The sequence below is a fragment of the Streptomyces lancefieldiae genome (assembly GCF_031845825.1).
Lineage (GTDB): Bacteria > Actinomycetota > Actinomycetes > Streptomycetales > Streptomycetaceae > Streptomyces > Streptomyces lancefieldiae.
The window spans coordinates 57,672-173,014 of record NZ_JAVRFH010000012.1 but is presented as its reverse complement, the minus strand read 5'-3'; the positions used below and the strand labels follow the sequence as shown (position 1 = coordinate 173,014).

Sequence of the window (115,343 nt, the reverse complement as noted above, 5' to 3'; positions counted from 1 at the left end):
CGTCCGGCTCCCCGGCGAGTCACCGGACAACATCTGCCTGGCACCCAGCGGCGGGCTCATGGTCTGCGAGGACGGCAACGGCGCCCAGCACGTCTACGGCGTGACCCGGCGCGGCGAGGTGTACGCGATGGCCCGCGGCGCCCAGAACATCGGGACGCCGGACGAGCCGGAGTGGGGCGAGTTCGCCGGCGTCACCTTCTCCCCCGACGGCGACACGATGTACGTCAACTGCTACACGCCCGGCACGACCTTCGCGGTGACGGGCCCCTGGCGCAGGTAGGGCCTGTCCGACCATTCCCGTCGCCCGCCCGGAGGGCGGGCCGCGCGGCGTCCGGTGCGTGCGATCGCAGGGCGAGCGTGCGTGCCGGGCGCCACGAGGCAGGCGGGAAGTGTCGGACAGGCCCTGGCGGCCGGGGGCGCACCGCCCGGTCACTGAAGCCCCGGCAATGGGGTACTCGGGGCCGCATGACGGAGAAAGTGCAGGTCAGCGGCTCGTACTGGCTTCAGACGGCACCGGGCGGTGCGCCGCGCCCCGCCCTCGCGGAGGACCTCGGCGTCGACGTCGCCGTGATCGGCGCCGGCATCGCCGGGCTCAGCACGGCCTGGGAACTGGCGCGGGCCGGGCGCAGCGTGGCGGTGCTGGAGGCCGGCCGGGTGGCCGCCGGCGTCACCGGATACACGAGCGCCAAGCTGACCGCCCTGCACACGCTGATCTACGACACGCTGCGCCGCACCCGCGGACCCGAGGGTGCCCGCCTGTACGCCCGCTCGCAGACCGAGGCGATCGAGCACGCCGCCGGGATCGTCGCCGAGCTGGGCATCGACTGCGACTGGGAGACGCGCAGCGCCTACACGTACGTGCGCGACGCGGGCCGCGTGGACGAGCTGCGGGCCGAGGCGGCCGCCGCGAAGGAGGCGGGGCTGCCGGCGTCGTTCGTGACGGAGACGGGGCTGCCGTTCCCGGTCGCGGGCGCGGTGCGGGTCACCGGTCAGGCCCAGTTCCACCCGCGCAAGTACCTGCTGGCCCTCGCCGAGGACCTGGAGGCGCACGGCGGGCGGATCTTCGAGGACACCACCGTCCACGGCCTGGACGAGGGCGAGCCGTGCCGCGTGTCGACCGGCACGGGAGCGACGGTGACCGCCCGGGACGTCGTGGTCGCCACGCACTACCCGATCTTCGACCGGGCCCTGCTCTTCGCCCGCCTCTCCCCGCGCCGCGAGCTGGTCGTGGCGGGACCCGTCGAGGCCGGCCGCGATGTCGACGGCATGTACATCACGCCGGAGGAGAACACGCGCTCGGTCCGTACGGCGCCCCTGGACGACGCGGGGCGCCGGCTGCTCCTGGTCACCGGGGAGCACTTCACGCCGGGCACGGGCGACACCCGGAAGCGCTTCGACCGCCTGTCCGCCTGGGCCGGCGAGCACTTCCCGGGCGTCGGCCTCACCCACGCCTGGGCCACGCAGGACATCGACCCGACCGACACCGTGCCGATGGTGGGCCCCCTGCACCCGGGCGCGCACCACACCTACGTCGCCACCGGCTTCGGCGGTTGGGGACTGAGCGGCGGCGTCATGGCGGGCCGGCTGCTCACCGCGCAGATCACCGGTGAGGAGTGCGCGTGGAGCGGACTGTACGACCCGCGCCGGCTGCGTTCGGCGGTGCGCGAGGCGCCGGCGTTCCTCAGGACGCAGGCCGAGGTCGCCCGGCACTTCGTCGGCGACCGGCTGCGACCGGTGCCGCCGGTGGACGCCCTGCCACCCGGCGAGGGTGCCGTGGTCCGGGTGGGCGGCGACCGGGTGGCGGTCTACCGGGACGAGGCCGGCGCACTGCACGCCGTCTCACCGCGCTGCACCCACCTCGGCTGCCTGGTGGGCTTCAACGCGGCCGAACGCGCCTGGGAGTGTCCGTGCCACGGCTCCCGCTTCGACACGGACGGGAAGGTGGTCGAGGGGCCGGCGACCAAGCCGCTGGAACGGCGCGACATCTGACGCGGTCTGAGCCGGGCGGGTGACGTCACAGGCACGTCACACCAGATAGTCATACAAACAGATAATCATGCTCATACGTTCGTACGGTGACCCCTCTCGTACGACGCGCAACCGTCCTCTGTGTCCTGGGCGCCGCCCTCGCGGCCTGCGGAACCACCGAGGCCACGCGGGCCCCGCACCCGGCGCCTTCGGCCGCCTCCGCGGACCCCCCTCCCCCTCCCCCTCCCGCTCCGTCTCCGCCTCCGTCCCGGCCTCCCGTGCTCGCCCCCGGCCCGGCGGGCCTCACCCCCGTCTTCGAGCACGGCCCGCGGGCGGACGGCAGGACGGTCGCCCTCACCTTCGACGCCGACATGACCGCCGACCAGGGGCCGCGGGCGGCGGCGGGCGAACGGTTCGACAATCCACGGCTGATCGCGACCCTGCGGGAACTGGGGGTGCCGGCCACGGTGTTCATGACCGGCCGGTGGGCCGAGGAGTACCCCGACGAGGCGCGGTCCATCGGCCGGGACGCCCAGTTCGAGATCGCCAACCACTCCTACAGCCATTACGCCTACACCGAGGACTGCTACGGCCTGCCGACCGTGTCCAGGGAGCGGATGCGGCCGGACGTGGAGCGGGCGTACGCGGCGTTCGAGGAGGCCGGGGTGCCGGAGTCGATGCCGTACTTCCGTTTCCCCGGGGGCTGTTACGACCGTGTGGCCCTCAAGGAGCTGACTCCCGTCGGCGTCACCGCCGTGCAGTGGGACGTGGTGAGCGGGGACGCGTTCGCGACGGACGCCGACGCGGTGGCCCGGCAGGTGCTGGACGGTGTGCGGCCGGGGTCGGTGGTCGTCATGCACTGCACGCGCAGCGCGGCTCCGGTGACCGAACGGGCGGTGCGCACGATCGTGCCCGAGCTGCGCCGCCGGGGCTACCGCTTCGTGAAGGTCTCCGAGCTGATCGCCGCCGCGAACGGCCGCCGCTGACGGGCCTACGCTGGAGAGATGAGCAGCGACGACGACCACGGCCCGAACGACGGCAGTCCGGGCGACCCCGGTCCGAACGACTACTGTCTGATCGACGCCACCCGGCCGCCCAAGGCCGACGGCCCGCCGTACGCGGAGTGCGTGCTGTGCCGGGAGCCGACGGAGTACCCCGAGTCGTACAAGGGGATCACCTTCTGCCCGGTCTGCGAATGGCAGGAGGCCCAGCGCACGGCCTGCTCAGGCTGATCTGCGCGAGCTGAGCGCACAGGCCAGGGCGGTCGCGGCCACGGCGACCACGGCCGCCGCCGCCAGCGGGAGCAGGGGCAGCGGTACGACCCCGGACCGGGAGCCGGTGACCAGGCCGCCGACCGCCGCGCGCGCCGGGGACCCCGACGTCACCAGCGCCAGCAGGGCCGCCAGCAGCAGCGCCGGAACCGCGCGGCCGGGCGAGCGCAGCACCGGCCAGGCGGTGAGCGCGCCGACGGCGCTGCCGAGCAGGGCGCACACCAGCGCGGCGAGCAGTCCGGCGCCGCCCGCCGGGAGCGGCGGCACGGGCGTGCCGTGACCGGTGCTGACCGGGTCGCTGATCAGCGTCACGACGAGCGTCGCCACCGTGCCCAGGAGCGCCGCCGCGGCGAGGCCCACCAGCAGACAGGCCAGGTGGGCCCGCGCGGGGCCGCGCGCCGCCGACACACAGGCGCGGGCCGCAGGCGGCTCCCCGGTGACGCAGATCCGCACCAGCCAGGCCGCGACCGGCAGCAGCATGGCCGCCGCCCAGCCCAGCGAGTCGAGCACCGGCTGCCCGCCCTGCACGCCGATGCCGAGCGCGGCGGCGTACAGGATGACGGGCGGCAGCCAGCGCTGGGAGCGCAGCAGGAGTGCGGCCTGGTACCGGAGGAGTGCGGTCACCGGTGCTCCTCCGGGGCGTGCACGCTCACCACGTGCCAGGGCGGCCGGGCGGTCAGGAGGGTGCGCAGCAGGACGTCGGAGTGCGAGGCGGGCACGGTGAGCAGATGGGCGCCGGGGGCGGTCTCCTCGGCGGAGGCGACGATCCGGTGCACGTCGGCGGGCAGTCCGCCGCCGACCGGTCCCCGCACCCGGACGGCGACCCGCGGCCCGGCCGGGGCCCCGGTGTGGTCGGTACGGCGGTGCAGGGTCCCCTCGCGCACGGTGTAGGTGGCGTCGGGCGCGTCGCCCAGGCGGCGCGGGTCGTGGTCGACGAAGACGACGGCGCCGCCGGAGGCCGTCCGCTCGGCGACCGCCCGTTCCAGCTCGGCCCGGGCGTCGGCGTCGAGCCCGGTCCAGGCCTCGTCGAGGACGAGCAGTTCCGGTTCGGCGAGCAGTGCCTGTGCCACCGCCACCTTCTGGCTGCTGCCCTTGGACAGCCGGGCCAGCGGCGTGCCGGCGTACGCGGCGGCCCCCAGCCGCTCCAGCCACTGCCCGGCGGCGTGGGCCGCCGCCCGGCGGGACAGCCCGTGCACGGTGCCGAGGTGGGTGAGGTACCGGACGGCCGTGAAGGGCAGGGCGGGCGGGAAGCGTTCGGGGACGTACGCCGTGCGCGGACGGCCGGTGACCCGGCCCTCGGTGGGGGCGTCGATGCCCGCGAGCACGCGCAGCAGGGTGGACTTGCCGGTGCCGTTGGCGCCCTCGACGCGGACGAGGGTGCCGGGCGCCAGGCTCAGGTCGACGCCGCGCAGCACCCAGGGGCCGCGCGGTCCGTAGCGGCGCCCCACGTGATCCAGCCGTAGCTCACGTTGCATGGGGGCATCCTCTCGCGCCCGCGCGGCTTGGCAGACTGGTGGGCGTGAGCAACGATCCGACGACGCCCGTCCCCGACAGCCCCTTCCGCCCCGAGCCCGGCGACCGCGACCTCGCGCCGCAGTTCGTCCTGCCGCTGGTCGTACGCATCGAGCGGGCGGCGCCCCCGCCCCGTACCGACGCGCTGGAGACCGCGGCCCGGGCGGTGCTGGTGATGCTCGGCGACGAGCGGTCGACCGGCGACGGCGAGTGGGCACGGGTGATGCGGGACTGGCAGGACGCGCGCATCCGCAAGGTCGTGCGGCGGGCGCGCGGCGCGGAGTGGCGGCGGGCCGAGGCGCTGCCCGGCATCACGGTGACCGGCAAGACGGCCGAGGTGCGGGTCTTCCCGCCGGTCCCGCTGGACGGCTGGCCCAAGGACCTGGCCCGCCTCCAGGTCTCCGGCACCGACCTCGACGACCCGGAGCCGCCGGTCGACGCCGACCCGTCCGGTCCCGTCCTCTGGATGAATCCCGACCTCGGCATGTCGGCGGGCAAGGCGATGGCCCAGGCGGGGCACGGCGCGCAGCTCGCCTGGTGGGAGCTGGACGACGCGGAGCGGACCGCGTGGCGCGACGCGGGCTATCCGCTGGCGGTGCGCACCCCGGCCTCCGCCCGCTGGTCCGGCCTCACGACGAGCGGCCTGCCGGTGGTCCGCGACGCCGGGTTCACGGAGATCGCGCCGGGTTCGTGCACGGTGGTGGCGGACCACCCGGCGCTCCGGTAGGCGAGGAGGCCGGTCCGCCGCGCGGGGCACGGTCCGCCATCCGGTCGTAATGTGGTGATATGGCGCTTCTGATGGAGATCGACTATCCCGGTGTCACCGCCGAACAGTACGACGAGGTCCAGGACACCGCCGGCACTCGCTCCGGACGCCCCGTCCCCGGCCTGCTCGGCCACCTGGCCGTCGTCACTGACGACGGCGTGCGTGTGGTGGACGTGTGGGAGTCCAGGGAGGCCCTCGAGGCCTACCTGCCCGTGATCCTCCCCGCCACGAAGGCGGCCGGCTTCCCGGACGCCGCGCCGCGGCTGTCCGAGATCCACAACGTCTTCATCCCGCGCTGACGGCGGCCGGCGCCAGGAGCCGGGAATCTCAAATGTTGCTCTGAAGAAGCCCCCCGGTGGATTCGCGCCGGACCGCACGGGTCATATCCCCGGCAAGTCGACGGGGAGGGGCGGGCGGCCATGGAGCGGATGGAGCGACTGGGGACCGGTATCGGGTGGCGGCCGGAGATCGCGGACGTCGTGGAGGGGATGCCCGGCATCGACTGGGTCGAGGCCGTGTCCGAGAACCTCTGCCCCGGCCACCTGCCCGACTCGCTGCTGCGGCTGCGCGAGCGCGGCGTGACCGTCGTGCCGCACGGGGTCTCGCTCGGACTCGGCGGAGCCGAGCGGCCGGACGCGGGGCGGCTGGCGGCGCTGGCGGAGCGGGCGGAGGTGCTGGGGTCGCCGTTGGTGACCGAGCACATCGCGTTCGTCCGGGCGGGCGGGGCACTGACCGCCTCCCCGCGCCTGGAGGCCGGGCACCTGCTGCCGGTTCCGCGCACCCGGGACGCCCTCGACGTGCTGTGCGAGAACGTGCGCGTCGCACAGGACGCGCTGCCCGTACCGCTCGCCGTGGAGAACATCGCCGCGCTCTTCTCCTGGCCGGGCGAGGAGATGACGGAGGGCCAGTTCCTGTACGAGCTGGCCGACCGGACGGGGGTGCGGCTGCTGATCGACGTGGCGAATCTGCACACCAATCACGTCAACCGCGGTGAGGACCCGGCCGAAGCGCTCGGTGAACTGCCCCTGGAGGCCATCGCCTACGTGCATGTCGCGGGCGGCTTCGAGCGGGACGGGGTCTGGCACGACAGCCACGCCCACCCCGTCGCGCAGCCGGTGCTCGACATCCTGACCGACCTCGCCTCCCGCGTGGCGCCGCCGGGCGTGCTGCTGGAGCGGGACGAGAACTTCCCCTCGGCGCAGGAGCTGGAGGGGGAGGTGGCGGCGATCCGCGACGCCGTCGCGAAGGGGCGGGCGGGTGAGCGCCCCGCCGGCCGGGACGCGCCGGCATCGCCGCGCGTCGCGGCGGAGGAGCCCGGCGCCGGTGACGCCGTACGTCAGCGGCTCGCCCTCGCGCAGGCCGCGCTGCTGTCCGCGCTGGTCGCCGGGACGCCCGCGCCCGAGGGGTTCGACCGGGTGCGGCTGGGAGTGCAGGCGCGGGCGCTCGCCGGGAAGCGGGCGGACGTGGTCGCGAAGGTCGCGCCGGAGCTGCCGGTGATCCTCGGGGCCTGGTACCGGCCCGCCTTCCTCGACTACGCCCAGGGGCATCCGATGACCGGCGGCTACCGGCGGGACGCGCTGGACTTCGTCGGGCAGCTGTTGACGGACGGCATACCGCAGGACACCGGCGCGCGGCGGGAGTTGCGCGCCTGGTGGCTGGAGCGGTCGGGGCCGGTACCGCGATCGACGCGGCCCGGGATCCGGCTGGCCCGGGCGACCCGGCGGGTGCTGCTGCGCCGCTGAGCGATCGCGACCGGCACCCAACGGAACGTCACCCACCTGCGGCAGCACGTCCGACATGTGAAAAGGGCATGGCGCCGGCGAAAGCCTTTGGCATAGAAGTACGGAATGTTCTGGGTCCTCTTCCTCCTGCCGGCCTGGGTCGTCGCCGGCCTGGCGTGCACGCGGCTGTGCCTGGCCGCCCTGCGCGCGGCGGCCGTCGACACGAACGCCGTCGGCCACGGGCACGCTCTGACGTTGTACGAGGCGGCGTTCCTGTCCGGCGGGCCCCGGCGGGTCGCCGACCTCACGCTGGTCTCCATGGCACGCCAGCGCCGGCTGCTGCTCGCCCACACCGGCTGGGCGACCGTCGTCGACCCGTGCGGTCGGGACGACATGGAGCGGTCGGTCATAGGGGCGATAGGGCCCGCGGGACAGTCCCGGATAGCGCCGGTGCGGGCCACCGCGGCCACCGCCGAGGCGGTACGGGGCCTGGCCGACCGGCTGGTCGGCGCGGGTCTCGCCGTGCCGGACGACGCCCGCGGCATCGCGGCCGGGGTCCGGCGGGTGCGGCTCGCCGCGGTGGTCGTGTGCGCGCTGGGCGCCGCCGCTCTGGCGGTGCCCCTTCCCACGGACGAGCCGCGCCTGCTGATCGCCCTGTGGTTCGCGCTGCCGCTCGCCCTGACCCTGGGGTGCCTCGCCATCACGCGGATGGAGGTCCACCCGTACTCGCGCTGGGCCTCTCCGGCCGGGCAGCGCCTGATCAGTGCCCTGACCCGGCAGGCCGAGGACACGGCGGACGACCGTACGTACCTCACCTCGGTCGCCGTGCGGGGCGTCCACGCGGTCGGCGAACCCGATCTGCGGGCGGCCTTCGCCCACCGCGAGGAGTACGCCGAGGAGTACGGCGAGCGCCGGGTCTGACCCGCCGCCCCCCACGCGCCTACGCGCCGGGGGCGTACGGAAGCACTCGGCGCCGACACCCCGGGCGGTGCTTGCCTGGCCCGGTCACCGAACCAAACATCCCTGGTGTCACCCCGTGCACCGAAGGGACACCCGATGAAAGCCGCCGCCCTCTACTCGGCCGCCGGGACCTTGCTGCTGACCACCCTCACCACCGGCCCGGCGGCGGGGACCACGGGGGCGCCCGGCGCCGCCGAGGCGCACGGCACGGCGGTGGCCGCCGCGCGTGCCGCCGAGGCCGGCATCGCGTTCGGCGACTGCCCGAAGGCGGAGGACCTGCCCGGCAGCGTCCGCTGCGGCACGGTCACCGTCCCCCTCGACTACGCGCGCCCCGACGGCAAGCAGATCCGGCTCACCGTCAGCCGGGTGCGGGCCACGCACAAGGACCCGCACGACAGCGGGCGCGAGGTGCCCGGCCAGGGCGCCCTCCTCTACAACCCGGGCGGCCCGGGCGCGTCGGGGCTGCACTTCCCCCTGGTCGGCACGGTGCCCGGGTGGAAGCGGATCGCTGCGGCGTACGACCTCGTCGGGTACGCCCCGCGCGGCGTCGCGCCCTCCGCGCCACTGTCCTGCCAGGACCCGGAGCACTTCGTCGAGGGGCCCCGGCCGGCCCCCACCCGGCCCTCGGACGCGTACAAGAAGGAACGGGCCGCCGAGGCCGAGGCGTACGCGCGCGGCTGCGCCGAACGGGCGGGCGACGCGCTGCGCCACTACCACTCCCTCAACAACGCCCGTGACCTGGACGTGGTGCGTGCCGCGCTGGGCGAGGAGCGGCTGACGTTCGTGGGGGCGTCGTACGGCACCTACTTCGGGGCGCTGTACGCGGAGTTGTTCCCCTCGCGCGTACGGCGCATGGTGTTCGACTCGGTGGTGAACCCGGACCCCGAACGGGTCTGGTACCGCAACAACCTCGCGCAGTCGGAGGCCTTCGAGGACCGCTGGGCGGACTTCAAGGAGTGGATGGCCGAGCACGACGACGTGTACGGGCTCGGGGACACGCCGCGCGAGGTGCAGCACAGCTACGAGGAGGCGAGCGCGCGGCTCGCGGCGGAGCCGGCGGGCGGCAGCGTCGGGCCGGCCCAGTTGCAGGAGGCGTTCCTGCGGGCCGGGTACTACGACGACTACTGGCCGCGCCGCGCCGAGGCGCTGTCGGCCTATCTGAAGGGCGACCCGCGGCCCCTGGTCGACCAGGCGGGGCCACGCACCGGCGAGTCGGTCGGGGCGGAGAACTCCCAGGCCGTCTACACGGCCGTCGAGTGCAACGACGCGCCCTGGCCGACGGACTTCGGGGTCTGGGACCGGGACAACACGCTGCTGGCGCGCCGGGCGCCCTTCGAGACCTGGGACAACGTGTGGATGAACCTGCCGTGCGCCTTCTGGCGGACGCCGCGGCAACGGCCCCTCGACGTGCGCACCGCGCCGGGTGAGCTGGCGCCGACGCTGATCCTGGCCGCCGAGCGGGACGCGGCCACGCCGTACGCCGGCGCGCTGGAGCTGCACGGGCGGCTGCCGGGCTCGGTGCTCGTGACCGAGCGGGACAGCGGCACGCACGGTGTCGGCGGCGGTCCCAACGCCTGCGTCAACGGCCACCTGGAGGCGTATCTGCTGGACGGCCGCCTCCCGGCGCGGGACGCGTCGTGCGCCCCACGCCCGAAGCCGGAACCGGAGCCGGAACCGAGGCCCGCGGACGCGCCGCAGGCCTCGCCGCGGGCCTGATCAGGCGAGCCCGGCCACCAGCTCGCCGATGTCCTTGCGGCGCCCGGTGTAGAACGGGACCTCCTCGCGGACGTGCATGCGGGCCTCGGAGGCGCGCAGGTGACGCATGAGGTCGACGATGCGGTACAGCTCGTCGGCCTCGAAGGCGAGGATCCACTCGTAGTCGCCCAGCGAGAAGGAGGCGACCGTGTTGGCGCGCACGTCCGGGTAACCGCGGGCCATCTTGCCGTGGTCGGCGAGCATGCGGCGGCGGTCCTCGTCGGGCAGCAGGTACCAGTCGTAGGAGCGCACGAACGGGTACACGCTGATGTAGTTCCGCGGCGTCTCGTCGGCCAGGAAGGCCGGGATGTGCGAGCGGTTGAACTCCGCCGGACGGTGCAGCGCCATGTTCGACCACACCGGCTCCAGCGCGCGGCCCAGCCTGGTGCGGCGGAAGAGGTTGTACGCCTCCTGGAGCTGGTCGGCGGTCTCCGCGTGCCACCAGATCATGAGGTCGGCGTCGGCGCGCAGGCCGGACACGTCGTAGGTGCCGCGGATCGTCACGTCCTTGGCGGCGAGCTGGTCGAACAGCTCCTGGACCTCGTCGGCGTAGCCCGCACGGTCCTCGGGCAGGACGTCCTTGAGCTTGAAGACGGACCAGAGGGTGTAGCGGATGACCTCGTTGAGGTCCTTGGCCAGCTTGCCCTTGTTCGGGATGCGCTCGGCGGCAGGGGTGGAGGCGTCGTCACTCATGCCCCTATTCTCCCGCTCCGCCGTGCAGGCTCTGCACCGGGTGGGCGGTGAGCTCCTCCACACCGCGCAGGTCGCCGTGGAGCTGGTCCACGGCCGCGTACGCGCTCGCGATGCTCGCCGGGACGCCGACGCCGTCGTAGGCCGCGCCGCACACGGCGAGGCCCGGGAGCCGCGCGACGTGTGCGCGGACGCGGGCCACGCGCGCGTGGTGGCCGACGGGGTACTGGGGCAGGCCGTCCTGCCAGCGGGTGACGCGGGTGGCGACCGGCTCGGCGGCCAGGCCGGTGGCCTCCTTCAGGTCGTGCCGGGAGACGGCGACGAGGCCTTCGTCGTCGCGGCCGAGGACCTCCGTCTCGCCGTACCGTCCGACGGAGGCGCGCAGGACGACCAGGTCCGGGTCCTCGCCGTCGATCCAGCCCCACTTGCGGGAGGCGAAGGTGGACGCCTTGATGGTGTGCCCGTCGACCGGCGGCACGAGGAAGCCGCTGCCCTCGGGGAGCACGGCGGCGTCGGAGCGGCGGTAGGCGAGGGTGATCAGGGCCATGGAGGCGTACTCGACGGCGGCCAGCTCGGCCGCCGCGGCGGGTGCCTCGGCGCGCAGCAGCTCGGCGGCGGGACGGGCGGGGACGGCGACGACGACCGCGCCGGCGTGCAGCACCCGGCCGCCGGCGACGATCCGCCAGCCGTCCCGGGCCGTGCGGCGCAGCTCCGTGACGGGCGCCCGCGTGACGATCTCGCCGCCCCGGGCACGCACCGACTCCGCGACCGCGAGCGGGAGGGTGCCGATGCCGCCCTCGATGCCCATGAACACCGGGCCGCCGGCCGGGGAGGTGGCCGTCCGGCCCTGGATCGCGCGCACCGCCTCGGTGAGGGAGGAGTGGGTGCGGGCGGCCTCGAAGAGCTGGGGCACGGCCGAGCGCAGGGAGATGCGGTACGCGTCGCCCGCGTAGACGCCGCCCAGCAGCGGTTCGACGAGACGGTCGACGACCTCGCGGCCGAGGCGCGCGGCGACGTACTCCCCCACCGCCACGTCGTCGCCGACCTCGGTGCGGGGCAGCTCGGCGTCGCGCTCGATGCGGGCGAGCCCTTGCGCGGACAGGACGCCGGTCAGGGCGGCGGCGGTGCCGGGGACGCCCATGACGTGACCCTTGGGCATGGGCCGCAGGGCGCCGCGGGTCCACAGGGAGGCCGTCGCGGTGGACGGCGGCTGGAGGCGGTCGGCGAGGCCCACCTCGCGGGCCAGGCCGACGGCCTCGGGGCGGCGGGCCAGCATCGACTCGGCGCCGAGGTCGACGCGGACCCCGGCGATCTCGCCGGGCAGCAGCTTGCCGCCGACGCGGTCCGAGGCCTCCAGCACGGTCACGCGGGCCCCGCGCTCCAGCAGCCGGTGGGCGGCGGCCAGTCCGGCGATCCCGGCTCCGATGACGACGACATGTCCCGTGTCCGCGGGAAACTCAGCCGCGGGGGTCTCGCTTGCGCACATGCCCCCAGCGTCTCAGACCGCACCGACTCCGCCGCGGGGCCGGGTGGGTTCCGCGTTCGGTCCCGTGGGCCCCGCCCTCGTCCCGGGGGCCCCACCCTCGTCCCGTGGGCCGCGGGCGTCCTCCCGGGTCCCGCGAGTCCGGACCGTGACCTCTTCGGAACCGTTCCGCGTCAACGTTCGCGCCCCTTCCCGCGTCGAAGGAGCGTCCGTGGTCACGACACGACTCATCGGGGGTACCCACCATGCACGCACGACGATCGGCACCACGATCGACACGACGATCGGCACGCCGTGGCGCGCCGCCCGCCCGTGCGTTGGCCGGCCTGCTGCTGGCCGCGGCCCTCGCCCTCACCGGCTGCAGCGCGTCGGACGACGGCTCCGACTCGGGCGCCGGCGCCAAGGAGGCCGCCCAGGCGGACTCGCGGGCCGAGGGCCGGGCCGACGACCGGTCCGGTGCCGCGGGCGGCGAGGCCGACGGCGGCGAGGCGACCGCGCCGCCGAAGCTCGCCCCGACCCACATCATCCGCACCGTCTCCCTGTCCGTTCAGGTCAAGGACGCCTCGAAGGCCCTCGACGCGGCCCGCACCGCGACCGAGAACGCCGGCGGCTACGTCGGTGACGAGAACACCACCCGGGACGAGGAGGGCCACGAGCAGACCGAGGTCGTCCTGCGCGTGCCCGTGGAGCGGTACGAGAAGGTGCTCGACGAACTGGAGGGCGCCGGGAAGCTCCTGGAACGCAGTGCGAAGGCCGAGGACGTCACCGAGCAGGTCGCGGACGTGGAGAGCCGGGTCAGATCGCAGCGCGCCAGCGTGGCCCGGGTCCGCGAGCTGATGGACCGGGCGACGAAGCTGAGCGACGTGGTGACCCTGGAGGGCGAGCTGAGCACTCGCCAGGCCGAACTGGAGGCGCTGCTCGCCCGGCAGGCGGCCCTGAAGGACCGCACGAGCCTGGCCACCATCACCCTCTCCCTGTCCGAGACGCCGGTGGAGCGGGCGGAGAAGAAGGAGGACGACGACCCCGGGTTCACGGACGCGCTGGCCGGCGGCTGGGACGCCTTCGTGACGATGGTGCGCTGGGTGGCGGTGGCGCTCGGCGCGGTGCTGCCGTTCGCCGTGGTGGCGGCGCTGCTGGTGCTGCTGTGGCTGCGGGTCGTGCGGCCCCGGCTGCCGCGCCGCCCGGCACCCGCGCCCGCGATGCCCGCGGCGCCGCCGACGGCCGCCTCCGCCGCGCCGGCTCCGCTGCCGACGGCCCGGCCGGCGCCCGGGACCGCACGCCAGGAGGAGCCCGACGAGCGGGAGTGAGCGGGACTGGACGGGAGCGGGAAGTGGGAGTGGGAAGTGGGCGGGACGAGACACCCCGCCCCCGTAGCGTGTTCGCATGAGCATGAACACGAGCACGAACGTGAGCGCTGCGAACGGGACGAGGGCCGCGAAGGGCTCCAGGGAGCGGCTGGTCGTGATCGGCGGTGACGCCGCGGGGATGTCCGCGGCGTCACAGGCGCGCCGGCTGAGGGGTCCGGACGAGCTGGAGATCGTGGCGTTCGAACGCGGCCACTTCAGCTCGTTCTCGGCGTGCGGCATCCCCTACTGGGTCGGCGGTGACGTGACCGAGCGGGACCGGTTGATCGCCCGTACGCCCGAGGAGCACCGCGCGCGCGACATCGACCTGCGGATGCGCACCGAGGTCACGGAGATCGACGTCGCCGGTGGGCGGGTACGCGCGCGTGACGTCGATTCGGGGACGGAGTCCTGGACGTCGTACGACAAGCTCGTGATCGCCACCGGTGCCCGCCCGATCCGTCCGCTGCTGCCGGGCGTCGACGCGCCCGGTGTGCACGGGGTGCAGACGCTGGACGACGGGCAGGCGCTGCTCGACACGCTGGCACGCACGCGCGGCCGTCGCGCGGTGGTCGTCGGCGCCGGGTACATCGGCGTGGAGATGGCCGAGGCGCTCATCAACCGCGGCTACGAGGTGACCGTCGTCAACCGCGGCCGGGAGCCGATGTCCACGCTCGATCCGGACATGGGCCGCATGGTGCACGAGGCCATGGAGGGCATGGGCATCACCATGGTGAACGGCGCCGAGGTCACCAAGGTGCTCACCGGCGGCGACGGCCGGGTCCGGGCGGTGGCCACCGAGGACGCCGAGTACCCGGCGGACGTGGTGGTGCTGGGCATCGGCGTACGCCCGGAGACCGCGCTCGCCGCGGACGCCGGTCTGCCGCTCGGCGCGCACGGCGGGCTGCTGACCGACCGGGCCATGCGGGTGCGCGGGCACGAGAACGTCTGGGCGGGCGGCGACTGCGTGGAGGTGCTCGACCTGGTCTCGGGGCAGGAACGGCACATCCCGCTCGGCACGCACGCCAACAAGCACGGGCAGGTCATCGGCACCAACGCGGGCGGCGGCTACGCCACCTTCCCGGGTGTGGTCGGCACGGCGGTCAGCAAGGTGTGCGACCTGGAGATCGCACGGACCGGACTGCGCGAGAAGGACGCGCTGCGGGCGGGGCTGCGGTTCGTGACGGCCACCATCGAGTCCACCAGCCGCGCCGGTTACTACCCGAACGCCTCTCCCATGACGGTGAAGATGCTCGCCGAGCGGCGCACCGGACGGCTGCTGGGCGTCCAGATCGTCGGCCGCGAGGGCGCGGGCAAGCGCGTCGACATCGCCGCGGTGGCCCTCACGGCCGGCATGACGGTGGAACAGATGACGGCCCTGGACCTCGGTTACGCGCCGCCCTTCTCACCGGTGTGGGACCCGGTGCTGGTGGCCGCCCGCAAGGCGGCGCGGGCCGTGGAGCAGCGGCAGGCCTGAGGTCCCCGGGTCCCCGTGGACCCGGGGACCACGCGGTCCCGGTGATCCGGTCGACGGCCGGCGTGTTGATCGCCGCGCCTGTTCGGCCGGTGACCGCGCGGGCGGGGACGACACCGGGGCCGGGGTGGTCACAAAGGCCTGGGCCGGGCACCGGCGACCGGCCGGTCACCGCGGACGGCTGCTCGCCGGCCGGCTGCCCCGGCGCCACGCCGCGCGGGGAACGCAGCCGCTGGCTCACCGCCTCGGCCGGCGTCCCGGGCCGCTGCGTCCACGCGGCCGGCCGCCCGGCCTCCTGGTCTCCCGGTCTCATGGCCGAGCCGGGTGACGTCCTCCCGGGGCAGGCGCAGCGCGAGCGCGACCTCGGCTCCGCCCCGCCTCTCCCGGGCCGCGGGCGGTTGGGAGGACATACGCAAGCCCGTGCCGCGGCGTTCAGGGGGCGCTCCGATGCGCGGGCCGCTCGGCGGGCAGTGGCCGTGGGCCCTCGTCCTCGCGCACGTCCTGGCCTTCCCGTTCGCCCCGGCCGGACCGGGTCCGTGACGTGCGACAGCGGTCCCGCGCGGCTGTGCCGTCTCGAGGCGTTCCCCCGTGCGGACTTCGGCGTGCGGCGCGGTCCGACGCGCCCGATGCGCCAACGTGCCCGACGGAACCGAGTGTTCGGGACGTGGAGAGGCCCGATACGCTTCATGGCAGCTGACCCGACAAAGGAGCGGTGCATGTACGCGCAGGGGCATCGAGCACAACAACGCGCACAGGACGTCGCGCGGCCGAAGCCCGCGCGCGGACCGCGGCCGGGCACCCGTCCGCCGGGCTCCGAGGCGCTGCTCTCCCTCCAGCGCACCGCGGGCAACGCCGCGGTCGTCCGGGCCGTCACCCCCATGGTGCAGCGGGTCGCGGTGACCGACCCGCGCTCCAGGCAACCCGTGGAGACCAGCCGCCTCACCCCCGAGGAGCGCGTCCAGCTCGCGGCCCAACTGCTGCGGGCCAAGAAGACCAAGGAGCTGGACCGCCTGCGCGCCGCGCACCCCGACGAGCGGGACAGCCTGTCCGAGCGGGCGCTGCGCGCCATCATGCCCCGCTACCGGGACGTCCACGCGGAATCCGAGGGCGAGTCGGAGAGCGAGGACCCCAACGTCTTCTACCGCACGCTCCGCCCCGAGGAGCTGCCCCTGCGCAACGGCCTGCGCCCGCCGGTCGGCCACGACCCCTCCAAGTCCGCCGCCGATCACATCCGCGCCGGCAGCAGGGCGAAGGTCAAGTCGTCCTGGGTCTCCTTCACCCGCAGCCTCAAGACAGCCGCGGCCTGGGCCGCGGAGAACGAGTCACGCATCGCCAAGGTGAAGCTGCCCGCCGGTGCCAGGGTCGAGGACGGCAGGGTCTACGACACCACCGACCCCGAGCAGCTCGCGGCCGTCTTCGGCGGCAACGGCGGCAGCGCGGAGAACTTCGCCAAGGCGTCCCAGGAGGTCGTGGTGAAGGGCGGGCTCGGCGCGGAGGCCGTGCTCGAGGTCTTCAAGGCCAAGTACCTCTCCCCCGAGGAGTACGAGCAGCACAAGACGGCCCCCACCACGGACTCCGGCCTCTACGCCGTGGTGCGCACTCGCGCGAAGGTGACCGAGAACAAGCAGAAGTTGCGGCCGAAACCCATCGGCATCTACAACCACCAGGAGACGGCACTCGCCGCCCCCAAGCGGAAGGACCGGGACGACAGCCCGGAGAACGACGAGCGCAGGAACCGCGCGCGGATCACCTCCTGAAGGCCGCCCGGTACTCGCCGCTCCGAGGCGGTACAGGCCCCGCTCGGCCGGATCCGGCGGCCTCGCCGTCCGGGCCTCCGAGCGGGCGGTACGGGGAGTTTCCCGGGCGGTGGCGGTCATCGCCACCGCCGTCGTGAGGGTCGACGCCACCGTGACGCGCGCCGGGCCGGTAAGGCCCCGGCGGCGGCTCAGCGTGCGGTCTGCGTGTGGACGTACTCCACGAGGCGGCTCAGCGCGTCCGGGTCGGTGGCGGGCAGGACGCCGTGGCCGAGGTTGAAGACGTGGCCCTCCAGGCCCGCCGCCGCGTCCAGGATCTCGCGGGTCTTCGTCTCGACCGCCTGCGGGGTGGAGAAGAGGACGGCGGGGTCCAGGTTGCCCTGGAGCGCCTTGCCGGGGCCGACGCGGCGGGCGGCCTCGTCCAGCGGGACGCGCCAGTCGACGCCGACGACGTCCGCGCCGGCCTCGCCCATGAGGCCGAGCAGCTCGCCGGTGCCGACACCGAAGTGGATGCGCGGCACGCCGTACCCGGCGACGGCCTCGAAGACCTTGCGCGAGGCGGGCATCACCGAGCGGCGGTAGTCCGCGGGCGCGAGGGCGCCGACCCAGGAGTCGAAGAGCTGGACCGCGCTCGCGCCCGCCTCGATCTGCACCTTGAGGAAGGCGGCCGTGATGTCGGCGAGCCGGTCCAGGAGGTCGGCCCACAGCTGCGGGTCGCCGTACATGAGCGCCTTGGTGTGCTCGTGGTTGCGGGACGGGCCGCCCTCCACCAGGTAGCTCGCCAGGGTGAACGGCGCGCCCGCGAAGCCGATCAGCGGGGTGGCGCCGAGCTCGCGGGTGAGCAGGCCGAAGGCCTCCGTGACGTAGGTGACGTCCTCGGGGGTCAGGTCGCGCAGCCGGGCGAGGTCCGCGCGGGTGCGGATCGGGTTCTCGACGACCGGGCCGACGCCCGGCTTGATGTCGAGGTCGACGCCGATGGCCTTGAGCGGGACCACGATGTCGCTGAAGAAGATCGCCGCGTCGACGCCGTGCCGGCGCACCGGCTGGAGGGTGATCTCGGTGACCAGTTCCGGCCGCATGCAGGACTCGAGCATCGGGATGCCCTCGCGCACCTTGCGGTACTCCGGCAGCGAGCGCCCGGCCTGCCGCATGAACCACACGGGGGTGTGCGGCACCGGCTCACGCCTGCACGCCTTGAGGAACGCGGAGTCGTACGTGGCGGTCTGCTGCTTGCCCGCGGGGCTCTGGTTGGCACTCACGTCGGCAAGTCTCGCACGGCCCTCGGCGAGGGCCCGACCACGGGTCCGGCCGCGCGCGAGCGGCGTGCCGGCGCCCGCGCGGAACCGCGTGATCCGGACATCGCGTCCGCACTCGGGTGTCCCTCCCTGCGCCGGGGCGCCGTTCCGCCTAATCTTCCCCGCATGGCTGCGGCTCAGGGACGACTGTCGGACGGCACGGGCGGGATGGACGAACAGAAGGGTGCCGAGGAGGAGGACCGGCATGCGGAGGACACGGCACCGCCGGCCTTCACGGCCGCTGTCGAGGCGCTCAGGGCCGCGCGGCTGCGGCCGCAGATCGAGGTCGAGGCGACGCGCGCACCGCAGCGGCTCGCCCCGTACGCGTACGCGCTGGAGGCCGCGGTCGTCGACGGCGACGACGATCTGGCGGACGGGCGGCTGGTGCTGCTGCACGACCCGGCCGGGCACGAGGCCTGGCGGGGCACCTTCCGTCTGGTGACGCTTGTGCGGGCCGAGCTGGAATCGGAGATGGCCGCGGATCCGCTGCTGCCGGACGTGTGCTGGTCCTGGCTCACCGGCGCGCTCCAGGGGCGCGGGCTGACCTACGGCGAGCCCAGCGGCACCGTGACGCGCGCGAGCTCCCACTACTTCGGGGGGCTCTCGGCGCGCCCGTCCGCCTCGCAGATCGAGATCCGGGCGTCCTGGACGCCTCGCGAGGGTCTGGGTGGCGTCCCGGACACCGGCGCCCACCTCGCCTCCTGGTGCGATCTGCTGGCCCAGGTCGCGGGCCTGCCGCCGGCCGCGCCGGGCGACGCGTCGATCGTCACGCTGCCGCAGCGACGCGGCCCGCAGTCGCGCTAGGCCCGCCCCGCCACCCTCGGCATTCCCGCCACCCTCAGCATCCCCGCCACCCCCGGCATCCCCGCCCCGGGCGCTTCCGGCCCGAGAAACGTTCCGTCACTTTGTCGACACGGCCACATTCGGCCATGTATCGACAAAGTGCGAAACCGTTCGATCTTCGAATGATCGACCGCGTGTCCGAATTGCTCGGATTGTTACTCACCAGATCGTGATCATTCCCTAAAGGCGGACGGGTTCGGTGCCGAAGACGACTGTGACCTTGAAAGCACGGTTCGTCCCGGCTTCACCCCCAAGAGCCGGCCCCGTCCCGCACCCCAGGAGGCCTGGTGTCCGTTCTCCTCGAGCAGCCTGCAAGCCTGGTCGCCTACCGCCCGAACAAGCCGACCGCCATGGTGGTCGTGGCCGACCCGCGCGTCCGTTCCACCGTCACCCGCCATCTGTGGGCCCTCGGTGTGCGCGATGTCATCGAGGCCTCGTCCGTCGCGGAGGCTCGTCCCCGCATCGGCAACCCCCGCGACATCTGCGTCGCGGACGTCCATCTCCCCGACGGCTCCGGCCTGACCCTGTTGTCGGAGACCCGCGCCGCGGGCTGGCCCAACGGGCTCGCCCTGTCCGCCGCCGACGACATCGGGGCCGTACGCAACGCCCTCGCCGGCGGCGTCAAGGGCTACGTCGTCACCGGCACCCGTACCAACGTCGGGCTCCCCGTCCGGCCGGGCGCCGCCCCCATCGGCGCCGCCGCCGCCCGCCTGCACCGCCGCCCCCCGGGTGCCCCGAGCCACCCGGGCGGCTACCGCGAGCTCTCCGGCCGCGAGGTGGAGGTGCTGCGACTGGTCGCGGAGGGCCAGTCGAACAAGGCGATCGGCGTCTCGATGGGCCTGTCCGCCCTGACCGTCAAGAGCCACCTGGCGCGCATCGCCCGCAAGCTGGGCACCGGCGACCGCGCCGGAATGGTCGCCGTGGCCCTGCGCACCGGCATCATCCACTGACCGCCCCCGATCCCCCGCCTCCTTCCGACCGCTCCCCCACCCTCCCCGTGACGTCGATCTTTCACTGACCTGACTGGTTTACGACCCCCCGACGCCCACGAAACCGCAGCAGACCCATCACTGCGAACCACCGGAGGCGCCCCTCCGGACGACGCCGGATCTTCTGTGACTCAGGCGCCGACCCCCTTGCTCGAGCCACGCGAGGGCATTCCGCCGGTGATCGCCGACGCGGCCGCCCTCGCCGAGGTGACCGCCGCCTTCGCCGCCGGGCGCGGCCCCGTGGCCGTCGACGCCGAGCGCGCCTCCGGCTACCGCTACGGCCAGCGCGCGTACCTCGTGCAACTGCGCCGCGAGGGCGCGGGGACCGCGCTGATCGACCCGGTGGCCTGTCCGGACCTGTCCGGGCTGGGCGCGGCGATCGCCGACGTGGAGTGGGTACTGCACGCGGCGACCCAGGACCTGCCGTGCCTGCGCGACATAGGGATGGTGCCCACCCGCATCTTCGACACCGAGCTGGCCGGCCGGCTCGCCGGGTTCCCGCGTGTCGGCCTCGGCGCGATGGTGGAGAACGTCCTGGGCTTCGTCCTGGAGAAGGGCCACTCGGCCGTCGACTGGTCGACACGCCCGCTGCCCGAGCCCTGGCTGCGCTACGCCGCACTCGACGTCGAGCTCCTCGTCGACCTGCGCGACGCGCTGGAGAAGGAGCTGGACCGTCAGGGCAAGCTGGACTGGGCGCGGCAGGAGTTCGACGCGATCGCGTCGGCCCCGCCGGCCGAGCCCCGCAAGGACCCGTGGCGCCGCACGTCCGGCATGCACAAGGTGCGCCGGCGCCGTCAGCTCGCCGTCGTGCGGGAACTGTGGCAGGCCCGGGACCGCATCGCGCAGCGCCGGGACGTCTCACCGGGCAAGGTGCTCGGGGACGCGGCCATCGTCGAGGCGGCGCTCGCACTGCCGGCCAACGCGCACGCGCTGGCCGCGCTGAACGGGTTCGGGCGGGTCAACCGCCGGCAGCTGGAGCAGTGGCAGGTGGCGGTCGACCGGGCCAGGGGCCTGTCCGAGTCGCAGCTGCCGCAGCCCGGCCAGCCGGTCACCGGGCCCCCGCCGCCACGTGCGTGGGCCGACAAGGACCCGGCCGCGGCGGCCCGGCTGTCGGCGGCGCGGGCCGGGGTGACGGCGCTGGCCGAGCGGTTGAACATGCCGCAGGAGAACCTGATCACGCCGGACACGGTGCGCAGGGTCTGCTGGGAGCCGCCGGCGACGGTCGACGCCCGGTCCGTGAGCGCGGCCCTCGCCGGGCACGGGGCCCGGCCGTGGCAGGTGGAACAGGTGACACCGGTACTTGTCGCCGCGCTGGCCCCGGCGGAAGACGCACGCTGAGCACCTACGGGGCGCGACCCCGAGCCGCCCGGGATCCCGCCCTGGGCAGCTGCGGGACCCGCGGCGGTGGCAGAGGCAACAGGCGACACCCGCACTTGCCACCGCGCCGACCCCGGCGAAAAACACACGCCGAGCACCTACGGGACGCGACCCCGAGCCGCCCCGGGGTGCGCCTCTGAGCCGCCTGCCAGGCGCACCCCTGAGCGCCCTGCGGGATGCGCCCCTGAGCCGCTGCGAGGCGGGACCCTGCCGGCTGCGTGGTGCGGCCCTGCGCGGCTGCGGGGTACGGGCACTGAACCGCTGCTGGGCGCGACCCCGACGGCCGCAGGGTGCGGTCAGGGCGGCGGCCGCCGGTTCGTCGTGGCCGGGCGGGTGGTTCCCCGCCTCCCTCGGGCGCGGGCGTGGCCCCCGGCGGTGTGACGTTCACCGCTTGGGGCGGGGGGACTGGGCAGCTACGTTACCCATAAGTAGCATGGGCCTGAGCGCGCGCTCAGTGCATGCGTGCCGCAGCAGTGCCATCCCGCACCCTGGAGGAGAGCCATCGTGCCTCGTACCGTCAGGGACGTCGTCTTCGTAGACGGCGTCCGCACCCCGTTCGGCAAGGCGGGCCCGAAGGGCATCTACCACGAGACCCGCGCCGACGACCTCGTCGTGAAGGCGATCCGGGAGCTGCTGCGCCGCAACCCCGGTCTCGACCCCAAGAAGATCGACGAGGTCGCCGTCGCCGCGACCACGCAGATCGGTGACCAGGGCCTGACCATCGGCCGCACGGCCGGCATCCTCGCGGGCCTGCCCACCTCGGTCCCGGGCTACTCCATCGACCGCATGTGCGCGGGCGCCCTGACCGCCGTCACCACGGTGGCCGGCTCCGTCGCCTTCGGCGCGTACGACGTCGCCGTCGCGGGCGGTGTCGAGCACATGGGCCGTCACCCGATGGGCGAGGGCGTGGACCCGAACCCGCGGTTCGTCAGCGAGAAGCTGGTCGACGAGTCCGCCCTGTTCATGGGCATGACCGCCGAGAACCTGCACGACCGCTACCCGAGCATCACCAAGCGGCGCGCCGACGAGTACGCCGTGCGCTCGCAGGAGAAGGCCGCCAAGGCGTACGCCGACGGCAAGATCCAGGCGGACCTGGTGCCGATCTCGGTGCGCCGCACCAACGAAGAGGCCGGTGAGACCGGCTGGGGCCTGGTCACCGCCGACGAGCCGATGCGCCCGGGCACCACGCTGGAGAACCTGGCGGGCCTGAAGACGCCGTTCCGCGTGCACGGCCGGGTCACCGCGGGCAACGCGGCCGGCCTGAACGACGGCGCCACCGCCTCGATCATCGCCTCCGAGGACTTCGCCCGGGAGAACAACCTCCCGGTGAAGATGCGCCTCGTCTCCTACTCCTTCGCGGGCGTCGAGCCGGAGGTCATGGGCTACGGCCCGATCCCGGCCACGGAGAAGGCCCTCGCACAGGCGGGCCTGTCGATCTCCGACATCGGCCTGTTCGAGATCAACGAGGCCTTCGCCGTCCAGGTCCTCGCCTTCCTGGAGCACTACGGCATCGCCGACGACGACGCGCGCGTCAACCAGTACGGTGGCGCCATCGCCTTCGGCCACCCGCTCGCCTCCTCCGGCGTCCGCCTGATGACGCAGCTGGCCCGCCAGTTCGAGGAGCAGCCGCACGTCCGCTACGGCCTGACCACCATGTGCGTCGGCTTCGGCATGGGCGCGACGGTCATCTGGGAGAACCCGCACTTCGAGGGGGACAAGTGAGCACCACCGCAGAGCTGCTGAAGGGTGCGGCCGAGCTGTTCCCGGGCGAGGTCGTCACCCAGGCGCACGTACGCCACTTCGACCTTCCCCTGGGGGCGGGCCGTTTCGCCCTGATCACCCTGGACAACGGCCACGACCACACCAAGCCGACCACCCTCGGCCCGCAGTCTCTGGCGAACATCGACGCCGCCATCGACCAGGTCGAGCAGGAGGCCGCGGCCGGTTCCGTCGTCGGTGTCGGCGTCACCGGCAAGCCGTTCATCTTCGCCGTCGGCGCCGACCTCAAGGGCGTCGAGCTGCTGAAGCGGCACGAGGACGCGCTGGCCATCGGCAAGGGCGGCCACGACGTCTTCAAGCGGCTGTCGAAGCTGGCCGTGCCGACCTTCGCGTACTACAACGGCGCGGCCATGGGCGGCGGCGTGGAGATCGGCCTGCACTGCTCGTACCGCACCGTCTCCGCGGCCCTCCCGGCCTTCTCCCTCCCCGAGGTCTTCCTCGGCCTCGTCCCCGGCTGGGGCGGCTGCACGCTGCTGCCGAACCTGATCGGCGCCGACAAGGCCGTCTCGGTGATCATCGAGAACAGCCTCAACCAGAACAGGCAGCTCAAGGGTGCGCAGGTCCACGAACTGGGCATCGCGGACGCGATCTTCGAGGGCGCGGACTTCCTGGAGCAGTCGCTGATCTGGACCGCGTCCGTCCTCAAGGGCGAGATCCAGGTCGAGCGTCCGGTCATCGACCGCGGCGAGGCCTGGGACCAGGCCGTCGCCAAGGGCCGCTTCATCGCCGACGGCAAGGTGCACGGCGCCGCCCCGGCCGCCTACCGCGCCCTGGACATCATCGCCGCCGCCAAGAACGGCGACCTCCAGCAGGGCTACGACGCCGAGGACCAGGCCCTCGCCGACCTGATCATGGGCGGCGAACTGCGCTCCGGCATCTACGCGTTCAACCTGGTGCAGAAGCGCGGCAAGCGCCCCGCGGGCGCCCCGGACAAGTCGCTGGCCCGCCCGGTCACCAAGGTGGGCGTGGTCGGCGCCGGCCTGATGGCGTCGCAGCTCGCGCTGCTCTTCCTGCGCCGCCTGGAGGTCCCGGTCGTCCTCACGGACATCGACCAGGAGCGCGTCGACAAGGGTGTGGGCTACGTCCACGCCGAGATCGACAAGCTGCTCGGCAAGGGCCGTGTCAACCAGGACAAGGCGAACCGCCTGAAGGCCCTGGTGACCGGTGTCCTGGACAAAGCCGAGGGCTTCGCGGACGCGGACTTCGTCATCGAAGCGGTCTTCGAGGAGATGAGCGTCAAGCAGAAGGTGTTCGCGGAGGTCGAGGCGGTCGCCCCGGCGCACGCGATCCTCGCGACGAACACCTCCTCCCTCTCCGTGACGGAGATGGCGTCGAAGCTGAAGCACCCCGAGCGGGTCGTCGGCTTCCACTTCTTCAACCCCGTCGCGATCCTCCCGCTGCTGGAGATCGTCCGCGGCGAGCAGACGGACGACGCCGCGCTGGCCACGGCCTTCGGCGTCGCCAAGAAGCTGAAGAAGACCGCGGTCCTCGTGAAGGACGCCCCGGCGTTCGTCGTGAACCGCATCCTGACCCGCTTCATGGGCGAGATCCAGAACGTCATCGACGAGGGCACCCCGGTCGCCGTCGCGGAGAAGGCGGTCGAGCCGCTCGGCCTGCCGATGTCCCCGCTGGTCCTGCTGGAGCTGGTCGGCCCGGCGATCGGCCTGCACGTCTCCGAGACGCTCAACCGGGCCTTCCCGGAGCGCTTCACCGTCTCCCCGAACCTCAAGGCGGTCGTCGAGGCGGGCAAGCGCGGCTTCTACGTCTACGACAGCGGGAAGCCGGAGTTGGACCCCGAGGTCGCCGCGCTGCTCAAGCAGGGCGACACCGTCCTCACCGAGGAACAGGTCCGCGCCCGCGTCCTGGACGCGGTGGCCCAGGAGATCGGGCTCATGCTCGACGAGGGTGTCGTCGCCGAGGCCCAGGACATCGACCTCTGCCTGATCACCGGCGCCGGCTGGCCCTTCCACCTGGGCGGCATCACGCCGTACCTGGACCGCGAGGGCGTCGCCGAGCGGGTGAACGGGAAGCGGTTCCTGGAGGCCGGAGTGGCAAGCGTCCCGGCGTAGCCGCACATCCCTGACGAAGGGGGTGGGCCGCACGGTGACGATCCGTGCGGCCCACCCCCTTTTTTCGGCCACGCAGGTGGTGACGCACACGCTGCCGCCGCCGACTCCGCGACGGTGCGGGACCTCGGGCGCACCGGCCTCCAGCAGGAGTGGGTGATCGCCCTGCTGGGTGAGATCAGGAATCAGGACCTGCCGGGCGGTCCGGCCGGGACGCACGGGATCGCCGAGACGCCGACCGCGGCCCTCACGAAGTCCCCCGCGGGCGGCGGCGGCACTTCCTCACGTGTCCGGGAGGAGCTCCTCAGACCTGCTGCCAGGGACCGAGGGCGAGCCCCGGCTCGTCCTTGAGGCGACTCAGCAGCAGCCGGCCCGCCGACGGGGAGAGCGTCGCCGCGACCACCCGGTCCTCGGCGTCCAGAGCGAGGGAGACCTCGGCGTCCACGGACAGCTGCGGCCCGGACTCGGTCCACCAGGCGCCCGCGCCCTCCTGCTCGCTGGGGTAGGCGGCGAGGGCCACGCGGCCGGCGGACGAACGCTGGGCGAGCAACGTGCAGTCGTGCGCGTCGATACGGCAGCGGACGGCCGAGACCGGGCCCGGCCCCGCCGCGGGGAGCAGCGCCACCGGTTCACTGCCGGGACGCCAGACACACAGGTCGCCGGCGGGGTCGGTGAAGAACAGGCTGGTGTTTTCATCGGAGGTGGCCAGGGCGCGCAAGGTGCCCGGACGGGCCTCGGCCTGCACCGACTCCATCTCCCCGAACACCACGCCGGACGCCGTCTGGTGCCAGTGCATGAGCACGCCGGGCCCCGCCGCGTACGCGTGCATGCCCCCCTTCGCGCCGGTCAGCGCGACGGGCCCGCCCTGAAGGTCCGAGCCCTTGAGGTCGTGCCACGGACCCCAGCCGCCCTTCTGGCTCTGGGCGCGCATGCTGAGTCCGCCGTCTTCCCCTCGCACGAAGACGTGCGCCCGGCCATGACCGTCGACGGCGACGGCCGGTGTGCTGGTGCGGTCGCCCTCGCCGGCCGGATGGCCGACGTCGACCCAGTCCAGCGCGGCCAGCAGGGGCCGGAAATGGACGGAGTGCACGAGGCTCGACCGGCCAGGACCCATGGGCCGCCAGGAGACCAGGTGCGCATAGCTGTCGGCGCCCTGCCCCACCGCAAGAACCGGATGCACCACTTGGTCTCCGCCCACGGTGCGCGGGGCGCCCCAGGAGCCTCCCGGTACGAGCTCGGCGCGGCACAGGACCGCGTCGGAGGACACGTGGTAGATGCTGAGACGGCCGTCACGACCGCGTATGAGCCACTCGCCGATCACGGGGCCACTCTATGCCGCCGCCCTGCCGCCCACTGCGCGCGGGGGGGCCGTGCGACCCTGACCCCATGAACGACAGCGCCCCGCTCCTGGTGATCGTCGACGCCGCGAACGTCGTCGGGTCGGTGCCCGACGGATGGTGGCGGGACCGGCGCGGGGCCGCGGAGCGGTTGCGGGACCGGCTGGCGGCGGACGGGGTGCCGGGCCGCCCCGGTCCGGTGGAGGTCGTCCTCGTCGTCGAGGGCGCGGCCCGCGGCGTGGACTCCGTTCCCGGCGTGCGGGTGGAGTCGGCGCCCGGCAGTGGGGACGATCACATGGTCGGGCTGGTCGCCCGGGCCGCCGCCGGTGACCGCCGGGTCCTGGTCGTGACGGCCGATCGCGAGCTGCGCCGCCGGGTGACGGAGCTGGGCGCGCGGGTGGCGGGGCCGCGGACCGTCCGGCCCGCGTGACGGCGCCCCACGGGCGTACGCGCTCGGGCCCCGCGAGGCCCGAGCGCAGGCGGCACGAGGGGGCAGGGGGCAAGATGTCCAACTGGCCGCTCGAGCGCACCGAGCACCGCACCTGGACACCACCCGCGCCGCGCACCTCGGCATCACTCGGCAGGACAGGACTCACCTCACCGGCATGGGGCCTAGACCCAGTCGTCCCCGCCCGTGACCTGGAAGTACGTCCCGGTGTTCCTGCGGACCTCCACCCTGCCGTCCGGGGTCCGCACCCACAGATCGGCCTTGGCGTCGCCGTCCACGTCGGCGAAGTAGAGGCCGCCCTTCGGGTGGCCGAGGAAGTTGCTCCAGCCGGCGCTCCAGTGGGTGCCGCCGTCGAAGTACGTGCCCTTGTTGGTCCGCACCGCGATGTCGCCGTCGGTCTCGTGGACGATCAGGTCGGCCTTGGCGTCACCGTTGATGTCGGCGAAGTAGAGCCGGCCCTTTCCTTCCTGGCCGAGGAAGTTGCTCCAGCCGGCGCTCCAGTGCACGGGCGGGTTGAAGCGATACACCGGGTCGCCCGGCTTCGCGGCGAAACTCGCCCTCGCCGTGCGTACCGTGATCTCTCCGTCCCTGCTCAGGACGATGAGGTCGCTCAGCCCGTCCCCGCTGACGTCGGCCGCGTACACGACCTCGCGCAGTTGCTCCCGCGTCTCCTTCGCCCAGGTCTGGACCGCGGCGTCGTCGACACGCGGGGACACGGCGTCGTTACGGGTCTCGGCCGGGTCGGAGCCCCAGCAGCCGCCCTGCCAGGACTGGCTGGCGAGCGCGACCAGCTCGAACTTCCCGTCCTTCTGCCGCAGGAGAGGCCCGCCGGCGTCGCCGGCGCAGATGGCGTCGTCGTCGGTCTTGCCGTCGAGCGTCATCGTGGTGTCGGAGACGGCCTTGACCGTGAAGGCCGCCGTGTGCGGGGCGTTGGGCGCCCACTCGTCCTTGGTCCTGCCGAACCCGGCGACCGTCAGCTCCTCGCCCGCGGTGGGCGCGGTGGTGGCGAACGGGACGGGGGTGCCGTCGGCCGGGCGGTCGAGGCGGGCCAGGACCATGTCGCGGTCGGTGCGGGGGACTATTTCGACGATGTCGAAGGCGTTGTCGGTGTCCGGGGCGGAGCCGAGGACGGCCGTCGTCTTCCACTTCGGCTTGCCCGCCTCGACCGGCCCGCCGGCGAGGTCGTCGGCGAAGCAACTGGCCGCGGTGGCCACCCACCGGGGGTCGATGAGGACGCCGGAGCAGCCCCGCTGGTTGTCACCGATGTGCAGGCGTGCGGTGAAGCCGTGGGTGGTGTCGGTGACGGCCGGGCCGGTGGCGGCCTGGGCGGTGCCGGCGGTGAGGCAACTGGCGGCCACGGCGGTGGCCATCAGGCCCGCGGTGATCGCGGCGCGGGAACGGAGTCGTGACACGGGTCGGTACTCGATCCTCTCGGGAGACGATGGGTGGGAGTCGGGTCAGCCTGTGACCCGGAGTTCCAGCAGGACGGTGGAGGCACCGCCGGTGCCTTCCCCGACTCCCTGGAAGTCGTTCTTGGCCAGATCGATCTCCTGAGTCCTGCCGTCCGCGCTCAGTTCGGCGTGCACGGCCGTGTCCGTGGTCTGCAGGGCGTAGACCTCGGGCACTTCGAGACTGAGGAAGCCGGTGGTGGAGGTGGTCTGGAAGCAGTAGGTGCCCGCAGCGCTCTTGCGGGTCCAGACCTGGATCTGCTCCGGCGAACCGTCGCACTCCGCGAAGAAGATGTGCCCGTCTCCCCGGTGGAGGGTGATGCCCTTCTCCTCGAGGATGCGATCGGCGTTGGGGTGCTGGAAGTCCTCAACCGCGTACCTCGGAACGTCGGCTGCCACGCCGGCGACGTCGGTCGTCGTGGGCGAGGCGTCGGACGCCGTGACGGCGTAGGCGAGCGACGACGCGCCCGCGACGGTGCAGACCGCGAACAGGCCGGCGAGAAGCGGCTTACTGAATCGGGGTGTCTTCACGATTTCCCTCCGAGGCGGTGCGTTGCCTGTTACGTGACGCACCAAGGGGGCGGCACCGTCAGGACAGACGCGGTCAGCACGCAGGGCCACTGCATGCTCACGGTGGCAAAGCCCCCTCGCCCCCCTCGTGACGCCCCGTCCCTCCTGGCGCACCGAAAGCGCAAGCTATCACGCGGTCACAAGTCGTCCACAGGGCAACCACATTCGGTGCTCGGATGCGAGCGTGAGGCCGGAGTACGGTCAGGCCTTCCTGAGTTGTCGGACAGTCAGGACGCCCTCACATGAACTGGAAGTATCTGTCCCACCAGGCGAGAGGCAGGGCCGCACCCTCGTCCTGCCCGTTCTCGTCTCCTTCCGTTTCTTCGTCTTCTTCGCCTCCTTCCTCCCAGTCGTCTTCCTCCCAGTCGTCTTCCAGCCGGCTCGGTCCGTCGTACGGCTCCAGCAGCAGCTCGGCGGGCACATAGACGCAGCCGAGTTCCGTGCACAGTTCGTCGAGCCAGGTCACGAAGGCCGCGTCGAGGCCTTCCTCGCAACCGGGCACGCCCCAGCCGGTCCCTCTTCCGGTGGTGACGAGGGGGCCGAAGTTGCTCATCAGCACCCACAGGGGCCGGTCCGTCGCCGTGGCCGGCGCGGGGACCGAGACGTACCCGTACAGGCTGGCGTCCTGCACCCCGCCCGCGGTCACGGACCGGCCGAACCGTCGCTCCAGGGCGTCGGTGAGGCGCGCGAAGCGCCGGTGAGCGGCCGGGACGTCGTAGCGCGCGGGGACTCGCAGGTGTGCCGGGTCGTCCAGCTCGCGCAGGAGCTCACGGATGCGGTGCGGGGGAAGCATGGCGGTGTCCTTGTCGGTGCGGGTGAGGTCCGGCGGGCGGGAAGCCCCGCCCGCCGGACCTCGGGTGTCATCCTCGTGTGGCCGGGTGCGCTACGCCGTCGGGCAGTTCTTCGACGCCGACGGGTAGGCGGTGATGATCCGGGCCATCTTCTTCTTCGTCCGGGTCACGATGCACAGGAACTTCTCCCCCGCGTCACCGATCGCGTCGTCATACTCCACCGCGTGGACCGTGTTGCCCCGGTTGACGAATGTCTCGGCGCCGTCGCGCCGCCTCCAGGCATCGTCGATCATGGCGAGGAGGCCGTCCTGGTCCTTCACCTTGAAGACGCCGTGCAGCGGTTTGTCCGGGTTGGCGCGTGTGTGCTCCATGACGTGCTCGATGCGGTGCGTGCCGTCGAAGCCCCGCTGGTACACCAGGCCGCCCGGTGACTGGAACACCTCCCCGCTGATCTGCCGCCAGCCCACCGGGCAGGTGACCGAGTTCGCCGCCTGCGCGGAGGGCATGGCCCGCGAGAACGACCGCGCGCACAGCGAGAAGAGCGGGTTCTTGCCGAACAGCTTGCGGAAGAAGCCGTCCGCCTTCGTGCCCCACTTGCCGAACTTGATGCCCGCGGCACCCCAGCCGGCGAAGGGCACGGCGCCGGCACAGGACAGTCCCGCGTCGATCACGTTGCCCTCGCCGAAGTACCAGGCGCAGTTGGCGCCGTCGGCGGCCTCGCCGAACCCGGGGATCAGTCCCAGGACGTCGAGGGTGAAGTGGCCGCCGTCGGACAGCACCTGCCCCCAGTCGACCTCGTTCATCTCCTCGATGAGCTTGACGAACTCCTCGTCCTCCGCCCTGAGGCTGCGTTCCTCCATCTCGGCCACGATGTCCGCGAAGTGCTGCCGGATCTCCTCCTGGAGCTTGCGGAACGCCACCTCGCCGGCGGCCGTCGCCGCCTTGCTGGCCGCATCGGCGTCCTTGCCCGCCGCGATCGACGAGGCGTAGGCGGCGTCCGCCGCGGCCCAGGCGCTGCTCGCGGAGGCCTGTGCGGCGGCGGCGGACGAGGCGGCCTGGCTCGCCGACACGTCGGCGGCACGGGCGGCGTTCTTCGCGTCCGCCTCGGCGGCGCGGGCCGACCGGGCCGACGCGGCGGCCTCGGCCGCGGACTTCTCCGCGGCGTCCGCGTGCGCGTCCGCCTGCCTGGCGTACTCGTCGGCATCGGCCGCCGAGTCCTTCGCCTGCTGGGCGTACTTGGCCGCGTCCTCCGCGGCCTTGCGGGCCTCGGCCGCCACCTTGGCGGCGAGCGCGGCGTCCTGGTGCGCCGTCGCGGCCACCTTGGCCGCACCGGAGATCAGACCCTGCATCCGGGACACATGCGTGGCGGTGAGCTTGTCCTGCCGCGCCGCACGGTACTGCTCGACCTGGATGAACCGGTGCAGGACCTCCGGCGGCCCGGCCAGCGCCACGTCGGCCGCGGCCTTGACCTCGGGACCGCCGGTGCCGCGCAACTGGACCGCGCGCACGCGTTCGTCGGTGGTCCGGGCCGTGTAGTAGCCGGTCTGGGCGAACTCACGCAACGCTTCGGTCGTGCCGGCGTCCAGCGCCTTCTGGCCCTCGGCCTTCACCGAGGTCCCCGCGCCGTTCATCAGCTGGACGACGCGGATGCGGTAGTCGTGCGCGGCCGCGTCGTGCTGACCGGTCTCGACGAACGCGCTGATCTGCGCCGCGTTGCCCTGCAGCGCCTCCTTCGCGGCGGTACGGACCGCCTCGTAGTCCGATTCCCAGGCCAGGTTGACCGCGCGCGCGTACTCGTCGCGCTGTACGGCCTCGCCGAAGCCGGTCCTGATGTACTCGACGACCTGCGCGTCCGAACCCGCCAGGGCGGACTCGGCCGCGGTGACGCTCCACGGGCCGCGGGTCTTGGCGACGTGCAGCGCGATCTTGCGGGCCTTGACGGCGACTTCGGCCAGGTCCGCGCCCGGAGCGGTCACCTCCGCCGCCAGGCGCCGCGCCTCCTCGTCCGCGGCGCGGGCGGCGTCGGCCTCCTGCTCTTCACGGGCCTTGCGCTCGTTGTCCGCCACCTTCAGGGCCTTGGCCTTCTCGACCTCGGTGTATCGGCGGTCGGCGAGTTCCTCCGCCTCGACCTCTCGGGCCACGGCGTAGGTGGCGTTGGCCTGGGTCACCGCCGTGGTGGCGGCGTCCGCGGCCTTCTTGGCCTCGGTGGCGTGCTTGGCGGACTCGGTGGCGGCCTGGGCGGCGTCACCGGCGTGGTCGGCCGCCTCCTCGGCGGCCTTGCCCGCGTTCCGGGCGTGGACGGCCGCGGAATTGGCCGAGTCCCGTGCCTCGCGGGCGGCAGTGGCAGCCTTGGCCGCCAGGGAAACGGCCTTGTTCGCGGCGCGGGTGGCCTCGGCCGCCTGCCGCCGCGCGTCGGCGGCGGCTTCCCGCGCCCGCTGGGCCTGGGCGCTGGAGACGTTGGAATGACCGCTGGCCGCCTGGGCCGCAACTGCCGCGGCGTCGGCGTTGGCGCCCGCGCCTGCGGCGGCCTTGGCGGCGATGCCCGCCTCGTCGGCCGCGGTCGCCGCGTGGTCCGCCGCCTTGGCCGCGGTCTCGGCGCCCTTCGCGGCGGCGTAGGCGCCCTCGGCGGCCTTGCGGGCGGCGCTCGCCTTGGACGCGTCCGTGGCGGCGTCGGCGGCGGCGCTGCGGGCCCGGCTGGCGGCCTGGGCCGCGGCGGCTGCCGCGGAAGCGGCCTGGGCCGCGGCGTTGGACGCGATGCGCGCGGAGGTGTTGGCGGCGCGCGCCGAGGCGATCGCCTCCTGGGCGGCCTTGGCGGCACCACGAGCGGCGTCGGCGGCCCGGCCGGCGGCGTTGGACGCCTTGTTCGCGTCGTCCTTGGCGGCGGCGGTCTCCGCCGCCGCCTTCTGCGCGGCCTCCTTGGCCAGCTTCGTCGCAGCGATGGCGCGTGCGGAGGCCTCCTTCGCGGCGTCGGTCTCCAGCCGGGCCTGCCGGCCGGCCTCCTGCGCCTGGGCGACCAGGTCCTCGATGGTGGCGTGCTCCTGGTCACGGGCCCGCGCCACGTACTGGCCCACCTCCAGGAACGCCGTCACGTCCTCGGGTCCGCCGTCGAGCGCGACCCGAGCGGCCTCCTGGGTGGCCGGACCGCCGGTGGAGAGGATCTGGACCACCTGCACGCGCTCGTCGCTGCGCCGGGCGTCGTACTGTCCCTCGACGATGAAGCGCTGCACGTCCTCGGCGGTGCCGTTCATGGCGGCCTGACCGGCCGCCTTCACCTCCGGCCCGCCGGCGCTGATGATCTGGGTGGCGCGGACCCGCTGGTCCTCCTCGAGCGGCGCCTGCCAGCCCGACTCCAGGAAGGCGTCGAGGTCGGCCGGCGGCCCCGCCATGGCCTGCTCCGCCGCCTCCCGTACGGCCCTGCCGCCCACCGAGAAGACCTGCACGGTGGCGACCCGGTCGTCCGACAGCTCCGCGGCGGCCCGCTCGCTGTCGAGGAAGGTCCGCACCTGCTCGTCGGTGCCGAGCAGAGCCGCCTCCGCGGCCGCCTTCACTCCGGGCCCGCCCTCCTTCCAGGCGCGCAGGACCTCACCCCGTGGGGTGGCGGGGATGTGGTCGGTGCTCTCCGTGTCGTCGTCGGCGGAGGCGGAGGCGGAGGCGGAGGCGGAGGCGGCGGAGGCCGCGGCCACCGGTGCCGCGAGGGCAGGGGTGCCGAGGAGTCCCACGACGAGGGAGAGAAGGAGAGCCACGCAGAGCGCCCGCACGGAGTTCCGTATGCCGCTCGCTCCGCGCTCGCTCCCCGGCAGCCGGAAGAGCCCGGCCCGGGATCTGTGTCTGTGTTTCACGGTAGGCACAACCATTTCGCCAGTGGCCAACGTAATGACCAGTCTTGAGAGTTGGACCCTGAGAGGGTACGTGGCGCAACGGCGCGCTGACCGGGACGGCAATCCGGACGAGCCAGGGAAACAGGGCCCTACCTGTCCGGTTCCCGCGTCGGAAGCAGCTTGGCCCGGGCGGAACGGTCACCTCCGCGCGGCGTTGACCGACTGGGCGTCGCTCCGGGCCTGGACCTGGGCTAGGACGCGTCCGGGCCGGAGGACTTGGGCGTGCCCGCCGGTTCCTCCTCGCCGAGGGCCATGCGGCTGTGGGTACGGCCGTAGAGGAAGTACACGACGAAGCCGATCGCCATCCACACGGCGAACCGGACCCAGGTCTCGGCGGGCAGGTTCAGCATCAGCCACAGGGAGGCGGCCACCGACACGACGGGCAGCAGCGGGACCAGCGGGGTGCGGAAGGCGCGGGGCAGGTCGGGGCGGGTACGGCGCAGGATGATCACGCTGATCGCGACGATGACGAAGGCGAAGAGCGTGCCGATGTTCACCAGCTCGGCGAGCTCGCTCAGGCTGGTGAAGCCCGCGACGATCGCAATGATCACGCCGAGCAGGATGGTCGGCCGGTACGGGGTCCGGAACCTCGGGTGGACGCGGGAGAAGAAGCGCGGCAGCAGTCCGTCGCGGCTCATCGCGAAGAACACGCGGGTCTGGCCGAGCAGCAGGATCATGCACACCGTGGTCAGGCCGACCGCGGCGCCGAAGCTGATCACGCCCGAGAAGAAGGGGTGCCCGGTGGCCTTGAACGCGTCCGCGAGCGGGGCGTCGACGGACAGCTCGCTGTAGTGCTGCATGCCGGTGACCACGATCGACACCAGGACGTACAGGACGGTGCAGATGGCCAGCGAGCCGAGGATGCCGCGGGGCATGTCCCGCTGCGGGTTCTTGGTCTCCTCGGCGGCGGTGGCGACGATGTCGAAGCCGATGAAGGCGAAGAAGACGACGGAGGCGGCGGTGAAGATGCCCATCACGCCGAAGTTGGCCGGCGCCCACCCGAACATCAGCTGGACCAGCGGTGAATGCAGGCCACCGCCCGCCTCCACCGGCTGGGAGGGCGGGATGAACGGGTCGTAGTTGGTGCCCTTGACGAAGAAGGCGCCCGCGATGATCACGACGAGGACGACCGCCACCTTGACGGCGACGACGATCGAGGTGATCCGCGCCGACAGTTTCATGCCGAGCACGAGGATGGCGGTGAGTACCAGCACCAGGGCGGCGGCCAGGATGTCGAAGCCGAACCCCTCGGCGCCGTCCCGGCCACCGAGTGCCTCGGGCATCTGCCAGCCCGCGTTGTCCAGCAGCGAACGGACGTAGCCCGACCAGCCGACGGCCACCACCGCCGTACCGAGCGCGAACTCCAGCACCAGGTCCCAGCCGATGATCCAGGCGGGCAGTTCACCGAGCGAGGCGTAGGAGAAGGTGTACGCCGACCCGGCCACCGGGAGCGTGGAGGCGAACTCGGCGTAGCAGAGCGCGGCGAGCGCGCAGACGACGCCGGCCACGACGAACGCCAGGGCGACCGCGGGACCGGCGTTGTTCTTGGCGACCGTGCCGGTCAGTACGAAGATGCCGGTGCCGATGACGACACCGACGCCGAAGACGGTGAGGTCGAGGGCCGACAGGGATTTCTTGAGCGCGTGCTCCGGTTCCTCCGTGTCACGGATGGACTGCTCGACCTTCTTGGTCCTGAATAGGGTGCTGCTCACGGGAACCTCCCACGCTTGTCGTCCTCGACATGATCGAGAGGGGGCTTACTGCGTATGCCCCGGCGTGGGTCCGATTCACGCGGATGGGCCGGTTTCGCCACTGCAATGAGTGGAGATACCGGCCCATCGGCGGTACGTCAGTCGCGCGCGGCTTCCACCGAGTCCACCTCGGCGCCCGGGCGCTGGTACTTGCCGTCGAGCTTGGCGACCAGGCCGGTGACCTGGCGGGCGATGTCGGGTGCGGTGAGCCCGATCTCGGCCAGGACCTCGGCGCGGGAGGCGTGGTCGAGGAAGCGCGGCGGGATGCCGAAGTCGCGCAGCGGTACGTCCACGCCCGCGTCGCGCAGGGCCTGGGCGACGGCGGAGCCGACACCGCCGACCCGCGAGTTGTCCTCGACGGTGACGACCACGCGGTGGCGCTCGGCGAGCGGGGCCATGGCCTCGTCGACGGGCTTGACCCAGCGCGGGTCGACGACGGTGGTGGAGATGCCCTGCTTGTTCAGCAGGTCGGCGATCTCCAGGCACATCGGCGCCAGCGCGCCGACGGAGACCAGGAGGACGTCCGGGTCGTCGGTGCCGGGGGTGCGCAGCACGTCCATGCCGCCGACGCGGCCGACGGCGGGTACGGCGGGGCCGACGGCGCCCTTGGAGAAGCGGACCACGGTCGGCGCGTCGTCGACCTCGACGGCCTCGCGCAGCTGGGCGCGGACCTGGTCGGCGTCGCGCGGGGCGGCCAGGCGCAGGCCGGGCACGACCTGGAGGATGGACATGTCCCACATGCCGTTGTGGGAGGCGCCGTCGGTGCCGGTGACACCGGCGCGGTCGAGCACGAACGTCACGCCGCACTTGTGCAGGGCCACGTCCATCAGCACCTGGTCGAAGGCGCGGTTGAGGAAGGTGGCGTACACGGCGAAGACCGGGTGGACCCCGCCGTGGGCGAGGCCGGCCGCGGAGACGGCGCCGTGCTGCTCGGCGATGCCGACGTCGTAGACGCGGTCGGGGAAGGCCTTGGCGAACTTGTCGAGGCCGACCGGCTGCAGCATGGCGGCGGTGATGGCGACGATGTCCTCGCGCTCCCGGCCGAGTTCGAGCATCTCGTCGCCGAAGACGCTCGTCCAGTCGGCACCGGAGCTGGAGATGGGCAGGCCCGTGTCCGGGTGGATCCTGCCGACGGCGTGGAAGCGGTCGGCCTCGTCCTGGAGGGCGGGCTGGTAGCCGCGGCCCTTCTCGGTGAGGCAGTGCACGATGACCGGGCCGCCGAAGCGCTTGGCGCGGGTGAGGGCGGACTCCAGGGCCTCGATGTCGTGGCCGTCGATCGGGCCGACGTACTTCAGGCCGAGGTCCTCGAACATGCCCTGCGGGGCGATGAAGTCCTTCAGGCCCTTCTTGGCGCCGTGCAGGGTGTCGTAGAGCGGGCGGCCGACGACCGGGGTGCGCTCGAGGACCTCCTTGGTGCGGGCCAGGAAGCGCTCGTAGCCGTCGGTGGTGCGCAGGGTCGCCAGGTGGTTGGCGAGACCGCCGATGGTGGGGGCGTAGGAGCGCTCGTTGTCGTTGACGACGATGACGAGGGGGCGGTCCTTGGCGGCGGCGATGTTGTTCAGCGCCTCCCAGGCCATGCCGCCGGTCAGCGCGCCGTCGCCGATGACCGCGACGACGTGGCGGTCGTGGCCGAGGACCTCGTTGGCCTTGGCGAGGCCGTCGGCCCAGCCGAGGACGGTGGAGGCGTGGCTGTTCTCGATGACGTCGTGCTCGGACTCGGCCTGTGAGGGGTAGCCGGACAGGCCGCCCTTCATCTTCAGCTTCGAGAAGTCCTGCCGGCCGGTGACCAGCTTGTGCACGTAGGACTGGTGTCCGGTGTCCCAGAGCACCTTGTCGCTCGGCGAGTCGAAGACGCGGTGCAGGGCGAGGGTGAGTTCCACCACGCCGAGGTTGGGGCCGAGGTGGCCGCCGGTCTTGGAGACGGCGTCGACGAGGAACGTGCGGATCTCCTGTGCCAGCCGGTCCAGCTCTTCCAGGCTGAGCCGGTCCAGATCGCGCGGTCCCGTGATGCGGGTCAGCAGCGGCACCCGTGCCTCCTTGCAGTAGAGCTGTTGCCGGGCTCGTCGAGTCTAATGTTCCGCTCCGGCGGAACGTGTCCGGGCGGTGCGTCGTACGTCACGCGATCGACTGTTCCCATCGGCGGCCGCCTCCACTCCGTCGGGCGCCACAGCACCACCGACGCCCTCACCGTCACCGTCGGCAACGGCGACCCGTGCACGGCCGCCCCCGGGCCTCGGGCACGGTCCGCACGGGCGGCCGGCAGGTCTCCCACCGGGGCCACACCTGGAAGGCGGAGTGGTGGACGACGGGCGAGGAGCCCGGCACCACCGGTCAGTGGGGGGTCCGGCAGGACCTCGGAGCCTGCTGACACACCCCGTGAGAAAGCGGTCCGCCCGCCGGCCCGTGGCTGGGACGGGCGGGCGGGCGGACCTTCGTCGGCCGTGCGGACGCTACGCGCGGCCGGCCGTCTTCTGCGTCTTGCGGGTGACCGCGTCGATGACGACGGTCGCCAGCAGCACGCCACCGGTGATCATGTACTGGACCGGCGAGGCGATGCCCTCCAGGGCGAGGCCGTACTGGATCGAGACGATGACCATCACACCGAGCAGCGCGTCCCAGGTGCGGCCGCGGCCGCCGAAGAGGGACGTGCCGCCGATCACGGCCGCGGCGATGACGTTCATCAGGAACTCACCGGCGCCCGCGCCCTGGTTGGCGGAGGCGATCTTCGAGGCGGTGAAGAGGCCGCCGATCGCGGCGAAGGTGCCGGCGATCGCGAAGACCGAGATCCGGACCATCTCCACGTTGATACCGGCACGGCGCGACGCCTCGACGCTGCCACCGAGGGCGAAGACCTTGCGGCCGTAGGCGGTGCGGCGCAGGACGAAGTCCGTGAGCAGCAGGAACGCCAGGAAGATCACCACGGCCAGCGGCAGGCCCTTGTACTGGTTGAAGACGATCGCCACGGCGAAGGCGAGTATCGCGAGCAGCACCGTGCGCACGATGATCTCGTTGAGCGGCCGGGAGGGCACCCCGGCGGCCTCGCGGCGGCGGTTGTCGAAGAACGCGGCGAGGAAGTATCCCGCGGTCACGACGATCGCCAGACCGTAGGCGGCGGCCACGTCGCTGAAGTAGTAGCTGGTCAGCTTGGCGACCACACCCTCGGAGTCGATGTTGATCGTGCCGTTCACGCCCAGGACCTGCAGCATGAAGCCCTGCCAGAACAGCAGTCCGGCCAGGGTCACGGCGAAGGCCGGGACGCCGATGCGGGCGAAGAAGAAACCGTGGATGGCGCCGGCCACGGTGCCGGTGAGGATGGACAGCAGCAGGGCGAGCCACTCGTTCATCCCGTGCGTGACGCTCAGCACCGCGAAGGTGGCGCCGGCGACACCGCTGACCGAGCCGACCGACAGGTCGATCTCGCCGAGCAGCAGGACGAAGACGATACCGACGGCGATCATGCCGGTGCCGACCATGGCGACCGACATGTCGGAGAAGTTGCCGGCGGTGAGGAAGTTGGAGTTCAGGCCGGTGAAGATGGCCCAGATGACCAGCAGTCCGACGACGACCGGGAGGGACCCGAGGTCACCGGCCTTCATCTTCCGCTTGAACTCCCCGAGGTAGCCGGCGAAACCCTGCTCGCGCACCAGCAGTCGCGGGTCGACGGCGGTGACCGCGGCGGAAGCGGCGTCGGGGTTCGCCACCGCGTTGTCCTTGGCGGGTGTGGAGGTCTTGTCGATGCTCACTTCTTGATCTCCCCATTGGTGCGCGCCGCACGACGGGTCACGGCGTTCTCCGTGGCGCCCGTGATGGCGGAGATGATCTCTTCCTGGGAGGTCGACTTGACCTCGAAGATGCCGTTGTTGCGCCCGAGGCGCAGGACGGCGACCTTGTCGGCGACCGCCTTGACGTCGGCCATGTTGTGGCTGATGAGGATGACGGCGTGGCCGCGCTCGCGCAGCCGCTCGACGAGGTCGAGAACCTGCGCGGTCTGCTCGACACCGAGGGCCGCGGTGGGCTCGTCGAGGATGACCAGCTTGGGCTCGCCGAGCATGGAGCGGGCGATCGCCACGACCTGGCGCTGACCGCCGGAGAGCGAGGCGATCGGGATGCGGACGCTGGGGATGCGGATGGACAGCGTGTCCAGCAGCTCGCGGGAGCGGCGCTCCATCTCCACCTCGTCCAGGACACCGCGCTTGCGGATCTCCCGGCCCAGGTAGAGGTTGCCGACCACGTCGATGTTGTCGCACAGCGCGAGGTCCTGGTAGACGGTCGCGATGCCCAGGTTCTGGGCGTCGTGCGGCTTGTTGATCGAGACGGCCTTGCCGTCCCACTCGATGGCGCCCTCATCGATGGGGTGCACGCCGGCGATCGTCTTGACCAGCGTGGACTTTCCGGCGCCGTTGTCGCCCACCAGGGCGACCACTTCACCGGCGTGGACCTCAAGCTCTACATCGGTGAGCGCCTGGACGGCACCGAATCGCTTGGAGACCCCGCGCAACGCCAGCACGGGCGTAGCGGACACGTGAACCATCTCCTTCGCCGCCTGACCCGGCGGGAGGTTGTGCAGAAAGACTGGGTGGGGGGCGGGGGACACCCGCGGGGTGTTCCGTCCGGCGCCCCGCTCAGCTTGCGGGGCTATGAGTGCGGAGCGCCGGAGGAAGCTGCGCGCAGCCGGTCCCGCACGCGCTCAGGCGGTACGGGAGGTGCGACTGCTTACTTGAGACCGATCTTGTCGCAGGCGGCCTTGTAGTTGCCGGCGCAGATCTCGTCGAGGGTGTAGAAGCCCTCCTTGATCACGGTCTCCTTGATGTTGTCCTTGGTCAGCGAGACCACCGGGACGAGCACCGACGGAACGCCCTTGGTGGTGGCGCTGTCCACCTTCTCCTTGGCGATGGAGTCGAGCGACTCGCCCTTGGCGAGGGCGACGGCCATCGCGCCGGCGACCTCGGCCTCCTGCGGGTAGGACTTGTAGACGCTCATGTACTGCTCGCCGGTGATGATGCGCTGCACACCCGCAAGCTCGGCGTCCTGGCCGGTGACCGGGATGTTGGCGATGCCCGCGGCCTTCAGCGCGGTGATGATGCCGCCCGCCATGCCGTCGTTGGCGGAGTAGACGCCGACGATCTTGTCCTTGCCGACGGCGGAGATGGCGCCCTCCATGTTGGCGTTGGCGTTCTCCGGCTTCCACTCCTTGGTGTCGTACTCGCGGCCGACGTTCACCTTGCCGTCGAGGACGGAGTGGGCGCCCTCCTTGAACTGGGCGGCGTTCGGGTCGGTGGAGGAGCCGTTCATCATGACGATCTGGCCGCTCTTGGCCTTGTCGCCCAGCGCCTTCAGCAGGGCCTCGCCCTGGGTCTTGCCGACGGTCACGTTGTCGAACGAGGTGTAGGCGTCGATCGGGCCCTCGGCCAGGCGGTCGTAGGCGACGACCTTGATGCCCTGGTCCTTGGCCTTCTTCACCGAGCCGGCGATGGCCTTGGAGTCCACCGCGTCCACGATCAGCACGTCGACCTTGTTGGTGATCATCGTGTCGACCTGCTGGGCCTGCAGCGTGGCGTCCTGCTTGGCGTTGGCGTAGACGACCTCGCCCTTGTTGTTCGTGAGCTCCTTGACCTTCTTCTCGATCAAGGGCTTGTCGAACTTCTCGTAGCGCGCGGTCTGGTTCTCCGGAAGGAGGAGTCCGACCTTGATGTCGTCGCCCTTCTTGGCGGCGGAGTCGGACGAGTCGCCCTTGTCGCCGGACTCCTTGGCGCTGCCGCAAGCGGCGAGCGAGACGGCCATCGCGGTCGTGGCAACGGCAACGGCGGCACGACGCATACGCGTGTTCACTTCAGAAACCTCCCTGACGAGGCCGCGTCGTTGCGGCCGAGGTGGCTGGAAGTCAACTCGGCCACACGTGCGACGTCAAGAAGTAAATCCTTAACGAGATGGCAACGGTGCCATCCGTTCTCTAAGTGAAGGCAGGGGTGGCCGCCGGCAGAGCGCCGTTCGCACTGCCGTCCAAAAGCGTCGAATCACCCATCTCACTGAGGGCGAGGGCGAGGGCTCCGAGGACCTCGGCACGCCCCCCAAGTGCCCCGGGAAGAACGGAGAGTTGGCGCGCGGCACTGGGAATGGCGTACCGGCCGACGGACTCCCTGATCGGGCCGAGCACCAGCTCGCCGGCCTCGGCCAGGTCGCCGCCGAGGACCACGCGGCTCGGGTTGAGCAGGTTGCAGAGGTTGGCGACACCACTGCCGATGTGGCGGCCGACGTCGGCGATCACCCGACGGCAGCCCGGGTCACCGTCCCTCGCCAGCCGCACGACGCCCTCCATCGTCAGGCCGGTGCCGTGACTCGGCTGGAGGAGCGGGAGCACATAGCGTGCGGACGCGAAGGTCTCCAGGCAGCCCCGGTTTCCGCAGCGGCAGACGGGTCCGGCCTCGTCGAGCGTGATGTGCCCGATCTCCCCCGCGGTGCCGCCGGGGCCGCGATAGATCTTGCCGTTGATCACCAGACCCGCTCCGACACCGCTGGCGACCTTGATGTACGCCAGGTCCCGCACCCCCCGGCCGCTGCCCCAGACCAGTTCGCCGAGGGCGCCGAGGTTCGCGTCGTTGTCCACGTGCACCGGCACGCCGAGCCGCCCCCGCAGCTCCTCGGCGGGCCGGGTGCCGCCCCAGCCGGGCAGGATGGCGGTCGAGCCCAGCGTCCCGGACTCCACGTCGATCGGGCCGGGCACACCGAGGCCCACTCCGGCGATCTTGGAGCGGTCGACACCGGTCGCCGCGATCAGCCGGTTGACCAGCTGCTCCGCCCGGTCGAAGCCCTGCGCCGCGGACGCGTCGACGTCCAGAGGTTCGGACTCCTCGGCGAGCACCTGATGGGCGAGGTTCCCGACCGCGACCCGCAGGTGGGTGTGCCCGAAGTCGACGCCGATGACGATGCCGGCGTCCCCGCTCAGGGAGACGCTGCGGGCCCGGCGGCCGCCCGCCGAGGTGGGCGTGACCTCGACGGTCCCGCCGTCCTTCAGTTCCCGGACGATGTTCGAGACGGTCGCCGCGGACAGGCCCGTCGTCCTCGCGATCTCCGCCTGGGTGAGCGAACCCGCAAGACGTACTGCTCGGACGACCCGCTCCAGGTTGGCTCGGTGCAGCGACGACTGCGACCCCGGAGTCTCCATTGACTCTCACCCTCATCCCTGGCCCGCGTCACCCTGGGGCGACCGGGCCTTGTACAAGTTATGAACTCCAAGCTCCGCTGAATCGCCCAGTGGCGTCAAGCCCTGGACAGAAATCGGTTCCAGGCCGTGTCCACGGCCGACCACCGGCGGTACGCCACAGGGGTGCGGCCCCCGCGAGCTGTCTCTCCGGGGCCGGACCCCTGCGTACGACGGGTGGAGCGGCGGTGGGCGTCAGCGGAAGGTGCCCTGCGACACCGAACCGGCGATCCGCCGCTGGAAGACGCAGTACACGATCAGTACGGGCACCACCGTGACCACGATCGCCGCGAACAGCGCGCCGTAGTCGATGTCGTAGACCTGCGAGGACGCGTAGGCGGCCATGCCCTGGGTGAGGACCCACTTGTCCTGGTCGGTGTTGAGCGCCACCGGCAGCAGGAACTGGTTCCACAGGCCCAGGAAGTTGAAGATCGCCACCGCCGCCATGCCCGGACGGGCCATCGGCAGCATCACCTGGAAGAACGCCCGCCAGTCCCCGGCACCGTCGATCAGCGCGGCCTCGTACACGTCGTGCGGCAGCGACCGGAAGAACGAATAGAGGAAGAACATCGTGAACGGCAGCGCGAACGCGACATAGGTGAGGATCAGTCCGGGACGCGTGTTCAGCAGCCCGAAGTTCTGCAACTGGAAGAAGAGCGGAACGATCGCCAGGAAAACCGGGAAAGTCAGGCCGGCGAGCATCACGTAGTAGATCAGCCGGCGTCCGGGGAACTCGAACCGGGCGAGAACGTAGGCGCACATCGCGCCGAGCAGCATCACCAGGATCAGTGCCGAGACCACGACGATCACGGAATTCAGGAAGTACTTCCCGATGTTCGCGTCGGTCCACGCGTTCGCGTAGTTCTCGAAGCGCCAGTGATCCGGCAGCGAGAACGGCGACGAAAGGATCTCGCCGGTCGATTTGAACGACGACATCAGCACCCACAGCATGGGCACGATCACGATCACGGACCACAGGATCAGCAGGGCGTGCGAGATCGCCGCGAATCTGCGGTCGCTGCTCGCGGCGGCCCTCGTCAGCTTGCGGTCGCTCGCCGGTTTCCGGTCACTGGCCGGCTTCCGGTCGGCGGCGATGACGCTCACCGGGCACCTCCCTTGGCTGCGGCACGCCGAGCCCTGGACCCAGGTGCTTTCCTCTTGCTCTCGCCCTCGCCGCCGCCCGTGAGGCGGTTGACGAGGAACACCAGCGCCGCGAACACCAGGGTGACGGCGGCGAGGACGACGCCCATCGCGGTGGCGTAGCCGAACTGCTGCTTGGCGAAAGCGACGTTGAACAGACGCTGGCTGATCGTCAGGGTCGAGTTGTCCGGGCCGCCGTTCGGCACCATCGCCTGGACGTAGACGAACGCGTCGAGGGCGGCGATGCCCAGGTAGATGTACGCCGTCTGCACGCTGTCCCGGATCGCCGGCAGGGTGATCGAGATCGTGGTACGGAACCGGCCGGCCCCGTCGATCCTCGCCGCCTCGTACAGCTCGCCGGGAACGCCCTTGATCGCGGCGATGAAGAGCACCGCGTAGAACCCGACGAGCCCCCAGATGATGACGAACATCACGGCCGGCATCGCGCTCGCCTTCTCGCCCAGCCACGCGAACGAGTCGAACCGGTCGAGGCCGAGGCCGGTGAGGACGCCGTTGAGCAGGCCGGCGTTCGGGTCGTACATCTGCGCCCAGATCAGACCGACGATGATCGCCGGCACGACGTAGGGGAAGAACGAGATGATCCGGTAGAACGACGCTCCCCGGATCCCTCGGACGGGGCCCTTGCTGGGCCCGCCCAGGGTGATGGCCACGGCGACCCCGAGGGCCAGCGTCAGCGTCACCAGCGGCACGAAGGCCGCGAGGAGCGCGACGTTGCGCAACGCCTTCAGGAAGACGTCGTCCTGGAACATCTTCGTGAAGTTGTCGAAGCCGACGAAGTTGTAGTCCGGGCTGAAGCCGCGCCAGTCGGTCATCCCCCAGAAGATCGCCTGGCCGAACGGGATCAGAACGAAGATCACGAAGATGGCCAGCGGGACACCGAGGAACGCGAGGAAGAACGTCACCCGGTCGAACGTGAGCTTGCGGCGCCGTGGCCGCCCGCCGCGAGCGGCCGGCTCGGGCCGGCGGCTCGCGGCGTCGGAGGTGGTGATGTTGTCTTTCATCGCTGTACTAGCTGATCTTGATCTTGTCGACGGAGTCGTCTTCCCGGACCTTGTCGGAGATCTTCTGCAGGGCCGCGGTGAGGCCCTTGCGGTCGAGGTCACCGGCGAGGAACGAGTTCCACGGCACCAGCTGGTCGGTATTCATGCCGTATGCCTCGACGAACCTCCTCATGTCGTAGATGTTCTCGCCCGCGGCCTCGAGCATCTTCGTCTGGGAGACGAGGGCGGCCGATCCGAAGCCGTCGGCGGGCACGGTGCCCTTGACCACCGTCGGGGCCAGCTTTGTCTTGGAGAAGTTGGCGGCCGCCTTCTCGGACAGCATCGCCCGCAGCACTTCCTTGCCGCCGGCCGGGTTCTTGCCCTGCTTGGGCACGATGAACGGCTCGCCCGCTGCGGCATGGAGCGACTCGTAGGGCAGCTTCGGCTTGTCCGTGAGCGTCATCTCCGGGAACCCGGTCATCTGGAAGTCCTTCTTGGTGGCCTTCTTCATCTCGTTCTCGATCCAGCCACCGGACGGGTAGAGCAGCGCCTTCTGGTCGTTGCTCCAGATCGCCTGCGCCTTCTGGAACTGGGTGCCGGAGCCGCCGGGGACGAACATCTTCTCCTTGATCATGGTCTCCATGACCTTGAGGACGCCCTGGATGGCCGGATGCGACCAGGCGTCCTTCTCGAGATTGCCGAGAGCGAGCCGGACCTCGTCACCGCCCTCCTTGATCGCTGAGGCGAACAGCATCGTCTGGTAGTAGGTCGCGGCTTCCTTGCCGTGGACGAAGAGGTACTTGCCCTTCTTCTTCGCCTTCTGGCCGAGGTCGAGCGCCTCGTCCCAGGTCTTCGGCGGGGTCCAGCCGTTCTCCTCGAAGAGCGTTTTCGAGTACCAGACGCCGTACACCGTCATCACGTACCGGAGCGCGACGAACTTGCCATTGTACGTTCCGGGGTCCTTGACGCCGGGGTAGACGATGTCGGCGATCTTCTTGCCTTCGTAGGTGTTGGCCTCGAAGAGGTCGTCGAGCTCCTCCAGCTGGTCGAGGATGCCGAGGAAGCCGATCTGGTCCTCACCGGAGTTGTCGATGAGGTCCGGCGGGTTGCCGCCGACGAAGCGGGGCTGGAGCTGGGGGGCGATGTCGACGACCGGCTTGACCTGGGCCTTGAGGCCCTTGACGTGGCTGCCGAGCACCTGGTTGGTGTAGTCGACGTAGTCGGTGCCGTAGCCGCCGTCGAAGATGGCCGCTTCGACCGTGGAGTTCGCGGCGACACCGAACGGGTTATTGGCACTCTTCTCGCCCTTCGGGCCGCCGTCGCCGTCGCCGTCCTCGCTGGAGGGAGAGCTGCACGCGACCGCGAACGAGCCCATCGCCGCGGTGGCGATGGCCCCGCGCAGGAGCGTCCGCCTGTCAAGAGAGCCGGCCCGAATGGTCATCTCTGCATCCTCACTGATCGATTGGATCTGTCCGGGTGTGCTGTGTGTGCGGCCGCCGTGACCGGACCGGTCCTGCGCCGGCCGCACGTGGGGCGTTGTCGCCGTCGTCTCGGAGCCGCGGTGCGGCGCCGATGATCAGCTGAGCGATGCCGGCGTAACAGTCGCCGAGGCGGGAGCGGCGGTCGCGCTCCGCCTGATCAGATCGCGATGGCCTACACCGGTGGTGGATCCCATGCTCAAGTCCTCGCCTTCTCCAGGACTCAGGCGGTGAACCGGATCCTCCCCGGCACCGCGATCGGGTCACGCTGGGTCGTGCAGGAAGTGCGGGTACAGCTGGTTCGGGCGCTCTGGCGGTCCCTCTTCGCGGTTCCCCCCGGATCCCCCGGTGGCCGACAGGTATAGTCCACTTCCGGGCCGTGGAGCAAGATCAAAAGCAAGGTTCGCGGTACGTCTTTTCCGAGTTGAGACCTCGCGGAAATATGAGCGACCTGTGTGCCCCTTGAAGGAAAAATCCCGGGCGCCGGACCCGTACGCCACAGTCAACACCCTTGACACCATTGACCCCTTCAAGCGCTACTGGTCCTTGCTCATCGAATTTGACAACGTTGTCCATTTCTCCAGTGAGCGCAGGGAGGGTGCTGGCGCATGCAGTACGGAGTTCGGCACAGATGGGGTCCGGCGGTCGTGTTGACGACCGCTTTCGCTCTGGCGGTGGGTTCCCAGGGGGCGGCGGTCGCGCTGCCCTCCGCACCGGCCGGAGCCGACCGGGAGTTCGCGTCGTCCTTCGAGGCGGACGACCCGGTTCCGGACTGGCTCAACACCGTGGACACCGCCCGGGACGGCAGCAAACGGTCGGCGGGCGTGGACGGCGGGTACAGCACCGGCATACCCGGCAACATCACCGACCAGGTCACCGGGGTACGGGCCAGCGCCGAGAACACGGGCGGCGGGGAGGTGAAGGAGAACCTCCTCGACGGCGAGCCGAGCACCAAGTGGCTGACCTTCGCGAGGACCGGCTGGGTCGAGTTCGACCTGGAGGCGCCGGCCAGGATCGCCCGGTACGCGCTCACTTCGGCCAACGACCACGCCGAACGCGACCCGGTGGACTGGACGCTGAAGGGCTCGGCGGACGGCGAGGACTGGCAGACGCTGGACACCCGTACCGGGGAGTCCTTCGAGGAGCGGTTCCGGACGAAGACGTACGACCTCGCCGAGGCCGCCGAGTTCCGGCACTTCCGGCTGGAGGTCACGAAGAACAACGGAGCGGGCGACGCGCTCCAGCTCGCCGACGTGCAGTTGTCCACCGGCGGCACCGACCCGTCCGTTCCGCAGGACATGCTCTCGCTCGTCGACCGGGGCCCGAGCGGCTCGCCGACGGCCAAGGCGGGCGCCGGCTTCACCGGCAAGCGCGCGCTGCGCTACGCGGGCCGGCACACGGCCGACGGCCGGGCGTACTCGTACAACAAGGTCTTCGACGTCGACGTGAAGGTCGACCGCCGCACGCGACTGTCGTACAAGATCTTTCCGTCGATGGCGGACGGCGACCTCGACTACGACGCGACCAACGTCTCCGTCGACCTCGCGTTCACCGACGGCACCTACCTGAGCGACCTCAAGGCCACGGACCAGCACGGCTTCCCGCTGACCCCGCGCGGCCAGGGCGACGCCAAGGTGCTGTACGTCAACCAGTGGAACAGTGTGGCGTCGGGCATCGGCTCCGTCGCGGCCGGCAAGACCGTCGACCGGATCCTGGTGGCGTACGACTCCCCCAAGGGCCCGGCGAAGTTCCGGGGCTGGCTGGACGACGTGGTGATCGAGCGGGTCGAGGCCGAGCGCCCGAAGGCCCATCCGTCCGACTACGCGCTGACCACCCGCGGCACCAACTCCAGCGGCAGCTTCTCCCGCGGCAACAACATCCCCGCGACCGCCGTGCCGCACGGCTTCAACTTCTGGACCCCGGTGACCAACGCCGGTACCGACCGGTGGCTGTACGACTACGCGCGCGGCAACAACGCGGACAACCTGCCGACGCTCCAGGCGTTCGCCGCGAGCCACGAGCCGAGCCCGTGGATGGGCGACCGGCAGACCTTCCAGGTGATGCCGTCCGCCGCGTCCGGCACCCCGGACACCGGCCGGGACGCGCGCGAGCTGGCCTTCCGGCACGAGAACGAGACCGCGCGGCCCTACTACTACGGCGTGCGGTTCGAGAACGGCCTGAAGGCCGAGATGGCGCCGACCGACCACGCGGCGATGATGCGCTTCACCTACCCCGGCGACGACGCGAGCGTGCTCTTCGACAACGTCACCGACCAGGCGGGTCTGACCCTGGACAAGGAGAACGGCACCTTCACCGGCTACTCGGACGTCAAGTCCGGCGGCTCCACCGGCGCGACCCGGCTGTTCGTCCACGGCGAGTTCGACAGCAAGGTCCTCGGCGGCGGTTCCAGCGGCGTCAAGGGCCACCTGCGCTTCGACGCGGGCCGCGACCGCACGGTGACGATGCGCCTGGCGACCTCCCTGATCAGCGTCGACCAGGCGAAGGACAACCTGCGCCAGGAGATCCCGGAGCGCGCCACCTTCGACAAGGTCAGGCGCGACGCCCAGAAGCAGTGGGACAGGATCCTCGGCAGGGTCGAGGTGGAGGGCGCCACGCAGGACCAGCTGACCACGCTCTACTCCAGCCTGTACCGGCTCTACCTCTACCCGAACTCGGGCCACGAGAAGGTCGACGGGACGTACAAGTACGCCTCCCCGTTCTCGAAGATGGTGGGGGCCGACACCCCGACGCACACCGGCGCCGAGATCGTGGACGGCAAGGTGTACGTCAACAACGGCTTCTGGGACACCTACCGGACCACCTGGCCCGCGTACTCCTTCCTGACCCCGTCCAAGGCCGGTGAGCTGGTCGACGGCTTCGTGCAGCACTACAAGGACGGCGGCTGGACCTCGCGCTGGTCCTCCCCCGGCTACGCGGACCTGATGACCGGCACCTCCTCGGACGTGGCGTTCGCGGACGCCTACGTCAAGGGCGTCGACTTCGACGCGAAGGCGGCGTACGAGGCGGCCGTCAAGAACGCCACCGTGGTGCCCCCGTCCTCGGGCGTGGGCCGCAAGGGCATGGCCACCTCCCCGTTCCTCGGCTACACCAGCACCGAGACGCACGAGGGCCTGTCCTGGGCGCTGGAGGGCTACCTCAACGACTACGGCATCGCCAGGATGGGCGAGAAGCTCTACAAGGAGACCGGCGAGAAGCGGTACAAGGAGGAGTCGGCGTACTTCCTCAACCGCGCCCAGGAGTACGTCAACCTGTTCGACGCGAAGGCCGGCTTCTTCCAGGGCAAGGACGCGGCGGGCAACTGGCGCGTGGCCTCGGAGAAGTACGACCCGCGCGTCTGGGGCCACGACTACACCGAGACCAACGGCTGGGGCTACGCCTTCACCGCCCCGCAGGACAGCCGCGGCCTCGCCAACCTCTACGGCGGCCGGGGCGGCCTCGGCGACAAGCTCGACGAGTACCTCGCCACCCCCGAGACGGCCTCCCCGGAGTTCAAGGGCTCCTACGGCGGCGTCATCCACGAGATGACCGAGGCGCGCGACGTCCGCATGGGCATGTACGGGCACTCCAACCAGGTCGCCCACCATGCCATGTACATGTTCGACGCGGCCGGGCAGCCGTACAAGACGCAGAAGAACGTCCGCGAGGTGCTGTCCCGTCTCTACACCGGCAGCGAGATCGGCCAGGGCTACCACGGTGACGAGGACAACGGCGAGCAGTCCGCCTGGTTCCTCTTCTCCTCGCTCGGCTTCTACCCGCTGGTGATGGGCAGCGGCGAGTACGCCATCGGCTCCCCGCTGTTCACCAAGGCGACCGTCCACCTGGAGAACGGCCGCGAGCTGGTCGTCAAGGCGCCGAAGAACAGCGCGAAGAACATCTACGTGCAGGGCCTGAAGGTCAACGGCAAGCGCTGGAACTCCACCTCGCTGCCCCACTCGCTGCTCGCGAAGGGCGGCGTCCTGGAGTTCGACATGGGCGCGAAGCCCTCCTCGTGGGGCACCGGCGAGGACGCGGCGCCGCCGTCGGTCACCAAGGACGACGAGGTGCCGACCCCGCGCTCGGACACCGTAGAGGGCGAGGGCGCCCTGTTCGACAACACGTCGGCGACGGACGCGAGCGTGACGTCGGTGGAGCTGCCGGTGTCCGGGAAGGGCGTCGAGGCGGTGCAGTACACCCTGACGTCGTCGGCGGACCGGGCGAAGGCCCCGACCGGCTGGAAGCTCCAGGGCTCGGCCGACGGCACGACGTGGCGGACCCTGGACCAGCGCTCCGGCGAGTCCTTCGGCTGGGACCGGCAGACCCGGGCGTTCTCGGTGAAGTCGCCGGGCACGTACGCGAAGTACCGGCTGGTCCTCGACGGGGAGCACACGCTGGCGGAGGTGGAACTGCTGGCGTAGGCGGACGACCCGCGGGTGGCGGGTCCGGGCACCGGCCCGGCCCCGCCACCGGCTTGTGCCGCCCCATTCCCCGCACGTGCCCGATGCACCACAATGAGCGGGCGCCCCGGCCGGCACCGGACGGCGCGGCACCCATCGGGCGGTCGTCGGAGGGGAACACGTGCGGACGAGCATCGGCACACGGGGCAGGGGACGGGCCACGGGCCCGCTGCCGGCGGGGGGAGCGCGGTTCGCGACGGCCGCACCGGCCGTCCCGGACGGGGCGGCCGGCTGACGCCATGGAGTCGTTCGACGGCATGCGCACCGATCCGGCCTGGCTGCCGCCCGCCGCCTTCCGAGCCGTCGGCCGCCGGCACGCGCTGGTGCGCGGGACGGGGCCGCTCGCGGACACCGTACGCGGCGAACTGGCCCGGGCCTGCGAGCGGTTCGGGGGCCGGGTGGTACAGGAGGGCACCGCCGCCGACCTGGTGCTGAAGCTGACCGGCGACACCGACGACGAGGGGTACGCCTGCGTCCGCGCGCACGGGACGACCACCGTCACGGCATCCGGCGGGCGCGGCCTGCTGTACGGCCTGTTCCACGTCGTACGCCTCGGCGAGGACGCCTTCCGCGGCGAGCGGGCCCGCGAGGAGCACCGCCCCGCGGTGGCGCTGCGGATGCTGGACCACTGGGACAACGTGGCCGTGCACCCGGTGATGGGCCAGGTCGAGCGCGGCTACGCGGGCGGCTCCCTGTTCTGGTCCGACGGCCGGGCACGCGGCGACCTGGACCGGGTCCGCGCGTACGGCAGGCTGCTCGCGGCCTGCGGGATCAACGCGGTCGCGGTGAACAACGTCAACGTGCACGAGACCGAGGCGCACCTGCTCACCGACCGGATCGGCGAGGTCGCCGCGCTCGCGGACGCGCTCAGGCCCTACGGCGTCCGGACGCACCTGTCGGTCACCTTCGCCGCGCCGGTCGTCCTCGGCGGGCTGCCCACGGCCGACCCGCTGGACGAGCGGGTGCGCGGCTGGTGGGCGGGGGCGACGGCGCGGGTGTACGAGGCCATTCCCGACTTCGGCGGGTACGTGGTGAAGGCGGACTCGGAGGGACAGCCCGGCCCGTTCGCGTACGGCCGCACGCACGCGGACGGCGCCAACCTGCTGGCCGCCGCGCTCGCGCCGCACGGCGGCACCGTGCACTGGCGGGCGTTCGTCTACGACCACCGCCAGGACTGGCGGGACCGGACGACGGACCGGGCCCGCGCCGCGTACGACCACTTCGTGCCGCTGGACGGCGACTTCGCGCCGAACGCGGTGCTCCAGGTCAAGCACGGGCCGATGGACTTCCAGGCGCGCGAACCGGTCTCACCCCTGATCGGCGCGATGCCGCGCACCCGGCTCGCGGTGGAGGTGCAGGCCACCCAGGAGTACACCGGACAGCAGCGGCACGTGTGCTGGCTGGGCCCGATGTGGAGCGAGGCGCTGCGGTTCCGGCCGGACGGCGAGGTGAGCGCGGGGCGGCTCGCGGACGGGCTCGTGGCCGTGTCGAACGTGGGCGACGACCCGTTCTGGACCGGCCATCCCCTCGCCCAGGCCAACCTCTACACCTTCGGCCGCCTGGCCTGGGACCCGGCCGCCGACCCGTACGCCCTCCTCGACGAGTGGATCGCGCTGACCCACCCGGGGGCTCCGGCCCGGCTGGCCGCCGGGCTGCACGCCGTGCTCGACGGCTCCTGGCGGACGTACGAGAAGTACACGGCGCCGCTGGGAGTGGGCTTCATGGTGCAGCCGGGCCACCACTACGGCCCGAACGTGGACGGCTACGAGTACAGCCCCTGGGGCACCTACCACTTCGCCGACCGCGACGGCGTCGGCGTGGACCGCAGCGCGGCGACCGGCACGGGGTACGCGGCGCAGTACGCCAAGCCGTGGGCCGAGCGGTACGAGTCGCCGGACACCTGCCCCGACGAGCTGCTGCTGTTCTTCCACCACGTGCCCTACCGTCATGTGCTGCACAGCGGGAAGACCGTGATCCAGCACGTCTACGACACCCACTTCGAGGGCGTCGAGGAGACCGAGGAGGCCCGTCGCGTGTGGGCGGGCCTCGCGGACCTGGTCGACCCGGTCCGGCACGCGCGTGTGGCGGAGCGGTACGAGGAGCAGCTGCGCTGCGCCCGCGAGTGGCGCGACCAGGTCAACAGCTACTTCCTGCGCAAGTCCGGGGTGCCGGACGAGCGGGGGCGGACCGTCTGCTGAAGGCGCAGCACCCTCACGCCGAACGGATCGAGGGTGAGCGGCTCGCCCTCGTCGAACCGCTTGCCCGTGAGCAGGTCGGTCGCGGTGGCGTGGGCGGTCAGGGCGGCCGGTTCGGGGGCGTGGTTGAGGAGGAAGAGCAGGCGGGCGCCGTCGGGGGCGACGCGGGTCGCGGTCTCGACGGCGGGGTGGCCGGCGTAGGGGCCGACGAGGCCGTGCCGGGCCAGGACGCGGCGCACCACGTGGTCGACGCCGGGCTGGTCGAGGGCGGTGGCGACGTACCAGGCCTCGCCCGCGCCGACGCGGTGGCGGGTGACGGCCGGGGTTCCGGCGTAGAAGTCGGCGCCGTAGGTGCCGACCGGCTCCGCGCCACGCGGCTGCACGATCTCGAAGACGAGGCGTGCGGTGGTGCGCAGCTCCCCCAGGTCGACCGGCTGGACCACGTCCTGCGGGCGGGCGTCCCATTCGTCGATCCGGACGCCCATGAGCGGGGCGAGCGGGCCGGGTACGTCGGTGAGGAAGGCCCGGTCGTGCTCGTCGCAGCGGGCGGTGAGGAAGGTGGCGAGGACGGTGCCGCCGCGCCGGGTCAGTGCCGTGAGGCGGTCGGCCAGGTCGTCCTTGACCAGGTGGAGCACCGGGGCCAGGACCACGTCGTACGGCGTCAGGTCGGTGGTGACCGGGACGACGTCCACGTCGGCGCCGGCCTCGCGGGCGGCCCGGTAGTAGGCGTGGACGGTGTCCGGGTAGCGGACCAGCCGGGAGGGGCCGTCGGAGATCTCCAGGGCCCACCAGCTGTCCCAGTCGAAGAGCAGCGCGGTGCGGGCGGGGGTGCGCGCGCCGAGGGTGGCGTCGCCGAGGTCCGCGAGCTCCCGGCCCAGCTCGGCGACCTCGCCGAAGACGCGGGTGTCGGCGCGGCCGGCGTGGCCGATGACCGCCCCGTGGTACTTCTCGCAGGCGCCGCGGGAGGCCCGTAGCTGGAAGTAGAGGGCGGCGTCGGCGCCGTGCGCGACGGCCTGCCAGGTGGCCAGGCGCAGTTCCCCCGGGCGCCGGAGGGGGTTCACGTCCCGGCAGGCGGTGGTGGACGGGGTCTGCTCCATCAGCCAGAACGGTGCGCCGTTCTTCAGGCCGCGCATCAGGTCGTGGCCGAGGGCCGGCCGGGTGGGCGGGGCGTCCAGGGGCGGGTAGCTGTCCCAGGAGGCGAAGTCGAGGTGGGGCGCCCAGCGGTGGTAGTCGAGCGGGCGGTACAGGCCCATGAGGTTGGTGGTGACGGGGGTGTCCGGGTCGTGGGTCCGGATGGCGTCCTTCTCCGCGGTGAAGCAGCCGAGCAGGGCGTCGGTGGTGAAGCGGTGGTAGTCGAGGGTGATGCCCTGGAACGCGGTGTGGTCGGGGCCCCGCCAGTGCTCGGTGAGGGCGCTGGGCGGCTCGATCTGGTCCCAGTCGGTGTAGCGGTGCGACCAGAAGGTGGTCCACCAGGCGTCGTTGAGGGCGTCGAGCGTGCCGTGCCGCGCGCGCAGCCAGACGCGGAAGGCGTCGGCGCACAGGTCGCAGTAGCAGGCGCCGCCGTACTCGTTGTTGATGTGCCAGGCGAGCAGGGCCGGGTGGTCGGCGTAGCGTTCGGCGAGCCGGGCGGCCAGCGCGCTGGCCGCGCTCCGGTACTCCGGTGAACTGGGGCAGAAGTTGTGGCGCTGCCCGTAGCGGTGCCGGCGGCCCTCGAAGTCGGTGCGGTTGACCTCGGGATGCCGCTTGGCGAGCCAGGGTGGCAGGGCTGCCGTGCCGGTGGCCAGGCAGACCCGGCGGCGCTCGTCGGCGGCGCGGGCGAGGACGCCGTCTAGGACCGAGAAGTCGTAGGTGTCCGGGCCCGGTTGGGTGAGGGACCAGGCGAAGACACCGACCGTGAGGGTGTCGACGCCGGCCCGGGTGAAGAGGCGGTGGTCGTCGTCCTGGACCTCTTCGGGCCACTGCTCGGGGTTGTAGTCGCCGCCGTACGGGATCTTCGGGGTGCGGGGCGCGGTCATGCGGTGAAGTTCTCCTGGGTCTCGGCGATCACCGGGCGGCTGCTGTGCAGCAGGGAGAGCAGCAGCGGGGCGGCCAGCAGGGCGGGCAGGGCCTCGGTCAGCAGGGTGGTCAGGGCGGTGGCCAGGATCAGCAGCGAGGCCGCGCCGAGGGTGGCGCGGCCGTGCCGGAGAAGGAAGTAGGCGGCGAGACGGGCGGTGTCGCGGGTGCGGAAGGTGAAGAGGGAGGTGAGGACGAGGGCGTGCGCGCCCCACAGGAGGGACCCGGCGCCGACGGCCGCGAGCAGCACCGCCCACCAGCCGGGCAGGCCGGTGACGGTGAAGTGGGTGAGGGTGAAGGCGATGACGGTGAGCCAGGCCAGCAGGGGCGCCCACAGCCGCAGCGCCGGCAGCGCGTTGAGCCGCCAGCCGCGCCGGTAGGCGCGGGCCGGGTGGAGTGCGGTGAGGTCGCCGCTGCGGTGGTGGAGGGCGTACACGGCGGCGGCGAGGGCCGGGCCGAGGGGCAGCAGGCACAGGGCGGCGAGCGGGAGGTTGGCGGGATCGGGGGCGAGCAGGAACAGGCCGGCCAGGCCCGGTGCCGCGGCCAGCAGCAGCAGGGCCTGGACGGTGAGCAGGGTGTGGATCAGGGCGGCGGTGCGGGAGAGGACGCCGGTGCCGAAGTCGGCCGGCCGCACGGTGCTCACGCCGGTTCCCGGCCGAGCAGGCGCCGCTCGTCCCACCAGGGCGGGGTCTCGTCCTCGACGGGGCTCAGTTCCACGAAGGTGACCTCGTGCCGGGCGAGGGTGAGGGGCAGGTCCACCCTGCCGTCCTCGACGGGCAGGCGGCGGTGGGTGCGGGCGGGCTCGGCGGCTTCGTGGAGGACGTCCAGTTGGTGGGGGCGCGGTGAGCGGGGGCTGCCCATGCGGCGCCAGGCGGCGTAGGCGTTGCCGTGCTCCTCGTCCACGGACAGGCGCCGGACGAACGCCCCGCCGCGTCCGCCGGCGGTTCCTCCGGCGGTTCCTCCGGCGGTTCCTCCGGTGGTTGCTCCGGTGGTTGCTCCGACGGGGAGGGAGAGGCGCAGCGTGTGCCGGTCCGGCCCGGGTGTCGCGCCGGAGGCGTCGACGGGGGCCCAGGCCAGGACGGTGACCCGGCCGTCCGGGTGCCGGGTGACGAGGTGGTCGTCGCCCCGGGTCAGCAGGTCGGGGCCCATCCGGGCGAGGAACGCGTACAGGTGGTACGTCGGTTTCCGCACCTGCCGGTGGGTGAGCAGCCCGAAGCCGCCGTGGAACAGCGCGGTGGGAACGCCGCTCTCCTCGAAGACGTCGCTGAACGTCCAGTACGAGAAGGAGTCGACGAGGTCGCCGCCGACCGCCAGGACCGGGGCGAGGTAGGCGGCGTGGAAGGCGGTGTCGTGGATGTGGTTGTCGGGCCGGTAGGAGGAGTTGAACTCGGTGATGTGCACCGGGGCGTCCGCCAGCCGGGTGCCCTTCAGCGTCCGGCGCGGCTCGGCGAACTGGTCGAGCAGCCGGTCGGCCGGGGCGAGCGTCTGGTGCGCGCCGAACGGCACGTGCTGGGCGGGCCCGGAGCTGTAGGCGTGGCGGGAGACGAAGTCGGCGGGCACGTCCCGGCGTTCGGTGAACTCGGCGAACCGTGCCAGCCGGCCCGGCCCGGCGCCGGGTGACAGCGCCGGGCCGCCCACCTGGAGGTCCGCGTCCACCTCCTTCACGGCGTGCGCGGTCGCCTCGTACAGCCGGTGGTACGTGCTTTCGTCGGCGTCCTGCCAGAAGTCGGGCAGGTCGGGCTCGTTCCAGACCTCCACGGGCCAGGTGCGGACCTCGTCGAGGCCGTACCGGTCGACGAGGTGGGCCAGGGTCGCCCGGACCAGCGCGGTCCACTCGGCGAGGTCGCGGGGCGGGGTGACGTTGCCCCGCCACCAGAACACCGTCCGGTCGCCGCTCGCCAGCTCGCCCGGCATGAAGCCGAGTTCGAGGAAGGGCCGGATTCCGGCGGCCAGGTAGGCGTCGACGACCTGGTCGACGTGGGTGAAGGAGTGGTGGACGTGGCGAACGCCCTGGTGGGTGTACGGGCGGTGGACGGCCATGCCGTCGCTGAACAGGCCGTGGCCGCGGATGTACCGGAAGCCGATGTCGCGCTGGAGCAGGGCGAGGGAGTCCTGGTAGTCGCGGCGCAGGGCGAGGTCGAGGCGGCCGGTGCCGACGCACCTCCGCCAGGCGTCGGGGAACCGGCCGGCCGGCTCGGCGGGGACGTGGATCATCCGTGCTCCTTGCTGAATCGCTCGTAGGCCTTGTTGTGCAGGTCGACGAGCTGGTCCATGTTCTTGGCCTTGAGTTCGCCCAGGTAGGCGTCCCATTCGGACAGGGGGCGTTTGCCGAGGACGAACTGGAGGGTGTTCTGCCGGACGTGGTCCTTGAGCGGGGTGTCCCAGAGGGTGGCCTGCTCCTGTTCCACGGACTGGAGGGGGTGGGCCGGGTCGACGGGGAGTTCCTTGCGCTGGGACATGGCGTCCTGGAACTTCGTCTCGTCCGGGCCGAAGGAGGAGGAGACCAGTTCCCGGCTTCCGCCGTAGGAGAAGACGCCGTTGTAGAAGCCGTAGTCCTTCTGCAGGTCCTTGGGCGCGTCCGGGTCGGAGCCCATGAGGCTGATGCCCTCGGCGACCTGGTACCGGCCGCCGGAGGCGGTGTGGGTGACGCCCTCGACGCCCCACTTGGTGAACTTCTGGCCCTCGTCGGAGTACCAGAGCCAGTCCACGAACTGCAGGAGCGCGACGAAGTCGTCCCGCTTCAGGGCGTCGCCGGAGATCATCATGCCGTTCTCCAGGCGGGACCCGCCGAGCACCACCGGGCCGGCCGGTCCGAGCGGCGCCGGGATCATCTCGATGGTCGCGCCCTCGACCTGCCGCTGGAGGTTGTAGCGGTAGTTCTGCACCAGTTCCTGCGGGTTGGCGCTGATCGCGAAGGACTTCTCGGAGAGGAGCTTCTTGACGGCGTCGTCGTCGCTCTGGGTGAAGCCCTCCGGGTCCACGAGCTTCTCGTCGACCAGTTTCCGCAGGTACTCGATCATCTGGCGGTACGCGTCCGTCGCGCCGGTGAAGACGAACTTCTCGCTCTGCGCGTCCCAGCTGGTGTTCAGGTACGACCAGCCGGCCCGGACCCCGTGGGCCTGGCCGATGTAGCCGAGCAGGGCGCCGGCCGGTTCGGGCTGGTTCCAGCGGTCGGAGAAGGGGTAGCGGTCGGGGTACTCAGATCTGAGCGCCCGGAAGACGCCGGCCACCTCGTCCAGGGTGGACGGCAGGCGCAGGCCCAGTTCGCCGAGGACGTCCGTGCGCAGCGCGAGGGAGTAGCCGGACTTGACCCTCTCGTGCAGGCCGGGCAGCAGGTAGTACCGGCCGTCGGACTGACGCAGGGAGTCCACCTCGGGCTCGAGCTTCCATCGGCGGACCTTGTCGCGGAAGTTGGGCATCAGCTCCACGTACTCGCTGACCGCGAGGACGGACCCCGACGCCACGAACGGCGTCTCCTGACCGGGGTAGGTCTTGGGGAGGAGCAGGGGCGCGTCGCCCGCGCCGATGAGCAGGCTGCGCTTCTTCTCGTAGTCGCTGTAGGGGACGTCGGTGGTCTTGAAGGTGACGCCGGTGCGGCGGGTGAGCTCCTTCCAGAACAGCCAGTCCTTCTTCGGCGGGTAGTTGGGGTTGCTGAGGTTCAGCAGCGAGAAGGAGAGCGGCTTGGTGGCCTTGAACTGCTGGCCGGCCCGGTACTCCTTCATCGCGCCGTCCTGCTTCTTCGTCAGGTCCTTGGAGTCGCCGCCGTCGTCGCCACTGCCGCAGCCGGCGATCGCGGCCAGGCCGGCGAAGCCGGCGGCGGCGAGGATCTGGCGCCGCGACAGCTGTCCGTTCTTCTTCACGGATACTCCCTTGTCGGTGGGGCGGTGGGGCGGTGCGGCGGTGTGCGGGGTCAGCCCTTGACCGCGCCGAGCATCACGCCCGACACGAAGTAGCGCTGGACGAACGGGTACACGCAGAGGATGGGCAGCGCGGTGAGCACGATGGTGACGGCCTGGATGTTGGCCGCGACCTGGGTGAGCTGCTCGGTGCCCGCGCCTGCGCCGGTGCCCCCGGTGGCGCCCGCGATGAGGTTGCGCAGGTAGACGGTGACCGGCATGAGCTCGGCGCGGTCCATGTAGAGGAAGGCGCCGAACCAGGAGTTCCAGAAGGACACCGAGTAGAACAGCACCATGGTCGCGACGACCGCCTTCGACAGCGGCAGCACGATCCTGAGGAGGATGCCGTAGGTGTTCAGGCCGTCGATCTGCGCGGCCTCCTCCAGTTCGTCCGGCAGGCTCTCGAAGAAGGCCTTCATCACCAGCAGGTTGAAGACGCTGATCGCGTTCGGCAGGGCCAGCGCCCACACCGTGTTCTTCAGGTCGAGGCTGGTGATCAGCACATAGGTGGGGATCAGGCCGCCGGAGAAGAACATGGTGAACACGGCGATGCCGACGAGGACGCCGCGCCCCTTGAGGTTCCTCTTGGACAGGACGTAGGCGTAACAGGTGGTCAGGACCATCGCGACGGCGGTGGAGACGACCGTGTAGAACACGGTGTTGCCGTAGTTGCGCCAGAAGGTGCCGTCCTGGAACACGATCTCGTAGGTGGTGAGGTTGAAGCCCTTGGGCCACAGCGTCACCTCGCCGGCGCGGATCTGGCGTTCACCGCTGAAGGAGCGGGCCACGATGTTGACGAAGGGATAGAGCGTCACCACGACGACGCCGGTGAGGATCAGGCCGTTGACGCCCTGGAAGACGCGGTAGCCGCGGGTGGGCCGGTCCACGTTCACCACAGGCTCGTCCCCACCGTGCGACGCGAGAGCAGGTTGGCCGAGGTGATCAGCGCCAGGCCGATGACCGCCTCGAACAGGCCGATGGCGGCGGCGTAACTGAAGCTGTTGGACTCGACACCGGTGCGGTAGAGGTACGTGGAGATCACGTCGCCGGTCTGGTAGGTCAGCGGGTTGTAGAGCAGCAGGATCTTCTCGAAGCCGACCGCCAGGAAGGTGCCGATGTTGAGGATCAGCAGCGTGATCATGGTGGGGCGGATGCCGGGCAGGGTGACGTGCCAGATCTGCCGCCAGCGGTTCGCGCCGTCGATGCGGGCCGCCTCGTAGAGGTCGTCGTCGATCGTGGTGAGCGCGGTCAGGTAGAGGATGGTGCCCCAGCCGGCGGTCTGCCAGATCTCCGAGCCGACGTAGATGGTGCGGAACCACCCGGGTTCCTGGATGAACCGGACCGGGTCCTGGCCGAACCGGCCCAGGACATGGTTGACCGGGCCGTCCGTGGCGAGCATCTGCAGGGTGATGCCGGCGACGATCACGATCGACAGGAAGTGCGGCAGGTACGACACCGACTGCACGAACCGTTTCAGCGCCCGTGTGCGCACCTCGTTGAGGAGCAGCGCGAGCACGATGGGGACGGGGAAGCAGAAGACGAGGGTGAGACCGCCGATCCAGAGGGTGTTGCGGAAGACCTGCCAGAAGGTGGGGTCGGTGAGGAACATCTCCACGTAGCGGAGGCCCACCCACTGCTCCCCCAGGATCGAACCACCCGGCTCGAAGCGGCGGAAGGCGATGACGTTCCCGATCATCGGCAGGTAGCGGAAGACCAGGAAGAACAGCAGCGGCAGCACGGCCAGCGAGTACAGCTGCCAGTCGCGGCGCAGCGCCCGCCGCCAACCGGTGGGCGCGGGCCGCCGACCGGGCGGGGACGCCGCCCGCACCGAGGTCGGGTCCTGGGTGCCGGGTGGTGGGGCCGGCGTGGTGGAGGTGCTCATGCTCGGGACTCCCGGGGCGGGGGACGCGGAACCGAAACTTTCGAGCTCTTGCCGGTAACTTCGCGGCAACTTAGGGGCAGCGGGAAAGCGCTGTCAATGGCCGGTGCACACGGGAATGCCGAAGCGTGCAGACCGTCAGGAATGAGATCCCCGCACCTGGGGAAGACAGCGAAGAGCTGTTACGGTCGGTCGCACCTTTCTGGGAAGTGACCGCAACAATCGGTCGCCCGGTTCCCCCGAGCCTGCTGCGAGGTGCCGCCGTGCCCGCGTTCGATCTGCCGCAGACGGAGTTGGAGCACCACCGTCCGGCCCCCGACGAACCCGACGACTTCGACGACTTCTGGCACCGCACCCTCACAAAGGCGGCGACCGGCGGCGACCCACTGGTGTCGGCGCGCCCGGTGGAGACCGGACTGCGGCTGACCCGGACCTGGGACGTGACCTTCAGGGGCTTCGGCGGCGACCCGGTGCGCGCCTGGTTCAGCAGGCCCGCCGGGGCGGCCCGGCCACTGCCGGCGGTCGTCGAGTACGCGGGGTACGGGCGCGGGCGCGGCCTCCCCCACGAACGGCTGACCTGGGTGGCCGCCGGGTACGCCCATCTGCTGATGGACAACCGGGGCCAGGGCGACCAGTACGGCTGCGGCGGCGACACCCCGGACCCGCACGCCGGCGCGCCGGGTGGTCCGGGCCCGGCGGTACGGGGCCTGCTCGACCCGCACGACCACCACTACCGCCGTCTGATCACGGACGCGGTGCGCGCCGTCGCCGCGGTGCGCGCGCTGCCCGGCGTGGACGCCGCCCGCACGGCCGCCGTCGGCAACAGCCAGGGCGGCGGGCTGGCCCTGGCGGTCGCGGGCCTGGTCCCGGATCTGGCGGCGGTCCTGGTCTCCGCCCCGCTGCTGTGCGGCATCCGGCGCGCGCTGGACCTCACCGACGCGGGGCCCTACGGCGAGATCGCCGCGTACCTGTCGGTGCGCCGCGGCTCCGAGAACGCCGCCCACCGCACGCTCTCCTACCTGGAGGGCGTCTCCTTCGCCCGCCGCGCACACGCCCCGGGCCACTTCGGCGTGGGCCTGCGCGACACGGTGTGCCCGCCGAGCGGGGCGTACGCCGCCTTCAACCGGTACGCGGAGCTGTCGGGCGCGGGGCCGCGCAAGGAGATCCACGCCTATCCGTTCAACGGGCACGAGGGGGGCGACGCGGTGCATGTGCGACGCCAACTGGCCTGGTTGGCGGACGTGTGGGAGCTCGACTGAGCCGACCGCCGTACCGGTACGGCGAGTTCCGCCGTACCGACGACACCCGTGCCCCGAAAACGGTTGTACGACTCACGTTGCACTTGCGTACCGCTTTCGTACCGCTTCATCTACCGAACGGAAATCCGATTGACGTGTAAAGGACATGTGTAAGGATCGCGGAGTATCCCGGATCTTGCTGTGCCGCACCCCGGCACACGATCCGTTTCACCGTGATCATCTGGAGGACCCAACGTGGCCAAAAGCTCCGGCCTGAACACGCGTCGCGCCCTGGCGCGTGCCACGGCTGCGGCGCTCACCGCCGCTCTGGTGGCGACCGGCACGAGTGCCGCCGTCGCCGCCGACGACCCCGGACGCCTCGCGTCCCAGGTCCCGCTCGACGCGCCGGCGTCGGGCGCGAAGTCGAAGTTCAGCGCGTCCGCCCTGCCCGGCGACGCACCGATCAACCCGTTGTACGGCGTGGACAACAACGGGGACATGTGGGGCTACGACCTCGACTTCGAGGGTGGCCTGGAACCCCGCGTGGACGTCGGCTCCGACTGGCAGTTCACCCGCTTCATCTCGCAGGCCGACCGGGACGCCGACGGCTTCTCGGACGGCATCTGGGAGGTCACCGGCGACGAGCTGTACTCCGCCTCGTGGGGCGAGTACGGCACGCTCATCGGCAAGGGCTGGAAGATCTACAACAACGTGCTCTCGGCCGGCAACCTCGGCGGTGCCGCCCCCGACGACATGATCGCCCGGGACGGTTCCGGTGTGCTGTGGCTGTACCTCGGGTACAACGACGGCAAGGTGGACCCGCGCGTGAAGGTCGGCGCCGGGTGGAACGCCTACACCCACCTCGCCGGCAAGGGTGACCTGACCGGTGACGGCAAGCACGACATCGTCGCCAAGGACAGCGCCGGCGTGCTCTGGCTCTACCAGGGCACGGGCAACTACAAGGCGCCGTTCGCGCCGCGCACCAAGATCGGTGCCGGGTGGAACATCTACAACAACCTGGTCTCCGTCGGCGATGTCGACATCGACGGCACCACCGACCTGATCGCCCGCGACAAGGCGGGCGCCCTGTGGCTCTACAAGGGCACCGGCAACGCCGCCGCCCCGTTCAGCCCCCCGGTGAAGATCGGCACCACCGGCTGGAACACGTACCGCCTCCTCTTCTGAGGCACGCGGCGCCTTTCCTGAAGGCATGAGCCTTTCCTGAAGGCATGAAGAGGGCCGCACCCCCGTCGCCGGGGGTGCGGCCCTCAACCGTTGTGCGCCGCCGCCTACTTGCGGATCAGGCTGCGCAGCACGTACTGCAGGATGCCGCCGTTGCGGTAGTAGTCGGCCTCACCGGGGGTGTCGATGCGGACGACCGCGTCGAACTCGACACCGGTGTCGGTGGTGACCTTCACCGTGCGCGGGGTGGTGCCGTCGTTCAGCTCGGTGACGCCGGAGACGGAGAAGGTCTCCTCGCCGGTCAGGCCGAGGGAGGCCGCGGACTGGCCCTCCGGGAACTGCAGCGGCAGGACGCCCATGCCGATGAGGTTCGAGCGGTGGATGCGCTCGTACGACTCGGCGATGACGGCCTTGACGCCGAGGAGCGCGGTGCCCTTGGCGGCCCAGTCGCGGGACGAGCCGGAGCCGTACTCCTTGCCGGCCAGGACGACGAGCGGGATGCCCTGCTCGATGTAGTTGCGCGAGGCGTCGTAGATGAAGGAGACGGGGGCGTCTTCCTTCGTGAAGTCGCGGGTGTAGCCGCCCTCGGTGCCCGGCGCGATCTGGTTGCGCAGGCGGATGTTGGCGAACGTACCGCGGATCATGATCTCGTGGTTGCCTCGGCGCGAGCCGTAGCTGTTGAAGTCGCGGCGCTCGACGCCGTGCTCCGTCAGGTACTTGCCGGCCGGGGTGTCGGCCTTGATGGCACCGGCCGGGGAGATGTGGTCGGTGGTGACCGAGTCGCCCAGCTTGGCCAGCACCCGGGCGCCGGAGATGTCCTCGACCGGGGCCGGCTCCATGCCCATGCCCTCGAAGTACGGGGGCTTGCGCACGTAGGTGGACTCGGCGTCCCACTCGAAGGTGTCGCCGGTCGGGATCGGCAGCGCCTGCCACTGGGCGTCGCCCGCGAAGACGTCGCTGTAGGACTTGGTGAACATGTCCTCGCCGATGGCGCTGGCGACGACCTCGTTGACCTCGGCCTCGGTGGGCCAGATGTCCTTCAGGTAGACCGGGTTGCCGTCCTGGTCGGCGCCCAGGGCGTCCTTGGTGATGTCCACCTTCATGGAGCCCGCGAGCGCGTAGGCGACCACCAGCGGCGGGGACGCCAGGTAGTTCATCTTGACGTCGGGGTTGATGCGGCCCTCGAAGTTCCGGTTTCCGGAGAGGACCGAGGTGACGGCGAGGTCGTGGTCGTTGACGGCCTTGGAGACCTCGTCCGGCAGCGGGCCGGAGTTGCCGATGCAGGTGGTGCAGCCGTAGCCGACCAGGTTGAAGCCGACCTTGTCGAGGTACGGGGTCAGGCCCGCCTTCTCGAAGTAGTCGGTGACGACCTTGGAGCCCGGGGCGAGGGTGGTCTTGACCCACGGCTTGCGGGTCAGGCCCTTCTCCACCGCCTTCTTGGCCACCAGGGCGGCGGCGACCATGACGTACGGGTTGGAGGTGTTGGTGCAGGAGGTGATGGCCGCGACCGTCACCGCACCGTGGTCCAGCTCGTAGGTCGTGCCGTCGGGGGCGGTGACCGGGACCGGGTTGGACGGCACGCCGTTGGTGACGGCGGGGGCGTCGGAGGCCGGGAAGGACTCCTGGCCCGCCTCGTCCACGCTGTCCACGTAGTTGCGGACGTCCTGCTTGAACTGCTCGGCGGCGTTCGCGAGGACGATGCGGTCCTGCGGGCGCTTCGGGCCGGCGATGGAGGGCACGACCGTGGACAGGTCGAGCTCCAGCTTCTCGGAGAAGTCCGGCTCGGCCTTCGGGTCCAGCCAGAGGCCCTGCTCCTTGGCGTACGCCTCGACGAGCGCGACCTGCTGGTCGCTGCGGCCGGTCAGGCGCATGTAGTTCAGCGTCTCGTCGTCGATCGGGAAGATCGCGGCGGTGGAGCCGAACTCCGGCGACATGTTGCCGATGGTGGCGCGGTTGGCCAGCGACGTGGCGGCGACGCCCTCGCCGTAGAACTCGACGAACTTGCCGACGACGCCGTGCTTGCGCAGCATCTCGGTGATGGTGAGCACGAGGTCCGTGGCGGTGGTGCCGGGCTGCAGCTCACCGGTGAGCTTGAAGCCGACGACGCGCGGGATCAGCATGGAGACCGGCTGGCCGAGCATCGCGGCCTCGGCCTCGATGCCGCCGACGCCCCAGCCGAGGACGCCGAGGCCGTTGACCATGGTGGTGTGCGAGTCGGTGCCGACCAGGGTGTCCGGGTAGGCCTTGCCGTCACGGATCATCACCACACGGGCCAGGTGCTCGATGTTCACCTGGTGGACGATGCCGGTGCCGGGCGGGACGACCTTGAACTCGTCGAAGGCAGTCTGGCCCCAGCGCAGGAACTGGTAGCGCTCCTTGTTGCGGCCGTACTCCAGGTCGACGTTCTGCTTGAAGGCGTCGTTGGTGCCGAACTTGTCGGCGATGACGGAGTGGTCGATGACCAGCTCGGCCGGGGCCAGCGGGTTGATCTTCGCCGCGTCACCGCCGAGCTCCTTGACGGCCTCGCGCATGGTGGCGAGGTCGACGACGCAGGGCACGCCGGTGAAGTCCTGCATGATCACGCGGGCGGGCGTGAACTGGATCTCCTGCGACGGCTGGGCCTGCGAGTCCCAGCCCCCGAGGGCGCGGATGTGGTCGGCGGTGATGTTCGCGCCGTCCTCGGTGCGGAGCAGGTTCTCCAGCAGCACCTTCAGGCTGTAGGGAAGGCGCGCGGAGCCCTCGACCTTGTCCAGCCGGAAGATCTCGTACGACTCGTCGCCCACCTGCAGTGTGCTGCGGGCGTCGAAGCTGTTCGCCGACACGACAGTCTCCTTCATTTATGTGCGCGTACCACCGCATCCTGCCGCCACGCCGCCCTGGCCGATCCGCTAAGGTAAGGCTAAGTTAGGTGACCCTTACCACCAGACCCGACAACAGCGTGCGACCGCGGTGCGCCTCGGCAGATATCTCGATGTCGAGATAACTCTAGTACATGGGGGCGGCCTGGTCATGCCCGGGCGCGGTGTGGCGTGCACCCCATCCCGGGTGACCCGCCCGGCCCTCACTACGCCGGGCGAGGGAAGGGTCTTACTGGAACGTCGTGCGACATCGATGGATTTACCGGACCCCACCGGACCCCGCCAACCCCTGCCCGCCCCCGCCAGAACCCTTCGGATGGCCCCGCACCCACCGACCAGGCATCATTGAGGCGCCGCTGACACCCCATCACCCGAATGGACCCCCCGAGAGGCCCCATCTCATATCTGAGATAGCCTCAACCTCATGGCAGACGACTACCTCGTACGCATCGGCAAGCTCATCCGTGACGCCCGGCAGCACCGCGGCTGGACACAGTCACAGCTCGCGGAGGCACTCAACACCAGCCAGAGCGCCGTCAACCGCATCGAGCGCGGCAACCAGAACATCAGCCTTGAGATGATCGCCCGGATCGGCGAAGCGCTGGACAGCGAAATCGTCTCCCTGGGCTACGCGGGTCCGATGCACCTGCGCGTGGTCGGCGGTCGGCGCCTGTCCGGCGCCATCGACGTCAAGACGAGCAAGAACGCCTGCGTGGCCCTGCTGTGCGCCTCCCTGCTCAACAAGGGCCGCACGGTGCTGCGCCGGGTCGCCCGCATCGAGGAGGTCTACCGCCTCCTGGAAGTGCTCAACTCCATCGGCGTACGCACCCGCTGGATCAACGACGGCATCGATCTGGAGATCGTGCCGCCGGCCGAGCTGGACATGGAGGCCATCGACGCCGAGGCCGCCGTGCGCACGCGCTCGATCATCATGTTCCTCGGCCCGCTGCTGCACCGCATGGACCGCTTCCGGCTGCCCTACGCCGGCGGCTGCGACCTCGGCACCCGCACCATCGAGCCGCACATGATCGCGCTGCGCCGGTTCGGCCTGGACGTCGCCGCGACCGAGGGCCACTACCACGCGGTGGTCGACCGGCAGATGCGCCCGGACCGCCCGATCGTGCTGACCGAGCGGGGCGACACGGTCACCGAGAACGCCCTCCTCGCCGCCGCCCGCCACGACGGCGTCACCGTCATCCGCAACGCCTCCTCCAACTACATGGTCCAGGACCTGTGCTTCTTCCTGGAGGCCCTGGGCGTCCGGGTCGAGGGCATCGGCACCACCACGCTCACCGTGCACGGCATGCCGGTCATCGACGCCGACGTGGACTACTCCCCCTCCGAGGACCCGGTCGAGGCGATGAGCCTGCTGGCCGCCGCCGTCGTGACGGAGTCGGAGCTCACGGTGCGGCGCGTGCCCATCGAGTTCCTGGAGATCGAGCTGGCGGTCCTGGAGGAGATGGGCCTCGACCACGACCGCACGCCGGAGTACTTCGCGGACAACGGCCGTACGCGCCTGGTGGACCTCACCGTCCGCCCCTCCAAGCTGGAGGCGCCGATCGACAAGATCCACCCGATGCCGTTCCCGGGCCTGAACATCGACAACGTCCCGTTCTTCGCGGCCATCGCCGCCTCCGCGCAGGGCAAGACGCTGATCCACGACTGGGTCTACGACAACCGCGCCATCTACCTGACCGACCTCAACCGCCTCGGCGGACGCCTCCAGTTGCTGGACCCGCACCGCGTCCTGGTCGAGGGCCCCACCCGCTGGCGCGCCGCCGAGATGATGTGCCCGCCGGCCCTGCGCCCCGCGGTGGTCGTCCTGCTGGCGATGATGGCGGCGGAGGGCACGTCGGTGCTGCGCAACGTGTACGTCATCAACCGGGGCTACGAGGACCTCGCCGAGCGGCTGAACTCGATCGGGGCGCAGATCGAGATCTTCCGGGACATTTGAAAGCTCTAAGAAAAACAACGTGAATCCCCTCCTGACCTGCGTAAATGCGGGGCAGGAGGGAACTTGTAGACGCCTCAGGGACGTGTCTGGGACTTCTGGTCGGACGTGAAGTCTTTGAACGACAGGAACTTCACGTGATCCGTCATCGGCAACGTCCCCTTCCCGGCGAGTTCCGCACGCAGCGTCCGGCGCAATCAGCCAGCGGACGCGCAGTTCGTGAGCCAGCCGGTTCGTCCGGCGGTCCAGTTCCGCGTAGGTGAGCCGGCCGCCGGCGTCGCACACCGCGATTGCCTCGGGACGCCTCGCCGCCTGCCGCTCGACCTCGACGACGGTTACCGCTGTGCCGGACAGGCAGGGTCCCTTCCTCGTGCGCCGGGCGACCCGGTCCTCGCTGCGGGGCGTGCTCGCGAAACGCCCGGCGCCACGCGGAGTCCGTCATGACGAGGTCAGCCCGCCGCCGCGGGGACACTGCGTCACTCGCCGCGCAGTGGGGTGATGTTGTGGGTGAACCGGAACAGGTTGTGCGGGTCGTGCAGCGTCTTGACGCGTCGCAGCCGCCCGTAGTCCTCGGGCGCGAAGAGTTCCCGCACCTGCTCCTGGGAGACCGGGGCGCCGTCGTTGTAGACGGAGTTGGGGCTGCGGCCGACGGTCCAGGGCTTCAGGGCGTCGTAGACACGCTGATGGACCGGCCGGGCGACCGTGGACGGCGCGGCCGTGCCTCCGGTCATCACGCGCAGCAGGTAGGCGGCCTCCCGGCCGCCGACCGCGCCCGCGTCGGGGAGCCGGCGGGCGAAGGCCCCGCCGAGGTGGCGGACCTCCAGGATGCAGGGCACGGCCGCATCGGGCCCGGCCACGTCCACGACGGTCCGCAGCGCCGCGGGGTCGAGTTCGCGCAGCAGGACGTTCCCGCCGAAGTAGGCGTGCGGGACGAGCGGGTCCTGGTAGATGGTGCCCGCCTGCGTGTACGGCATCTCCCGGACGGTGTCGGTCAGCCGGGGGGCGAGCGCCCGCAGGGGCGCCACGAGCCGTTCGCCCTCCTCGGCGGAGCCCGTGAAGGCGATCCGGACGTGTGCGGCGTAGCGTCCGTGCAGCGGCTCGGGGACGGACGGCCACGGCGGGCAGGTCATGAGGCAGATCGAGGAGGTGAGTTCCTCGGGCAGCGTCAGGGTCCACGCCCGGTAGGCGTCCAGCAGGTCGAGGGGGTGGTCCGCGGCGAAGTGGAGGGCGCCGCCGTAGAGCCGTGTCACCGGCACGAGGGCGGTCTCGACGGCGGTTACGGCGCCGAAGTTGCCGCCGCCACCGCGCAGCGCCCAGAACAGGTCGGGGTCGGAACCGGCGGTGACGTGGCGCAGCGCGCCGTCCGCGGTGACGATGTCGACGGCGCGGACGTGGTCGCTGGCGTACCCGGTCAGGCGGCCGAGCAGGCCGATGCCGCCGCCGAGGAGGTAGCCGACGACGCCGACATGCGGGGCCGAGCCGTTGACGGGAGCCAGCCCGTGCGGGGCGGCCCGCTCGATGACCTCTCCCCACACCACGCCGGCCTGGGCCGTGACGGTCCCGGCCGCCGCGTCCACCGCGACGGCGTTCATCCGGCGGGTGCTGATGAGGACGCCCTCGCCGTCCAGGGCGGTGACGATGCCGTGTCCGGTGGACTGCACGGCGACAGGCAGCCTGCGCCCGGCGGCGAAGCGGACCGCGGCGCGCACGTCCTCGGGGCGGGTGGCGCCGACGACGACGGCGGGGCGGTGGCGGAGGCCGGTCTGGAAACCGGAGCGTTCCTCGTCGTACTCCCGGCTACCGGGCAGGAGGACGGGTCCTCGCACCTCGGCGGCCAGCGTCTGCACGTCCACACTCATCCGTGGTTCTCCTTCCGTGGACGGCATGGCCACCGCCCCGCGAGTGCCGCTCGGCCGACAGGTCCGCTACCGCAGGGACGAGTTCTCCTGCACCCAGTGGAAGCCGCGGCTGACCAGCGGGAAGGTGGTGAGGTCGCGACGGCGCAGGTGCAGGCGGTGGTGGCAGCCGTCGACCTCGCCGTCCAGGACCAGGAGATCGTCGGCCGGGCGCTCGAAGGCGAACGTCACCTGCCACTTCGGGTCGGCCATCTTGGTCAGTGCGACCGAACGGGCGTTCATGTCGATCGCCGCCATGCAGGGGTCGAGCGAGTCGTCCATGTGCTGGATGGCCACGGCGTCCACGGAGTCCACGACGATCCGGCGCCAGCGCCGGTCGTCGGTCGTCACGGGCGGGAGCTGCTCGCCGTTGACGGAGAAGCCGGTGACGTCCCAGACGCCGTACAGCTCGGGCTTCTCCCGGCCGCCCCCGTGGTTCTTCCAGAACGTCCAGTCGTTGCGCAGTTGCGCGCCGAGGAGCAGGAGTCCGGCTCCGGCCTGGAGGGCGGTGGCGATGCGGTTGGCCCGGCGGGAACGGAAAAGGTCCGTCGGGGTGGCCGCAGGGAGCGGGCGCTGCGTGAACGCGGCGTCGGCCAGGCGAGGCGTGTGCGGGGCCAGCAGAAGCAGGCCGAGCAGGAGCAGGTGGAAGGAGTGGACCTTGACGGGGACGTCGAAGGTCATGTTGAGCAGCAGGACCTGGGCCATCTCCGCCGCGCACAGCAGCGCTCCCAGCGGCGCGGTGCGCGGCACGATGAGCAGCAGCCCGCCCGTGATCTCGGCGCAGCCGAGCAGTATCTGGTACGGCTTGGAGGATCCCGTCTGCGCCCACAGCAGGCTCATCGGGGTGAGGTCGCCGAGCGGCTCCACGAGCTTGGACGGCGGCAGCTGGAACTGGAGGGGGACGGCCTTGGCCGCGCCGTAGGAGAACATCTGTCCGGCGAGGCAGAAGCGGGCGGCCAGGCGGAACCACTTGTCGAGGGCGGCACGGTCCGTCCGGTGCCGGTCGAGCACGGACCAGACCGGGGCGGCCGCGGCGGCGCCCGCGAGCCAGCAGAGCTGTCCCGCCCAGGTGTGCGGGTCGTCGCCGCCGTCGAAGCGGTCGCCCAGCTCCCTGCCGAGGACCCGGACGGACATCCAGTTCCGCACCGGGCGTATCGCCCAGAGCTTCGCCCAGGCGTCGGCCGCTTCCTGTCGGCGCCCCATGCCGCCCCCGCGCAGGGCCAGGTAGACCTGCGGGCTGGTCAGGCAGTACAGGCCGGTGTAGACGCAGCCGAACCGGTAGGCGGTGCGGGCGGCTCCGGCCCACTTCGGCGGGGCCGGGGAGGTACCGGCCGGCGACAACGCGCGTCCGGCCGCCCGGCCGGCCGGTGAAGACGCGACGGTCCGCAGCCACTTGCCTACTCGCACCTTCATCGTTCATCACCTTCTCAGGGGCCGTCTTCGGTGGTCGCGGTCAGCTGCGGCGGAATCGTCCGAGCCAGGCGTGCACGTCGAGGAGTTCCGACGTGGTCGGGATGATGCCGCGTATGAGGGCGTCCTCGACCGACTCGGCCGTCCAGCCGTCGGCGAAGCCGTCGCGCAGGTGGTCGGCGGAGCGTTTGAGGGCCGGCGACTCGTCGTCGTCCGGGAGCGGCGCCGGTATCCCCTCGACGGCCTCGGCGAGCCGAGTCTGCATCTGCGCGGACCCCCGGTCGCTGATCGAGAGGATGTGCGCCACCGCCCCCGGGCGGCAGGCCCGGTGCAGGGCCGCCGCGTAGGCGCGCAGCCTGTCGCCCTCGAAGGTGTGGGCGAGTCCGGAGTCGATCACGGTGTCGAAACGCCCCTCGTAGCCCTTGAGATCGAGGGCGTCGGCGACTTCGAAGACGGCGCCGAGCCCGCGGGCGGCGGCCTTGTCCCGGGCGAGGGAGATCGCCGTCGGGGACAGGTCCAGCCCCGTCACCGCGTAGCCCTTGCCCGCCAGGTGGAGGGCGTCCTCACCGGTGCCGCAGCCGGCGTCGAGCACCGTGCCGCGCACGAGCCCCGCTTTCTCCAGGGCGACGTAGGCGGGTTGGGGCGCCCCGATGTCCCACGGCGGTCGCTCGCCGAACGGGCTCTCCCCGCGGTAGACGGCGTCGAACACCTCGGTCATCGCCGCGGGACCGTCGGGTGCACCGGCAGGTTCAGTCATGGCTGCCATGATTGCGTCGCGCCCCGGCGCCTCCTCGGTCTCTTGCAGACTTCTGTCAGGGAGGTGTCGTCCGCCGGTCAGCGGCAGCCGTACTTGCGGACCGCGAGCGGGGCGAACACCGCGATCAGGCCGACCGACCAGGCCACGGTCTGCAGGACGTAGCTGGTCGCCGGGCCCCCGGTGAACAGTGCGCGCAGCGCGTTGACCGCCGCCGTCATGGGGCTGTGGGTGGCGTACGCCTCCAACCAGCCCGGCATCGTGCCGGTCGGTACGAACGCCGAGGAGATCAGGGTGAACGGGAAGATCCACACACCGCCGACCGCCTGGGCGGCTTCCGCGCTGCGCACCAACAGCCCGAGGTAGGCGGCGAACCACGACACCGCGTAGCCGAACAGCAGCAACAGCAGCAGGCCGGCCAGCGCGGGCACGAGGCCGTTGCGGAACCGGAAGCCGACCAGCAGGCCCACTCCCACGGTCACCCCGGCCACGCCGACGTTGCGGAAGATCTCCGACAGCGTGCGTCCGATCAGTACGGCGGTACGGCTCATCGGCATCGACCGGAAGCGGTCCATGAGGCCCTCGTGCATCTCGGCGGCGATCCCGATGGTGGTACCTGCGGCGGAGCCGTAGAGCGCCATCTGGACGAGGATGCCGGGCAGCAGGAACTGGGCGTAGCGTTCGCCGCCGACGTCGATGGCGCCGCCGAAGACGTACGTGAACAGCAGGATGAACATCACCGGCTGGACCAGTGAGAACATCACCAGTTCGGGGCTGCGCAGTACGTGCCGTACGTTGCGCAGGGTCATTTGCCACATGTCGGAGAACCACCACGCGAGGGCGTTGCCCGACGGCGTGTACGACGTGCCGCTCTCCCAGGTCAGAGTGGTGGAGGTCATGGCCGCTCGGTTTCCTTCCCACTGTTGCGCCGGTCGGTGCTGTGATCGGCGGATCGGCCCGTCACGGCGAGGAAGACGTCATCGAGAGTGGGCCGGCGGAGCGCCACGTCACCTATCGCGATCCCCGACTCCTTGAGCAGGTGAAGCAGGTCGGGCAGTGTGCCGCCGTCGGACAGCGGCGCGTGGACCTGTATCTTCTCGGGGTCGGCGACCGGGTCGGTGCCCAGCCGCTCCCGCAGGATCCGGACCGTCCGCTCCATGGCTCCCGTGTCGAGGAGTGTGATGCCGACCCGGTCGGGGCCCGCCTGTGCCTTCAGCTCGTCCGGGCTGCCGCTGACGATGACCGTGCCCCGGTCGATGACGGAGAGGGAGTCGGCAAGCTGGTCCGCCTCCTCCAGGTACTGCGTGGTGAGCAGTACGGTCGTTCCGTCCGCGACCAGTTCGCGCACGAGCCGCCACACCTCCATACGGCTGCGCGGATCGAGGCCGGTGGTCGGCTCGTCGAGGAAGACGAGCCCGGGCCGCGCCATGAGGCTGGCCGCGACGTCGAGCCGGCGCCGCATCCCGCCCGAGTACGTCTTGGGCTGCCGGTCGGCCGCGTCCTCCAGGCCGAAGCGTTCCAGCAGTTCGCTCGCGCGTGCCCGGCAGTCGTACTTCGACAGCCGGAACAGCCTGCCGATCATGTGCAGGTTCTCGCGCCCGGTGAGCAGTTCGTCGACGGCGGCGTACTGGCCGGTGAGCCCGATCATCGACCGGACCCGCCGGGGGTCGCGGCGCACGTCCACGCCGAACACCTCGGCCACTCCCTCGTCCGGCGCGATGAGGGTGGCCAGGATCCGGACGGTGGTGGTCTTGCCGGCGCCGTTGGGGCCGAGCAGGCCGTGCACCGTGCCCTCGGGTACCGTGAGTTCGAGACGGTCGAGTGCGGTGAGCGAGTCGAAACGCTTGCACAGTCCGACCGTTCTGATCGCTGCTGGCATCTGCCGTGATTCCTTTCCTGGTCCGACGCGCGCCCTGGGCTGGGGGTCGGCGACCCGGTTCAGTGGTGCACGGCACCGAGCAAGGCCGACATGTGGATGGCGTCGGCGGCCGCCGCGCCCGCCGCGGTCGACGCGGTGACCGACTGTTTCCAGCGACTGGTCAGGTCCCCGGCCGCGTACAGGCCCGGCACGCTGGTGCACTGGGAGGCGTCGACGCCGACGAAGCCGGCGTCGTCGACCGTCAGCTTCAGTTCTTCCGCCGCCCGCTGCACGACGGGCTGCTGCCGCTGTCGCGGCGTCCACACCAGGGTCTGCCGCTCCAGGACCCTGCCGTCGGCCAACTCAATGCCGTACAAGGACCCTTCACGGTGGTGCAGGCGGCGGACCGTTCCCGTGACGACGTCCCCTCTTCTGCTGCGCGCGGTCGCGCGAGCGGTCTCCAGGCCGGGCATCGACTCCTGGCAGATCGCGATCGTGTCCTCGCTCCAGGCGCGGAAGGCAACGGCCGACAGTCCCGCGAGTTCCGCGTTGTCGGCGACCGTCGCCCAGCGCCGGCCGGCGTTCTCCTCACCGAGGCAGAACGGGCAGTGGATCACGCTGCGGCCCCAGCACTCCGCGAAGCCGTCCACGTCGGCCGGATGGACGTCGACGACACCGGTCGCGAGCAGGACGGTTCGGGCCTCGACGGTCTCACCGCCGCCGAGGGCGACCCGGAAGCCCCCGCCGGGAGCGGAGGACACGCTGTCGGCGTCGTCCTCCAGCCGCTCCACGGTCGTGTACCGGGAGAGTTCCCGCCAGGCGCGCTCCCGGAACTCGGCGGGAGTGACGCCGTCCATTCCGATGTGGCCGTGAACGCCTGCCGACGCGCTGTTGCGCGGTGCCCGGGGGCTGTCCACGACGATCACCGGGTGTCGGTATCTGGCCAGGCCGAGTGCCGCGGTGAGCCCGGCGGGGCCGGCTCCCACGATCACGGTGGTGTGGTCGGCGTGCGAGGACATCGGTCTGATCCCTTCCGTCGGGTGGCATGGACGGGGTCCGTCCACCGTGGGAGCGGTCCGGCAGGTGCTCGGTGTGGGAACGCCGGAATCGGCTGTCGGCGGGCGGAAGCCGTCGGCCCGCATTGTCGTCGCCGCCGCGGTGGTGGCAAGGTGCGGGCGAAAGAGGTGAGCCAGACGGTCGTGCGCCTGCGCGGCACGGGCGATGCCGGCTTTCCGCCCGGGCACGAGCCGGCCGCGGTCGACGCCCCCGCCCCGAGTCACCGGGCGGGGGCAGGCGCATGGCCGCGTCGGGTCAGACGCCGACGTACTGGGCGAGGTGCTCGCCGGTGAGGGTGGAGCGGGCGGCGACGAGATCGGCGGGCGTGCCCTCGAAGACGATCCGGCCGCCGTCGTGTCCGGCGCCGGGACCGAGGTCGATGATCCAGTCGGCGTGCGCCATGACCGCCTGGTGGTGCTCCACGACGATGACCGTCTTGCCGGCGTCCACCAACCGGTCGAGCAGGGCGAGCAGTTGCTCGACGTCGGCGAGGTGCAGGCCGCTGGTCGGCTCGTCGAGGATGTAGACGCTGCCCGCCCCGCCCATGTGGCCCGCGAGCTTCAGCCGCTGCCGCTCGCCGCCGGAGAGGGTGGTGAGCGGCTGGCCGAGGCTGAGGTAGCCCAGACCGACCTCGGCGAGCCGGTCGAGGACGGTGCACGCGGCCGGTGTCCGTGCCTCACCGCTGCGGAAGAACTCGGCGGCCTCGGCCACCGGCATCGCGAACACCTCGCTGATGTCCCGGCCGCCGAGCCGGTACTGGAGCACCGAGGACTGGAACCGCTTGCCCTCGCAGTCCTCACAGGTGGTGGCGACACCGGCCATGATCGCCAGGTCGGTGTAGATGACCCCGGCGCCCTTGCAGGTGGGGCAGGCGCCCTCGGAGTTGGGGCTGAACAGGGCGGGCTTGACCCCGTTGGCCTTGGCGAACGTCTTGCGGATCGGTTCGAGCATGCCCGTGTAGGTGGCCGGGTTGCTGCGCCGGGAGCCCTTGATGGGCGACTGGTCCACCGTGACGACGCCGTCGCGGCCCGCCACCGAACCGTGGATCAGGGAGCTCTTGCCGGAGCCCGCGACTCCGGTGACCACGGTGAGCACGCCGAGCGGGATGTCCACGTCGATGTCACGCAGGTTGTGGGCGTCGGCGCCGCGCACCTCCAGCACACCGGACCGCTCACGCACGGTCGGCTTCAGGGAGGCCCGGTCGTCCAAGTGCCGTCCAGTGACGGTGCCTGCGGCTCGCAGGCCCTCGACCGTGCCCTCGAAGACCACCTCGCCGCCCTTGGTGCCGGCGAGCGGTCCCAGGTCGACGACGTGGTCGGCGATCACGATCGTCTCCGGCTTGTGCTCCACGACCAGCACGGTGTTGCCCTTGTCTCGCAGGCGCAGCAGCAGGTCGTTCATCCGCTGGATGTCGTGCGGATGCAGGCCGACGGTGGGCTCGTCGAAGACGTAGGTGACGTCGGTGAGCGCGGAGCCCAGGTGGCGGACCATCTTGACGCGCTGGGCCTCACCGCCCGAGAGCGTGCCCGAGGACCGGTCGAGCGAGAGGTAGCCCAGACCGATCTGGACGAACGAGTCGAGGGTCTGGCCGAGCACCGTGCACAGCGTCCTGACCGACGGGTCGGTCAGACCGCGGACCCAGGCCGCGAGGTCGCTGATCTGCATGGCGCAGGCGTCGGCGATGCTGATGCCGTCGATCTTCGCGGACCGGGCGGTCTCGCTGAGCCGGGTGCCGTGGCACTCGGGGCAGGCGGAGAACGCCACCGCCCGTTCCACGAAGGCACGGATGTGCGGCTGGAGCGTCTCCTTGTCCTTGGACAGGAACGACTTACGCACCCGCGCGAGGAGGCCCTCGTAGGTGGTGTTGACGCCCTTGATTTTGACCTTGACCGGGTCCCGGTGCAGGAGGTCGTGCCGCTCCTGCTCGGTGTAGTCGCGGATCGGCTTGTGCGGGTCGAGGAAGCCCGACTCGGTGAACGACTGCACCACCCAGCCGTCGGGTTTCCAGCCGGGGACCGTGATCGCGCCGTCCGCGAGCGACTTGGAGTCGTCGAACAGCTGGGCGGGATCGATGTCCGAGACGGTGCCCATGCCCTCGCACCGCAGGCACATGCCGCCGACGACGCTGAAGCCCTTCTCGATCTTCTTGCCGTTCACCACGAGGACGCCCGACGCGTCGGCCGAGGCGACGTTGAAGGCGAACGCCTTCTGCGAGCCGATGTACGGCTTGGCGAGCCGGCTGAAGAGGATGCGCAGCAGGGTGCCCGCGTCGGTGGCGGTGCCGACCGTGGAGCGCAGGCTGGTGCCCATCGGCTGCTGGTCGACCAGGATCGCGGTGGTCAACCCGTCGAGCAGGTCGACCTCGGGCCGCGCCAGGGTGGGCATGAAGCCCTGGATGAAGGCGCTGTACGTCTCGTTGATCAGCCGTTGCGACTCCGCGGCGATCGTGTCGAACACCAGGGAGCTCTTGCCCGAGCCGGAGACTCCGGTGAACAGGGTCAGGCGTCGTTTGGGGATCTCCACGTGCACGTTCTTGAGGTTGTTCTCACGTGCTCCGTGGACACGGATCATGTCATGGCTGTCGGCGGCACACAGCGCAGCGGGCTGGGTGTCCGTCTCCGTGCCGGCCGTCATGGTGTCCCTCCCGTTTGTCGGACGCGGCACGCCTTCGTCAAGCGACGTGGTGACGAGTTCCTGAACGTCCCGGTTCATAGGCTCAAGCGTATACCTGCAAAGTCGGTTGAGAGTTTTGGTGAAGCAACACGGATTTTCCTGGATAGAGTCTCAAACCGTGAAGTACCTGCGTCCATACGACCTGGCCCGTGAGCACGGCATTTCCACCCAGGCGGTCCGCAATTACGAACGGGACGGGTTCATCCCGCTCGCCCGGCGAACCGCGTCCGGCTACCGCACCTACACCGAGGTCCACGCGGCGGCCCTGCGCGCCTATCTGGCGCTCGTCCGGGCATACGGATACGCCACGGGCGGCGAGATCATGCGGTCGCTCAACACCGGCGACCTCGACGCCGCGCTGACCGCCGTCGACCGCGGCCACGCCCAGCTGCTGCGCGACCGGAGCACGCTGGACGCGGTCGGGCGGGCGGTGGAGCACCTCACCCGTGGGCCGGCCCTCACCGAGCACACCTCCTCCGCCGGCGGCGAGCCGCTCAGCATCGGCGAACTCGCGCGCCGCCTGGGGGTGACCGCGGCGACCCTGAGGAACTGGGAGGCGGTGGGCATCCTCACCCCCGCCCGGGAGCCGGTCACCGGCCGCCGTTCGTTCGGCGTCACGGACGTGCGCGACGCCGAACTGACCCATCTGCTGCGGCGCGGGGGCTACCCGCTGGAGCACATCCGCACGGTGGTCCGGCAGATCCGCACGGCCGGCGGCACCGAGGCGCTGTCCGCCGCCCTCGACGACTGGCGGCGACGGCTCACGGCCCGTGGCGTGGCCATGCTCGACGCGGCGGCCCGTCTCGGCGGGTACGTGACCCTCCTGGACATCGCCCCGGCCGGACCGCCGGCCGCCGGGGAACCCGCTCCCGCGCCGGGATCCCCATCGACGGTTTGAGACCTCCCGGTCCGGCGGATCCAGTCGCGGCGCCGACGGCACCGCCGTAAGCCTCAACGAGTCTTTCAATGATTCGATTGACAGACATGAGAAAGGACTTCCACGGCCTTCCCGTGGCCTCGTGCGCCGTACTGGCGCTCGGCGAGCCCACCCACCGGGAACCCGCCTTCGGGTGGGTACGCAACGAGCTGTTCGCCCGGCTGGCCCGCCTCGGTTTCCGCTCGATCGCCCTGGAGACCGACCGCGTGGCCGCGCTGCGCGTCGACGACTTCGTCAAGGGCGGCGACGGCGATCTCGACGAGGTGGCGCGGGAGGGTTTCTCCCACGGCTTCGGCGACCTGGAGACCAACCGGTGCCTCGTCGCCTGGATGCGCGACCACAACGCGGGCCTGCCGCCGGAGGAGCGGCTGACCTTCCACGGCTTCGACCTCCCGACGGAGACCACCAGCGCCCCCAGCCCGCGGCGCTGTCTGGAGCAGGCCCGTGACTACCTGGGGCTCGACCTCGACCTGACCGGGCTGTCCGGCGCGGACGAGCGGTGGAGCCGTACGGAGGCGGTGATGGACCCGGCCATGTCGGTCGGCGCCACGCCCGAGGCCGAGCGGCTGCGGTCCCTCGCCGACGACATGCTCACCCTGCTCCACGCCAACGCCGCCGACCGGATCGCGCAGACCTCGCGCGCGGAGTGGCTCCGGGCCAGGATCCACCTCACCGCCGGCCTCGGTCTGCTGCGCTACCACCGGCAGGCGGCCCAGCGCATGGAGAACAACGCCCGGCTGTCCCGGCTGTTCTCCACCCGGGACGCGCTCATGGCGCAGAACCTGCTCGACATCCGCAGCATCGAGGGCCGCCGGGGCGCGACGCTGGTCTTCGCCCACAACGTGCACCTCCAGCGGACCCCGAGCAGCTGGAGCATGGGAGACCTGCGGGTCGACTGGCCCGGGGCAGGCACCATCGTGGCACCGCTGCTGGGCGAGCAGTACGTCTTCGTCGCCGGCAGCCTGGGCCGCAGCGAGGCCATCGGGCTGGGCGACCCCGAGCCGGGCACCTACGAGAGCGTTCTGCAGGACCGCGTGACCGATTGGGCCCTGGCCTCCACCGGCACGGTCACCGCCGCCCGGACCCGGACGGACACCACCCCGCAGCAGGGCTACTTCCCGCTCGACCAGGGCCTCTGGGACACCGCCGACGCGGTCCTGCACGTCCGTGACGGCGCCGCCGTCACCGGGTCGGGGGACCTCCTGCGCGCCCTGGCCGGTGCCGGGAGCGCGCTCTGACAGAGACGGGAAGGATTCGCGGGCTCCCTGGGCGCCGGGGATTAGATTCGCCGTCGATCAGGGAGCCTCCCGAAGGAGCTGACCGCACTTGAACACGGTTCCTGAACTGTTCGAGTCAATCGTCGCCCGACGGGGCACGGAGCCCGCGCTCATCGACGCGGAGGGCACCCTCGGGTACGCGGAGCTGAACACCCGGATCAACCGGCTCGCCCGCAGGCTCATCGCGCACGGTGTCGGTCCCGACTCGCTCGTCGCGGTCGCGATGCCCAAGTCGCGGGAACTGATCGTGGCGATCATGGCGGTGCTCAAGGCCGGCGGCGCCTACCTCCCGCTCGACCCGGAGTATCCGGCGGAACGCCTGGCGTTCATGGTGTCCGACGCGCGTCCGGTGCTGCTGCTGCGGTCCTCCTCGGTGGCGCCGCTCGACGCGGGCCCGGAGGAACTCGTCCTCGACGACCCGGCGTTCCGTGCCGCGTGCGCGGCCGGGCCGGGGCACGACGTCTCCCGGGACGAGCGCCGCTCCGTCCTGCGCCCCGATCACCTGATGTACGTCATCTACACCTCGGGGTCGACCGGAACGCCCAAGGGTGTCGCGGTGCCGCACAGCGGGGTCCGCGACATGGCCGCCACCCAAGCAGCCTTCCTGCGGGCGGGGCCGGGCGACCGCGTGCTCCAGTGGGCCTCCATCAGTTTCGACGCCGCCTTCTGGGACGTGTGCCTGGCGCTGCTGTCCGGGGCGGCCCTCGTGACGGTGCCCGCCGAGGACCTGCTGCCGGGCCATCCGCTGTGGAACACCTTGCTCAAGTACGACATCACCCACGCCACACTGCCCCCCGTGGCGCTCAGCGAGACCGACGCCGAGGACGTACTGCCCGGCGGGATGATCACGTCCACGGGGGACAGCTGTACGCCGACCCTGGTGCGCAAGTGGTCCCGGGCACGGCGGATGTTCAACGGCTACGGCCCGACGGAGGTGACCGTCGGGGCGACGATCGCCGGACCGGTGCGCGACGCCGGTGACATCGGGATCGGCACGCCGTGGTCCAGCAAGGAGGTGCACGTGCTCGACGAGCGGCTGCGCCCGGTGCCGCCCGGCACGGAGGGTGAGCTGTACATCGCGGGCACCGGGCTGGCGCGCGGCTACCTCGACCGGTACCCGGCGACCGCGGTGAAGTTCGTGGCCGACCCGTTCGGGCCGCCCGGTACCCGGATGTACCGCACGGGCGACCGGGGCCGCAGGGGGCCGGACGGCGAGCTGTTCTTCGCGGGCCGCGCCGACGGCCAGGTGAAGCTGCGCGGTTTCCGGGTCGAACTCGGTGAGATCGAGGCCCGGCTCGCCGCCCATCCGGCGGTGGACGTCGCCGTCGCCGTGGTCCGGGGCGAGCTGGCCGACGCGCATGTCGTCGGCTACGTCACCACCACGGGGCCGGTGGAGCCGGCCGATCTGCGCGCCCATGTCGCCGAGTCGTTGCCCGCCCACATGGTGCCCGCACGGGTCACGCTGCTGGAGCGGTTCCCGACGCTGGCCAACGGCAAGATCGACCGGGGGGCCCTGCCGCAGCCGGACGCGGGCGTACCGGGACTCCCGGACGGCGGGCGGGCGCCGGAGGCCGTCGAGGCGGACGACCGGGCGGCCGTGGTCTGCGCGATCGTGCGGGACGTCCTCGGGATCGCGGAGGCGACGGTCGCCGACAACTTCTTCCAGCTCGGCGGGCACTCCGTGCAGGCGACCAGGCTGGTCGCCCGGCTCCGGGAGCGGTTCGGGGTCGCGCCGTCGATCCGGACCGTGCTGGAGGCGGCGACGATCGGCGAGCTGGCCGCGGCCGTCGAGAGCCGGCTGCCCGGCTGCCCGGCTGACGGCCGTCAGCGGAAGGCGACCGGCAGACTGGCGTAGCCGTTCAGGAAGTTGGAGTAGACCGGGGCGGGCTCGCCGCACACCTCGATCTCGGCGACCGACTCGGTGAGCGCGCTCAGCAGTGCGCGCAGCTCCGCCCGGCCGAGGAACGCGCCGACGCAGAAGTGCGGGCCGTGGCCGAAGGAGAGGTGCTTGTTGGGCGAGCGGGCCGGGTCGAACCGGCGCGGCTGGTCGAAGACCTCCTCGTCGTTGTTGGCGGAGATGTTCCACAGCGTCACGATGTCGCCCGCGCGCACCTGCCGGCCGCCTATCAGCATGTCGCGGGTCGCGGTGCGGGCGAAGTGCCTGGCCGGCGTGGCCCAGCGCAGCACCTCCTCGACCGCCGTGTCGACCGCGGCCGTCCCCTCGCGCAGCGCCCGCCACTGGGCGGGGTGCTCGGCGAACGTCTTCACCGCGCAGATCGCGGAGACGCGGGAGGACTCGTCACCGCCGAGCACGAGGCTGTAGCAGTTGAGCGCGGCTTCCTCCAGCGTCAGCGGGCGGCCTCCCGCCTCCGCTGTGGCGATCATGCTGATCACGTCGTCGCCCGGGTCGCCGCGGCGGTGCCGGGCGAGGTCCATGAAGTAGCCGATGATCTCGTTGCGGGCCTCCAGGGAGTCCAACCGGTCGGACTCGGCGTCTTCCGAGGAGAGGGCCAGCTTGTTCCAGCGCAGCAGCTTCTCGCGGTCCGCCTCCGGAATGGAGAGCAGATCGCAGATCGTGTTCATCGGGATGTGCTCGGCGACCTCCGCCGCGAAGTCGAACTCACCCTGCCGGGCGACGGTCCTGATGAGCCGTGACGTCCGTTCCCACACCCTCTCCTCCACCGCGCCGAGGACGCGCGGGGAGAAGGCGCGCAGCATCAGGTTGCGCAGCTCGCGGTGGCGGGGCCGGTCGGTGACCGCGAGCATCTTGCCGCCCGCCGAGTCACCGCCGCTCAGCAGGACGTCCAGTACGGTCCCGCGAGCGGAACTCAGGGAGCGCACGTCGGCGTAGCAGGACAGCACGTCGGCGTGGCGGGCGACGACCCAGAAACCGGGATCTCCCTCGTGCCAGTACACGGGCCGGTGCTCGCGCACATCGCGCCAGAACGCGTAGGCGTCGTGTCGTACGAAGGCGGTCGCGTCGGTCAGGTCCAGCTCGGTCGGGGTGGTCATGCCGAAATCGTCACATCGGCGGCGCCCACGCCGGGCAGCTCTTGCGCAGGTCTTTCGTCGTGAATGAGAGACGAAAGAATGCTGATCAGGCACTTCCTTCCCGTGCCAAGCTCAGGAACATGGGTCGTTGGACGCGCCGGATCGTCCGGCTGCGGCCGGTAGACCACCTATGACGAGGAGGCGGCGTCCTGAGTACCTTGACGTATGGGGACTATCTCCACATGGAGACCCTGCTCTCGCTCCAAGAGCCGAAGGCCCCGAACACAGCCGGCCGCGCGGTCGTCCTGGCCGAACAGTTCTTCATCATCACCCACCAGTCCTGCGAGCTGTGGCTCAAGCAGCTCGGGGCTGATCTGGACGCCGCTGCCGAGGCGCTCCTGCCGCCCTGCGATCCGCACGACCTGGAGCTGGGGCTGGAGTTCCTGCAGCGGTCCGGTGAGTTGATACGGGTCCTCCAGCAGCAGTTGGCGGTGCTGGAGAAACTGCCACTGCGCTACTTCGCCGAGTTCCGGACCTACCTGGACACGGCGAGCGGCGCGCAGTCCGCTCAGTTCCGGCGGCTGACGGTGCTCCTCGGCAACAGCCATCATCAGGGCAGCCTCTACGAGGCGTTCGCGGCGGCGGCCGAGTACCACGGGCAGTCCGTGCCCGACGTCCTCCGGCGCGGCGTGGAGTGCGGCGTGCTGCACCGCCTCGCCGAAGCGCTGGTGGACCTGGGCAACGGCTACTGGCACTGGAAGGTGGCGCACCTGGCGCTGGTGTCGAAGATGATCGGGGAGCAGGACGGGACCGGCGGCTCGAGCGGTGTCGACTTCCTCGCCCGCCGCGTCACCCGGCCCTTCCCCGAACTTCGCCGCCTGCGCGGGAAGGTGCACCACTCGTAGCCTTCCGGCCGCCGACGAGTACTCATGGATGAGGGCCTCCTGCGCCCGGGCGTGGATGGCGCGGTCCACACCGGGCCCAGGAGGCCCTCACGTGATCGTGCGTCCCGCACGTGTGTCACCGCCGTGCCGGGGCAGCCGCCTAGCGTGATTCGATGTCCAGGGCGTAGCCGCGGCCCCAGGCGGTGCGGATCACCAGGTCGGTCGGTGTCAGACGGCGGCGCAGCCGCATGATGTGGAGGTCGAGCGAGTTCCTCGTCGGCCTCTGCACGCGTTCCGCGAGCCGTTGTGAGAGTTCGTGTCTGTACACCACCTCCCCGAAGTGCTCGATGAGCAGCTCCATCAGTTCGGTCTGGACGCTGGAGACGGTGATGGAGTGCGAACCGAAGGTGAGTGTTCCGGCGGAGTCGAGGGTCGGTATCTGTCGGCTGTCGAGCCGGTTCTGGAGGGCCCTGACCCGGGCGTCGAGATCGTCCCGGGAGATGGGCGCCCGGACCCAGTCCTCGAAGGGGTCGTTGCAGACCGGCGGGCGGGCACCCGCCTCCACCACGAGGAGACGGGGCACTCCGTCCCTCCTACATCGGTTCCGAAGGTCCGTTTGTGCCGGCCATCGGACGAACATGACATCGCGCGTGGTGCATCGCACAGCGTGTGCCTCCCCGTTCGACGCAAACGTAGGTCACTGACATCGCCGGCCGACGATGCTCCCCCGTCGGCAGGCCGGGCGTAACGGGCCGCAGGCCGTGGTGGTGTGGTCCGGTGCCACGGCCTCGTCCCGCAGCGCGGCACCGTGTTTCCCTGGGCCGGCGCCCCGGTGCCGCGTCTCAGAGCACTGAGCTAGCCGTTCATCGCCTCGCGGAGGCTTCGCGGCCGCATGTCGGTCCAGTGCTCCTCCACGTAGGCGATGCTCTCCGCCCTTCCGGCGGGACCGAAGACGCTGTGCCAGCCGGCGGGTACCTCGGCGAAGGCCGGCCACAGGGAGTGCTGGTCCTCGTCGTTGACCAGCACATGAAATCGGCCGTTCTCGTCGTCGAACGGGTTGGTGCTCACCTTTTGCCTCCGATCTGGTTTCGGCACCTGCGGGTGCGAACAGGGTCACTGCGCTGACCGCAGGATCCGGTTGAGGGTGCGGCTGATCTCAGCGGCGTTCCTCGGCCAGTACATCTCGTTGTGGGCGCAAGCGATGTCGACGCGCTGCACACGTCCGTCGACGTGTTCCTGCCAGAGCACGTCCAGGTCCTCGTCCAGTTGCCGCTTGTCGTGGGTCTCCGGGTCGAGGAGTGCGTTGAAGAAGACGACGTCACCGCGGTACCGCGGTGAGGTGAACCGCCGCATCTGCTCCATCTGTCCGATGAAGATCGAGGAGGCGGTGGTGACGAGCGAGGGGTACTCCTCCATCCCTGCCAGGTGTCCCATGTAGTTGGCGAGGTAGCGGCGGACCATGGACTCGTCCAGCGCCTCCAGGTCGGCGAAGTGGCTGGAGGGCGCGGCGTCCAGCAGCGCCAGGAGCGCCACCTCGTGTCCGCGACGCTGGAGTTCGGCCGCCATGGCGTGCGCGAGGGTGCCGCCGAAGGACCAGCCCAGCAGGTGGTAGGGGCCGCTCGGCTGGACCTGGAGCACCTGCCCGAGGTAGTCCTCGACCATCTCCTCGACGGAGCCGGCCGGCTCGGTGGTCCCGTCGAAGCCGCGTGCCTGGATGCCGTACAGCGGCCAGGCCGGGTCGAGGTGGCGGGCGAAGCCGAGATAGGGCCAGCTCAGCCCGCCGCCCGGGTGCAGCCACCACAGCGGCGGCTTCCACCCCTCTGTGCGGATCGGCAGCAGGACGGCGAACGGGTCCTCGAAGTCGGCGTCGGTGTCGGTGGTCAGCTGTGCCGCCAGTTCGGCGACGGTCGGATACTGGAACACCGTGCGGATCGGGACCTCCACGCCCAGCTTCTCGTGGATCCGCCACACCAGGCGCGTCAGCCGCAGGGAGTGGCCGCCACAGGCGAAGAAGTCGTCGTCGATGCCGATCCGGTCCAGGCCCAGCACCTCGGCGAAGAGCGCGGCGAGCTCCTCCTCGCGCGGGGTGCGCGGGGCCCGGTGCTCCCCGCCGACCGGGTCCGGCTCGGGGAGCGCGGCCCGGTCCACCTTGCCGTTCTCGGTGAGCGGCAGCCGGTCGAGGACGATGATCTCGGCGGGCATCATGAACTCCGGCAGCCGGCCGGAGAGCCGCTCGCGCAGCAGGGAGGGCAGCCGGGATGCGCGGCGGGACACCGCGGGGACGTTCGCCAGCCGGGCCGAGGGGGCGCCGGCGGGCCGGTACAGGCCGTCGCAGCAGACCGCGTCCACCTCGGGCACGACGGCCGCCTCGAAGCGGTCACCCGTCTGCGCCGACCATGTGCAGTACACCGCGAGCCCGCGCCGGGCGCCCCAGAGCTCCAGTTCGGCCGGGTCGAGGGTGCCACCCAGTTCGGCGGGAGCGCCCCATTCGGCGGCCTCGCCCGCCAGGCGGGCGTTGGGAACTCCGGTGAGACGGAGCCGGCCGCCGTGCCGGGCGAGCGCGGTATCCAGGTCGGCCAGCTCGAGCACCTCCGACCCCCAGGCCGCCTCCGGCAGGTCGCCGAGGTCCAGTGGCTTCGCCGGTGCCTTGTGCAGCACGACCTCGTAGCGGTGGCGGGTCAGCTCGTTGTGGTGGGTGCCCTGCTTGAGGCGGATGTCGGCCGCGACGGCGTCCGGGCGGGCCTCGGCCCAGCGGGTGAAGAAGCCGGGGTCGACGACGAGTTCCTTCTCGGCGAGCACCGCGCGTTCGACGGCGGCCTGCACGGCGGCCGGGCCGTCCGCGGGCTGTCGGCAGCGGTGCACCGCCGCGGCGAACGTGCGCAGGGTGCGGTGGTTGCGGACGTCGCCGAGCACGACGCGTCCGCCGGGTGCGAGCCGGTCCATCGCGAGATCGAGCACCCGGGTGAGGTAGTCGGCGTCCGGGAAGTACTGCACGACCGAGTTGAAGATCACCGTGTCGAAGTACCCGGCGGGCAGGCCGTCGGCGTCGTCGGCGGCCTGGCAGCGCAGGGTCACCTTGCCCGACAGCCGCCGGTCGGCGCCGGTCTGGGCGCGCAGCCGCTCGATGACGGGCGCCGAGAAGTCGGTGCCCCAGTACTCCTCGGCCTCCGGTGCGAGCGGGCCGAGCAGCAGACCGGAGCCGACACCGATCTCCAGCACCCGGCGCGGGCGCAGGGACCGCACCCGCCGCAGCATCGCCTCGCGCCAGGACCGCATCTCCGCCAGCGGGACGGGGCGGCCGGTGTAGGAGCTGTTCCAGCCGGTGAAGTCCTCGCCGACCGTGTCGGTGGCGACCTCGGTCCCGCCGTACATGGTGTCGTAGATCTCGCGCCACTCGCTGACCTGTTCGGCGGCGTCTCGGCCGGTGGAAGCGGTGCTGTCGGGCACCACGTAGGCGACCATGCGGCGTTCGCCGAGCCGGTCCCGGCGCACGGCGACCACCGCGTTCGCCACGCCGTCCTGCTCGCGCAGCACCGCCTCCAGCTCGCCCGGCTCGACGCGGAAGCCGCGCAGCTTGAGCTGGTCGTCGCTGCGGCTGACGTAGTGAAGACGGCCGTCGGCGTCCCAGCGCACCAGGTCGCCCGTGCGGTACACACGCGCTCCGGGCTGCGCGGACGGGTCGGGCACGAACCGGGCGGCGGTCAGGCCCGGGCGGCCCGCGTAACCGCGCGCCACGCCGTCACCGCCGATGTACAGCTCACCCACCACGCCGGGTGGCACCGGCCGCAGCCGGTCGTCCAGGACGAGGAGCCGGCTGCCGTCCATCGGGGCGCCGATGGGCAGCGGGTCGGTGCACTGCGCCGCCGAGGCCATCCGGTGCCGGGAGGCGAACGTGGTGGTCTCGGTCGGGCCGTAACCGTTGACCACGGTGACACCGGGGCAGGCGTCGAGGACCGTGCGGACGGCGGTCGGCGACAGGACGTCCCCGCCGGCCCACACCTCCTGGACGGCGCCGAAGCACTCGACGTGCTGTTCGGCCATCACGGCGAACAGTCCGGCGGTCAGCCAGAGCGCCGTCACCTCCCGCTCGGTGATCACCCGGGCGAGTTCCGCGGTGTCCGGCCGACCGGCGCGGGCCACCACGGTCGTGCCGCCGCCGAGCAGCGGCACCCACATCTCGTACGTCGACGCGTCGAAGGTGTGCGGCGAGTGGAAGAGGACGCGGCGATGGGCGCCGGTGCGGAAGCAGCTGTCGAGCGCGAGGTCGACGACGTTGCGGTGGGTCACCTCCACGCCCTTGGGGCGGCCGGTGGAACCCGAGGTGTACATCACGTAGGCGACGGCGTGCTCGCCGACGCCTTCCACCTCGGGCGGCGAGTCGGGCAGCCCGTCGAGGTCCGCCTCGGCGAGCCCCCCGTCCACGGTGACCGCCGCGTCGAGGTCCGCGAGCAGGAAGTCGATGCGCTCGGGCGGGTGGGTCGGGTCGACGGGCGCGTAGACGGCACCGGCCTTGAGGACACCGAGGATGGCGGCGACCAGCAGCGGCGAGCGTTCCATCACGAGGGCGACGCGGTCGCCCGGGCGGGCGCCGCGGGCCACGAAGTGGTGCGCGAGGCGGTTGGCCCAGCGGTCCAGTTCGGCGTAGGTCCAGGTGCGCGAGGAGTCGGCGGAGACCAGCGCGGTCGCGTCCGGGGTCGCGGCGACGGCGGCGGCGAACCGCTCGGGAAGGGTGCCGGCCTCGAGCCCGGCGCCCCGGGCCGGGCCGGACCAGGCGCTCAACGCCGCGCGCTCGTGCTCGGTCAGAACACCGACGGATCCGATGGGTGTGTCGGGCGCCGCGACCACCTGGCGCAGGAAGTGCAGCCACCGGTCGAGGAGCGTCCTGACCGTCTCCACCTCGAAGAGGTCGGTGGCGTACTCCGCGAAGCCCTCGATGCGGGCCGGCGCGTCTTCCTCGTCCCGTTCGGTGACGCTGATGAACAGGTCGAAGCGCGCGGTGCCCAGGGAGAACGGCTCCTCGGTCACGGTGAGGCCGGACAGGTGGAACTCCGGCCGCGTGTTGTTCTGCAGGGCCAGGCACACCTGGAAGAGCGGGTGGTGGGCGGGCGAGCGGACCGGGTTGAGCACCTCGACCAGGTGCTCGAACGGGATGTCCTGGTGGTCGTAGGCGGCGAGGCTGCTCTCGCGGACCCGGTCGACGAGCTCGGCGAAGGAGGGGTCGTCGGAGGTGTCCGCGCGCAGCACCCACGTGTTGACGAAGAAGCCGACCAGCCGGTTGAGCGCCTCGTCGGTGCGTCCGGCGATGGGCGAACCGATCGGCACGTCCGTGCCCGCGCCGAGCCTGGTGAGCAGCGCGGCCAGGGCCGCCTGGAGCACCATCGACACCGTGGCGCCGCGCTCCCGGGCCATCCGGCGCACAGCGTCGGTCAGCTGGGGGTCGAGTGCGAGCGGCACCAGATCGCCCGCGTACGACGCGACGGCGGGCCGGGGCCGGTCGGTGGGGGGCGTGACGGTCTCGGGCAGGCCAGCCAGCTGGGTCGTCCAGTAATCCAGCTGCCGCCGGTAGAGGCTGCCCGGGTTCTCGCTGTCGCCCAGCAGTTCCCGCTGCCAGAGGGTGTAGTCGGCGTACTGCACGGCAAGCGGTTCCCACTGCGGCGCCCGGCCCGCGCTGCGGGCCTCGTAGGCGGTGGCGAGATCCTCGGCGAGCGGGAGGGCGGACCAGCCGTCGGCGACGATGTGGTGTGCGCCGATGAGGAACACCGCCTCGCGTTCGCCCGTCCGCAGCAGCCAGGAGCGGAAGGGGATCTCGGCCGCCAGGTCGAACGGACGGCGCGCCGCCTCGCGCAGGACGCCGGGCAGCTCGGCCTCGGTGATCTCGTGCTCCTCCCAGGGGACCTCGACCGCGGTCGGCGGCAGGATCCGCTGGTACGGCTGTCCGTCCGCCTCGCCGAAGACGGTGCGCAGGGATTCGTGCCGCTCGACGACGTCGTGCACGGCGCGGCGCAGGGCGGCCGCGTCGAGCGCGCCGCGCATCCGCAGGGCCAGCGCGACGTTGTAGGTCGCCGAGGGCCCCTCGAAGCGGTGGATGAACCACAGCCGCTGCTGGGCGTAGGACAGGGGCAGCCGCTCGGGCCGCGCCTGGGGTCGCAGCGGCGCGCGGAGGTGGTTCAGGGTGGTCAGGTGGGCCGCGAGTTCGGCGACGGTGGGCGACTGGAAGACGGCCCGGATGGGGATCTCCACACCGTGCTCGGCCCGGATGCGGCTGACCAGCCGGGTGGCCAGGAGCGAGTGGCCGCCGATGGAGAAGAAGTTGTCGTCCACGCCGACCCGGTCGAGACCGAGGACCGCGGCGAACAGCGCGCACAGCGACTCCTCCTCCGGTGTGGCGGGGGCCCGGCCGCCACCGGCCGTGTAGTCGGGCGTGGGCAGAGCCCGCCGGTCGGGCTTGCCGTTGTCGGTCAGCGGCACGGCGGCGATGGGCACGATGGCGGCCGGGATCATGTACTCGGGCAGAGTCTCCCGCAGATACCCGCGCAGGGCGGGCAGCAGTGCCGTGACGGCGGCGGCGGCCGCGGGGTCGTTCGCCGGGGTGCGTCCGTCGGTGGCCGGCAGGTATGTGCCGGTGAGGAGGGTGCCGGCCGCCGGGCTGTCGCGCAGCACGACGACGTCGAGCAGGTCGACGGCTTCGGCCGACCAGGTCGGCACCGCGTCCCAGCCGTGCCGGGCGGCCCAGGCACGGATCTCGGCGGGGTCGAGCGGCGGCAGCTCGGGCGCGGCGGAGCCGTCGAGGCCGAAAGCGCGGGCCGCTGCGGCCTCATCGGTGAGGCGGGCGTTCGGGATTCCGGTGATCCGCACCGCCGGCTCCGGCCGGTCGCCTATGCGGTCGGCGAGCCGGCCCAGGTCGCCTTCCCAGGCCAGGGTGGGGACGCCGTCGAGCCGTCGCGGGGCGTCCGCCGGTTCCGTGCCCGGCTTGTGCAGCACGACCTCGTAGCGGTGCCGGGTCAGCTCGTTGTGGTGGACGCCGTCCTTGGTGCGGATGTCGGCTCCGGCCCCCCCGGCCCGGTGAGCCCAGCTCAGGAACCACTCGGGGTCGACCACCAGCTCATTCTCCAGCAGGACGGCCTGTTCGACCGTGGTGCGCAGGACGGCCGGTGCCGCATCAGGGTGCTTCGCCCGCTGGACGCCCGTCTGGAGCGTGGGCAGGGAGGCGACCCGCCGGACGTCGCCGAGGACGATCCGGCCGCCGGGCGCGAGCAGTTCCCAGGCGCCGTCCAGGACCCGGGCGAGGTAGCGGTCGTCAGGGAAGTACTGCACGACCGAGTTGAGCAGCACGGTGTCGAATGCGCCACGGGGCAGTCCGGTGAGATCGTCGGCGGCCTGGTGGTGCAACCGGACCCGGTCGGCCAGGCCGGCCCGGGTCACCTGCTCGCCGAGCCGGTCGATCACGGCCCGGGAGAGGTCGGTGGCCCAGTACTCCTCCACCCGGCCGGCGAGGTGCGCGAGCAGGAGCCCGGTGCCGACGCCCAGTTCGAGGACGCGCTCGGGCGACCATCGCAGGACGCCTTCCACGGCGGCGTCGCGCCAGGCCCGCATCTCGTCGAGCGGGATCGGCTCACCGGTGGAGGAGTCGTTCCAGCCCGTGAAGTCCTCACCGAATCCGTGTCCGCCGTCGTCGGAGTAGGTCTGGTCGTAGACCTCCTGCCATTCCTCCACCTGGTCGTCGGTGCCGCCGTCGGGCGGGAGGGCTCCGGTGTCGGGGACGACATAGGCGACCAGGCGCAGATCGCCGGGCTGGTCCTCGCGGGCGGTGACGATGGCCTGGCGGACGGCCGGGTGCCGGACCAGGGCGTGCTCGATCTCGCCGGGCTCGACGCGGAACCCGCGCAGTTTGACCTGGTTGTCGGCGCGGCCGAGGAAGCAGATGTTGCCGTCCGGGAAGAAGCTGGCGCGGTCGCCGGTGCGGTACAGCCTGTCGCCCTCACGTGCGCTGAACGGGTCACGGACGAATCGTTCCGCGGTCAGGTCCGGCCGGTTGACATAGCCGACGCAGAGACAGTCCCCGCCGATGTACAGGTCGCCCTCGACGCCGACGGGGCACGGCTCCATGTTCTCGTCGAGCACGTAGTAGCGGGCGTTGTCGATGGGACGGCCGTAGGGGATGCTGCGCCAGGACGGGTCGATCTCCCGGACCCGGAAGTAGTTGGACCACACCGTCGCCTCGGTGGCGCCGCCGAGGCTGACGATCTCCGCGCCGGTGAACACCCGGCGGACCTCGTCGGGCAGCGACAGCGGGGTGTAGTCACCGGAGAGGAACACCAGGCGCAGGTCGCCGGTGCCCTCGTACCCGCCGTCCTCCGTGAGCAGGGATGCGACCTGGTTGAGGGTGGTGGGCACCGAGTCCCAGAAGGTGATCGGCTCCGTGAGCAGGACGTCCAGGAGCAGCTGCGGATCCCGCTGCTGGACAGCGTCCGCGAGGTAGACGCCGCCGCCGCAGCCGAGCAGGCCGAAGATGTCGAAGACGGAGAGGTCGAAGCCCAGCGAGGTGACACACAGGACGACGTCGTCGGGGCCGAACGCGAACGTGCGGTAACACCAGTCGATCAGGTTGTGCACCGGGCGGTGGGTGACAGCGACGCCCTTCGGCTTCCCGGTGCTGCCGGACGTGAAGATGATGTACGCCGTGTTGTCCGGTCCCGCGGCCGGTTCCGGATCGTGGTCGGCGCCGGGCGACCGGGCGTCGGCGAGTTCGGCGAGCCGGACGCCGTCCGGCAGGGACCAGCGTTCGGTGTCCGGCGTGGACAGCACGAGGGAGCACCCGGCATCGGCAAGCATGCCGGCCACGCGGTCGGCGGGCAGCGCCGGCTCCAGCGGCAGATAGGCACCGCCCGCCTTGAGCACGCCGAGGACGGCGGCGATCATGGCCGGCCCACGGGGAACTCCGACGCCGACGACGGTCTCCGGGCCGACGCCGCGTTCCTTGAGGTCCCAGGCGACGCGGTTCGCCCACCGGTTCAGCTCGCCGTAGGTCATGGTGCCGTCGGCCCAGCGCAGGGCGGTGGCGTCCGGGCGCCGTGCGGCCTGCTCCTCGAAGAGCAGATGGACCGGTCCCGGGCAGTGGACGGGGTGGGCGGTGTCGTTCCACTCGACGAGGATCCTGTGGCGCTCGGCGGCGTCGAGGAAGTCGCCGGGCCGGCCGGCCCCGGCCTCGGCCGCTGCGCCGACGGTGGTCCTCGGGTCGGCCACCACCTCTTCGACGACGGCCACGAACCGTGCCGCGATGTCCTCCACGGTGGAGCGGTCGAAGAGGTCGGTGGCGTACTCGATCTCACCGACGACGGAGCCGGTGGAGTCGTCCGGCGCCAGGTTGAAGAACAGGTCGAACTTGGCGCTGCCGGTGGGCAGCGGTTCCATCGTCACGGTGAGACCCGGCAGGTCCAGGTGCGGTGGGGTGTTGTTCTGCCACGCCAGCACCACCTGGAACAGGGGGTGATGCGCGGTCGACCGCTCCGGCCGCAACAGCTCCACGAGCCGCTCGAACGGCACATCCTGGTGGTCGTAGGCGGCAAGCGCCTTCTTCCGTACCTGTTCAAGCACCCACTCGAAAGGCCGGTCCGCGGTCACCTGCACGCGCAGCGTCCAGGTATTGACGAAGAAACCCACCAGTTCACTCAGCGCCTCCTCCGTACGGCCCGCGATCGGCGAGCCGACGGTCACATCCTTGCCTCCTCCCAGCCGATGCAGCAATACCACCAAGGCGGCCTGGAGCACGATCGCCGTCGTGACACCATTGGTTTGCGCCATTTTCTCTGCGGCGGCGCGCAGCTCGGCGGACAACCCGACCGGGACCGATCCGCCGCGAAAACTCGCCACCTCGGGACGGGGCCGGTCCAGGGGCAAGGGAAGGGGCTTGGACACACCGGCCAGTTCCTCGCGCCAATAGGCACTCTGCGTCGAGACGACGCTGTCCGGATCCTTTTCGTCACCCAGCATTTCCTGCTGCCACAGCGCGTAGTCCGAATACTGCACAGGCAGTTCGGGCCAGTCCGGTGCCGTGCCGGTCACCCGGGCCCGGTAGGCCGTCGACACGTCACGTGCCAGCGGGGCCAGCGAGCCGCCGTCGCCCGCGATGTGGTGGATCACCAGGACAACCAGGAACTCCTCGTCGCCACTCTGGAGGACGCAGCCGCGCAGCGGTACGTCCGTCGACAAGTCGAACCAGCTGCCGCTCACCGACGCCACCACGCCGGACACCCGCTCGGGGGCCACCCGGCCCCAGTCCTGCCAGGGCAGGTCGATCTCGGCAGGGTCGAGAACACGCTGGTACGGCTGGCCGTCGGTTTCCGCGAAGACCGTGCGCAGGACTTCGTGGCGCACCATCACGTCGCGAAACGCCGCCCGCAGCGCGACGGCGTCGAGCGGGCCGTGGCAGCGCAGGAGCAGCGGGATGTTGTAGGTGGAGGAAGAGCCTTCGAAGCGGTTGATGAACCACATTCGCCGCTGCGCGTACGACAGGGGGGTCATGGTTTCTCCTACCTTTCGGTCATTCTCCGCAGCGGCTTTCGAGTGGAGGTCGACATCTCGTTCCAGCGGGTGGTCAGTTCGGCCACGGTCGGGGCGGTGAAGAGGATGCGCATCGGGATTTCCACGCCCATTTCTGCGCGTACCCGGGCCACCAGCCGGGTGGCCATCAGTGAATGGCCGCCCAGGAGGAAGAAATCGTCGTCGAGACCGATCCGCTCGGCGCCCAGAACCTCGGCGAACAGCACGCACAGCGTCTCTTCCCGGGGTGTACGGGGAGCCCGGTACTCGTCCCCGGCGATCTCCGGGCGGGGCAGGGCGGAACGGTCGAGCTTGCCGTTGGGCGTCAGTGGCAGTTCCGTGAGTGTCACGAACGCGGCCGGGATCGTATAGGCCGGCAACCGCTCTCCGACCGCCTCCCGCAGGAGCTCCGTGGTGGGCGGCTCGGCGCCGGTCTCCGGGACCACGTACGCCACCAGCCGGCGGTCCCCCGGCCGGTCCTCGCGGGCGGTGACGACAGCCCGGCGGACCGCGGGGTGGCGGGTCAGGATGTGCTCGATCTCGGCGGGCTCGATCCGGTAGCCGCGCAGTTTGATCTGGTGGTCGGACCGGCCGAGGTACTCCACCTCACCCGTGTCCGTCCAGCGGGCGAGATCCCCGCTGCGGTACATACGGGCGCCCGGTGGCCCGAACGGGCAGGCCACGAACCGCTCCGCGGTCATGCCCGGCCTGTCGTGGTAGCCGCGGGCCAGGCTCTCGCCGGCGATCCAGAGGTCACCGGCAGCGCCGGGCGGTACCGGGCGCAGCGCCTGGTCCAGCACGAGGATCCGGGTGCCGGCGACCGGGCTGCCGACGGAGGGAGGCATGCCGGAGCGGCCGGGGAGCAGACGGGCGGCGGTGGCGTAGACGGTGGTCTCGGTCGGGCCGTAGAGGTTGGTGACCTCGGCGGCGTGCCGGCACAGGGTTTCGGCAAGCGCCAAGGGCAGTGCCTCGCCTGTGGAGATCACCCGCAGCCCGGTCAGACAGGCCGGCGCGTGGGTGACCAGGCTCTGCCAGAGCGCGGGGGTGGCCTGCATGACGGTGACGCCGGACCGTTCGACCAGGTCCAGCAGTGCCGACGGCTGGGTGATGTCGTCCTTGCCGGCCAGTACCACCCGGCCGCCGGCGAGCAGGGGCAGGAAGAGTTCCAGCGCGGCGATGTCGAACGCGACGGTGGCGCAGGCCAGCAACCGGTCGTCCGGCGTCAGGGTGAAGCGATTCTGCATGCCGGTCAGCAGGATCGCCAGCGCACCGTGCCGGACCACCACGCCCTTGGGCGTCCCCGTGGAGCCGGAGGTGTAGATGACGTAGGCGGCGTGGTCCGCGCCGACCGGAACGCGCGGGCCGTGGGCAGGGTGAGGGGACCGGTCGGACAGGTCCACCCCGGCCAGCCGCTTCTCATCGAGGACCAGCACTGGTGCGCTGTCCTCGACCACGGCCCGCACCCGGGCGGCCGGATACTCCGGGTCCACCGGCACGTACGTGCCGCCGGCCTTCCACACGGCCAGCAGGGCCACCACCAGGTCGGCCGAGCGAGGCAGCAGCACCACGACCCGGGACTCCGGGCCCACGCCCTGCCCGGCCAGCCAGTGCGCCAGCCGGCCGGCCCGCTCGTCCAGTTCCCGGTAGGTCAGCCGGTGCCCGCGGAACTCGACGCAGACCGTGTCCGGCGTCCGGGCCGCCCGCGCCGCGAGCAGGTCGGGGACGGTCCGCTCGAGGGGCGGGACCGCGGTGTCGTTCCAGCCGTGCAGCACCTGTTCGCGCTCGGCGTCGGACAGCACGTCGAGCGCGCCGACGGTGCCCCGCGAACCGGCGGCGAACTGCCGCAGCACCCGCACCAGCCGGTCGGCGAGCGCCGCCACGGCGGTCCGCTCGAAGACGTTGCGGCGGTACTGGAAGGAGATCCGTAACAGCGGGTCGGCTGCCGCGACCACGGTCAGCGGATAGTGCGGCGGGGCGTACGGGCGGATACCGGTCACCACCGGTTGCGCCGACGCGCCTGCCGCCGCGTGTCCGGACCGGTCGACGGGGAACGACTCGAACACCACAAGCGTGTCGAACAGCTCGTTCAGCCCGGTCGCCCGCTGGATGTCGGCGAGCCCCACATGGTGATGGTCCAGCAGTCTCGCCTGGGCGTCCTGGAGCCGGCCGAGCACCTCCGGGACCGGGTCGGCCGGCGTGCATCGCACCCGCACCGGCACCGTGTTGATGAACAGGCCGATCGTGGTGTCCGCGCCCGGCAGCCCGGAGGGCCGGCCCGCGACCGTGGCGCCGAACAGCACCTCCTGGCCGCCGGTGTGCTGCGCCAGCACCATGGCCCACGCGCCCTGCACCAGGGTGTTGGCGGTGACGCCCCACTCCGCGGCGCGGCGCGCCAACCTGGTGGTGTCCTCGCCGGTGAGCGGCACGTCGATCTGCCCGCTACCGCTGCCGGTCGGCCGGGCCCCTGGCGTCGTGGGCGCCAGCAGGGTCGGCTCCGCCACACCGGCGAGTTCCTCAGCCCACGCGCGGGCGGAGCGCGCCGTGTTCTGCCGTGACAGCCAGCTCAGGAAGTCCCGGTAGCCGTGCGGGCGCGCCGGTGCGGTGCCGACGCCGTCGGCGATGTACAGGTCCATGAGCTCGCGCTCGATGAGCGGCACCGACCAGCCGTCGAGCAGCACGTGGTGGGCGGTGAGGGCCAGTTCGGCGTACCGGGGGCCGATCGTGACAAGGGTCAGGCGCAGCAGCGGTGGGCTGTCCTGGCGGAAGCGGGCGTCCCGCTCCTCGGCGAGAATCTCCTCCAGCCGCGTGGCGGCGTCCGCCTCTCCGGTGAGGTCGAAATGCCGCCAGGGCAGCGGGACGTCGTCCACGACGACCTGCACGGGCTCACCGGTGGCGCTCGGCTGGAACGCGACCCGGAGGTTCGGGTGCCGGTCGAGCAGGGCCTGGCCCGCCGCCCGCAGGCGCGCCGGGTTCACCGGGCCTTCGAGCCGGAACACGAACTGCGTCTGGTATGCCTCGGACGCGCTCTGCGCGAGCATCGTGTGGTACAGCAGCCCGCCCTGCAACGGCGTGAGCGGCCATACGTCGCTCACGCGTCCGAAGCGCTGTTGCCATTCGTCCAGTTCTTCCTGGCGGACGTCGACCAGCGGGACGTCGGACGGGGTCAGTCCCCGCCCGCCTGTCTCGACCAGGTTCCGCAGGCCGCGCAGGGCGGCGCACCAGGTGCGGGACAGGGCGCGGACCTCGTCCGCGGTCAGAACTCCGGTGGCGAAGGTGAACAGGGCCGTGAGGCGCGCGTCGTCGCCCACGCCGGTCACCAGGGCGTTCAGTTCCAGCGCGCTGGGCGTCGGCATGTCCGCAGCCGGCGCGGCGACCAACTCGGCGCATTCGGGCGCGGAGGTCCATTCGGAGCCACGGGTGAGGTCCTGGCCGGGTGCCTGCTCCGGGCGGTCGAAGGAGAAACGGCCCAGGAAGTTGAATCCGATGTCGTCCGCCGGGTACCGGCGGAGCAGCGCCGCGGTGTCGTCGTTGACGTGGCGCAGGAGGGTGTAGCCGATGCCCTGGTCGGGCAGTGCCCGCCGCTGCTCCTTCACCAGCTTCAGGGCGTCACCGGCGGCAGCTTCTCCGGTGATCGCGGCGTCTACGTCGATCTCCGAGACGTCGAGGCGTACGGGGGTGACCGTGGTGAACCAGCCGACCGTGCGGGACAGGTCCGCACCGGGCACCAGCTCCTCCTGTCGGCCGTGCCCTTCCATCCGTACGACGGCCGTGCCGCCGGTGAGACCTTCCCGTTCCCGGACCAGTGCGAGGACGAGGGCGGTGAGCAGGACGTCGTCCGCGCCGCTGCGGTAGGCCGCGGGGACGGAGGTCAGGATCGCGTTCGTGAGGTCGGCCGGGAGCTCCACCCGGACGGTGTCGGTGGTGGAGGTGAGGTCCCGGCCCGGGTCGAGCGGCCGGGAGCCCACGGGGGCGACGGGGGCCGCGAGCAGATCGCGCCACAACGCCACCTCCGCCACCCGTTCAGGGCGGGCCGCCTCGTCGGCCAGGGCGTGCAGCCATCGGCGCAGGGAGGTGCCCACCCGCGGGAGGGCGGGGATCCGCTCTTCCTGGACCTGGCGCCAAGCCGCGGCCAGGTCGGGCAGCAGCACCCGCCAGGACATGCCGTCGACGACCAGGTGGTGGGCCGCGACCAGTAGCCGCCCGGGCTCGCCTGCGGCCCCCCGGAACAGGACCAGCCGGAGCATCCGCCCAGTCCGGGCGTCGATGTGCCGCACGGCCTCGGCGGCCTCGGCGCGCAGCAGGGTCTGCCACGCCTCGCCGTCCCAGTCCCCCGGGCAGGCGACCCGGCCGACGAGCGCGCCGGCGTCCACCGTGCCGGGCGGCTGCACGAGCAGGCCGTCGTCCGTCAGCCGTGAGCGCAGGACGTCGTGCCGGTCCAGGACGCAGCGCAGGGCCGCGGTGAGGCCGGGGAGGTCGACGGCTGCGGGCAGCTCCAGCACCAGCCACTGGGCGAGGCGGTCCAGGCCGGGACCCCGCTCGGCGTACAGCCGGGCCATGGGGGGCAGCGGCAGCAGGCCGACGCCCCCGCCCTCGAGTTCGCCGAGGGTGGCCGGGGCGGTGTCGCAGGTCGCGGCCTGTGCGAGCGCGGCGACGGTGCGGCACTCGAACACGGTGCGCGGGCTGAACGCGAGACCGCCGGCGCGGGCGCGGGCCACCACCTGGATCGCCCGGATGCTGTCGCCGCCCAGAGCGAAGAAGTCGTCGTCCACCCCGATGTCGCTCAGGCCGAGCACCTCGGCGAACGCCGCGGCCAGAAGGCTCTCCTCACCGGTCCGGGGCGGCCGGTGGGCACGGCCGGTGATCTCCGGCTCGGGCAGCGCGGCCCGGTCCAGCTTGCCGTTCGCGGTCACCGGCATGCGGTCCAGCGCGACAAACACGGCGGGCACCAGGTGGGCGGGCAGCCGGGCCGCGACGAAGCCTCGCAACTCGGTGAGGTCCAGACCGGCGTGCAGATCCCAGTCGGTGCCGGTCGGGCCGCTGCCACCGGAGGTGGCCGGGACGACGTACGCGACGAGCTGGGCGGCTCCGTCCGCGCCTCGGCCGGGCCGGGCGACCACGGCCGCCCCGAGCACTCCGGGGTGGTCGGTCAGCGTGTCCTCGATCTCCTGGGGCTCGACCCGGAAGCCGCGGATCTTCACTTGGTGGTCGGCGCGGCCGGCGAACTCCAGCTCACCGTCGGCGTTCCAGCGCGCGAGGTCGCCGGTCCGGTACATGCGCCGCCCCGGTTCCCCGAAGGGACAGGCCACGAAGCGCTCCGCGGTCAGGCCCCGGCGGTCGTGGTAGCCCCGGGCGAGTCCGGCGCCCGCGATGTAGAGGTCGCCGAAGACACCGGGCGGCAGCGGTCGCAGCCGGCTGTCGAGGACGTAGAGCGCGGTGTTCCAGATCGGGGTGCCGATCGGTATCGTGCGCGCCCCGGGCCGGTACTGCCACGCGGTGACGTCCACGGCCGCCTCGGTCGGCCCGTACAGGTTGTGCAGCGGCGCGCCGAAGGTCCGGTGGAACCGCGCGGCCAGCTCGGCCGGCAAGGCCTCTCCGCTGCACACGACGCGGCGGAGACCGGTGCACGCGGCAGCCGTCTCCTCGGTGACGAACTCGGCCAGCATCGACGGGACGAAGTGCGCCGTCGTGACGCCGGCCCGCCGGATCACCTCGGCGAGGTAGTCCGGGTCGCGGTGCCCGTCCGGCCGGGCGACCACCAGGGTGGCGCCGGTGATCAGCGGCCAGAAGAACTCCCAGACGGACACGTCGAACGAGGCGGACGTCTTCTGCAGGACCCGGTCGGTGCCATCGAGCCGGAAACGATCCTGCATCCAGAGCAGCCGGTTGACGATCGCGGCGTGCGTGACGACGACGCCTTTGGGCCGTCCGGTCGATCCCGACGTGTAGATCATGTACGCGGGGTGGTCGACACCGTGCGGGGCAGAGGTGACGGGCCCTTCGGTGAGCGGGGCGTCGTCGACCATGACCACGGGGACGTCCGTGCGGGGCAGCCGGTCCGCGGTGTCCTTGACCGTGAGCAGCAGCGCAGGCCCGGCGTCGGCGAGCATGAACTCCACCCGCGCGGCCGGGTAGTCCGGATCGACGGGGACGTAGGCGGCGCCCGCCCTGAGGACCGCGACCAGCGCGACGACCAGTTCCGGGGAACGGGGCACCGCGACCGCGACGAACCGCTCGGGCCCGGCGCCGCGCTCGGTCAGCAGGCGGGCGAGCCGGCCGGACCTCTCGGCCAGTTCCCGGTAGGTCGTCCGGGAATCCTCGAAGGTCAGCGCGACGGCGTCCGGGGTGGCGCGGGCCTGCCGGTCCAGCAGTTCGGTCAGGGTCGCCGGCGGCGGGGTCACCGTGGGTCCGGCGTACTCGGTGAGCAGCGCGCGGCGTTCGGAGGGGTACAGCGCGGTGACGGTCCCGACCGGGGCGTGCGGGTCGGCCAGGGCCACCCGCAGAAACGTCACGAACCGCTCGGCCAGCCCGGCGATGTCCTGGTCGTCGTACTCGGCCCGCGGCGCGTCGAACCGGACGTACAGGTCGCTTTCGGCCGTTCCGTCGGTGTAGACGCAGACCATCACCTCGTCGATCACGCCGAAGGTGCCACCGGCGAAGCGGGCCGAGGCTCCCGCCAGGTCGAGCGCCTCGACGGAGGGGAGCACGTTGACGACGGCGCCGAACGGACTGCGTGCCTCTCCGGCGTGGCCGGTGGCCCGTTTGATCAGAGATATGTCGTGCCGTGCGTGCCGCAGGACACGGCGCCGCTCCCGGCCAAGGGCCTCGGCCAGTTCCACGAAGTCGGCCGCCGGGTCCACCCGCGAGCGCAGCGGCACCCGGTTGGAGAGCAGACCGAGTGAGCGGCGCAGTGCGCCGACGCGGTGATTGACGGTGATGGTCAGCAGCGGCTCGGACAGACCGCACATGTGCCCCAGAAAGGCGGTGGCGGCCGAGGCGATCAGGTCGGGCACCGAGGTCCCGGCCGCAATGGAGGCGTGTTCCCAGGCGGCGAGTTCGGCGGCCGGGACCGTCGCGGTGCGGGTGGACATCCCCTGCGGGGCGGTGAGGCCGTCCCAGTACCCGGGCTCACCGACGGAGGCGCCGGCGCCGGGCCGGACACCGACGGGCAGACGGGCGGCGGGCAGGTCACCGGCGAGGTAGTCGGGCCAGAACCGCTCGGCGTCGGCGAACCGCTTCGACGCCCGGTAGGCGGCGTCCTTCGCCGCCGCGTCCTCCGGCGGGCTGGGGGCGCCCTCCGGCAACGCGGAGCCGGCGCGCAGCGCGCGGTAGATCTCGGCGATCCGCCGGGACAGCAGGGTGAGAACGCCGAACGCGTCGGTGAGGATGTGGTGGAAGACGAGCACGAGCAGGTGACGGCCGGGGCCCAGCCGGATGGAGCCGATCCGCAGAAGCGCGTCCTCGGTCAGGTCGAAGGGCCGGCGCACGAGATCGGCGACGACGGCGCGGGCCGCGTCGGCGGGGTCTGAGGTGTCTCCGACATCGAGGCGGAACGGCTCCCACGCCCCGAGGTCCCGGGCGACCGGCCTCAGTCCGTCGTCGTCGCGGCGGAAGTTCACCCTCAGCGCGTCGGCCTCCGCCACCGCCGCCCGCAGGGCCTCGGCGAGCCGGGCAGTGTCCAGGTCACCGTCGATGTCCCAGAGAGTCGCCACGTTGTTCGGTACGTCAGGGGTGAACTCCTGCGCGAGCCACATGGCTTCCTGCGCGGATGTGACGCCGTTGCAACCCATCCAAATGCCCCCAGCAAAGTGGTGTCCCGGTCAACGGCCCCTCGCCGTGCCGATGCTTGTCGTGGCCCATGTGGTGGAACAACCGAGATGAAAGATGTTGGCCAGAGACCGAAAAGGAATTGGCCATCACCCGAAAAAACTCAGCCACACAGCGCGGGCCGACGTCCGTCCGGAGCTCGCCGCAACCGCCCTGGAAGGCCGTCCTTCGCTCCCGGACCCGATCGTTCCCACGGCCGTCCTCCGCCTGCTAATTAGCGCGGCTCTTCGGCCGTTGCGTCCGGGCTCCGGTTGTCGTGTGCGCTGGTCCGGACCACCTGGGCGACGGTCAGCTCGTAGGCGGAGTACCAGTGCTTCCTGCCCATGTGCTGCGCCACTTGGTGCTCGGGGTCGTGACGCCACTTGTCCAACGTCTCCTCGTCGCGCCACGTCATGACGGCGAGACGTTCACCGTCCTCCCCGGTGTAGTGCTTGACCTCCACCGGGTCGGACCCGGCGATGGCGCGAACCCGCTCCTGCATCCGCTCCTCGGTGGCGTAGTACTCCTCGCCAGCCTGCTCGGACAGGTGCGACTTGAACAGGATCACGAACATCCGGAGTCCTCCAGGGTGGCTGTGGTCGGGGTGGGGGGAGGGGTGCAGGCGCGCAGCCGGTCGTCCGGAGCCGAGACCAGTCCGGTGCCGTACCGGGCCAGCAGATCCGCCACGAGCCGGTCCAGACGCCGGTCGTCGCGCAGTACGGAGGCGTAGCTCTCCTCGCTGAAGGCGCACCGCTCGTACAGCGGCACGAACCGGTCGGGGAAGAGGGCCGTCAGCCGCCCGCGCAGCACGTCCGCCGAGGTCTCCTCGCGAGGTGGGTTGGCCATGGTGAAGTAGTGCCGGTAGGAGAGCCGGGAGATCGCGTCGGCGTCCTCGGTCCGCGACTTCTCGTAGGCGGCCAGGCCCGCCGCCCAGTCGGCGGAGGCGTCGAGGCAGGCGACAAGGACCCGGGCGTCCTCGAAGCCGCAGTTCATGCCCTGCCCCATGAAGGGCGCCATCGCGTGACAGGAGTCACCGAGCAGCGCGAAGGTGTCTCGCCAGACCCATCGGTCGCAGCGGACGGTCGTGAGGGTCGAGACGGCCTTGGCGGCCAGCTGTTCCGCGATGTCGGGGATGATCGCGGTCGGCTCGGGAAAGTGAGCGGCGAACATCTCGGACAGGTCCTGGCCGCCGCGGGCCGCCGCGTAGGACGGGGCGGGACCGTCGAGACGCATGAACAAGGAGCCGGAGAGCTTCCCCGACGGCAGGGGGTGCGCGGCGAACATCGCCTTCCCGGCGGGCCAGAAGTGCGTGACGCCCGGGTCCAGCCGCCCGGCCGGCACGTCGATCTCCTGGTACGCCAGGTCCAGTGTGCGCACCTCGACCCGTGCGCCGCGCGCCTCCAGGGCGGCCCGGACGGCGGAGTGCGCGCCGTCGCAGCCGAGGACCCGGCGGCACGTCAGCCGGCGCGAGCCGTGCCGGTCCTCCACCAGCACCGCGGGTCCGTCCAGGTCCACCGAGCGCACCCGCTGCCCGAAGCGGATGCGCACACCGGGGGTCGCCTCGGCGGCGTCCAGCAGGATCTGGTGCAGCCGCCGGCGCTCCACCGCCCAGATGGGCTGTCCGTCCCGGCTATAGGGAGTCAACCGCGTCCGGCCGTCGGACAGGTGTCCGCAGCGTCCGTGCAGGGGGACGCAGATGCGGCGCACGGCGTCCGCGACGCCGAGGTCCGACAGGGCGCGCCAGCCGCGCGCCGACAGCATCACGACCAGTGACCGGCGTTCCGGAGGGGGCTCCAGTCTGGGGTCCGCCCGTTTCTCCAGCAGGGTGACCGTTCCGAAGCGGGGGGCGAGGTAGCAGGCCGTGACTGCGCCCACCAGACCGGCCCCCACGATGACGGTCTCCGGGTTCCCGTCCGTGTGGTTCGCGCCGTTGCCGTTCATGCTGTCCCCGCCCCTCGTCCGTCGTTCCGCCCGCGGTTCCGCGGTCGTGTCCGCGTCCGCACCTGGCTACGGCCGCCGCAGTTTCGCCAGGACCGCGGTGCCCACCTCCTTCGTGCCGAGGGATCCGCCGAGGTCGGGGGTGACACAGCCGGACGCCACGGCCGCGGCGACCGCCCGGCGCACCGCGTCCGCCTCCTCGGTCCGGCCCAGGTGCTCGACGAGCAGGGCCACGGAGAGGATCGCGCCGAACGGGTTGGCGGTGCCGGTGCCCGCGATGTCCGGGGCGCTGCCGTGCACGGGCTCGAAGAGCGCCCGTCCGGTCGCGGGGTTGAGATTGGCCGACGCAGCGACGCCCAGGCCGCCGGCGAGCGCGGCCGTGAGGTCGCTCAGGATGTCGCCGTAGGAGTTGTTGGTGACGATGACGTCGAAGGCGGTCGGATCGGTGGCCAGCCGCAGGGCGGCGGTGTCCACGTAGAGGTGGGACGCCTCGACGTGCGGGTGCCGTGCCACCGCCTCGCTCCAGCACCGCTGCCACAGCTGCCCGCCGTTGCGGACGGCGTTGGCCTTGTCGACGAGGCACACCGACCTACGCGCCACGGAGAAGGCGAAGTCCAGTACGCGCGACACGCCGTGACGGGTGCTGAGGTCCACGTCGACGGCGACCTCCTGGGGGCTCCCGGTGCGGGTGACGCCTCCGATGCCGCTGTAGAGCCCCTCGGTGTTCTCCCTGACGATCACGCAGTCGATCGCCCGGCGGGATGGGTCGCGCAGCGGACTGAGCCTGTCGTGCCAGAGCCTGGCGGGGCGGTAGTTGACGTAGAGGTCGAGTTCGAGGCGCAGGGTGGTGAGGACCTCGCGCACGTACGGGGTGTCACCGAGCCGGGGATCGCCGACGGCGCCGAGGAGCGCCGCCTCGCCGGACCTGATCCGGTCGAGGTCGGCTCCGGTCAGGGCTGTTCCGGTGCGCAGGTACGCCTCAGCGTTGACGTGGTCCAGGACGTCCGTGCGCACTCCGAGGCCGAGGGCGTCGAGGACGTCCAGCGCCGGCCCGATCACCTCGGGGCCGATGCCGTCACCGGGGATCACGGCGATGGTGGTCAACGCCGCCTCACTTCCGGCCCTGGCTCAGCACGTCCACGACGAGTTCCGCGACGTCGGCCGTCACATGGAAGTGCCCGCCCGGCCGCGCGGTTTCCGTGAAGCCGCCGGAGGTGACGCCCGCCCACCCCGCCAGCTGGGCCTGCTCCACCAACGGGTCGCCCTCGCCGTGGTAGCAGCGCACGGGGCAGGACAGCGAACGGGCGCCCGGGCGGGGCCGATAGGTCGCGTGGGCCCGCAGGTCCGAGCGGATGACGGGCAGGAGGAGGTCGCGCAGCTCGGCGTTCTCGGCGATCGCGGGTTCGATGCCGCCCAGCGCGCACAGCGTCGTCCAGAACTCGTCATCGGGTGCCAGGTGGATGCTTCTGTTGTTCATCCGTCCGGGCGGCAGAGCGGCGGACACGCAGAGCGCCAGGGGTTCCTCGCCGGCGTCCCGCAGCAGCAGGGCGGTCTCGTAGGCGACCAGCGCGCCCAGGCTGTGCCCGAACAGAATGTGGTCGCCCGGCGGCAACCGCAGCAGCTCCGCCGCCACGCAGCCGGCCATCGCGGCCACGTCGTCCACGGGCGGCTCGCCGAAGCGGTCGCCGCGGCCCGGGTACTGAACGGCCATCAGCGACACGCCAGGCGGCACCGCGGCGGACCACTGGCCGAAGGTGATCCCCGAGCCCCCCGAGTGCGGGAAGCACACCACGCGCACGCCGAGCGGGTCACCGGTGATCATCGACCGCACCCATCCGCGTTCCCGTATGCGGCTCATCCTCTTCGCCCTCCTGGCCGGCCGTCGTTCCGTCCGCACCATGTTTTCCATTCGCCGCGGATTCGCGCGGGCCCGCGACAGATGTCGGCAAGAGATCGGGGGGCGGCTGACCGGGGAGCCGACGATGCCAAGGGACAGGACGACAAGGACCGCAGGTACGCCGCCGCACGGGGCCGGACTCACGTCGCGTGCGGACGTCGCGCACCACCGCACGGACACCGCCCGCCACCGAGTGGGGGCACCCGCCCTCCGGCCGCGTCCCCGCCGGACCGCGGCCAGGACGGACCGAGCGCACCCGCGGCGGCTCCCGGACGGCCGTGCCCCCGATCCACCCCACGACCGACCGCTGGAAGGGAACGCGATCATGCTTGACGGTTTTGTGCACTGGCCCGAAGAACTCGCGGCGGAGCTGCGCCGGACGGGGGTCTGGCGCGGCCGGCCGATCGGTGACTTGCTGCACGAGTCGTGCCGACGCAACGCCGGGCGGGTGGCCGTGGTGTGCGGCGAGCGCCGGATGACCTACGCGGAGCTGTCCCGGCGGGCGGACGGACTGGCGGGCGGCCTGATCCAGCTGGGCATCAAGCCCTTGGACCGGGTGGTGGTGCACCTCCCCAACGTCCCGGAGTTCGTCGTCCTGGTCTTCGCGCTGCTGCGGGCCGGTGCCGTCCCGGTGCTGGCGCTGCCCGGTCACCGCAGAACGGAGATCTCGCATCTGTGCGCCCACTCCGGCGCTGTCGCCTATGTGGTGAAGGACGAGTTCGGCGGGTTCGACTACCGCACGATCGCCCGGGAGATCCCGTCGGTCCCGCACCTGATCGTCAGCGGTGACGCCCAGGAGTTCACCCAGCTGGAGTCGCTGGACTCCCGTGACGTCGCGCTGCCGCGGGTGGACGCGTCCGACCCCGCCCTGTTCCTGCTCTCCGGTGGCACCACCGGACTGCCGAAGCTGATCCCCCGCACCCACAACGACTACGAGTACGTCATGCGGGCCTGCGCGGAGGCGATGCAGGTGGGCGAGGAGGTGGTGTACCTGGCCGTCAACCCGGTCGCGCACCAGGCGGCCCTTGCCTGTCCGGGCGTGTTCGGCAGTCTCCTGCTGGGCGGGAAGGCGGTCCTCACGTCGAGCGTGCGGCCCGATGACGTCTTCTCACTGATCCGCCGCGAGGGGGTTACCGTGACCACTGTCGTGCCCTCGGTGCTGCGGCTGTGGGCCGATTCCGAACGGCCGCCCGGCGAACTGTCCCACCTGCTGATTCAGGTGGGCAGCGCGCCGCTCGACCCGGCCTTGGCGCGCCGTGCGGCCCAGGTGTTGGGCTGCCGGATCCAGCGGTGGTACGGCATCAGCGAAGGGCTGCTGACCCACACCCGGCTCGACGACCCTGAGGAGGTGGCCGTCAACACGGACGGCCGCCCGATGTCACCGGGTGACGAGGTCCGGATCGTCGACGAGTCGGGGAACCCCGTGCCCGAGGGCGAGGCGGGCGAGATGCAGGTACGGGGGCCATACACCATCCGCGGGTACTACCGGGCCCCCGAGGAGAACGCCCGCTCGTTCACGCCGGACGGCTTCTTCCGCACCGGTGACCTCGTGCGGCGCGACCCGGACGGCAATATCGTGATCGTCGGCAGGATCAAGGACGTCATCAACCGAGCCGGAGAGAAGGTCTCCGCGGAGGAGCTGGAGCGGCATCTGCGCACCCACCCCGCCGTGCAGGACGCGGCCGTGATCGGCGTGGCGGACAGCGTGCTCGGCGAACGGACCTACGCGTTCGTCGTCCTCGACGAGGCGGACGTCCGTCCGTCGGCCATGAAGGAGTTCCTCAGGGGCCGCGGCCTGGCCGCCTACAAGATCCCCGACCGACTGATACCGATGCCGCAGCTTCCGCGCACACCGATGGGCAAGGTCGACAAGAAGGCGCTGCGCGCGGGGATCGCCGCCTCGAAACGCTGACGATGCCCAAGCCGGGGGACGGATTCTGCGTCCGTTCCGCGCCCACCTCGGCCGGTTGGCCACCTCATCCGGCCGGGATCCCACCGGGCACCGGGACCTGCCCGACCCGGCCGCTGACCATGCCGCACACCGGCCCGTGACCGGCGGATGAGCAGCTCACTCGGCGCCGCCGGGCCACCTCCAAGTGCGGCAATTGACGCCTGCATCAAGAGGTGACCGGCGGCCCGGGCACGCACCGCTTCACCAGCCCTGACATACATAACCTGACGCTCCATCGAGGCGAGCGTCAGAACAGCCCGACCCCCCGAAGGCCCGGGGCACCACCCGTCCGCTTCCCGTCACCGACCCAAACCGCAGGTCAGCCGACATCCGTCCGGCATGCGGCCTGCTCCACGGCGTTTGCCCATGGAAACATGTCAACGCTTCCCGCCCGGAACCTGGGAAATCAGAGATAGCAGGTCAAAGGCCCTTCTTGGCAGGCTCCAGAATTGCCACGCACTCCACGTGCGAGGTCATCGAAAAAGTGTCGGCCTGGACGGCTGTGCACGAAACAGCAGGTCATTCATCGATCTCATGGGTCGCTGGGCAGCGGTCGCGGTCCGACCCGGCGGGCCTGCCGCCCGCGCAGTCACCGCGCCGACAGTTGGCCCGCGGGTCCTTCGACTCCGGGACCGTGCCCGTAACAGGAGTCATCGACACAGCGGCGGTTGCGCTCATCTGCGGGGCATCGCCTTACTGGCTCGGCGTGAGCAGCAGGGCCATACGGCTGCAGCCGCCTTCGCCGGCGATGTGGAGCATGCAGGTCACCCCGCCCCGGGACCGTTCGGACCCGTCGCCGGGGCGCTGGCGCCGGGGCCTCGTTCCTTCTTCGGACCTGTGGCCGGGCCTTGCGGAACCGGCCGCGTGCGGATGCGCCCGGCAGAACATCGAGTCGGCGCCGACCACCGACCAGACGATCCGCCCTCCAGGCCGGCGTTTGCCCGGACCGGCTGCGGGAGCCGAGCCGCTCCCAGGTGTCGTCCGCCGACCATGGCAGTGCCTGGCTAGCCGTCCGTCGCTTTCCCTCGCTCCCGCAGGACCTCCGGGGGCCAGAAGTCGTCGGTGCCTCTGAACCGCATGAGGTTGGGCAGGAGCAGCAGGTCGTCGAGGGAGCGGACGCCTGGAGCGGGGTGACCCGCGTATACGCCGTCCGTCACAGCCGTGGCGCTTGTGGCCGGCCTGTACGAAGCCGGTGACGATGCCTGGAGCGCAAACCGACGGGTAAAGCCGAAAGAGCATCCGTCAGCCGTGGGAGCGCTCTGGGACTTTTCTGGGACTTTCGGCTTCATCAACCGGCACGAGCGTGAAACAACTGAAAGGCAATTCTCCCAGGTCAGCGACCGAATCCGTCGCATCGTTGCAGGTCACCGAGCTGGCTGGTCTCTCCCGGGACATCTGAAAGCCTTCAGGAAAAGCGTCGTCACACCCCTTTTGACCTGCATGGATGCGAGGCGGGAAGGGAGGTGGCGGCGCCTCTGGTACGTTCCTGGGACTTTTGACCCGAGCCGGGCTTACCCCGGTCACCGGTGCCCGGTCATCGCGTCGACTGGCCCGGCCGCCACGAACATCAGTGACCTGGCGCGCTGTTCCTCCTGACGATGCCGGTCGGGCCTGGTGAGCCGGTACCGCTCGATGCGCTGGTGCGGGATTCGGCCGTCGCTCGCACCCGTGAGGAGCACCCGCTGGAACTCCAGGACCTGGCGGTCCTTGACCAGGGCGACGACGGCCCGCATCTCGGTCTGCCAGTCCAGGGCCGCCAGAACCATGGGGCCAGCCGGGACGCAGCCGTGCTGGACGGCGTTGGCGCACAGTTCGGCCACGACGTGAGTGAGCGTGTTATGCGGTTCGAAGTCGTACGGCACTCCCCAGGCGTCCAGCAGGTGCTCGGCCATCCGCCGCGCGGGCCGGGCTCCGCGGCGGGTTGAGCTGAAGCGCATGGCGAAGGGTACGGATTGATCGGCGGGGCCCCGGGCACGACCTGTCGGGTGCCTCGCGCGATACTGCGGGGTTTCATGGGCCACGCCCACCACAGTGGCGGGCGCGACCCATCACCGACCAGGCAGGACGCGCTGACGAACCGGGTTGTACGAGGTACCGGGGACGTCTGCGCGCAGTGCGGAGCCGCGCTTCCCCGCTCCTGCGCTCAGGTGTCCAGGTGGTCCACGAAGATGCCGATGAGTATGCGATCGCCGAGACGGGGCTGGGGCAGGCTGAAGTGGATGCGATTGCGGTGTCGTTCCTTCTTGCCATGCCACTCGCACCGGTAGGTCTCGCCCTCGTGCTCGACGTCCCGCTGCTTCATGATCGAGGGTTTGGACCGGGTGTTGGGACTCTCCGGGGACAGGTCCAGGCCGAAACGCCCCAGCTCCGCCTGCACCTGGTGCGGCTGCCCCGAGTGCAGGGCCAGGGCGTCGGCGAAGTGGTCGTGCACCACGCTCAGGAGCCGTACGACCCAGTCACGCATATCTGTGTAGGTGCCGTCGAACTTGCGGAAGGAGAGGGAGTCGGCGAAGACCAGCTGCGGGAAGCTCTGGCGGGCGTGGTCGAGGAAGTCCTGCTCCGTGACGTTCTCCCGTTCGAAGAGGGAGCGCCAGAACTCGGTCAGCGCGGGCGCCTCGACGAGGTGGAAGACCTCCTCAGTCGCCGCCTCACCCGTAGCTCCGTCGATCGCGGAGACCGGGAGCCAGCCGCGGCGGTCTCCGGCGGGGAAGACCAGGCATGCGACGTGGTGCCGCTGCCGCGTCCGCCACCAGGCGTAGCAGAGGGACCAGGCGAGGTCCCGGCCGTCGCCGGCCACTTCGACGTGGTCGGGCAGGCCGGGCACGTCCGTGTCCCAGGTGGGGCAGCGGTCCATGAGACGGATCATTCTCAGCCGCGCGTCCCGTCCGGCACGCGGCGTCTCCCCCTCGTACAGCACGTCGTAGAGCTCACGGCCGTCCGCGCACTCCACCTCCATCCACAACGGCGAGACGGCGACCGCCTGCTGTTCGGATAACTCCTCCAGCGTGTCGCTGAAGTCGTCCAGCAGGTCCGTCAACCGCTCCTCCGTCAGCCCTCGGAAGTCGAAGGACGACTCGTCCACGACGATCCGGTACGGCTTACCGCCCCCTGCGCCTGGCACGTGCCAGCCTCCCCAGGTCCTGTTCGATCTGGTCGAAGAAGCCCCGCGGCCACTCAGTCAGTTCGCCCTTCGCCGTGAACTCGATGGGTGCGGAACCGGCCTGCTCCTCGCCGAAGTAGTGCACGACCGCGTCCGCGGGCCGCAGGATCCGCTCCTCCGCCACGGCCAGCCGAGCTCCGTTGAGCACGTGGTCGCTGTGCGTCTCCACGATCACCTGGGCTCCAGCTCCGGCGACCCGGGCCAGGAAGCGGCCCAGCTTGGACTGACCACCGGGATGGAGGTGCGCCTCTGGATTCTCGACGATCAGCAGGTCTCCGGGACTGGTGAGGAGACCGGCGACGATCACCGGCAAGGCGTAGGAGAATCCGAAGCCCATGTTGGCCGGGCGGATCGGCTCGCTCAGCAGTCCCGGTTCCTGGAAACGGATGGTGCTCGCCGTGATGCCTGGCGGCCACTGCGCCATGATCTTGATGGGACGGATGATGTCGGTGGCCCAGGTCTCCACCTGTGTGCGCAAGGTCGTGACGTTGTGGGTGTTCCGGGTCGTCGGATGGAGCAGCGGCTCACGCACCGCCCGGGTCTCGTGCAGTGCGAGTAACTGCGCGGTGTACTGCCCTTGCACACCGACTCCGATGCGATCGGGATGCTCTGCGGAGACGCCGAGTTGGTCGCGGGGACCGAGGCGCTCGGCACACAGATAGGTGAAGGCGGCTCCTTGGCCGCGCAGTTCGGCCGGTGGTGGCCCGCTGTCATCGGCCACCCGCAGGTAGAGCGCCTGCTCGTCGGGCACCGTGAAGCGGTGCACACTCGGCACCTGACTGCCGTCGCCACCGATCTGGATCTCGATGGTGGAGTCTGGGGCATCGGGGTGCAGCACCTCGTGCGCCTCGCCCAAGGCGAGTCCGTAGGGTCCGTTGAGCTGTACCACTCGGCCGGCCGATGAGTCAGCGAGCTGGCGGGTCAGCAGCAGGCTCTGGATGGTGGTGCTCTTCCCCGTGCCGTTGAGTCCGGTGAGGACGGTGAGAGGGCGCAAGGCGAAGGACGCGTCGGTGAAGCGTTTGAAGTGCCGGACGCGCAGGGAGGTGATCACTTACCGGCCTCCGCAGCCTGGGCGGTGACGTCGAACCGGAGCATCACGCGGCGGACGTCACCCGTGGAGGAGGTGATGGCTTCCAGGTACTGGTAGTCGTTCGTCATCAGGAAACGCGCGGCATCCACGATCGCCTCGCGGCGCCGTTCGAGGTCTTCGGTCTCGTACTTGGTGAGGGTGATCGACCAGGCCTCGAAGAGTGCCCGGTTGATCGGGTTCCGGCCGGACGAGTCCAGCGGCCATTTACGGAACGCCTGCTCGCCGAAGACCAGACGGGCGTTCACCATGGCCTTGCGGAACGCCTCCAGGAGGTCTCCTGCTCTGGCGTCGTTCACGTCCTTCACGTTGTCCAGCATGATGGTGGTGCGCTGGAGGAAAGGGTCCATCGCGGCGTACTTCGCGTAGCCGTCCGTACCCATCAGCCAGAATGCGGCGAAACGCAGGGCCATCTCCCGGTCGTTCATCCGGATGTGGCCCCCCATGTTGTTGGTCGCCGCATTGAACTCCACGGTGGAGGTCATCACCCGTAGGATGGTCCGGCTGCGCTCCTTGCTCATGCAGTGCCGGATCTCCTGCGCGTTCAGCGGCGTACCGCCCGTGTTGATGCGCTTGAAGATGTCGTACATGACATCCGACGGCGTCGTCGGGTCGATGACGTTCGTGACGATCTGGGTGTTGTAGATGCGCCGCTTCCACGGGGCGGGAAGGTCCTCGAAACGCTTGCCCTCCACCGCGCTCTGGAGGTACTCCAGGCCCTTCAGCTCGAACCCGCGCTCGTCCCCCCCATGGACGAAGTCGCGGATGGTCGACAGGCGCTGGAGGCCGTCGACCACACGCATGAGCCCGTCGGTGTCCTCGGCGAAGTAGAAGGCGGGAAGCGGGATCTGCAGGAGCACCGACTCGATGAGCCGGGACTTCTGCACCGGTTTCCATACGATGCCGCGCTGGAAATCCGGGGCCAGCTCCAGGGACCCGTCCTCGATCATGTCCAGGGCGTTACGCAGCGAGAACTGCTTGGTGTTGACCCGGATCTGTTCCGGATTCCACGGCCGGGCAATCTCCGGTGGCGCTTCCTCCACCTCGGTCTCCGCCTCGACTCCGGTACCCGTGTCGAGGAAGTGCTCCTCCGTGATCTTCGGCGGCTCTGGGATGTCCGAGGTCGTCATGGGGTGATCGTAGCCGGGCGACTCCCTCGGACGCGTGGGGAATCAGACCCAGTCCATGTCCAGCCTCATGGAGTCCATGAGGACCTTGCTCAGGAAGCATGAGGCGTGATCCATCGGCCACCGCTGACCGCCCAGCGCTGCGTCACCTGGCGCCGGAGCCCCCCGCCCGGTTCGGGTGGGAGGTGTCCTGTATCCGCCCGACATGTCAGTCCCCAGTGCCACAGTGGGCGCAGCACACCCACAGCACCCCTTCTCCGCGGAGCCGACCGTGACCCAGAGCACCACCTTCCGCACCAGCACCAGCACCAGCACCAGCACCAAGCAGGACACCCTCGCCGACCACGTTGCGGAGTTCCTCAGCCGGGTCTCCCGCACACTCCGGAACTTGGCCGACTCTGCTGACCACGCGGCGAAGATGGTGCGGAAAGCGGACGCGGCACGGCGAAGCTGAACCGGCGCACCCCGGTAGGCCAGCAGACGTGTTCTCCGCGCGAGCGGAAGTGCGCCGCCCCTTGCCACGGAGGAACAAAGCCGACTCCAGCGCAGAGCCGGCCTCGCCGCGCTGCCCTACGTCGAGTAGAACCGAAAGGGCGTCCGTCAGTGGTGGGAATCCTCTGGGACTTTTCTGGGACTTCCGCCTCCATCAACCGGCACGAGCATGAAACAACTGAAAGGCCATTCACGCAGGTCGGCGACCAAGGATCCCTCATCACCGCAGGTCACCACGTCGGCTGGTCTCTCCCGGGACATCTGAAAGCCGTCAGAATCAGCGCCGTTACCCCCCTCCTGACCCGCACTTATGCGAGCCAGGAGGGGGTTCGGCTTCGCCTGTGGGACTTCTCAGGGACTTTTGGGCCGAGTCAGGAGGCTGTCGGTCTCAGGGGCTGGGGAACGGATTGCCCGGCACTGCACACGTGATGGGTCACGGGCAGGGCGTCGGCCTGAGCGACTCATGGACGAGGAGATCCTGTCGGGCGAGACCGCGCCGGCACAGCCTGTTCGACTGAGCCGCGTGCAGGGCCGGGCCAGGTCCCTCGGAGCCTGCCGACGGCCCGCTCAACCGTCGGACAGGCTCCGTACGGCGTAGGGGGCGTGGTGGCACCTCTGGGACTTTTCCGGGACGCACGGGGTGCGACGCAGGCGGGGCCCGAGGGCCGTGTCGTCCCACCCGGCCCCCCCGGCGGCCAGGGCCCCCCCCGCCCCCCCCCCGGACCCGCGGTCCCGGGGGCTCAGGCGGTCGGTGGGTCCGCCGGTCAGTAGGCGGAGTCGACGTTGTCCATGGAGCCGTACTTGTCGGCCGCGTAGTTGCAGGCGGCGACGATGTTGGCGACCGGGTCGGTGATGGAGTCCTTCGTGCCCTTGACGTGGTAGGCGTCGAAGGTGGGCTGGATCGTCTGGAGCAGGCCCTTCGAGGGGATGCCGTTCTGGGCGTTTACGTCCCAGTTGTTCTGCGCGTTCGGGTTGCCGGACGACTCGCGCATGATGTTGCGGTGCAGGCCCTCGTAGGTGCCGGGGATGTTCTTGGCGTCCATGACGTCCAGGGCGGTGCGGATCCAGCCGTCGAGGTCGTCGCCGTGCTTCTTCTCGCCGGCCTTGACGATGGCCTTGATCTCGTCGGTCTGAGCCTGGGTCTGCGCGGTGGATGCCTTGGCCGGCTCGGCGGCGTGCGCCGGGCTCGGGGCGAGGGTGAGGGTGACGGCGGCGGCGCCCGCAGCGGCGAGGGAGGCCACGGCGGACTTGCGGAAGTTGGGGCGGCGCATGATGGCGTTCACGGGTGTACCTCTCCATTCGGGAACGTGATGGGGAGGCCGACGGGGGGTCGGCGACGCGGTGTCCGCGTTGGACGCGGCTTCGCGTCATCAGGGCCGGTGTCTGGATCACGGACGGGCTCTTCCCGTCCGGTCCCGGCGCTCGGCTCCCCGGTACGCCGACCACACTGCGGAACGCTCCGGCGCCGCGACAAGTGTGTGACCTACTACGCCGCTTCGCAGACCGGCCGCGTGACTCGCCCGGACGGTCGGCGACCACGCGGGCGAGCGGCCGTCGGGCGTCTACTAACCTCGGCCCCATGTGACGTGAGCCCTGTGCGCGCCCTCACAGAGCCGGTCACCCGGCGGTCACCTCTCGTCACCCTGCGGAGACGGGTGCCTCACTCGACGAAACGGCGCAGTCACCGTTCGGGGTCGTCAGGAAGGCCGGCGTCCCGGTACCGGGCGAGGTGGTGCACGAGAACGCTCGTGATGACGATGTGCCAGTCGGTACGCGCAGGATTCCGCGCCCGCCGCGGCCGGGGGACGCGCCTCAGCGGGACC

78 protein-coding genes and 2 pseudogenes (2 of these 80 cut by a window edge) are annotated in these 115,343 nt (G+C 71.5%); 30 read left to right on the top strand and 50 right to left on the bottom strand.

Annotated elements, in window-relative coordinates; all coding sequences use genetic code 11:
- From RM812_RS15105 to RM812_RS15090, 4 genes are all read left to right on the top strand, one after another.
- Positions 1 to 280: the 3' end of a PhoX family protein gene (locus RM812_RS15105; RefSeq protein ID WP_311573044.1), read on the top strand. The gene continues 1,115 nt to the left of window position 1, outside the view; 280 of the gene's 1,395 nt are visible here — the last part of the coding sequence; its start codon lies off the left edge, out of view; the stop codon is at positions 278 to 280.
- A 185-nt stretch (positions 281 to 465) separates the two neighbouring features.
- Entirely contained in the window at positions 466 to 1,989 is a 1,524-nt protein-coding gene (locus RM812_RS15100; protein ID WP_311573043.1) for an FAD-dependent oxidoreductase, read from the top strand.
- A gap of 86 nt (positions 1,990 to 2,075) precedes the next feature.
- On the top strand, positions 2,076 to 2,954 hold the full coding sequence (locus RM812_RS15095) for a polysaccharide deacetylase family protein (RefSeq protein ID WP_311573042.1): 879 nt from the start codon (positions 2,076 to 2,078) through the stop codon (positions 2,952 to 2,954).
- Positions 2,955 to 2,972: 18 nt separating this feature from the next.
- Positions 2,973 to 3,200 (top strand): hypothetical protein, encoded by a 228-nt coding sequence (locus RM812_RS15090; protein WP_311573041.1) that lies wholly within the window; start codon positions 2,973 to 2,975, stop codon positions 3,198 to 3,200.
- Here the strand turns inward: RM812_RS15090 and RM812_RS15085 are convergent.
- Together RM812_RS15085 and RM812_RS15080 are read right to left on the bottom strand one after the other, a co-directional pair.
- A complete protein-coding gene (locus tag RM812_RS15085) occupies positions 3,192 to 3,863 on the bottom strand; it encodes an ABC transporter (RefSeq protein WP_311573040.1) in 672 nt (223 codons plus the stop codon). The genes RM812_RS15090 and RM812_RS15085 overlap by 9 nt on opposite strands.
- Positions 3,860 to 4,714 (bottom strand): ABC transporter ATP-binding protein, encoded by an 855-nt coding sequence (locus RM812_RS15080; protein WP_311573039.1) that lies wholly within the window; start codon positions 4,712 to 4,714, stop codon positions 3,860 to 3,862. Before RM812_RS15080 ends, RM812_RS15085 begins: the two co-directional genes overlap by 4 nt.
- A gap of 44 nt (positions 4,715 to 4,758) precedes the next feature.
- Here RM812_RS15080 and RM812_RS15075 point away from each other — a divergent pair, with 44 nt between their 5' ends.
- The 5 genes from RM812_RS15075 to RM812_RS15055 all read left to right on the top strand — a co-directional run bounded on the left by RM812_RS15075 (position 4,759) and on the right by RM812_RS15055 (position 9,914).
- Positions 4,759 to 5,478, top strand: a complete 720-nt coding sequence (locus tag RM812_RS15075; protein ID WP_311573038.1) for a peptidyl-tRNA hydrolase — start codon at positions 4,759 to 4,761, stop codon at positions 5,476 to 5,478.
- A 59-nt stretch (positions 5,479 to 5,537) separates the two neighbouring features.
- Positions 5,538 to 5,816, top strand: coding sequence for an antibiotic biosynthesis monooxygenase family protein (locus RM812_RS15070; protein WP_311573037.1), 279 nt, complete (start codon positions 5,538 to 5,540; stop codon positions 5,814 to 5,816).
- Between the two features lie 129 nt (positions 5,817 to 5,945).
- Positions 5,946 to 7,259, top strand: a complete 1,314-nt coding sequence (locus tag RM812_RS15065) for a DUF692 domain-containing protein (protein ID WP_311573036.1) — start codon at positions 5,946 to 5,948, stop codon at positions 7,257 to 7,259.
- 105 nt (positions 7,260 to 7,364) lie between these two features.
- Positions 7,365 to 8,159, top strand: coding sequence for a TIGR04222 domain-containing membrane protein (locus RM812_RS15060; protein ID WP_311573035.1), 795 nt, complete (start codon positions 7,365 to 7,367; stop codon positions 8,157 to 8,159).
- A 135-nt stretch (positions 8,160 to 8,294) separates the two neighbouring features.
- Entirely contained in the window at positions 8,295 to 9,914 is a 1,620-nt protein-coding gene (locus RM812_RS15055; protein ID WP_311573034.1) for an alpha/beta hydrolase, read from the top strand.
- Here the strand turns inward: RM812_RS15055 and hemQ are convergent, their stop codons facing one another.
- Positions 9,915 to 10,646: a hydrogen peroxide-dependent heme synthase gene (gene hemQ, locus RM812_RS15050; RefSeq protein WP_311573033.1), complete on the bottom strand. Its 732-nt coding sequence runs from the start codon at positions 10,644 to 10,646 to the stop codon at positions 9,915 to 9,917.
- 4 nt (positions 10,647 to 10,650) lie between these two features.
- Entirely contained in the window at positions 10,651 to 12,129 is a 1,479-nt protein-coding gene (gene hemG, locus RM812_RS15045; protein WP_311573032.1) for a protoporphyrinogen oxidase, read from the bottom strand.
- 242 nt (positions 12,130 to 12,371) lie between these two features.
- Between hemG and RM812_RS15040 the strand changes: the two genes are divergently transcribed.
- The 3 genes from RM812_RS15040 (at position 12,372) to RM812_RS15030 (ending at position 16,700) form a co-directional block, all read left to right on the top strand.
- Positions 12,372 to 13,433, top strand: coding sequence for a DUF4349 domain-containing protein (locus RM812_RS15040; RefSeq protein WP_311573031.1), 1,062 nt, complete (start codon positions 12,372 to 12,374; stop codon positions 13,431 to 13,433).
- Positions 13,434 to 13,515: 82 nt separating this feature from the next.
- Entirely contained in the window at positions 13,516 to 14,946 is a 1,431-nt protein-coding gene (locus RM812_RS15035; protein WP_311573107.1) for an FAD-dependent oxidoreductase, read from the top strand.
- Positions 14,947 to 15,659: 713 nt separating this feature from the next.
- Positions 15,660 to 16,700 carry a hypothetical protein gene (locus RM812_RS15030; RefSeq protein WP_311573030.1) on the top strand — a complete coding sequence of 347 codons (1,041 nt, stop codon included), beginning with the start codon at positions 15,660 to 15,662 and terminating at the stop codon, positions 16,698 to 16,700.
- A gap of 188 nt (positions 16,701 to 16,888) precedes the next feature.
- Here RM812_RS15030 and hemE read toward each other — a convergent pair whose 3' ends face one another.
- The gene (gene hemE, locus RM812_RS15025; RefSeq protein WP_311573029.1) at positions 16,889 to 17,956 is read right to left on the bottom strand and encodes a uroporphyrinogen decarboxylase; all 1,068 of its coding nucleotides are present in this window, start codon (positions 17,954 to 17,956) and stop codon (positions 16,889 to 16,891) included.
- Positions 17,957 to 18,118: 162 nt separating this feature from the next.
- Here hemE and RM812_RS15020 point away from each other — a divergent pair, with 162 nt between their 5' ends.
- The 5 genes from RM812_RS15020 (at position 18,119) to RM812_RS15000 (ending at position 25,049) form a co-directional block, all read left to right on the top strand.
- Positions 18,119 to 18,796, top strand: a complete 678-nt coding sequence (locus tag RM812_RS15020) for a DUF3000 domain-containing protein (protein ID WP_311573028.1) — start codon at positions 18,119 to 18,121, stop codon at positions 18,794 to 18,796.
- Positions 18,797 to 19,122: 326 nt separating this feature from the next.
- Entirely contained in the window at positions 19,123 to 19,785 is a 663-nt protein-coding gene (locus RM812_RS15015) for a response regulator transcription factor (RefSeq protein WP_311573027.1), read from the top strand.
- A gap of 69 nt (positions 19,786 to 19,854) precedes the next feature.
- A complete protein-coding gene (locus RM812_RS15010) occupies positions 19,855 to 21,162 on the top strand; it encodes a ribonuclease D (RefSeq protein ID WP_311573106.1) in 1,308 nt (435 codons plus the stop codon).
- Between the two features lie 543 nt (positions 21,163 to 21,705).
- Positions 21,706 to 22,923: an acetyl-CoA C-acyltransferase gene (locus RM812_RS15005; protein WP_311573026.1), complete on the top strand. Its 1,218-nt coding sequence runs from the start codon at positions 21,706 to 21,708 to the stop codon at positions 22,921 to 22,923.
- Positions 22,920 to 25,049, top strand: coding sequence for a 3-hydroxyacyl-CoA dehydrogenase NAD-binding domain-containing protein (locus RM812_RS15000; protein WP_311573025.1), 2,130 nt, complete (start codon positions 22,920 to 22,922; stop codon positions 25,047 to 25,049). The genes RM812_RS15005 and RM812_RS15000 overlap by 4 nt, the downstream gene beginning before the upstream one ends.
- Before the next feature lie 301 nt (positions 25,050 to 25,350).
- Here RM812_RS15000 and RM812_RS14995 read toward each other — a convergent pair whose 3' ends face one another.
- On the bottom strand, positions 25,351 to 26,367 hold the full coding sequence (locus RM812_RS14995; RefSeq protein ID WP_311573024.1) for a hypothetical protein: 1,017 nt from the start codon (positions 26,365 to 26,367) through the stop codon (positions 25,351 to 25,353).
- Positions 26,368 to 26,432: 65 nt separating this feature from the next.
- Here RM812_RS14995 and RM812_RS14990 point away from each other — a divergent pair, with 65 nt between their 5' ends.
- A complete protein-coding gene (locus RM812_RS14990; protein WP_311573023.1) occupies positions 26,433 to 26,813 on the top strand; it encodes a PIN domain-containing protein in 381 nt (126 codons plus the stop codon).
- Positions 26,814 to 26,995: 182 nt separating this feature from the next.
- Here RM812_RS14990 and RM812_RS14985 read toward each other — a convergent pair whose 3' ends face one another.
- The 6 genes from RM812_RS14985 to dxs form a co-directional block, all read right to left on the bottom strand.
- Positions 26,996 to 28,243 (bottom strand): trypsin-like serine protease, encoded by a 1,248-nt coding sequence (locus RM812_RS14985; RefSeq protein ID WP_311573022.1) that lies wholly within the window; start codon positions 28,241 to 28,243, stop codon positions 26,996 to 26,998.
- Between the two features lie 45 nt (positions 28,244 to 28,288).
- Positions 28,289 to 28,810 carry a hypothetical protein gene (locus RM812_RS14980; protein WP_311573021.1) on the bottom strand — a complete coding sequence of 174 codons (522 nt, stop codon included), beginning with the start codon at positions 28,808 to 28,810 and terminating at the stop codon, positions 28,289 to 28,291.
- A gap of 277 nt (positions 28,811 to 29,087) precedes the next feature.
- Entirely contained in the window at positions 29,088 to 29,642 is a 555-nt protein-coding gene (locus RM812_RS14975) for a hypothetical protein (protein WP_311573020.1), read from the bottom strand.
- A gap of 90 nt (positions 29,643 to 29,732) precedes the next feature.
- Positions 29,733 to 33,383, bottom strand: a complete 3,651-nt coding sequence (locus tag RM812_RS14970) for an ALF repeat-containing protein (protein ID WP_311573019.1) — start codon at positions 33,381 to 33,383, stop codon at positions 29,733 to 29,735.
- A gap of 326 nt (positions 33,384 to 33,709) precedes the next feature.
- The gene (locus RM812_RS14965) at positions 33,710 to 35,230 is read right to left on the bottom strand and encodes an amino acid permease (RefSeq protein ID WP_311573018.1); all 1,521 of its coding nucleotides are present in this window, start codon (positions 35,228 to 35,230) and stop codon (positions 33,710 to 33,712) included.
- A gap of 137 nt (positions 35,231 to 35,367) precedes the next feature.
- Positions 35,368 to 37,296: a 1-deoxy-D-xylulose-5-phosphate synthase gene (gene dxs / locus RM812_RS14960; protein WP_311573017.1), complete on the bottom strand. Its 1,929-nt coding sequence runs from the start codon at positions 37,294 to 37,296 to the stop codon at positions 35,368 to 35,370.
- Between the two features lie 132 nt (positions 37,297 to 37,428).
- Here dxs and RM812_RS14955 point away from each other — a divergent pair.
- A pseudogene (locus RM812_RS14955) lies at positions 37,429 to 37,637 on the top strand (carbohydrate-binding protein); the annotation flags it as partial.
- 82 nt (positions 37,638 to 37,719) lie between these two features.
- On the opposite strand, the gene RM812_RS14950 reads toward RM812_RS14955, so the two are convergent.
- The 7 genes from RM812_RS14950 to ngcE all read right to left on the bottom strand — a co-directional run bounded on the left by RM812_RS14950 (position 37,720) and on the right by ngcE (position 46,049).
- A complete protein-coding gene (locus RM812_RS14950) occupies positions 37,720 to 39,012 on the bottom strand; it encodes a sugar ABC transporter permease (RefSeq protein ID WP_311573016.1) in 1,293 nt (430 codons plus the stop codon).
- Positions 39,009 to 39,800, bottom strand: a complete 792-nt coding sequence (locus RM812_RS14945) for an ATP-binding cassette domain-containing protein (RefSeq protein WP_311573015.1) — start codon at positions 39,798 to 39,800, stop codon at positions 39,009 to 39,011. Before RM812_RS14945 ends, RM812_RS14950 begins: the two co-directional genes overlap by 4 nt.
- A 182-nt stretch (positions 39,801 to 39,982) precedes the next feature.
- Positions 39,983 to 41,086 (bottom strand): ABC transporter substrate-binding protein, encoded by a 1,104-nt coding sequence (locus RM812_RS14940; RefSeq protein WP_311573105.1) that lies wholly within the window; start codon positions 41,084 to 41,086, stop codon positions 39,983 to 39,985.
- Between the two features lie 133 nt (positions 41,087 to 41,219).
- Complete coding sequence (locus RM812_RS14935; RefSeq protein WP_311573014.1) at positions 41,220 to 42,431, bottom strand: ROK family transcriptional regulator; 1,212 nt, start codon at positions 42,429 to 42,431, stop codon at positions 41,220 to 41,222.
- Between the two features lie 231 nt (positions 42,432 to 42,662).
- A complete protein-coding gene (locus RM812_RS14930; RefSeq protein WP_311573013.1) occupies positions 42,663 to 43,571 on the bottom strand; it encodes a carbohydrate ABC transporter permease in 909 nt (302 codons plus the stop codon).
- The gene (locus RM812_RS14925; protein ID WP_311573012.1) at positions 43,568 to 44,629 is read right to left on the bottom strand and encodes a carbohydrate ABC transporter permease; all 1,062 of its coding nucleotides are present in this window, start codon (positions 44,627 to 44,629) and stop codon (positions 43,568 to 43,570) included. Before RM812_RS14925 ends, RM812_RS14930 begins: the two co-directional genes overlap by 4 nt.
- Positions 44,630 to 44,636: 7 nt before the next feature.
- Positions 44,637 to 46,049: an N-acetylglucosamine/diacetylchitobiose ABC transporter substrate-binding protein gene (gene ngcE, locus RM812_RS14920; protein ID WP_311573011.1), complete on the bottom strand. Its 1,413-nt coding sequence runs from the start codon at positions 46,047 to 46,049 to the stop codon at positions 44,637 to 44,639.
- A gap of 645 nt (positions 46,050 to 46,694) precedes the next feature.
- Here ngcE and RM812_RS14915 point away from each other — a divergent pair.
- Positions 46,695 to 50,501 carry a GH92 family glycosyl hydrolase gene (locus RM812_RS14915; RefSeq protein ID WP_311573010.1) on the top strand — a complete coding sequence of 1,269 codons (3,807 nt, stop codon included), beginning with the start codon at positions 46,695 to 46,697 and terminating at the stop codon, positions 50,499 to 50,501.
- A gap of 296 nt (positions 50,502 to 50,797) precedes the next feature.
- A complete protein-coding gene (locus tag RM812_RS14910) occupies positions 50,798 to 52,738 on the top strand; it encodes an alpha-glucuronidase (protein ID WP_311573104.1) in 1,941 nt (646 codons plus the stop codon).
- Here the strand turns inward: RM812_RS14910 and RM812_RS14905 are convergent.
- Genes RM812_RS14905 through RM812_RS14880 form a run of 6 tightly spaced genes read right to left on the bottom strand, consistent with a single transcriptional unit; the run spans position 52,684 to position 60,565 of the window.
- A complete protein-coding gene (locus tag RM812_RS14905) occupies positions 52,684 to 54,750 on the bottom strand; it encodes a beta-galactosidase (RefSeq protein ID WP_311573009.1) in 2,067 nt (688 codons plus the stop codon). The two genes, RM812_RS14910 and RM812_RS14905, sit on opposite strands and share 55 nt — an antisense overlap.
- Entirely contained in the window at positions 54,747 to 55,430 is a 684-nt protein-coding gene (locus tag RM812_RS14900) for a hypothetical protein (RefSeq protein ID WP_311573008.1), read from the bottom strand. Before RM812_RS14900 ends, RM812_RS14905 begins: the two co-directional genes overlap by 4 nt.
- Positions 55,427 to 57,001 (bottom strand): GH39 family glycosyl hydrolase, encoded by a 1,575-nt coding sequence (locus RM812_RS14895; RefSeq protein WP_311573007.1) that lies wholly within the window; start codon positions 56,999 to 57,001, stop codon positions 55,427 to 55,429. Before RM812_RS14895 ends, RM812_RS14900 begins: the two co-directional genes overlap by 4 nt.
- Positions 56,998 to 58,647: an ABC transporter substrate-binding protein gene (locus RM812_RS14890; protein WP_311573006.1), complete on the bottom strand. Its 1,650-nt coding sequence runs from the start codon at positions 58,645 to 58,647 to the stop codon at positions 56,998 to 57,000. Before RM812_RS14890 ends, RM812_RS14895 begins: the two co-directional genes overlap by 4 nt.
- Before the next feature lie 50 nt (positions 58,648 to 58,697).
- The gene (locus RM812_RS14885) at positions 58,698 to 59,579 is read right to left on the bottom strand and encodes a carbohydrate ABC transporter permease (RefSeq protein WP_394816455.1); all 882 of its coding nucleotides are present in this window, start codon (positions 59,577 to 59,579) and stop codon (positions 58,698 to 58,700) included.
- Positions 59,573 to 60,565 (bottom strand): ABC transporter permease, encoded by a 993-nt coding sequence (locus RM812_RS14880; RefSeq protein WP_311573005.1) that lies wholly within the window; start codon positions 60,563 to 60,565, stop codon positions 59,573 to 59,575. Before RM812_RS14880 ends, RM812_RS14885 begins: the two co-directional genes overlap by 7 nt.
- A 260-nt stretch (positions 60,566 to 60,825) precedes the next feature.
- Between RM812_RS14880 and RM812_RS14875 the strand changes: the two genes are divergently transcribed.
- Both RM812_RS14875 and RM812_RS14870 read left to right on the top strand, forming a co-directional pair.
- Entirely contained in the window at positions 60,826 to 61,821 is a 996-nt protein-coding gene (locus RM812_RS14875; RefSeq protein ID WP_311573004.1) for an acetylxylan esterase, read from the top strand.
- Positions 61,822 to 62,055: 234 nt separating this feature from the next.
- The gene (locus RM812_RS14870) at positions 62,056 to 62,985 is read left to right on the top strand and encodes an FG-GAP repeat domain-containing protein (RefSeq protein ID WP_311573003.1); all 930 of its coding nucleotides are present in this window, start codon (positions 62,056 to 62,058) and stop codon (positions 62,983 to 62,985) included.
- Between the two features lie 104 nt (positions 62,986 to 63,089).
- Here the strand turns inward: RM812_RS14870 and acnA are convergent, their stop codons facing one another.
- Positions 63,090 to 65,804, bottom strand: a complete 2,715-nt coding sequence (gene acnA / locus RM812_RS14865) for an aconitate hydratase AcnA (protein WP_311573002.1) — start codon at positions 65,802 to 65,804, stop codon at positions 63,090 to 63,092.
- Positions 65,805 to 66,264: 460 nt separating this feature from the next.
- On the opposite strand from acnA, the gene RM812_RS14860 reads away from it, so the two are divergent.
- On the top strand, positions 66,265 to 67,794 hold the full coding sequence (locus tag RM812_RS14860; RefSeq protein WP_311573001.1) for a helix-turn-helix domain-containing protein: 1,530 nt from the start codon (positions 66,265 to 66,267) through the stop codon (positions 67,792 to 67,794).
- A gap of 473 nt (positions 67,795 to 68,267) precedes the next feature.
- Here RM812_RS14860 and RM812_RS14855 read toward each other — a convergent pair whose 3' ends face one another.
- The 7 genes from RM812_RS14855 to RM812_RS14825 form a co-directional block, all read right to left on the bottom strand.
- Positions 68,268 to 69,650: an FAD-binding oxidoreductase gene (locus RM812_RS14855; RefSeq protein WP_311573000.1), complete on the bottom strand. Its 1,383-nt coding sequence runs from the start codon at positions 69,648 to 69,650 to the stop codon at positions 68,268 to 68,270.
- A gap of 66 nt (positions 69,651 to 69,716) precedes the next feature.
- The gene (locus RM812_RS14850) at positions 69,717 to 71,099 is read right to left on the bottom strand and encodes a DoxX family protein (protein WP_311572999.1); all 1,383 of its coding nucleotides are present in this window, start codon (positions 71,097 to 71,099) and stop codon (positions 69,717 to 69,719) included.
- Positions 71,100 to 71,139: 40 nt separating this feature from the next.
- Positions 71,140 to 71,853: a class I SAM-dependent methyltransferase gene (locus RM812_RS14845; RefSeq protein WP_311572998.1), complete on the bottom strand. Its 714-nt coding sequence runs from the start codon at positions 71,851 to 71,853 to the stop codon at positions 71,140 to 71,142.
- Between the two features lie 77 nt (positions 71,854 to 71,930).
- Positions 71,931 to 72,749, bottom strand: a complete 819-nt coding sequence (locus tag RM812_RS14840) for an ABC transporter permease (protein ID WP_311572997.1) — start codon at positions 72,747 to 72,749, stop codon at positions 71,931 to 71,933.
- A complete protein-coding gene (locus tag RM812_RS14835) occupies positions 72,746 to 73,729 on the bottom strand; it encodes an ATP-binding cassette domain-containing protein (RefSeq protein ID WP_311572996.1) in 984 nt (327 codons plus the stop codon). Before RM812_RS14835 ends, RM812_RS14840 begins: the two co-directional genes overlap by 4 nt.
- A gap of 59 nt (positions 73,730 to 73,788) precedes the next feature.
- Positions 73,789 to 74,727, bottom strand: a complete 939-nt coding sequence (locus RM812_RS14830; RefSeq protein ID WP_311572995.1) for an NAD(P)/FAD-dependent oxidoreductase — start codon at positions 74,725 to 74,727, stop codon at positions 73,789 to 73,791.
- Positions 74,728 to 75,019: 292 nt separating this feature from the next.
- A complete protein-coding gene (locus tag RM812_RS14825; protein WP_311572994.1) occupies positions 75,020 to 77,398 on the bottom strand; it encodes an excinuclease ABC subunit UvrA in 2,379 nt (792 codons plus the stop codon).
- 157 nt (positions 77,399 to 77,555) lie between these two features.
- On the opposite strand from RM812_RS14825, the gene RM812_RS14820 reads away from it, so the two are divergent.
- The 3 genes from RM812_RS14820 to RM812_RS14810 all read left to right on the top strand — a co-directional run bounded on the left by RM812_RS14820 (position 77,556) and on the right by RM812_RS14810 (position 81,506).
- Positions 77,556 to 78,335 carry a TioE family transcriptional regulator gene (locus tag RM812_RS14820; protein WP_311572993.1) on the top strand — a complete coding sequence of 260 codons (780 nt, stop codon included), beginning with the start codon at positions 77,556 to 77,558 and terminating at the stop codon, positions 78,333 to 78,335.
- 86 nt (positions 78,336 to 78,421) lie between these two features.
- The gene (locus RM812_RS14815; protein ID WP_311573102.1) at positions 78,422 to 79,612 is read left to right on the top strand and encodes an erythromycin esterase family protein; all 1,191 of its coding nucleotides are present in this window, start codon (positions 78,422 to 78,424) and stop codon (positions 79,610 to 79,612) included.
- 88 nt (positions 79,613 to 79,700) lie between these two features.
- Complete coding sequence (locus RM812_RS14810; protein WP_311572992.1) at positions 79,701 to 81,506, top strand: non-ribosomal peptide synthetase; 1,806 nt, start codon at positions 79,701 to 79,703, stop codon at positions 81,504 to 81,506.
- Here the strand turns inward: RM812_RS14810 and RM812_RS14805 are convergent.
- On the bottom strand, positions 81,476 to 82,663 hold the full coding sequence (locus RM812_RS14805; RefSeq protein ID WP_311572991.1) for a cytochrome P450: 1,188 nt from the start codon (positions 82,661 to 82,663) through the stop codon (positions 81,476 to 81,478). The genes RM812_RS14810 and RM812_RS14805 overlap by 31 nt on opposite strands.
- Positions 82,664 to 82,860: 197 nt before the next feature.
- Here RM812_RS14805 and RM812_RS14800 point away from each other — a divergent pair, with 197 nt between their 5' ends.
- Entirely contained in the window at positions 82,861 to 83,547 is a 687-nt protein-coding gene (locus tag RM812_RS14800) for a tryptophan 2,3-dioxygenase family protein (protein WP_311572990.1), read from the top strand.
- A gap of 139 nt (positions 83,548 to 83,686) precedes the next feature.
- On the opposite strand, the gene RM812_RS14795 is transcribed toward RM812_RS14800, so the two are convergent.
- The 8 genes from RM812_RS14795 to RM812_RS14760 form a co-directional block, all read right to left on the bottom strand.
- Positions 83,687 to 84,109 carry a winged helix-turn-helix domain-containing protein gene (locus RM812_RS14795; protein WP_311572989.1) on the bottom strand — a complete coding sequence of 141 codons (423 nt, stop codon included), beginning with the start codon at positions 84,107 to 84,109 and terminating at the stop codon, positions 83,687 to 83,689.
- A gap of 272 nt (positions 84,110 to 84,381) precedes the next feature.
- A complete protein-coding gene (locus RM812_RS14790; protein ID WP_311572988.1) occupies positions 84,382 to 84,594 on the bottom strand; it encodes an MbtH family protein in 213 nt (70 codons plus the stop codon).
- Positions 84,595 to 84,639: 45 nt separating this feature from the next.
- The gene (locus RM812_RS14785; RefSeq protein WP_311572987.1) at positions 84,640 to 94,047 is read right to left on the bottom strand and encodes a non-ribosomal peptide synthetase; all 9,408 of its coding nucleotides are present in this window, start codon (positions 94,045 to 94,047) and stop codon (positions 84,640 to 84,642) included.
- Positions 94,048 to 94,055: 8 nt separating this feature from the next.
- Positions 94,056 to 101,852: a non-ribosomal peptide synthetase gene (locus tag RM812_RS14780; RefSeq protein WP_311572986.1), complete on the bottom strand. Its 7,797-nt coding sequence runs from the start codon at positions 101,850 to 101,852 to the stop codon at positions 94,056 to 94,058.
- Positions 101,853 to 102,103: 251 nt separating this feature from the next.
- Positions 102,104 to 102,442, bottom strand: coding sequence for an antibiotic biosynthesis monooxygenase family protein (locus RM812_RS14775; protein ID WP_113687520.1), 339 nt, complete (start codon positions 102,440 to 102,442; stop codon positions 102,104 to 102,106).
- Positions 102,433 to 103,809 (bottom strand): FAD-dependent oxidoreductase, encoded by a 1,377-nt coding sequence (locus tag RM812_RS14770; RefSeq protein ID WP_311572985.1) that lies wholly within the window; start codon positions 103,807 to 103,809, stop codon positions 102,433 to 102,435. Before RM812_RS14770 ends, RM812_RS14775 begins: the two co-directional genes overlap by 10 nt.
- A 66-nt stretch (positions 103,810 to 103,875) precedes the next feature.
- Positions 103,876 to 104,910 carry an isocitrate/isopropylmalate dehydrogenase family protein gene (locus tag RM812_RS14765; protein WP_311572984.1) on the bottom strand — a complete coding sequence of 345 codons (1,035 nt, stop codon included), beginning with the start codon at positions 104,908 to 104,910 and terminating at the stop codon, positions 103,876 to 103,878.
- 7 nt (positions 104,911 to 104,917) lie between these two features.
- A complete protein-coding gene (locus RM812_RS14760) occupies positions 104,918 to 105,664 on the bottom strand; it encodes a thioesterase II family protein (RefSeq protein ID WP_311572983.1) in 747 nt (248 codons plus the stop codon).
- Positions 105,665 to 106,028: 364 nt separating this feature from the next.
- On the opposite strand from RM812_RS14760, the gene RM812_RS14755 reads away from it, so the two are divergent.
- The gene (locus RM812_RS14755) at positions 106,029 to 107,615 is read left to right on the top strand and encodes a (2,3-dihydroxybenzoyl)adenylate synthase (protein WP_311572982.1); all 1,587 of its coding nucleotides are present in this window, start codon (positions 106,029 to 106,031) and stop codon (positions 107,613 to 107,615) included.
- 735 nt (positions 107,616 to 108,350) lie between these two features.
- On the opposite strand, the pseudogene RM812_RS43030 reads toward RM812_RS14755, so the two are convergent.
- From RM812_RS43030 to RM812_RS14730, 6 genes and pseudogenes are all read right to left on the bottom strand, one after another.
- Positions 108,351 to 108,645, bottom strand: a pseudogene (locus tag RM812_RS43030) (IS5/IS1182 family transposase); the annotation flags it as partial.
- Positions 108,646 to 108,658: 13 nt separating this feature from the next.
- Complete coding sequence (locus RM812_RS14750) at positions 108,659 to 108,811, bottom strand: hypothetical protein (RefSeq protein WP_311572981.1); 153 nt, start codon at positions 108,809 to 108,811, stop codon at positions 108,659 to 108,661.
- Positions 108,812 to 109,174: 363 nt separating this feature from the next.
- Complete coding sequence (locus tag RM812_RS14745) at positions 109,175 to 109,591, bottom strand: ATP-binding protein (RefSeq protein ID WP_311572980.1); 417 nt, start codon at positions 109,589 to 109,591, stop codon at positions 109,175 to 109,177.
- Positions 109,592 to 109,797: 206 nt separating this feature from the next.
- Positions 109,798 to 110,775 (bottom strand): hypothetical protein, encoded by a 978-nt coding sequence (locus tag RM812_RS14740; protein WP_311572979.1) that lies wholly within the window; start codon positions 110,773 to 110,775, stop codon positions 109,798 to 109,800.
- A complete protein-coding gene (locus RM812_RS14735) occupies positions 110,753 to 111,865 on the bottom strand; it encodes an AAA family ATPase (RefSeq protein WP_311572978.1) in 1,113 nt (370 codons plus the stop codon). The genes RM812_RS14740 and RM812_RS14735 overlap by 23 nt, the downstream gene beginning before the upstream one ends.
- Complete coding sequence (locus tag RM812_RS14730; RefSeq protein ID WP_311572977.1) at positions 111,862 to 113,031, bottom strand: DUF262 domain-containing protein; 1,170 nt, start codon at positions 113,029 to 113,031, stop codon at positions 111,862 to 111,864. The genes RM812_RS14735 and RM812_RS14730 overlap by 4 nt, the downstream gene beginning before the upstream one ends.
- A 268-nt stretch (positions 113,032 to 113,299) precedes the next feature.
- Here RM812_RS14730 and RM812_RS14725 point away from each other — a divergent pair, with 268 nt between their 5' ends.
- Positions 113,300 to 113,482: a hypothetical protein gene (locus RM812_RS14725; RefSeq protein WP_311572976.1), complete on the top strand. Its 183-nt coding sequence runs from the start codon at positions 113,300 to 113,302 to the stop codon at positions 113,480 to 113,482.
- Between the two features lie 802 nt (positions 113,483 to 114,284).
- Here RM812_RS14725 and RM812_RS14720 read toward each other — a convergent pair.
- Complete coding sequence (locus RM812_RS14720) at positions 114,285 to 114,803, bottom strand: transglycosylase SLT domain-containing protein (RefSeq protein WP_311572975.1); 519 nt, start codon at positions 114,801 to 114,803, stop codon at positions 114,285 to 114,287.
- A gap of 529 nt (positions 114,804 to 115,332) precedes the next feature.
- On the bottom strand, positions 115,333 to 115,343 hold the 3' end of the coding sequence (locus tag RM812_RS14715) for a DUF2399 domain-containing protein (RefSeq protein ID WP_311573101.1). 226 nt of this gene lie beyond the right edge of the window; only the last 11 of its 237 coding nucleotides appear in the window; its start codon lies off the right edge, out of view; its stop codon occupies positions 115,333 to 115,335.

What these genes read in the sequence shown, in the direction of transcription:
- RM812_RS15100 (WP_311573043.1), top strand. Translation starts at nt 466, where the DNA reads ATGACGGAGAAAGTGCAGGTCAGCGGCTCGTACTGGCTTCAGACGGCA.
- RM812_RS15090 (WP_311573041.1), top strand. Translation starts at nt 2,973, where the DNA reads ATGAGCAGCGACGACGACCACGGCCCGAACGACGGCAGTCCGGGCGAC.
- RM812_RS15080 (WP_311573039.1), bottom strand. Translation starts at nt 4,714, where the DNA reads ATGCAACGTGAGCTACGGCTGGATCACGTGGGGCGCCGCTACGGACCG.
- RM812_RS15070 (WP_311573037.1), top strand. Translation starts at nt 5,538, where the DNA reads ATGGCGCTTCTGATGGAGATCGACTATCCCGGTGTCACCGCCGAACAG.
- RM812_RS15065 (WP_311573036.1), top strand. Translation starts at nt 5,946, where the DNA reads ATGGAGCGACTGGGGACCGGTATCGGGTGGCGGCCGGAGATCGCGGAC.
- RM812_RS15060 (WP_311573035.1), top strand. Translation starts at nt 7,365, where the DNA reads ATGTTCTGGGTCCTCTTCCTCCTGCCGGCCTGGGTCGTCGCCGGCCTG.
- RM812_RS15055 (WP_311573034.1), top strand. Translation starts at nt 8,295, where the DNA reads ATGAAAGCCGCCGCCCTCTACTCGGCCGCCGGGACCTTGCTGCTGACC.
- hemQ (WP_311573033.1), bottom strand. Translation starts at nt 10,646, where the DNA reads ATGAGTGACGACGCCTCCACCCCTGCCGCCGAGCGCATCCCGAACAAG.
- hemG (WP_311573032.1), bottom strand. Translation starts at nt 12,129, where the DNA reads ATGTGCGCAAGCGAGACCCCCGCGGCTGAGTTTCCCGCGGACACGGGA.
- RM812_RS15040 (WP_311573031.1), top strand. Translation starts at nt 12,372, where the DNA reads ATGCACGCACGACGATCGGCACCACGATCGACACGACGATCGGCACGC.
- RM812_RS15035 (WP_311573107.1), top strand. Translation starts at nt 13,516, where the DNA reads ATGAACACGAGCACGAACGTGAGCGCTGCGAACGGGACGAGGGCCGCG.
- RM812_RS15030 (WP_311573030.1), top strand. Translation starts at nt 15,660, where the DNA reads ATGTACGCGCAGGGGCATCGAGCACAACAACGCGCACAGGACGTCGCG.
- RM812_RS15020 (WP_311573028.1), top strand. Translation starts at nt 18,119, where the DNA reads ATGGCTGCGGCTCAGGGACGACTGTCGGACGGCACGGGCGGGATGGAC.
- RM812_RS14990 (WP_311573023.1), top strand. Translation starts at nt 26,433, where the DNA reads ATGAACGACAGCGCCCCGCTCCTGGTGATCGTCGACGCCGCGAACGTC.
- RM812_RS14975 (WP_311573020.1), bottom strand. Translation starts at nt 29,642, where the DNA reads ATGCTTCCCCCGCACCGCATCCGTGAGCTCCTGCGCGAGCTGGACGAC.
- RM812_RS14945 (WP_311573015.1), bottom strand. Translation starts at nt 39,800, where the DNA reads ATGGTTCACGTGTCCGCTACGCCCGTGCTGGCGTTGCGCGGGGTCTCC.
- RM812_RS14940 (WP_311573105.1), bottom strand. Translation starts at nt 41,086, where the DNA reads ATGCGTCGTGCCGCCGTTGCCGTTGCCACGACCGCGATGGCCGTCTCG.
- RM812_RS14935 (WP_311573014.1), bottom strand. Translation starts at nt 42,431, where the DNA reads ATGGAGACTCCGGGGTCGCAGTCGTCGCTGCACCGAGCCAACCTGGAG.
- RM812_RS14925 (WP_311573012.1), bottom strand. Translation starts at nt 44,629, where the DNA reads ATGAAAGACAACATCACCACCTCCGACGCCGCGAGCCGCCGGCCCGAG.
- ngcE (WP_311573011.1), bottom strand. Translation starts at nt 46,049, where the DNA reads ATGACCATTCGGGCCGGCTCTCTTGACAGGCGGACGCTCCTGCGCGGG.
- RM812_RS14915 (WP_311573010.1), top strand. Translation starts at nt 46,695, where the DNA reads ATGCAGTACGGAGTTCGGCACAGATGGGGTCCGGCGGTCGTGTTGACG.
- RM812_RS14910 (WP_311573104.1), top strand. Translation starts at nt 50,798, where the DNA reads ATGCGCACCGATCCGGCCTGGCTGCCGCCCGCCGCCTTCCGAGCCGTC.
- RM812_RS14905 (WP_311573009.1), bottom strand. Translation starts at nt 54,750, where the DNA reads ATGACCGCGCCCCGCACCCCGAAGATCCCGTACGGCGGCGACTACAAC.
- RM812_RS14895 (WP_311573007.1), bottom strand. Translation starts at nt 57,001, where the DNA reads ATGATCCACGTCCCCGCCGAGCCGGCCGGCCGGTTCCCCGACGCCTGG.
- RM812_RS14880 (WP_311573005.1), bottom strand. Translation starts at nt 60,565, where the DNA reads ATGAGCACCTCCACCACGCCGGCCCCACCACCCGGCACCCAGGACCCG.
- RM812_RS14860 (WP_311573001.1), top strand. Translation starts at nt 66,265, where the DNA reads ATGGCAGACGACTACCTCGTACGCATCGGCAAGCTCATCCGTGACGCC.
- RM812_RS14855 (WP_311573000.1), bottom strand. Translation starts at nt 69,650, where the DNA reads ATGAGTGTGGACGTGCAGACGCTGGCCGCCGAGGTGCGAGGACCCGTC.
- RM812_RS14850 (WP_311572999.1), bottom strand. Translation starts at nt 71,099, where the DNA reads ATGAAGGTGCGAGTAGGCAAGTGGCTGCGGACCGTCGCGTCTTCACCG.
- RM812_RS14845 (WP_311572998.1), bottom strand. Translation starts at nt 71,853, where the DNA reads ATGACTGAACCTGCCGGTGCACCCGACGGTCCCGCGGCGATGACCGAG.
- RM812_RS14840 (WP_311572997.1), bottom strand. Translation starts at nt 72,749, where the DNA reads ATGACCTCCACCACTCTGACCTGGGAGAGCGGCACGTCGTACACGCCG.
- RM812_RS14835 (WP_311572996.1), bottom strand. Translation starts at nt 73,729, where the DNA reads ATGCCAGCAGCGATCAGAACGGTCGGACTGTGCAAGCGTTTCGACTCG.
- RM812_RS14830 (WP_311572995.1), bottom strand. Translation starts at nt 74,727, where the DNA reads ATGTCCTCGCACGCCGACCACACCACCGTGATCGTGGGAGCCGGCCCC.
- RM812_RS14825 (WP_311572994.1), bottom strand. Translation starts at nt 77,398, where the DNA reads ATGACGGCCGGCACGGAGACGGACACCCAGCCCGCTGCGCTGTGTGCC.
- RM812_RS14815 (WP_311573102.1), top strand. Translation starts at nt 78,422, where the DNA reads ATGAGAAAGGACTTCCACGGCCTTCCCGTGGCCTCGTGCGCCGTACTG.
- RM812_RS14805 (WP_311572991.1), bottom strand. Translation starts at nt 82,663, where the DNA reads ATGACCACCCCGACCGAGCTGGACCTGACCGACGCGACCGCCTTCGTA.
- RM812_RS14785 (WP_311572987.1), bottom strand. Translation starts at nt 94,047, where the DNA reads ATGACCCCCCTGTCGTACGCGCAGCGGCGAATGTGGTTCATCAACCGC.
- RM812_RS14780 (WP_311572986.1), bottom strand. Translation starts at nt 101,852, where the DNA reads ATGGGTTGCAACGGCGTCACATCCGCGCAGGAAGCCATGTGGCTCGCG.
- RM812_RS14775 (WP_113687520.1), bottom strand. Translation starts at nt 102,442, where the DNA reads ATGTTCGTGATCCTGTTCAAGTCGCACCTGTCCGAGCAGGCTGGCGAG.
- RM812_RS14770 (WP_311572985.1), bottom strand. Translation starts at nt 103,809, where the DNA reads ATGAACGGCAACGGCGCGAACCACACGGACGGGAACCCGGAGACCGTC.
- RM812_RS14760 (WP_311572983.1), bottom strand. Translation starts at nt 105,664, where the DNA reads ATGAGCCGCATACGGGAACGCGGATGGGTGCGGTCGATGATCACCGGT.
- RM812_RS14755 (WP_311572982.1), top strand. Translation starts at nt 106,029, where the DNA reads ATGCTTGACGGTTTTGTGCACTGGCCCGAAGAACTCGCGGCGGAGCTG.
- RM812_RS14745 (WP_311572980.1), bottom strand. Translation starts at nt 109,591, where the DNA reads ATGCGCTTCAGCTCAACCCGCCGCGGAGCCCGGCCCGCGCGGCGGATG.
- RM812_RS14730 (WP_311572977.1), bottom strand. Translation starts at nt 113,031, where the DNA reads ATGACGACCTCGGACATCCCAGAGCCGCCGAAGATCACGGAGGAGCAC.